Origin of the sequence: Enterobacter chengduensis, assembly GCF_001984825.2 — a bacterium.
GTDB lineage: Bacteria > Pseudomonadota > Gammaproteobacteria > Enterobacterales > Enterobacteriaceae > Enterobacter > Enterobacter chengduensis.
On record NZ_CP043318.1, the window covers coordinates 687856 to 802620 of the forward strand.

General features: G+C 57.3%; 109 protein-coding genes, 3 tRNA genes, 1 pseudogene and 1 other annotated feature (2 of these 114 cut by a window edge). Of the genes and pseudogenes, 48 read left to right on the forward strand and 65 right to left on the reverse strand.

Annotated features, from left to right (window positions below; translation table 11 throughout):
• Positions 1-5333: the 3' portion of a trifunctional serine/threonine-protein kinase/ATP-binding protein/sensor histidine kinase gene (locus FY206_RS03370; RefSeq protein ID WP_032643920.1), read on the forward strand. 250 nt of this gene lie to the left of the window's left edge; only the last 5333 of its 5583 coding nucleotides appear in the window; the start codon falls outside the window, past its left edge; its stop codon occupies positions 5331-5333.
• Between the two features lie 3 nt (positions 5334-5336).
• Here FY206_RS03370 and FY206_RS03375 read toward each other — a convergent pair whose 3' ends face one another.
• Together FY206_RS03375 and FY206_RS03380 are read right to left on the reverse strand one after the other, a co-directional pair.
• A complete protein-coding gene (locus tag FY206_RS03375; RefSeq protein ID WP_032643921.1) occupies positions 5337-5954 on the reverse strand; it encodes a response regulator transcription factor in 618 nt (205 codons plus the stop codon).
• 182 nt (positions 5955-6136) lie between these two features.
• Entirely contained in the window at positions 6137-6523 is a 387-nt protein-coding gene (locus tag FY206_RS03380; RefSeq protein WP_032643922.1) for a VOC family protein, read from the reverse strand.
• Positions 6524-6604: 81 nt separating this feature from the next.
• On the opposite strand from FY206_RS03380, the gene FY206_RS03385 reads away from it, so the two are divergent.
• The 3 genes from FY206_RS03385 (at position 6605) to FY206_RS03395 (ending at position 9299) form a co-directional block, all read left to right on the forward strand.
• Positions 6605-7375 (forward strand): DeoR/GlpR family DNA-binding transcription regulator, encoded by a 771-nt coding sequence (locus FY206_RS03385; RefSeq protein ID WP_032643923.1) that lies wholly within the window; start codon positions 6605-6607, stop codon positions 7373-7375.
• Between the two features lie 64 nt (positions 7376-7439).
• The gene (locus tag FY206_RS03390; protein ID WP_024909504.1) at positions 7440-8042 is read left to right on the forward strand and encodes an ATP-dependent Clp protease proteolytic subunit; all 603 of its coding nucleotides are present in this window, start codon (positions 7440-7442) and stop codon (positions 8040-8042) included.
• A 135-nt stretch (positions 8043-8177) separates the two neighbouring features.
• On the forward strand, positions 8178-9299 hold the full coding sequence (locus FY206_RS03395) for a ribosomal protein uL16 3-hydroxylase (protein WP_032643924.1): 1122 nt from the start codon (positions 8178-8180) through the stop codon (positions 9297-9299).
• 61 nt (positions 9300-9360) lie between these two features.
• Here the strand turns inward: FY206_RS03395 and FY206_RS03400 are convergent, their stop codons facing one another.
• Entirely contained in the window at positions 9361-10779 is a 1419-nt protein-coding gene (locus tag FY206_RS03400) for an aminotransferase-like domain-containing protein (protein ID WP_032643925.1), read from the reverse strand.
• Positions 10780-10955: 176 nt separating this feature from the next.
• Between FY206_RS03400 and FY206_RS03405 the strand changes: the two genes are divergently transcribed.
• Entirely contained in the window at positions 10956-11117 is a 162-nt protein-coding gene (locus FY206_RS03405) for a DUF1127 domain-containing protein (RefSeq protein ID WP_032643926.1), read from the forward strand.
• A gap of 85 nt (positions 11118-11202) precedes the next feature.
• Here the strand turns inward: FY206_RS03405 and pdxR are convergent, their stop codons facing one another.
• Positions 11203-12591, reverse strand: coding sequence for a MocR-like pyridoxine biosynthesis transcription factor PdxR (gene pdxR, locus FY206_RS03410; RefSeq protein ID WP_032643927.1), 1389 nt, complete (start codon positions 12589-12591; stop codon positions 11203-11205).
• A gap of 102 nt (positions 12592-12693) precedes the next feature.
• Between pdxR and FY206_RS03415 the strand changes: the two genes are divergently transcribed.
• From FY206_RS03415 to FY206_RS03445, 6 genes are all read left to right on the forward strand, one after another.
• Positions 12694-13173, forward strand: coding sequence for a carboxymuconolactone decarboxylase family protein (locus FY206_RS03415; RefSeq protein ID WP_008501331.1), 480 nt, complete (start codon positions 12694-12696; stop codon positions 13171-13173).
• A 157-nt stretch (positions 13174-13330) separates the two neighbouring features.
• Positions 13331-13645, forward strand: a complete 315-nt coding sequence (locus FY206_RS03420) for an antibiotic biosynthesis monooxygenase family protein (RefSeq protein WP_032643928.1) — start codon at positions 13331-13333, stop codon at positions 13643-13645.
• Between the two features lie 41 nt (positions 13646-13686).
• Positions 13687-14382 (forward strand): ArsR/SmtB family transcription factor, encoded by a 696-nt coding sequence (locus tag FY206_RS03430; protein ID WP_032643929.1) that lies wholly within the window; start codon positions 13687-13689, stop codon positions 14380-14382.
• Between the two features lie 151 nt (positions 14383-14533).
• On the forward strand, positions 14534-15004 hold the full coding sequence (locus tag FY206_RS03435) for a MarR family winged helix-turn-helix transcriptional regulator (protein ID WP_032643930.1): 471 nt from the start codon (positions 14534-14536) through the stop codon (positions 15002-15004).
• Positions 15001-16068: an HlyD family secretion protein gene (locus tag FY206_RS03440; protein ID WP_086379722.1), complete on the forward strand. Its 1068-nt coding sequence runs from the start codon at positions 15001-15003 to the stop codon at positions 16066-16068. The genes FY206_RS03435 and FY206_RS03440 overlap by 4 nt, the downstream gene beginning before the upstream one ends.
• On the forward strand, positions 16058-17134 hold the full coding sequence (locus FY206_RS03445) for a DUF2955 domain-containing protein (RefSeq protein WP_032643932.1): 1077 nt from the start codon (positions 16058-16060) through the stop codon (positions 17132-17134). Before FY206_RS03440 ends, FY206_RS03445 begins: the two co-directional genes overlap by 11 nt.
• Here FY206_RS03445 and FY206_RS03450 read toward each other — a convergent pair.
• Entirely contained in the window at positions 17131-18402 is a 1272-nt protein-coding gene (locus FY206_RS03450) for a DUF445 domain-containing protein (protein WP_032643933.1), read from the reverse strand. The genes FY206_RS03445 and FY206_RS03450 overlap by 4 nt on opposite strands.
• A gap of 298 nt (positions 18403-18700) precedes the next feature.
• On the opposite strand from FY206_RS03450, the gene FY206_RS03455 reads away from it, so the two are divergent.
• Entirely contained in the window at positions 18701-19210 is a 510-nt protein-coding gene (locus FY206_RS03455) for a hypothetical protein (RefSeq protein ID WP_032643934.1), read from the forward strand.
• On the forward strand, positions 19211-19702 hold the full coding sequence (tssD, locus tag FY206_RS03460) for a type VI secretion system tube protein TssD (protein WP_032643935.1): 492 nt from the start codon (positions 19211-19213) through the stop codon (positions 19700-19702).
• An 89-nt stretch (positions 19703-19791) separates the two neighbouring features.
• Here the strand turns inward: tssD and FY206_RS03465 are convergent, their stop codons facing one another.
• The 5 genes from FY206_RS03465 to FY206_RS03485 are packed head-to-tail and all read right to left on the reverse strand — an operon-like array spanning position 19792 to position 26964.
• Positions 19792-20715 (reverse strand): DUF5655 domain-containing protein, encoded by a 924-nt coding sequence (locus tag FY206_RS03465; protein ID WP_032643936.1) that lies wholly within the window; start codon positions 20713-20715, stop codon positions 19792-19794.
• Positions 20708-23968: a type I restriction endonuclease subunit R gene (locus FY206_RS03470; protein WP_032643937.1), complete on the reverse strand. Its 3261-nt coding sequence runs from the start codon at positions 23966-23968 to the stop codon at positions 20708-20710. Before FY206_RS03470 ends, FY206_RS03465 begins: the two co-directional genes overlap by 8 nt.
• A complete protein-coding gene (locus tag FY206_RS03475) occupies positions 23965-24459 on the reverse strand; it encodes a restriction endonuclease subunit S (protein ID WP_077064145.1) in 495 nt (164 codons plus the stop codon). Before FY206_RS03475 ends, FY206_RS03470 begins: the two co-directional genes overlap by 4 nt.
• On the reverse strand, positions 24428-24697 hold the full coding sequence (locus tag FY206_RS03480; RefSeq protein WP_077064146.1) for a restriction endonuclease subunit S domain-containing protein: 270 nt from the start codon (positions 24695-24697) through the stop codon (positions 24428-24430). Before FY206_RS03480 ends, FY206_RS03475 begins: the two co-directional genes overlap by 32 nt.
• Positions 24697-26964, reverse strand: a complete 2268-nt coding sequence (locus tag FY206_RS03485) for a type I restriction-modification system subunit M (RefSeq protein ID WP_032643938.1) — start codon at positions 26962-26964, stop codon at positions 24697-24699. Before FY206_RS03485 ends, FY206_RS03480 begins: the two co-directional genes overlap by 1 nt.
• 302 nt (positions 26965-27266) lie before the next feature.
• Here FY206_RS03485 and FY206_RS03490 point away from each other — a divergent pair, with 302 nt between their 5' ends.
• Complete coding sequence (locus tag FY206_RS03490) at positions 27267-28637, forward strand: NAD-dependent succinate-semialdehyde dehydrogenase (protein ID WP_032643939.1); 1371 nt, start codon at positions 27267-27269, stop codon at positions 28635-28637.
• A gap of 131 nt (positions 28638-28768) precedes the next feature.
• Here the strand turns inward: FY206_RS03490 and FY206_RS03495 are convergent, their stop codons facing one another.
• Positions 28769-29314, reverse strand: coding sequence for a YfaZ family outer membrane protein (locus FY206_RS03495; protein ID WP_032643940.1), 546 nt, complete (start codon positions 29312-29314; stop codon positions 28769-28771).
• Positions 29315-29728: 414 nt separating this feature from the next.
• Between FY206_RS03495 and FY206_RS03500 the strand changes: the two genes are divergently transcribed.
• Complete coding sequence (locus tag FY206_RS03500; protein WP_032643941.1) at positions 29729-31087, forward strand: esterase-like activity of phytase family protein; 1359 nt, start codon at positions 29729-29731, stop codon at positions 31085-31087.
• Between the two features lie 60 nt (positions 31088-31147).
• Here the strand turns inward: FY206_RS03500 and yjiA are convergent, their stop codons facing one another.
• The 14 genes from yjiA to hpaG form a co-directional block, all read right to left on the reverse strand.
• Positions 31148-32101 carry a GTPase gene (gene yjiA / locus FY206_RS03505; protein ID WP_032643942.1) on the reverse strand — a complete coding sequence of 318 codons (954 nt, stop codon included), beginning with the start codon at positions 32099-32101 and terminating at the stop codon, positions 31148-31150.
• Between the two features lie 10 nt (positions 32102-32111).
• Positions 32112-32315 (reverse strand): YbdD/YjiX family protein, encoded by a 204-nt coding sequence (locus FY206_RS03510; protein WP_003856610.1) that lies wholly within the window; start codon positions 32313-32315, stop codon positions 32112-32114.
• Between the two features lie 100 nt (positions 32316-32415).
• Complete coding sequence (locus FY206_RS03515) at positions 32416-34569, reverse strand: carbon starvation CstA family protein (RefSeq protein ID WP_032643943.1); 2154 nt, start codon at positions 34567-34569, stop codon at positions 32416-32418.
• 191 nt (positions 34570-34760) lie between these two features.
• Complete coding sequence (locus FY206_RS03520; protein WP_032643944.1) at positions 34761-35678, reverse strand: helix-turn-helix transcriptional regulator; 918 nt, start codon at positions 35676-35678, stop codon at positions 34761-34763.
• Between the two features lie 177 nt (positions 35679-35855).
• On the reverse strand, positions 35856-36368 hold the full coding sequence (locus FY206_RS03525; RefSeq protein WP_032643945.1) for a 4-hydroxyphenylacetate 3-monooxygenase reductase subunit: 513 nt from the start codon (positions 36366-36368) through the stop codon (positions 35856-35858).
• Positions 36369-36385: 17 nt separating this feature from the next.
• Positions 36386-37948 (reverse strand): 4-hydroxyphenylacetate 3-monooxygenase, oxygenase component, encoded by a 1563-nt coding sequence (gene hpaB, locus FY206_RS03530; RefSeq protein WP_077064147.1) that lies wholly within the window; start codon positions 37946-37948, stop codon positions 36386-36388.
• Between the two features lie 177 nt (positions 37949-38125).
• A complete protein-coding gene (hpaA, locus tag FY206_RS03535; protein WP_032643947.1) occupies positions 38126-39058 on the reverse strand; it encodes a 4-hydroxyphenylacetate catabolism regulatory protein HpaA in 933 nt (310 codons plus the stop codon).
• Positions 39030-40382 carry a 4-hydroxyphenylacetate permease gene (gene hpaX / locus FY206_RS03540; protein WP_032643948.1) on the reverse strand — a complete coding sequence of 451 codons (1353 nt, stop codon included), beginning with the start codon at positions 40380-40382 and terminating at the stop codon, positions 39030-39032. The genes hpaA and hpaX overlap by 29 nt, the downstream gene beginning before the upstream one ends.
• Positions 40383-40403: 21 nt before the next feature.
• Positions 40404-41201 carry a 4-hydroxy-2-oxoheptanedioate aldolase gene (gene hpaI / locus FY206_RS03545; protein WP_032643949.1) on the reverse strand — a complete coding sequence of 266 codons (798 nt, stop codon included), beginning with the start codon at positions 41199-41201 and terminating at the stop codon, positions 40404-40406.
• 9 nt (positions 41202-41210) lie between these two features.
• On the reverse strand, positions 41211-42014 hold the full coding sequence (gene hpaH / locus FY206_RS03550) for a 2-oxo-hept-4-ene-1,7-dioate hydratase (protein ID WP_032643950.1): 804 nt from the start codon (positions 42012-42014) through the stop codon (positions 41211-41213).
• Between the two features lie 65 nt (positions 42015-42079).
• A complete protein-coding gene (locus FY206_RS03555; RefSeq protein ID WP_032643951.1) occupies positions 42080-42460 on the reverse strand; it encodes a 5-carboxymethyl-2-hydroxymuconate Delta-isomerase in 381 nt (126 codons plus the stop codon).
• A 9-nt stretch (positions 42461-42469) separates the two neighbouring features.
• Positions 42470-43321 carry a 3,4-dihydroxyphenylacetate 2,3-dioxygenase gene (gene hpaD / locus FY206_RS03560; RefSeq protein WP_032643952.1) on the reverse strand — a complete coding sequence of 284 codons (852 nt, stop codon included), beginning with the start codon at positions 43319-43321 and terminating at the stop codon, positions 42470-42472.
• 2 nt (positions 43322-43323) lie between these two features.
• Positions 43324-44790 carry a 5-carboxymethyl-2-hydroxymuconate semialdehyde dehydrogenase gene (hpaE, locus tag FY206_RS03565; RefSeq protein WP_032643953.1) on the reverse strand — a complete coding sequence of 489 codons (1467 nt, stop codon included), beginning with the start codon at positions 44788-44790 and terminating at the stop codon, positions 43324-43326.
• Positions 44787-46064, reverse strand: coding sequence for a 4-hydroxyphenylacetate degradation bifunctional isomerase/decarboxylase (hpaG, locus tag FY206_RS03570; RefSeq protein WP_032643954.1), 1278 nt, complete (start codon positions 46062-46064; stop codon positions 44787-44789). Before hpaG ends, hpaE begins: the two co-directional genes overlap by 4 nt.
• Positions 46065-46333: 269 nt before the next feature.
• Here hpaG and hpaR point away from each other — a divergent pair, with 269 nt between their 5' ends.
• Together hpaR and tsr are read left to right on the forward strand one after the other, a co-directional pair.
• Positions 46334-46774, forward strand: coding sequence for a homoprotocatechuate degradation operon regulator HpaR (gene hpaR, locus FY206_RS03575; protein WP_023334396.1), 441 nt, complete (start codon positions 46334-46336; stop codon positions 46772-46774).
• 83 nt (positions 46775-46857) lie between these two features.
• On the forward strand, positions 46858-48522 hold the full coding sequence (gene tsr / locus FY206_RS03580; protein WP_032644167.1) for a methyl-accepting chemotaxis protein: 1665 nt from the start codon (positions 46858-46860) through the stop codon (positions 48520-48522).
• 94 nt (positions 48523-48616) lie between these two features.
• Here the strand turns inward: tsr and FY206_RS03585 are convergent, their stop codons facing one another.
• The 18 genes from FY206_RS03585 to FY206_RS03670 all read right to left on the reverse strand — a co-directional run bounded on the left by FY206_RS03585 (position 48617) and on the right by FY206_RS03670 (position 63832).
• Positions 48617-49123, reverse strand: coding sequence for a GNAT family N-acetyltransferase (locus tag FY206_RS03585; protein ID WP_032643955.1), 507 nt, complete (start codon positions 49121-49123; stop codon positions 48617-48619).
• Positions 49124-49152: 29 nt separating this feature from the next.
• A complete protein-coding gene (locus FY206_RS03590) occupies positions 49153-49626 on the reverse strand; it encodes a hypothetical protein (protein WP_032643956.1) in 474 nt (157 codons plus the stop codon).
• A gap of 1 nt (position 49627) precedes the next feature.
• The gene (locus FY206_RS03595; RefSeq protein WP_032643957.1) at positions 49628-50368 is read right to left on the reverse strand and encodes a winged helix-turn-helix domain-containing protein; all 741 of its coding nucleotides are present in this window, start codon (positions 50366-50368) and stop codon (positions 49628-49630) included.
• A 127-nt stretch (positions 50369-50495) separates the two neighbouring features.
• On the reverse strand, positions 50496-51452 hold the full coding sequence (locus FY206_RS03600) for a Csu type fimbrial protein (protein WP_032643958.1): 957 nt from the start codon (positions 51450-51452) through the stop codon (positions 50496-50498).
• On the reverse strand, positions 51443-53734 hold the full coding sequence (locus FY206_RS03605; protein WP_229267834.1) for a fimbria/pilus outer membrane usher protein: 2292 nt from the start codon (positions 53732-53734) through the stop codon (positions 51443-51445). The genes FY206_RS03600 and FY206_RS03605 overlap by 10 nt, the downstream gene beginning before the upstream one ends.
• A complete protein-coding gene (locus FY206_RS03610; RefSeq protein WP_045890405.1) occupies positions 53655-54431 on the reverse strand; it encodes a fimbrial biogenesis chaperone in 777 nt (258 codons plus the stop codon). The genes FY206_RS03605 and FY206_RS03610 overlap by 80 nt, the downstream gene beginning before the upstream one ends.
• Positions 54432-54433: 2 nt before the next feature.
• Positions 54434-54931, reverse strand: a complete 498-nt coding sequence (locus FY206_RS03615) for a Csu type fimbrial protein (protein ID WP_032643960.1) — start codon at positions 54929-54931, stop codon at positions 54434-54436.
• Positions 54932-54963: 32 nt separating this feature from the next.
• Entirely contained in the window at positions 54964-55506 is a 543-nt protein-coding gene (locus FY206_RS03620; protein WP_032643961.1) for a helix-turn-helix transcriptional regulator, read from the reverse strand.
• Positions 55503-56141, reverse strand: coding sequence for an EAL domain-containing protein (locus tag FY206_RS03625; protein ID WP_032643962.1), 639 nt, complete (start codon positions 56139-56141; stop codon positions 55503-55505). Before FY206_RS03625 ends, FY206_RS03620 begins: the two co-directional genes overlap by 4 nt.
• Before the next feature lie 179 nt (positions 56142-56320).
• Positions 56321-58612, reverse strand: coding sequence for a phosphatidylglycerol--membrane-oligosaccharide glycerophosphotransferase (gene opgB / locus FY206_RS03630; RefSeq protein WP_045890412.1), 2292 nt, complete (start codon positions 58610-58612; stop codon positions 56321-56323).
• 270 nt (positions 58613-58882) lie between these two features.
• On the reverse strand, positions 58883-59365 hold the full coding sequence (locus FY206_RS03635; RefSeq protein WP_077064148.1) for a YjjA family protein: 483 nt from the start codon (positions 59363-59365) through the stop codon (positions 58883-58885).
• An 83-nt stretch (positions 59366-59448) separates the two neighbouring features.
• Positions 59449-60186 carry a replicative helicase loader DnaC gene (gene dnaC / locus FY206_RS03640; protein WP_032643964.1) on the reverse strand — a complete coding sequence of 246 codons (738 nt, stop codon included), beginning with the start codon at positions 60184-60186 and terminating at the stop codon, positions 59449-59451.
• A complete protein-coding gene (gene dnaT, locus FY206_RS03645; protein ID WP_032643965.1) occupies positions 60183-60728 on the reverse strand; it encodes a primosomal protein DnaT in 546 nt (181 codons plus the stop codon). Before dnaT ends, dnaC begins: the two co-directional genes overlap by 4 nt.
• Positions 60729-60876: 148 nt before the next feature.
• Entirely contained in the window at positions 60877-61305 is a 429-nt protein-coding gene (locus FY206_RS03650; RefSeq protein ID WP_032643966.1) for an organic hydroperoxide resistance protein, read from the reverse strand.
• 83 nt (positions 61306-61388) lie between these two features.
• The gene (locus FY206_RS03655; protein ID WP_032643967.1) at positions 61389-61841 is read right to left on the reverse strand and encodes a MarR family winged helix-turn-helix transcriptional regulator; all 453 of its coding nucleotides are present in this window, start codon (positions 61839-61841) and stop codon (positions 61389-61391) included.
• Between the two features lie 41 nt (positions 61842-61882).
• Positions 61883-62524 carry a TetR/AcrR family transcriptional regulator gene (locus tag FY206_RS03660; RefSeq protein WP_045327560.1) on the reverse strand — a complete coding sequence of 214 codons (642 nt, stop codon included), beginning with the start codon at positions 62522-62524 and terminating at the stop codon, positions 61883-61885.
• Positions 62525-62591: 67 nt separating this feature from the next.
• On the reverse strand, positions 62592-63065 hold the full coding sequence (locus FY206_RS03665; protein ID WP_020885295.1) for a threonine/serine exporter: 474 nt from the start codon (positions 63063-63065) through the stop codon (positions 62592-62594).
• Positions 63056-63832, reverse strand: a complete 777-nt coding sequence (locus tag FY206_RS03670) for a threonine/serine exporter family protein (RefSeq protein ID WP_077064149.1) — start codon at positions 63830-63832, stop codon at positions 63056-63058. Before FY206_RS03670 ends, FY206_RS03665 begins: the two co-directional genes overlap by 10 nt.
• Positions 63833-64240: 408 nt before the next feature.
• On the opposite strand from FY206_RS03670, the gene FY206_RS03675 reads away from it, so the two are divergent.
• Both FY206_RS03675 and bglJ read left to right on the forward strand, forming a co-directional pair.
• Positions 64241-64978, forward strand: a complete 738-nt coding sequence (locus FY206_RS03675) for a helix-turn-helix transcriptional regulator (RefSeq protein WP_032643970.1) — start codon at positions 64241-64243, stop codon at positions 64976-64978.
• Entirely contained in the window at positions 64975-65610 is a 636-nt protein-coding gene (gene bglJ, locus FY206_RS03680; protein WP_032643971.1) for a DNA-binding transcriptional activator BglJ, read from the forward strand. Before FY206_RS03675 ends, bglJ begins: the two co-directional genes overlap by 4 nt.
• Positions 65611-65648: 38 nt before the next feature.
• On the opposite strand, the gene FY206_RS03685 is transcribed toward bglJ, so the two are convergent.
• Positions 65649-66107 (reverse strand): YbaK/EbsC family protein, encoded by a 459-nt coding sequence (locus FY206_RS03685; RefSeq protein WP_032643972.1) that lies wholly within the window; start codon positions 66105-66107, stop codon positions 65649-65651.
• A 328-nt stretch (positions 66108-66435) separates the two neighbouring features.
• Here FY206_RS03685 and FY206_RS03690 point away from each other — a divergent pair, with 328 nt between their 5' ends.
• On the forward strand, positions 66436-67782 hold the full coding sequence (locus FY206_RS03690; protein ID WP_032643973.1) for a PTS sugar transporter subunit IIC: 1347 nt from the start codon (positions 66436-66438) through the stop codon (positions 67780-67782).
• A 140-nt stretch (positions 67783-67922) separates the two neighbouring features.
• On the opposite strand, the gene fhuF is transcribed toward FY206_RS03690, so the two are convergent.
• A complete protein-coding gene (gene fhuF / locus FY206_RS03695; protein ID WP_077064150.1) occupies positions 67923-68711 on the reverse strand; it encodes a siderophore-iron reductase FhuF in 789 nt (262 codons plus the stop codon).
• Between the two features lie 95 nt (positions 68712-68806).
• Complete coding sequence (locus tag FY206_RS03700) at positions 68807-69871, reverse strand: GGDEF domain-containing protein (protein WP_032643975.1); 1065 nt, start codon at positions 69869-69871, stop codon at positions 68807-68809.
• 216 nt (positions 69872-70087) lie between these two features.
• Here FY206_RS03700 and FY206_RS03705 point away from each other — a divergent pair, with 216 nt between their 5' ends.
• A complete protein-coding gene (locus FY206_RS03705; protein ID WP_032643976.1) occupies positions 70088-70357 on the forward strand; it encodes a DUF1435 domain-containing protein in 270 nt (89 codons plus the stop codon).
• 41 nt (positions 70358-70398) lie between these two features.
• On the opposite strand, the gene FY206_RS03710 is transcribed toward FY206_RS03705, so the two are convergent.
• From FY206_RS03710 to rsmC, 4 genes are all read right to left on the reverse strand, one after another.
• A tRNA-Leu gene (locus FY206_RS03710) sits at positions 70399-70485 on the reverse strand.
• Positions 70486-70532: 47 nt separating this feature from the next.
• Positions 70533-70619: transfer RNA gene (locus FY206_RS03715), tRNA-Leu, on the reverse strand.
• Between the two features lie 28 nt (positions 70620-70647).
• Positions 70648-70734, reverse strand: a tRNA-Leu gene (locus FY206_RS03720).
• A gap of 172 nt (positions 70735-70906) precedes the next feature.
• Positions 70907-71935 carry a 16S rRNA (guanine(1207)-N(2))-methyltransferase RsmC gene (gene rsmC / locus FY206_RS03725; protein WP_032643978.1) on the reverse strand — a complete coding sequence of 343 codons (1029 nt, stop codon included), beginning with the start codon at positions 71933-71935 and terminating at the stop codon, positions 70907-70909.
• Between the two features lie 102 nt (positions 71936-72037).
• On the opposite strand from rsmC, the gene FY206_RS03730 reads away from it, so the two are divergent.
• The 8 genes from FY206_RS03730 to FY206_RS03765 all read left to right on the forward strand — a co-directional run bounded on the left by FY206_RS03730 (position 72038) and on the right by FY206_RS03765 (position 78400).
• Positions 72038-72451 carry a DNA polymerase III subunit psi gene (locus tag FY206_RS03730; protein WP_032643979.1) on the forward strand — a complete coding sequence of 138 codons (414 nt, stop codon included), beginning with the start codon at positions 72038-72040 and terminating at the stop codon, positions 72449-72451.
• Positions 72420-72863 carry a ribosomal protein S18-alanine N-acetyltransferase gene (gene rimI, locus FY206_RS03735; RefSeq protein ID WP_023334424.1) on the forward strand — a complete coding sequence of 148 codons (444 nt, stop codon included), beginning with the start codon at positions 72420-72422 and terminating at the stop codon, positions 72861-72863. Before FY206_RS03730 ends, rimI begins: the two co-directional genes overlap by 32 nt.
• 19 nt (positions 72864-72882) lie before the next feature.
• The gene (yjjG, locus tag FY206_RS03740) at positions 72883-73560 is read left to right on the forward strand and encodes a pyrimidine 5'-nucleotidase (protein ID WP_032643980.1); all 678 of its coding nucleotides are present in this window, start codon (positions 72883-72885) and stop codon (positions 73558-73560) included.
• A gap of 91 nt (positions 73561-73651) precedes the next feature.
• Positions 73652-75241 (forward strand): peptide chain release factor 3, encoded by a 1590-nt coding sequence (gene prfC, locus FY206_RS03745; RefSeq protein ID WP_032643981.1) that lies wholly within the window; start codon positions 73652-73654, stop codon positions 75239-75241.
• Between the two features lie 299 nt (positions 75242-75540).
• Positions 75541-76158, forward strand: coding sequence for a molecular chaperone OsmY (osmY, locus tag FY206_RS03750; protein WP_008502075.1), 618 nt, complete (start codon positions 75541-75543; stop codon positions 76156-76158).
• 127 nt (positions 76159-76285) lie between these two features.
• Positions 76286-76447, forward strand: a complete 162-nt coding sequence (locus FY206_RS03755) for a DUF1328 domain-containing protein (protein WP_003856556.1) — start codon at positions 76286-76288, stop codon at positions 76445-76447.
• A gap of 121 nt (positions 76448-76568) precedes the next feature.
• Positions 76569-77621: a patatin-like phospholipase family protein gene (locus FY206_RS03760; protein WP_032643982.1), complete on the forward strand. Its 1053-nt coding sequence runs from the start codon at positions 76569-76571 to the stop codon at positions 77619-77621.
• The gene (locus FY206_RS03765; RefSeq protein ID WP_032643983.1) at positions 77618-78400 is read left to right on the forward strand and encodes a TatD family hydrolase; all 783 of its coding nucleotides are present in this window, start codon (positions 77618-77620) and stop codon (positions 78398-78400) included. The genes FY206_RS03760 and FY206_RS03765 overlap by 4 nt, the downstream gene beginning before the upstream one ends.
• Here the strand turns inward: FY206_RS03765 and FY206_RS03770 are convergent.
• Entirely contained in the window at positions 78395-79255 is an 861-nt protein-coding gene (locus FY206_RS03770) for a YjjW family glycine radical enzyme activase (RefSeq protein WP_032643984.1), read from the reverse strand. The two genes, FY206_RS03765 and FY206_RS03770, sit on opposite strands and share 6 nt — an antisense overlap.
• Positions 79230-80765, reverse strand: coding sequence for a YjjI family glycine radical enzyme (locus tag FY206_RS03775; protein ID WP_032643985.1), 1536 nt, complete (start codon positions 80763-80765; stop codon positions 79230-79232). Before FY206_RS03775 ends, FY206_RS03770 begins: the two co-directional genes overlap by 26 nt.
• Before the next feature lie 262 nt (positions 80766-81027).
• Here FY206_RS03775 and deoC point away from each other — a divergent pair, with 262 nt between their 5' ends.
• From deoC to deoD, 4 genes are all read left to right on the forward strand, one after another.
• Positions 81028-81807: a deoxyribose-phosphate aldolase gene (gene deoC / locus FY206_RS03780; protein WP_032643986.1), complete on the forward strand. Its 780-nt coding sequence runs from the start codon at positions 81028-81030 to the stop codon at positions 81805-81807.
• 100 nt (positions 81808-81907) lie between these two features.
• Positions 81908-83230, forward strand: a complete 1323-nt coding sequence (gene deoA / locus FY206_RS03785) for a thymidine phosphorylase (RefSeq protein ID WP_032644169.1) — start codon at positions 81908-81910, stop codon at positions 83228-83230.
• Positions 83231-83283: 53 nt separating this feature from the next.
• Positions 83284-84507, forward strand: a complete 1224-nt coding sequence (gene deoB, locus FY206_RS03790) for a phosphopentomutase (protein WP_024908262.1) — start codon at positions 83284-83286, stop codon at positions 84505-84507.
• 125 nt (positions 84508-84632) lie between these two features.
• Entirely contained in the window at positions 84633-85355 is a 723-nt protein-coding gene (gene deoD / locus FY206_RS03795; RefSeq protein ID WP_032643987.1) for a purine-nucleoside phosphorylase, read from the forward strand.
• 42 nt (positions 85356-85397) lie between these two features.
• Here the strand turns inward: deoD and FY206_RS03800 are convergent, their stop codons facing one another.
• The 8 genes from FY206_RS03800 to FY206_RS03835 all read right to left on the reverse strand — a co-directional run bounded on the left by FY206_RS03800 (position 85398) and on the right by FY206_RS03835 (position 93579).
• Entirely contained in the window at positions 85398-86102 is a 705-nt protein-coding gene (locus FY206_RS03800; protein ID WP_032643988.1) for a DUF1120 domain-containing protein, read from the reverse strand.
• A 112-nt stretch (positions 86103-86214) separates the two neighbouring features.
• Positions 86215-86772 carry a DUF1120 domain-containing protein gene (locus FY206_RS03805; protein WP_050488836.1) on the reverse strand — a complete coding sequence of 186 codons (558 nt, stop codon included), beginning with the start codon at positions 86770-86772 and terminating at the stop codon, positions 86215-86217.
• Positions 86769-89186 carry a fimbrial biogenesis usher protein gene (locus tag FY206_RS03810; protein ID WP_032643990.1) on the reverse strand — a complete coding sequence of 806 codons (2418 nt, stop codon included), beginning with the start codon at positions 89184-89186 and terminating at the stop codon, positions 86769-86771. Before FY206_RS03810 ends, FY206_RS03805 begins: the two co-directional genes overlap by 4 nt.
• 19 nt (positions 89187-89205) lie before the next feature.
• A complete protein-coding gene (locus FY206_RS03815; RefSeq protein WP_032643991.1) occupies positions 89206-89907 on the reverse strand; it encodes a fimbria/pilus chaperone family protein in 702 nt (233 codons plus the stop codon).
• A 70-nt stretch (positions 89908-89977) separates the two neighbouring features.
• Complete coding sequence (locus tag FY206_RS03820; RefSeq protein WP_032643992.1) at positions 89978-90694, reverse strand: DUF1120 domain-containing protein; 717 nt, start codon at positions 90692-90694, stop codon at positions 89978-89980.
• A gap of 239 nt (positions 90695-90933) precedes the next feature.
• Positions 90934-91644: a DUF1120 domain-containing protein gene (locus FY206_RS03825; RefSeq protein WP_032643993.1), complete on the reverse strand. Its 711-nt coding sequence runs from the start codon at positions 91642-91644 to the stop codon at positions 90934-90936.
• A gap of 234 nt (positions 91645-91878) precedes the next feature.
• The gene (gene lplA / locus FY206_RS03830) at positions 91879-92895 is read right to left on the reverse strand and encodes a lipoate--protein ligase (RefSeq protein ID WP_032643994.1); all 1017 of its coding nucleotides are present in this window, start codon (positions 92893-92895) and stop codon (positions 91879-91881) included.
• 39 nt (positions 92896-92934) lie between these two features.
• A complete protein-coding gene (locus FY206_RS03835; RefSeq protein WP_032643995.1) occupies positions 92935-93579 on the reverse strand; it encodes a YtjB family periplasmic protein in 645 nt (214 codons plus the stop codon).
• A gap of 117 nt (positions 93580-93696) precedes the next feature.
• On the opposite strand from FY206_RS03835, the gene serB reads away from it, so the two are divergent.
• The 3 genes from serB to nadR all read left to right on the forward strand — a co-directional run bounded on the left by serB (position 93697) and on the right by nadR (position 97393).
• Positions 93697-94665, forward strand: coding sequence for a phosphoserine phosphatase (gene serB, locus FY206_RS03840; protein WP_032643996.1), 969 nt, complete (start codon positions 93697-93699; stop codon positions 94663-94665).
• Between the two features lie 74 nt (positions 94666-94739).
• Entirely contained in the window at positions 94740-96125 is a 1386-nt protein-coding gene (gene radA, locus FY206_RS03845) for a DNA repair protein RadA (RefSeq protein ID WP_023310326.1), read from the forward strand.
• Between the two features lie 35 nt (positions 96126-96160).
• Complete coding sequence (gene nadR / locus FY206_RS03850; protein ID WP_032643997.1) at positions 96161-97393, forward strand: multifunctional transcriptional regulator/nicotinamide-nucleotide adenylyltransferase/ribosylnicotinamide kinase NadR; 1233 nt, start codon at positions 96161-96163, stop codon at positions 97391-97393.
• A gap of 64 nt (positions 97394-97457) precedes the next feature.
• Here the strand turns inward: nadR and FY206_RS03855 are convergent, their stop codons facing one another.
• On the reverse strand, positions 97458-98459 hold the full coding sequence (locus FY206_RS03855) for a zinc-binding alcohol dehydrogenase family protein (protein ID WP_032643998.1): 1002 nt from the start codon (positions 98457-98459) through the stop codon (positions 97458-97460).
• Between the two features lie 108 nt (positions 98460-98567).
• Here FY206_RS03855 and FY206_RS03860 point away from each other — a divergent pair, with 108 nt between their 5' ends.
• Positions 98568-99467: a LysR family transcriptional regulator gene (locus FY206_RS03860; RefSeq protein ID WP_032643999.1), complete on the forward strand. Its 900-nt coding sequence runs from the start codon at positions 98568-98570 to the stop codon at positions 99465-99467.
• A gap of 123 nt (positions 99468-99590) precedes the next feature.
• On the opposite strand, the gene ettA is transcribed toward FY206_RS03860, so the two are convergent.
• Positions 99591-101258 carry an energy-dependent translational throttle protein EttA gene (ettA, locus tag FY206_RS03865; protein ID WP_006810191.1) on the reverse strand — a complete coding sequence of 556 codons (1668 nt, stop codon included), beginning with the start codon at positions 101256-101258 and terminating at the stop codon, positions 99591-99593.
• 227 nt (positions 101259-101485) lie between these two features.
• On the opposite strand from ettA, the gene sltY reads away from it, so the two are divergent.
• A complete protein-coding gene (gene sltY, locus FY206_RS03870) occupies positions 101486-103423 on the forward strand; it encodes a murein transglycosylase (RefSeq protein WP_032644000.1) in 1938 nt (645 codons plus the stop codon).
• 55 nt (positions 103424-103478) lie between these two features.
• Entirely contained in the window at positions 103479-103805 is a 327-nt protein-coding gene (gene trpR, locus FY206_RS03875) for a trp operon repressor (RefSeq protein ID WP_021240574.1), read from the forward strand.
• On the opposite strand, the gene yjjX is transcribed toward trpR, so the two are convergent.
• Positions 103802-104317 carry an inosine/xanthosine triphosphatase gene (gene yjjX, locus FY206_RS03880; RefSeq protein WP_032644001.1) on the reverse strand — a complete coding sequence of 172 codons (516 nt, stop codon included), beginning with the start codon at positions 104315-104317 and terminating at the stop codon, positions 103802-103804. The two genes, trpR and yjjX, sit on opposite strands and share 4 nt — an antisense overlap.
• A gap of 51 nt (positions 104318-104368) precedes the next feature.
• On the opposite strand from yjjX, the gene gpmB reads away from it, so the two are divergent.
• Positions 104369-105016 carry a 2,3-diphosphoglycerate-dependent phosphoglycerate mutase GpmB gene (gene gpmB, locus FY206_RS03885; protein ID WP_008502057.1) on the forward strand — a complete coding sequence of 216 codons (648 nt, stop codon included), beginning with the start codon at positions 104369-104371 and terminating at the stop codon, positions 105014-105016.
• On the opposite strand, the gene robA is transcribed toward gpmB, so the two are convergent.
• A complete protein-coding gene (robA, locus tag FY206_RS03890; protein ID WP_032644002.1) occupies positions 105013-105882 on the reverse strand; it encodes an MDR efflux pump AcrAB transcriptional activator RobA in 870 nt (289 codons plus the stop codon). The genes gpmB and robA overlap by 4 nt on opposite strands.
• A gap of 211 nt (positions 105883-106093) precedes the next feature.
• On the opposite strand from robA, the gene creA reads away from it, so the two are divergent.
• From creA to creD, 4 genes and pseudogenes are all read left to right on the forward strand, one after another.
• A complete protein-coding gene (creA, locus tag FY206_RS03895; protein ID WP_032644003.1) occupies positions 106094-106564 on the forward strand; it encodes a protein CreA in 471 nt (156 codons plus the stop codon).
• A 14-nt stretch (positions 106565-106578) separates the two neighbouring features.
• The gene (creB, locus tag FY206_RS03900) at positions 106579-107268 is read left to right on the forward strand and encodes a two-component system response regulator CreB (RefSeq protein WP_032644004.1); all 690 of its coding nucleotides are present in this window, start codon (positions 106579-106581) and stop codon (positions 107266-107268) included.
• Positions 107268-108692: pseudogene (gene creC, locus FY206_RS03905) on the forward strand (two-component system sensor histidine kinase CreC). The gene creB and the pseudogene creC overlap by 1 nt, the downstream one beginning before the upstream one ends.
• A gap of 56 nt (positions 108693-108748) precedes the next feature.
• On the forward strand, positions 108749-110101 hold the full coding sequence (gene creD / locus FY206_RS03910) for a cell envelope integrity protein CreD (RefSeq protein ID WP_032644006.1): 1353 nt from the start codon (positions 108749-108751) through the stop codon (positions 110099-110101).
• A gap of 45 nt (positions 110102-110146) precedes the next feature.
• On the opposite strand, the gene arcA is transcribed toward creD, so the two are convergent.
• Positions 110147-110863: a two-component system response regulator ArcA gene (gene arcA / locus FY206_RS03915; protein WP_003856501.1), complete on the reverse strand. Its 717-nt coding sequence runs from the start codon at positions 110861-110863 to the stop codon at positions 110147-110149.
• A 95-nt stretch (positions 110864-110958) separates the two neighbouring features.
• Here arcA and yjjY point away from each other — a divergent pair, with 95 nt between their 5' ends.
• The 4 genes from yjjY to thrA all read left to right on the forward strand — a co-directional run.
• Positions 110959-111099 (forward strand): YjjY family protein, encoded by a 141-nt coding sequence (yjjY, locus tag FY206_RS03920; RefSeq protein ID WP_085928893.1) that lies wholly within the window; start codon positions 110959-110961, stop codon positions 111097-111099.
• 399 nt (positions 111100-111498) lie between these two features.
• A complete protein-coding gene (locus FY206_RS03925; RefSeq protein ID WP_032644007.1) occupies positions 111499-112176 on the forward strand; it encodes a tRNA/rRNA methyltransferase in 678 nt (225 codons plus the stop codon).
• Between the two features lie 219 nt (positions 112177-112395).
• Entirely contained in the window at positions 112396-112464 is a 69-nt protein-coding gene (gene thrL, locus FY206_RS03930) for a thr operon leader peptide (RefSeq protein ID WP_015572623.1), read from the forward strand.
• Positions 112403-112520, forward strand: a sequence feature (Thr leader region). (Overlaps the previous gene by 62 nt.)
• Positions 112521-112544: 24 nt before the next feature.
• A protein-coding gene (thrA, locus tag FY206_RS03935) for a bifunctional aspartate kinase/homoserine dehydrogenase I (RefSeq protein WP_032644008.1) crosses the window boundary here: on the forward strand, positions 112545-114765 show its 5' portion. 242 nt of this gene lie beyond the right edge of the window; the window shows 2221 of its 2463 coding nt (coding positions 1-2221); the start codon lies at positions 112545-112547; the stop codon falls past the right edge of the window.

Below are 114765 nucleotides of genomic sequence, written 5' to 3' on the forward strand. Positions count from 1 at the left end.
GCTGGGCCATCCGCGCCGTCGCCTCCACCCAGTACCGGGGGCGCTTCGCGCTGGTGTACGCCCCGTTTGCGTTTGAGCTGCTGGCGCGGCGCGCGGGCAGGGCGATCTCGGGCATCACGCGCTTTATCGAGATGGCGATCCAGATCTGCGTTCCCCTGCGCCAGATGCACCTGCAAAACCTGATCCACGGCGATATCAAACCCGGCTCGATATTTGTTCATCACGATGCCACCTGCCGCCTGGGCAGCTTTGGCCTTTCCTGCAGCCTCTCCGAAGCCTTCTCCCAGACCCGGCTTGCCGTGCAGGGCGGAACGCCCGCGTATATGTCGCCAGAGCACACCACCCGCACCCGGCGCGCCGTCGACTGCCGCAGCGATCTCTACAGCCTCGGCATGGTGCTGTATGAACTCCTGACCGGACGCCTGCCGTTTGATCTGGGAGAGGACGATCAGACCCGCTGGGCGCACTACCACATTGCCTCGGCGCCGCTGGCTCCGGACGCGATCCGCCCGGACGTGCCGGGCATGCTGTCGACCATCATCCTGAAGCTGCTGGAGAAGCATCCCGATAACCGCTACCAGACGGTCGACGGGCTGATTGCCGACCTGCGACGCTGCCAGGCGATGTTGACCGGTGAGGGCGAGATCGCCCCCTTTACTCCCGGCCAGCAGGACCGCACCCCGGCGATCCACCTGGCGGACTCCCTGTTCGCCGCGCATCCGCAGGCGAATGACGTGATTGCCGCGTTTGAGCGGGTGAGGCAGAGCCGGGTGCCGGAGCTGGTGACCATCGGCGGGCCGTCGGGGATCGGCAAATCCTCGATCATCGCGACGGCGCTCAAAACGCTGCAGCAGCGCACGGTGCTGCTGGCGGTGGGCAAAGTCGATCAGTTTTCGCCGTCGCTGCCCTACGGCGTACTCAGCTCCGCCTTCCGCACCCTGACGCTGCACCTGCTGGGGCTGCCCGCGGACGACGTGGCGAAGTGGAAAATCCGCCTGTCTCGCGCGCTGGAAGGGTATGAAGAACTGGCCGTTAGCCTCGTGCCCGAGCTGGGCCTGCTGCTTGAGAGCAAGCCGCGCTTCTCGGCGGATACGTTTTCCATTGATGCCCGGGCGCGCTTCAGCCATATGGTGCTGGCGCTGGTGAAAACCTTTGCCTCGCAGGGCTGCCCGCTGGTGCTGGTGCTCGACGATCTCCAGTGGAGCGACGCCGCCAGCCTGCAGACGCTCAACGCTCTGCTGATGAACTGCGGCGCGGTTCCGCTGCTGGTGGTCGTGGCGCACCGGGATATCGGCTCCGTGGCCGACGAAGCCCTGCAGGCGCTGCTGGTCAGCCTGCCGGAGGCGGCGCAAAACGCGAGCGAGATTGTCCCGCAGGCGCTCTCGGTGAGAGCGGTAGCGCGCTGGCTGGCGACGCTGTTTCGCACCCGCAGCGCGGCGACGACCGACCTCGCGACGCTGATCCACGAGAAGACGGGCGGCAACCCGCTCTTTGTGCACGAGTTTTTCCGCCGCATCGTTGATGACGGCCTGGTGGTGCACAACAAATATCAGGACAGGTGGCACTACGATCTGCAGGCGATCCGCGCAAGGCACTACACCGAAAACGTCGTCACCCTGGTGCTGGAGCAGCTCGAAGAGCTGCCCGACGAGACGCGCCGCCTGCTGGGCAGCCTCGCCTGTCTCGGCGGCACCGGCGAGATGGAGATGATCTGCCGCGTGGTCGGCCTGTCGATGGCGGAAATGCGCTACGCGCTGCACCCGGCGGTGATGGCGCAGCTGATCGTGCTGACGGGAAAAGCGTACTCCTTCACCCACGACCGGGTGCAGGAGGCCGCCTTTGCGCTGCTGGATCGGCATGAGAAAAGCCATCTTCACCTGACCACCGCCAGCCTGCTGGCCGACGCCGCGCGTCAGGCGGCGGGGAACGAGCTGCTGTTCCGCGCCGTCCACCACGTCACCGCCGCGCTGGACAGCATCCAGCCCGCGCCGCAGCGCCAGAGGTTCCGCGAGCTGAGCCTGCTGGCCGCGCGCCGCGCGAAGCGTTCGGGGGATTACCTTTCGGCGCTGAGCTATATCCAGACCGCCAGAGCGCTGGGCAACGCCGGAACGGTGTCAGACTTTATGCTCGATATCGAAGAGGCGGGCTGCGAGTTTGCGCTCGGGCACCTGGCGCGCACCCGCGAGCTGTGCGACGCGATCCTCGGCTGCCCCGGCGCGCTGACCGAAAAGGCGCTGGCGGCCAACCTGCTGGTGGAGGTCTACATTCGCCAGTCGGACAGCCGTCTGGCGCTGGAGGCGGCGCTCTGCTGGCTGGGGATTTTTGGCATCCAGATTGGGCGCTATCCGGAAGATGCCGACTGTGACGAGGCCTGGGAACAGTTTTGTCGTCGCGCGGGCGACGCGCCGCAGGCCCTGTTTGCCCCGCTGTCGCGGATGGATAATCCGGAAACCGAAGCGGTGATGAACCTGCTCTACAGCGCCAGCATCTGCGCCAGCTTCATCTGCCCGCGCCTGCACTTTTTGCTGCTCTGCCGCATGATGCACCTGACCCTCGACCACGGCATCACCGGCGCGTCCACCACGGCGATGGCCTGGTTTGGCGTGCTGATGGGCCACCGCTACGCCGAGTATCGCCTCGGGTTCCAGTACGGCACCCTGGCCCGCGAGCTGGTGAGTCGCCACGGCTACGATGCGTTTGAAGCCAAAACCCTGCTGCCGCTCGATCAGCTCAGCGTCTGGACCCAGCCTTTATCGTTTACCATCGAGTGCGCAAAAGCCTGCTTCACCTCGGCGGTGACGCACGGCGATATGACGATGGCCTGCTTTGCGGCCTGTCATCAGGTCATCAACTTCCTCTCGCGGGGCGATCATCTGGACGGGGTGCTGACCAGCATCGATCGCGGCCTGGCGTTCGTGCGGAAGACCCACTTCCAGGACGTGGAAGCCATTTTGATGGTGCAGCGCGGCTACGTTGAGTTTCTGCGCACGCCGGTCATCGGCACCTGGACCGCCTCGCAGGTCCTGCCGGAGGCGCTGCTTCCCGCGTCGCCGGAGCAGGCACCGGAGCAAACGTCGACCATGCTGTTCTGGTACTGGCTCTACCGCGGCATGGCGCACTTTACCTGCGGCGAATTTGCCCATGCGCAGGCGGATCTCGAGATGGCGGGCTGGTACGCGTGGTCTGCGCCGGGGCATATCCACCTGCTGGATTACCATCTCTACAGCGCGCTGGCGCTCTCCCGCCAGCTGACGCCGGAGACCTTTTCGGCGAATCACCGCCGCAGCATTCACGCCCACTACGACAAAATCGCCCTCTGGGCGCGCGTTAATCCCGGCACGTTCGCGGATAAAGAGGCCCTGATCTACGCCGAAATCGTGCGTCTGGACGGGATGAACAGCATTGCGTTGGAGCAGTATGAGAGGGCGGTCCGGCTGTCACGGGAGGGCGGGTTTAACCCGATCAACGCCCTGGCCCACGAGCTGGCGGGGCGCTTTTCGCTGGCCTGCGGCTACCCGACCGCCTCGGACGCGCACTTCCGCGGCGCAATTGCCGCCTGGGGGCGCGCCGGGGCGCAGGCGAAGGTGCGCCAGCTGGAGCAGGATTTCCCGCACCTGCTGGCCTCCGGGCAGGCCAGCGCCTACGACACCGTGGCGTTCGCCCAGAATGAGACGATCCGCGATCTGCAGAGCGTGATCAAAGCCTCCCGCGCGCTGTCGGAAGAGATCAACCTTGAACGCTTAATCGAAAACCTGATGACGCTGCTGCTTGAACGCGCCGGAGCGCAGCGCGGGCTGCTGCTTCGCGTGAACGAGAACCTGATCCCGGAGATCGAGGCCAGCGCCTGGACCAGCACCGAGGGCGTGCGGGTGCGGATCCTGAAAGACGTGCCGACGGCGACCGACATGCCCCTGTCGGTGCTGGCGGCGGTGATCCGTACCGGGCAGGAGATCCGCACCGGCAGGCCGGAGGAGTTCCATCCCTTCAGCCAGGATCCCTACCTGGTGACCTCGGGCGCGGCGGTGATGTGCGTCCCGATGTTCAAGCAGGCGCGGCTGGTGGGCGTGCTTTACCTGGAAAACCGCCTGATGCCGGAGGTCTTCACCGCCGAGCACTCGCGCGTGGTGAGCCTGCTGGGGGCGCAGGCTGCGGTCTCCCTGGAGACGGCGCGGCTGTACGCCGAGCTGCTGGCGGAGAACATTCAGCGCCGACGGGTGGAGAAAGAGCTGCGCGCCAGCCAGACGTCGCTGATGCTGGGCGAGCAGATCAGCCACACCGGCAGCTGGCGCTGGGAGCTGGAGCAGGATCTGATGTTCATGTCCGAAGAGTACGCCCGCATTCTCGGCCTGCCCGAGCAGCAAAAGATGATCTCCATGGCGGAGTTTTTGACCTTCGTCCATGAGGATGACTACGCCCGCATCAGCGCCATCGTCACCCAGAGCGTGCGCGAGGGGCTCTCCATGCGCGCGGAGTTTCGCATTAAGCGTACCGACGGCTCCACGCGCTATATCCTCGGCATCGGCGATCCGGTGGGCGTGGGCAGCGAGGTAAACGAGTACTACGGCATCATCACCGATATCACCAGCCAGCGCGCCGCGGAGGATGCCATGCGGGTGGCGCAGGCGGATCTGGCGCGGGTGTCGCGCGCCACCACCGTCGGGCAGCTGACCTCCTCTATCGCCCACGAGATCAACCAGCCGCTGATGTCGATCGTCTCGAACGCCGGGGCGAGCCTGCGCTGGCTCAACCGCGAGCCCGCCCGGCTGGATAAAGTGCGGGAAGGGCTGGAGGAGATCGCCGCGGAGGGCGCGCGGGCGGGGGAGATCATTCGCAGCATCCAGTCCCTGACGCGCAAGCAGGATCCGACCTTCGTGCGCATCGATCTGCACTACCTGATCCACCATATCATCGCGCTCTCCCGCAGCGAGCTGGAGCAGAGACACATTAGCGTGGATTATCTTTTAAAGGCGCAGGACAGCTTTATCACCGGCGATAGCGTGCAGATCCAGCAGGTGCTGCTCAACCTGGTGATGAACGCGGTGGAGGCGATGGCCGAGGTGAAGGATCGCGCCTCCACCATCACCCTCAGCACGGCCAACGCGGACGGAAAAGTTATCGTGGAGATCGCCGATACCGGCAGCGGCATTGAGCCCGAGCGTCTGGAGCAGATTTTTGACTCGTTTTACTCCACCAAGGCGCAGGGGATGGGCATGGGGCTGACCATCAGCGCCAGCATCATCGAACGCCACTGCGGGAAGCTGAGCGCGCGCCGCCGGGAGCCGTACGGCACCGTGTTTGCCTTTGCGCTGCCGCTGGCCGCGCAGGAAGGGTAAAGGTTACTCCGCAGGCTGGCTTTGGGTCAGGCGCTCAACGGCCCTGACCAGCTCCGCCACGGAGCGCACCTGCATTTTTTCCATCACCCGGCGGCGGTGCACCTTAACCGTGATCTCGCTAACGCCCAGCTCGGCGGCAATTTGCTTGTTCAGCATGCCGCTTATCGCCAGCGTCAGCACCTCGTGCTCGCGCGGGGTAAGGGACATGTGGCGCTGCTTCAGGGCGAAGTGCGCTTTGCTGCGCTCGGCGTTGTTCTCCGCCAGCTGAAGCGCGGACTGAATGGCGTCGATCAGCGCGGCGGATTCCACGGGCTTGGTGAGAAATTCATAAGCGCCGCCTTTGATGGCGCGCACCGACATCGGGATGGTGCCGTGGCCGGTAAGAAAAATAATCGGGATCTCGCGTCCGCTGTCCTTGAGCGCGTCAGCCACCTCGAAGCCCGAGATAGCGGGCATTTGCATATCGAGGATCACGCACGAGGGCAGATCCTCAAAGCGGTGCTGAAGAAACGCCTCTGCCGATGAAAAGCCCATGGCGTCTATATCTGCGGATTCCAGCAGGCCGAGAACGGACTGCCTGACCGCGTCGTCGTCGTCAACCACATATACAATGTGTTCCATTCACCGCCCCGGTGCTGAGTTCACTGTCGAGAATATAAACACGTCTCCTGACGTAAGAGACTGTTTCTGCTGGCTTTCATCTTAACACATTAACTATCATTATCATTTAACAATATGATAACCGTATGAAGAGGAAGTATAGCGAGCCGTAGCCGGGGCGGTTAAGTAACGAAACACTGATTTTATGCACCAACAAGCTCAATGCGGTTGCCGTCCGGATCCGCAATCACCGCTTCATAGAAGCCGTCCCCGGTCATACGCGGGGCGCTGAGCAGCGTGCCGTTTTCCTGTGCCCGCTCGGCCATGGTATCGACCTGCGCTTTGCTGCCGACGTTGATGGCGATATGCGCCCAGCCGATAAACTCCGGGTGCGACGGGGCGTCGGGCAACTCCGGCAGGGTCATCAGCTCGACGGTCGGCCCGTTATCCAGCGTAATAAAGTGCGATTCAAACCCCGGACGATTTTTACTGACGTAGCGTTCATTGCTGCGGCCACCAAACACCGTTTGCCAGAACTGAACCTGTGCATCAAGGCTTCGGGTCCAGAGTGCGACGTGTGCAATATTCATAATAACCCTCGTTGTGTGCATTGCGCGGTTATGCAACATTATGCGCATTGATACTCGATTAAACTTTGCCAGGAACTACTCATGCTCGATTATGCTGCTTTTCCGGAACAACGACAAGCGCGGATCCGCCAGATCCTTCAGGCGCGCGGAAGGGTGGTTTGTACCGAGCTGGCGAGCCAGATGAACGTGTCAGAGCACACCATTCGCCGGGATTTACATGAACTTAGCAAAGAAGGGATGTGTAAAAAGGTCTACGGCGGCGCGGTGCTGCAGCTGCCGGATGCGGGGAATTTTTCCAGCCGCGAACAGCAAATAAGTGCAGAAAAGAACACAATCGCGCATAAAGCAGCAGCGCTGGTTAAGCCTGGCGGCTGTATTTATATTGATGCGGGCACGACTAACCTGGCGCTGGCGAAAGCCCTTCCGGGGGATCTCCGCGTCACTGTGGTCACAAACTCCCCGGCGATTGCCGCGGAGCTGCTGCATCATCCGCTGTGCGAGCTCATCATGACCGGCGGGCAGATCCAGCGGACGTCCGGCGGGGCGGTGGACGCCACGGCGACAGGCCAGATCCAGGGGATGATATTCGATCAGGCGTTTATCGGCGGCTGCGCGATGGACCCTGAAATGGGACTTACCGGGTTTGACTTTGCCGATTGCGCGTTCAAAAAAGTCGCGATTGCCCAGAGTAACCAGACCATCGTGGCCCTGACCGCCGATAAGCTTCCCGGCGTGGCGCGCTATGTCGTGGCGAAGAGTCGCGACATCGATATGCTGGTGGTGGACGCGGGGATAGAAAAGGGCGTTCTCGACGCGTTTGCGGCGCAGGACGTTTGCATTGTGTGCGCCTGAGGACTTTCACCGGTAAAACAGGCTACACTCAGGTTTTGAGCGCGACAAGCTGAAGGAAATAACAATGCACTACACACTGAAAGAGAGCGACAAGGAAAAAGCGGAAGGGTCAAACGGCGCGGGCGCTCTGCAGCAAAAACTGCTGGAGTCCCGTTCGATTGTGATCTCCGGTGAGATCAACCAGGAGCTGGCGCAGAAGGTGATCACCCAGATGATCCTGCTGCAAAGCGTCAGCAACGATCCGATTAAGCTGTACATCAACAGCCAGGGCGGCCACGTGGAAGCGGGTGACACCATCCACGACTTTATCAAATTCATCCGTCCGGAAGTGCACGTCATCGGCACCGGCTGGGTGGCGAGCGCGGGGATCACCATCTTCCTGGCGGCGAAAAAAGAGCACCGTTATTCCCTGCCAAATACCCGCTTTATGATCCACCAGCCGCTGGGCGGCGTGCGCGGTCAGGCAACGGACATTGAGATCGAAGCGCGCGAGATCATCCGCATGCTGGATCGCGTGAATAAGCTGATCGCCGACGCGACCGGCCAGCCGCTGGAAAAAGTGAAAAAAGACACCGACCGCAACTTCTGGATGTCTCCGGCGGAAGCGCTGGACTACGGCATCGTGGGTAAACTGATTACCCATTATGACGAGCTGAAGCTGGACTAAGTTTTCGCGCCGCGTACGTGTCGGGTGACGGCCTCGCCTTACCCGACCTACGCGTGCTGGTTTGACCCATGACAAGTTCCCCCGCCACCGTCTCCCCTATAATCGCGCCTGTTTCCCCTCTCACTGGTGCTAACCATGGCGTATCAACTGAACCTGAACTGGCCGGAATTTCTCGAAAAATACTGGCAAAAACAACCCGTCGTGCTGAAAAATGCCTTCCCGAATTTTGTCGACCCGATTACCCCGGACGAGCTGGCGGGGCTGGCGATGGAGCCGGAGGTCGATAGCCGTCTGGTGAGCCATTTCAACGGCAAATGGCAGGCCAGCAACGGCCCGTTCGAGCACTTTGACGATCTGGGTGAAACCGGCTGGTCGCTGCTGGCGCAGGCGGTAAACCACTGGCATATGCCTGCGGCGGAGCTGGTGCGTCCGTTCCGCGTCCTGCCGGACTGGCGTCTGGACGACCTGATGATCTCCTTCTCCGTGCCGGGCGGCGGCGTGGGGCCGCATATCGATCAGTACGACGTGTTTATCATTCAGGGGATGGGCAGCCGCCGCTGGCGCGTGGGCGACAGGCTGCCGATGCGCCAGTTCTGCCCGCATCCCGCGCTGCTGCACGTCGATCCGTTCGAGCCGATCATCGACGAAGATCTTGCGCCGGGCGATATTCTCTACATCCCGCCAGGATTCCCGCACGACGGCTTTACCCATGAAACGGCGCTTAACTACTCTGTGGGCTTCCGCGGGCCGAACGGCCGCGATCTGATCAGCAGCTTCGCCGATTACGCGCTGGAAAACGATCTGGGCGGCGAGCACTACAGCGATCCGGATCTGACCTGCCGCGAACACCCGGGCCGCGTGGAGCAGTACGAGCTCGATCGCGTTCGTCAGATGATGATCGAGATGATCAGCAAGCCGGATGATTTCACAAAATGGTTCGGCAGCTTTGTCTCCACGCCGCGTCACGAGCTGGATATCGCCGCCGCCGAGCCGCCTTACGCGCCGGAAGAGGTGCTGGACGCGCTGCAGGGCGGCGAAACGCTCTCTCGCCTGAGCGGCCTGCGCGTGCTGAACGTTAACGGCAGCTTCTTCATCAACAGCGAGCAGCTGGAGACGGTAGACGCGAAGGCGGCGGATGCGCTGTGCCGCTACACCGAACTCGGCCAGGCCGAGCTGGGCGATGCGCTGAAAAACCCGGCGTTTGTTGAAGAGCTTACCGGGCTGATTAACCAGGGTTACTGGTACTTCGACGAGTAGTGCGGCACGGTTTTCTCCCTCTCCCTGTGGGAGAGGGGTGGGGTGAGGGCATCAGGCCGCACTAGCCCTCCTCCATCGCAATCACAATCGCTTCACCCATCTTCCTCAACGCCTCGCGATGTTTCTCCGTCGGCGGCAGCGCCACGTTGATGCGCAGGCAGTTGCGGTACTTCCCGGAGGCGGAAAAGAGCGACCCGGCCGCGGCCTGGATCTTCAGTCGACACAGCTGCTTGCTGACGCACACCATGTCCACCTTCTCCGGCAGCTCAACCCACAGCAGGAAGCTCCCCTGCGGGCGCGTGACGCAAATCTCCGCCGGAAAATACTGCCGCACCCAGCAGGTGTAGGTCTCCATATTCTGCTGATAAATCTGGCGCATACGGCGGACGTGGCGATGATAATGCCCGTCGCGAATAAACGCCGCCACCGCCATCTGGGTACCCGGCACGTTAAACCCTCCGGCGGCGTATTTCATGTGCATCACCCGGTCGTAGTAGCGCCCCGGCACAATCCAGCCGACGCGCAGGCCCGGCGCCACGGTTTTGGTAAACGAGCTGCAGAGGATCACGCGGCCGTCGATATCCATAGAATGAATAGTGCGCGGGCGCGGGTACTCCGCCGCCAGCTCGCCGTAAATATCGTCCTCGACAATCACGATATCGTGCCGCTGGGCGAGGGCCAGCACCTGCTTTTTCCGCGCTTCCGGCATGATAAACCCGAGCGGGTTATTGCAGTTGGGCACCAGGATCACCGCCTTGATCGGCCACTGCTCCAGCGCCAGTTCCAGCGCCTCGATGCTGATCCCGGTTTCGGGATCGGTGGGAATTTCAATCGCCTTGATGTCGAAGCCGCGCAGCATCTGCATGGTGCCGTGAAACGAGGGTGACTCCACCGCCACGATATCCCCCGGCTTGCATACCGAAAGCAGGGCGATCGACAGCGCGCCGTGGCAGCCGTTGGTGATAACAATCTCGTTCGCCGCCACGGTAGAGCCGCCGTCGAGCATCAGGCGGGCAATCTGCTCGCGCAGTTCCAGGCGTCCGTCGAGCACGTCATAGCTCAGCATCTCACCGGGATTATGCTGCGCGATGCGGCTCATCTCCCGCCACAGGGGCTTCAGGCTCGGCTGGTTAATGTCCGGCGAGCCGCCGCCAAAGGAGATCATCTCTTTGTCGGCGCGGGCGTCCAGCAGCATCATTACCTCATCCCACTGCGTAACGTCCACCGGGCGCTGCACCGGGCGGGTCATGGCCGGAACGGGCGGCTGGGCTTTACGCTGCGAAACAAAATAGCCGGAGCGCGGCTGGGGCGTGATCAGCTGGAGGTTTTCGAGGATCTGATAGGCCTGCTGTATGGTGCTGATGCTCACGCCGTGCTCCTGGCTCAGCGTGCGTACCGACGGCAGGCGTTCGCCGCTGCGATACAGCCCTTGTTCAATGCGTTCCGCCAGAAGGTTGGCCAGATGTTGATAGCGCGTCATGCTGTATCCTTTGTTTTAACCATACAGATTATAAAACCAGTACAGATTGCGGCGATAATTGCCATGCAGATACCGTTTTAGCGGATCTGTATGGTAAACAAAAGGTGTTTTTGCATCTGTATTGCGCAGGTCGATTTCCAGGATGATAACCCCACTGGCACAGTGAGGAGAGCATCATGGAATTCAATGAGAACCGTTCAAAACGTCCGTTCGTCGCGTTTATCTGGATCGGCAAAACGATCTGCAACTGGTATCGCATCAACCGTACCCGCCGCATCCTGAGCCAGATGAGCGACGAGCAGCTCAAGGACGTTGGGTTGTCCCGGTATGATGTGTGAGCCACGTCGTTGCCCGGTGGCGCTTCGCTTACCGGGCCTACGGGATCGAGTAGGCCGGGTAAGGCGTAGCCGCCACCCGGCAATTTCACCGCAACAGCTCAAACGTCTGCCGTTTCGGCCTTTCCAGCAGCTCAACCGCCTCCTGATACGACCGCACGTTGTTATACCCCATCACCAGCCCGTAGCGTTTGCCGGACCCGCGATACCACTCCGAGAGCGCGTTGACCTGCAGCTGCTGTTCCTGCCAGCAGCGCGCCACCTCCCGGTCACGGCTTCCTTTGCTCAGAAACGCCACGATATGCATCCCGCCGTCGTTTTGCTCGGTGAAAAAGAGTGCGCCATACACCTCGCGCAGGGCGGTAATCATCCACTCGCGGCGGGTCTGGTACAGGGTGCGCATCTTTTTCAGGTGACGGAAAAAATGCCCTTCGTTGAGAAACGCGGTGAGGATCTTTTGCGTCAGCACCGGCTGGCCGCTGGTGGTGATGTCCGCGCAGTCGGAAAAGGCGCCTACCGTGCTGGCGGGCATCACCACGTAGCCCATGCGCAGCGACGGCATGATGGTTTTGCTGAAGGTGCCCATAAAGATCACCCGGTCGTGTTGGTCGAGGCTTTTCAGCGACGGCAGCACCTTGCGGGTGTAGTGAAACTCCCCGTCGTAATCGTCTTCGATAATCCACGCCTCGTTCTGGCTGGCCCAGTCGAGCAGCTGCTGCTTGCGCGGCAGGGTGAGCGTCACCGCCAGCGGGCTCTGGTGCGACGGGGTGACGATGGCAAAGCGGGCGTCGCGATGGTGGCGCAGCAGGTAGTCCGTGTCGATGCCGCAGCGATCCACTGGCACCGTGTGCAGGCGCGGCACGATCCGCTTCAGAAGCTGCTGGCCCATAAAATAGCCCGGATCTTCAAACACCACCTTGTCGCTGCGGCTGGCGAGCGTGTCGAGGATCAGCCGCAGGCTGCCGCTGTAGCCGCTGGTGATCAGCACCTGTTCGGCGCTGCAGGACAAGCCGCGCGAGATGTTGAGATAGCTGGCGATGGCCTGGCGCAGCGGATACCAGCCCAGAACGGGCGGGTTGAGCATCTCCTCCTGGCGCATGGCGCGCGTTGCCTGGCCCGCCAGCAGCAGCCATTTTTTATACGGAAAGCTATCGAGGGCGGGAATGCCGGGGCGCAAAAATCCCGCCCGCTCGCGCTGGCTGATGAGCGATGCCGGAAGCGTGCCGGTGGGCTGTTCCGCAGAGGCGTTCTGCGCGGGCAGCAGAAGATCCGGATTCACCCGCGTACCCCGCGCGCCCTGGCTCACCAGATACCCTTCGCCCGTCAGGATGGCATACGCCGTTTCGACGGTTTTGCGCGCCACCTTCAGCTCCTCCGCCAGCACGCGGATGGCGGGCACCTTATCGCCAGGCTTCAGCACGCCGCGCGTGATGTTGTCGCGATAGCGGGTATAAATCTCGTGATAGCCCGGCTTCATGTCCTACCTCATTTCACGCTTTTTGTGTCTTTTTACTATGTCATGAACGGCGTAGATTTGCCTCATCGCATCACCGATGCCGAATAAAAAAGAGGAAAGACCATGAGCACTCGCGTCAACCACCATAAAGCTACACCTGCCCTCGCCAACGCGCTGTCCGCCCTGAGCATGGAGGTGGCAAAAACCTCCATCGATCCGGCGCTGAAGCACCTGATCGACATTCGCGTATCGCAGCTGAACGGCTGTACGTTCTGCCTGGATATGCACTCGAAAGAGGCCAAAATCGCCGGCGAGCGCGAGCTGCGCCTGTACCATCTGGCGGCCTGGCGCGAGTCCCCGCTGTTCAGCGCCCGCGAGAAAGCCGCGCTGGCCTTCACCGAAGCGTTGACCCAGATTGGCGTGCACGGCGTGAGCGATGCGCTCTACCGCAGCGTGGCGGAGCACTTCTCGGACGTGGAGATTTCAGAGCTGAACTTCGCCATCGTGGCGATCAACGCCTGGAACCGTCTGGGGATCACCTCCCGCATGGCGCCCGGCTCGCTGGATGCGGCTTACGGGCTGAATAAGGCTAACCTGGAATAATGCCGCGCCCGCCCGGTGGCGCTGCGCTTACAGGGCCTACATGAGCCCGTAGGCCGGATAAGCGCAGCGCCATCCGGCGCAACGCTTCGCTCCTTGCCGAAGCATTGTGCTTTTCCCTCCTGCATTCTCTCCCCAACATCACAACGGAGAGAAAACCATGATCGCAGTCCTTTTCGAAGCCAAAGCCGAGCCCGCTCATCAGGCGCGCTACCTGCAGCTGGCCGCCGAACTTAAGCCTTTGCTGGCCGACATCGACGGCTTTATTGATATCGAACGGTTCCAGAGCCTGACCACCGACGGCAAAATCCTCTCCCTTTCCTGGTGGCGGGATGAAGAGGCCGTCCGCCGCTGGAAGCAGAACGTGTTTCATCAGGCGGCGCAGGCTGAAGGGCGGGAGTCGATTTTTGCGCACTACCGCATTCGCGTGACGCAGCTGGTGCGGGATTACTGCTCCGAAACTGCTGACGGATGATGATAAGCTGGCCGAAGAGATCACCGAACCCTGGGCGCCCCATGTTAAAAACGAACCAGCATCCTGAGAACAGCGCGGCACTGGAACAGGCCATTGCCGCGGTGGCGGCGGCAATGGCCGATCCCTCGCGCGTGAAGATGCTCTGTGCGCTAATGGACGGGCGGGCGTGGACGGCCACCGAGCTGAGCGCGGCGGCAGAGGTTGCGCCGTCGACCGCCAGCGGGCATCTCGCCCGGCTGCTTGAAGGGCAACTGATAACCTGCCTGTCGCAAGGGCGGCATCGCTATTATCGCCTTGCCGGGCACGACGTGGCGGCGCTGGTGGAGCAGATGATGGGGCTTTCATGGAGCCGCATTACGCCGCCGGAAACGTCTGCGCCGAAAGCCATGCGTGAAGCCAGGACCTGCTATGACCATCTCGCAGGCGCGGTGGCGGTGCAGATTTATGATTTCATGCAGGCGGAAGGCTGGCTGGAGGCTGACGGTTCCGCGCTCACCCTGTATGGCCGTGAGCAGTTTCTGAAACTCGGCATTCCATTAAATGCTCATTCCCGTCGCAAGGCCTGCTGCGCCTGCCTCGACTGGAGCGAGCGACGGTTTCATCTTGGGGGTGAAGCTGGTACGGCGCTGCTCACTTATCTGGAGAGTAAAGGCTGGATCCAGCGGGTGATGGGGTATCGGGAGGTGGTGGTGACGGCGTCGGGGAAAAGTGCCGTCAGGAAGCATTTTAGCCGCTAAACGCCGCTGCGGGCTGATGCCCTCACCCCGACCCTCTCCCACAGGGAGAGGGAGAATACCCTTTTCGCAATTCCTGCGCTTTACCCTCTCGTTTCTTGATAGTTACCCTGATAACTATTATCTTGACCGCGTGTGACGAGAAGGACTCCCCATGAGTGAAGAAGAGCTGTTTAGCCGCAGGCCGATGGGCATGCGGATGGCGATGATCGTGCGGCAGTGGCGCGCGGTGATCGACGACGCCATACTCGATACCGGGCTAACCCAGGCGAGCTGGACGGTGATGATGCAGCTTTTTCAGCTTGGGGATAACGTCTCGATGAGCGAGCTGGCGGAGGTGCAGGGTATTGAACTGCCGCCGCTGATGCGCACCCTGACACAGCTGGAAAAGCAGGGATACCTGCTGCGCGCCGTATCGCCTTACGACAGGCGCATCCGGCTTCTGACGCTGACGCCCGAGGGTAAAGCCATCTTAAAAAGGCTCACTCAGGTGATTGAGACGTATCAGGCGCGCGTATCGCAGAACATCGCGCCGGAACATCTCGACATTTTTAGCGCCACGTTGAATCAAATCGCCTGCAATTTGCGGACAATCCGCGAAGAAGATAAAAAGACCGAAAAATAATGACCCCTGAACAAAAGTTTGCCCGCTGGGTAAGGGTGAGTATTGCCTCTTTCCTGCTGATGTTTGTCTACTTTATCGTCGCGGATATCTGGATCCCGCTGACGCCGGACTCCACCGTGATGCGCGTGGTGACGCCGGTGTCTCCGCGCGTCTCCGGCTACGTGGCGGCGGTACATGTCCACAACAACAGCCAGGTGAAGAGAGGCGATCTGCTGTTTGAGCTCGACGACACGCCGTTTCGCAATAAGGTGGAAGCGGCGCAAATCGCGCTGGAGCAGGCTCGTCTTTCCAACCAGCAGCTGGACGCGCAGATCGCCGCCGCGCAGGCCAGCCTGAAAACCGCCGTGCTGACCGCGCGGAACGATAAAGTGACCTTCGACCGCTACCAGAAGCTGAGCACGCTGCAGAACGTCTCGCAGGCGGATCTGGATAAGGTGCGCACTACCTGGCAGAGCAGCGAACAGTCCGTCAGCTCCATTCAGGCCAACATCCAGAACCTGCGCATTCAGCGCGGCGAGCGGGACGAGCAGCGCAACGTGACGCTGCAAAAATATCGCAACGCGCTGGATGAAGCGGAACTCAACCTCGGCTGGACGAAGGTCTACGCCCAGGCGGACGGCACGGTCAGTAATCTGCAGTTAAGCCCAGGCTTTTACGCCTCCTCGGGGTCAGCCGCGCTGGCGCTGGTGAACAACCAGACCGATATCGTGGCCGATTTCCGCGAGAAAAGCCTGCGCCATACCCATCAGGGCACCGATGCCGCCGTGGTGTTTGACGCCTTCCCTGGACGCGTGTTCCGCGCCCACGTGACCAGCAGCGACGCGGGGATACTGGCGGGTCAGGAGGCCGTTAACGGCCAGCTCTCCGAGCCGGAAACCTCCAACCGCTGGGTGCGCGACGCCCAGCGCATGCGCATTCACGTGACGCTGGATGAAGCGCTGCCGAAGCATCTTCCGACCGGCGCGCGGGCGACCGTGCAGCTCTACAACAGCGAAGGGCCATTTGCGCGCTTCTTCTCCGGGATGCAGATCCACCTGGTGAGCCTGCTGCACTATGTCTATTAATACGCTGGCGCGGGTGTTTACCCCGCACGGCAACATCGTCTACACGGCAAACGACTTTCGCCAGACCCTGCGCATCGTCTTTGCCGGGATGATTGCGCTGAGCATTTCGAGTTTCTACAACACCAGCTATGGCGTGTTTTTTGTGGTTTACCCGATCATGCTGCTGTCGCTGGTGCCGGTTTTCAACCGCCACGTGGCGAAGCAGTTTATCTTCAGCGCATCGCTGAACTGCGTTGAAATGGTGATTATCATCGGCTATCTGTCGCAATGGCCGGTCATCATGACGCTGGTGGTGTTTGCCCTTTACGTGATGCGATTTCGCTTTATGAGCAAGGGGCCGCTGTTCCTGTTCGGGTCGATGGGCGTGGTATGCCAGAGCGTGATGCTCAACTTTATGAGCTACCCCACCACCAGCTGGCACACGCTGCTGTTTTCCAACATCGAAGCGAGCGTGATGGCGGTGTGCCTGAGCGCGCTGATGAACTATCTCCTGCCGGACGTGGAGCCCCGCAGGCCGCCGCCATTGATTGAGAAAGACGATGCTCGCGTGCGCCACGAGTCGCTGCTCTCCGGCACGGTCGCGACGCTGATATTCGTGGTGTTTCAAATCAGTGACTTAAGCGATTCTCTCTCGGCGCTGATGGCCGGGATTTTGATCCTGTTCCCGATGCACTATCGCGGCGCGGTGATGAGCTCGATCTGGCGCGTGGTCGGCGTGGTGCTGGGCTGCCTCTATATTCTGGTTGTCCAGCTGATCCTCTACGACCACAGCAGCCATATGCTATTGATGATGCCGCTGATTGGCCTCGGGCTGGCGTTTGGCGCGCGGCTGCACGTGATGGAGAAAGTGGGCGCGGGCGTGGGGTTTTCCAGCATCACCACCATCGGCATTATGTTCGGTCAGAACATGCATCCGGACACAGACCTGGTATTCAGCGATCTGTACCGCATCACCTCCGTGACCTTTTCGCTGGTGGCCACGCTGACGCTGGTCTTTCTGGTGCATTTGATCCTGAACCGCTTCGAGGCGACGCGCTACGTCATCGCGCCGCCCAAGGCAGATTAATGCCCCAGCACGGCGGGCAGCTGCGAGAGTAAAAACAGGATCAGGCCAATCGTCCCGCCCACCAGCGTACCGTTGACGCGGATAAACTGCAGATCTTTGCCGATATTCAGCTCGATCTGGCGGGACATGTCTTTCGCATCCCAGCTTTTGACCGTGTCGCTGATGTGGCGGGTCAGGAACGCGGCGAAATCCGGCGCGACGCGGTGCGCGGCCTGCTCCAGATGCTCGTTCAGCGACGCCCGCAGGCTGGCGTCGTTCGTCAGCGTTTCGCCAAACCACAGCCCGGCGTTGGCGATGCGCTGCTTCACGCGCGAGTCTTCACTCTGCATATCCGCCTTCAGCCACTGGCGCAGATCGGCCCACATTTCCCCCAAATAGCGGTTAAACGCCTCGTCATTTTTCAGGTAGTGCTTGATGTTATCGGCTTTCGCCGCCATGTCCGGATCGTTTTTCAAGCTGTCGATAAGCTTCAGCGTGGCGCGGTCGAACGCCTGGCGGATCTGGTGCGTGCGGTCGTGGCTGATATCGTCCAGCAGCGTGTTGACCGCGTGCGAGACCATCTCCGCGCTTTGATCCCCCAGCCACTCGGTGGGCAGCACCATCGCCTTGCGCGGGTGCTCGGTTTTGAGCCAGTGGACAATCCGAACGGCGATAAAGTCCCGCGTGCTGTCCCGCTGAATCAGGGTGATCAGCCGGTTGATGATGGCGTCCAGCAGCACCTGATGGCGGTTGTTTTTGGTCATGCTCTCCAGCATTACGGCGCTGGTTTCGGTGAAATCGACCTTGTCGATGGCCTTATGCACCGCGCGCTTGAGCAGGCGCTGAATGCGTCCGTCGTCAGTGAGTTCGAGAAAGCCGCTCATCACCTGCACCAGATGCAGGCCAACGCGCTCGGCGTTGTCGGGCTTGCTGAACCAGGCGCCGATCATGTGCGCGGGTTCATAGCGGCGGATTAACGCTACCAGCGACTGGGTATCGAGAAACTTCTCCTGCACGAACTGGCCGAGATTGTCGCCGATCCGGTCTTTGTTGCGCGGAATGATTGCCGTATGGCGCGAGATAAACGGAATCGGCACCCGGCGGAACAGCGCGACGACGGCGAACCAGTCCGCCAGCGCGCCGACCATCGCCGCCTCGGCAATGGCCTTCACGCCGCGCACCCAGAAGGTCTGCGGCAGGAACAGGGTGGTGATAAAGGCCGCGGCGGCAATCAGCAGCAGCGATAGCGCAAGAAGCTTGGCGCGTTTGAGTTCAGCTATTTTTTCCATGAGGTAAGGATAGAGGGAAGTGCACGAAAAGTGCAAAGGTGGTTTAAGACCGGGAAAAACTGACATGCGCGTCGCACTATTTATTATCGAAAAAATATATGGGTTTAATTTATTCATTATTATCTTTTCTAAATTTTTTTGTGCTTATGCAGCCTTGGCGGTCAGTTTTGTGATGGCTGCTGTTACTTTAAAACCATTGTATTTATAAAATAAGTGATTGTTCAGGTAAAGGAGCACATTAAATGACATGGGAAGATATGATTTATGATTCAGGTGACACAAGACTGGTGGTGCGATAATGAAATATATCATTGCGCTATTATTATGCTTTCCGTTGGCTTTATTTGCCAAAAGTTACACTCCTGAGCAACTTTTGCAGATGATAAACGAGACAGGTGCCAGGCATGTTGTTGCACAATTATATGCTAATGACAGCAATGAGTCGGAATGGTGGAATCATGTGATCCCGGGAATAAGCAAAGGTAGTCATGCCTGGTTAGCCGTCGCGAGTGCCCTTGAACCCGGGGTGGACGCCAGTACGGCTGAAGATCTAAAGGCGGCGCTTTCAAAAGCTATCCCACATAACCCTACGGGCGTTTTGGCAATCTTAAAAGACGATAAACCGGTACTCACTGTTGAACAAATTTGCGCGTTTGCTAATTTCCCCGAAACGGAGGCAGAGAGTAATAAGCTTTTCGTGGATTCAATCAGGGAAATGTTCAAAATAAAAAGTCCGGAGGGTAAAAGATGTCTCGCCGTTATGATCTCAACTGTTGAACATTCTATTCCATTCGATAAGGATATTTAAATGGCCATTCCGGGATATATGTCATTAACTGACGATGCGGGTAATAACATAAAAGGCAGCGTGAGAGTTAAAGACTGTGAAAACCAGATTGAGGTTTTAGGGCTCTATCATAACGTAAGCTATAATTCTGACCTGCATAATGGCAGAGCATTGAGCAAACGCCAGCATCGTCCCTTTCTTGTTGAGAAGGAAATTGATGCCTCCAGCGTTTTTCTCTATAAAGCACTTAGCACGGGCGGTACGCTCAGGAAAGCGACTATCGACCTGTACAGAATCAATGATGCCGGTCAGGAAGAAATCTATTTCACGATAATGCTGGAAGCGGTGAAGGTCGTCACGGTGTTTTCATTAATGCATGACGTGAAAGAGGCTTACCATGAAAAACAGGGGCATCTTGAGCTTGTTTTGCTTCGTTATGAAAAGATTACCTGGCATTACCGTGACGGTAACGTTATTCACTCGGATGACTGGGATTATCGGTTAGGGGCTTGATTCGCTTGCTCCGGGAGAAAAATTTTTCCCGGAGCAAAAACGCATGATGACAAAAAGAATGTAACACTCCTGTCATGAACAAATCAGCATCAATTCTCCTGATACGCCCTTTCGATGAGTAGATTAGCTTTCATCAGGTCATGTTCATTGCGTACAGCGAGTTCAACGTTGCCTGTTCCCCAGTGGCCGATGTGAGTCACATCCCGGCTAAAGCCTTCTTCAAACTGAATATGCTCAGGATCCAGTTTCAACCACAAACGGATATGCGGATCGGTTACGGGGTAAACCCCGGCACAGACAAAATTCCGCAGACGACGGAAGGCGCCGTACAGCTTCAGCTCTTTGTACTGCACCTCATCGCCGAGAGACAGGACGTAACTTTTTAGCTGTTCGAAAAGAAGGGCTAATTCTGTGGACGCGCTGGCGAGCTGTTCACTATGCGTTCGCGTATTGCGCTTGCCAATTGCGGAGGGTAATGTTTCGGTTGCCGCTTCAGAAAAGGCGTTCTCAACAACGGCGTTGACCAGCTCGAACATCAGCAGATCGTCAGAAAAAAGCTTATAACGAATCAGGCTGATATTGCGGTTAATTTGCTGAACGGCATGTTCATCATACTTATTAAAATCAGCGGCAATACAGAGCAAACGCGTGCCTGACCAGTCGATCGCCTCTGCCGTTTCTTTGCCGAGCTTCTCCATCACCAGCCACTTAAATTCAGCCTTATGATCGAGAAGCCAGTCTAAATAAAACAGTCCCTGGTTGATGACATTTTCGTTGCTGTGACGTTTGTATTCGATAATAACCGGGCAGTTATTTTCGTCCAGCCCGAGTGAATCAATGCGCCCACGGTGGGTCTTACCGGTGCTGTATTCACTGTAGAGAAAACGAACCCCGAGAAAGATCTCCATTCGGGATTCGATCAGCGATTGCAGCTCTTTTTCGATGGTTGCTGCTTTACCTGAGAGCTCTTTTACGCCGCTTGCACTATAGCGAAAAAGTTGAATATCACTCATGAGCCATTTCCCTGCGCATTTTTGCTATGTCATACATCAGGTGAGCAAAGCCTTTGGCAACTTCAGGCGACGATAAGTACTGCATCATCATCTCCCTGTGCGCGTCGTTGCTGTCCATCACGGCATCATCAATGGCTTTAGGAAAGTCGCCCAGCATGGCCTGCTCACGGGTGTTATTGTCGAGTTGGGTCATTACGATGTTGTTCTCTGCGAGCTTATCGTAAACCACAAAGGCATAGTTGAGCATATCTTTGTCGGTCAGGTTTTCGGTGATAAACAGCTCGTTAAGCTGCGACAGCACCTGCGACATAAACTCCTCTTTTTTATCTTTTGCTTTTGCGGTGCCGACGTCATTAACTGGGTTGAGCTTATACTCTGCCGCCTCCTCCTGAAGCTTAATATGCTGCTCCTGGATTTTTGAAAGCCGATAGTGGCTCATCTCAACGTTGGAAAGATCGACATCATCTTCATCGACCGACTCTTCACGCAGTAAGGGGCGGAGGTGTCGACAATACAGGCTTAACTTCTCCAGCGACTTGTCATCGTAGGCGACGATCTGCGACATAAATTCGTAAAAGCGTACAAAGCTGCCAAGATCTTTTTTGAAGATCTCCAGACGATCTTTTTCCTGCTTGCAGGCTTTAAAACTGTTTTCCGCGTTTGCCAGCAAAATGGGATTAGGGGAGTCCCTTTTTGTTAACTCATAGATCTGTTTAGCGCTGATATACGCCTCTTTCGCTGAGGTATAACGCATTCGCCAGCGGTTTACCGCGGGCAGGCAAATATTGCTGAGCGTCGCATTCGACTTCTTCTTGCTGTAAAAAGCCTCACACAGCTGTTCAACCTCGTTCCATAAAAATATGCCGCTGGCGCGAAGCTTTTCGTACAGATCGAACACCAGGTACGGATCGCTAACATCGGTTAGCTCTGCCGTTTGATAGTAGGGCTGAAAGGCGGACAGGATATCGTCAGGTTCATTATAAAAATCAAGCACAAAGGTGCCTGATTCCTTTTTACCGGGATAAGTACGGTTAAGACGCGACAGCGTCTGGACGCACTCCACGCCGCCCAGCGCCTTATCGACGTACATGGCGCACAGCTTCGGCTGGTCAAAGCCGGTCTGGAACTTGTTGGCCACCAGCATGACCTGATAGTCATCGCTATCAAACGCCTTTCGCATATCGCGGCCCTTGAGCGCCGGGTTCATGCTGATTTCAGTAAATTTCTGGTGCAGCAGTGCGAGGTCGCTCATGTCATTTTCCTGGAACTCGACTTCGCCTGAGAACGCCACCATCGCGGCGATTTTCCCGTAGCCCATTTCCGCGATGTATTTATCAAAAGCCAGCTTGTAGCGCACCGCCGCCTTGCGCGAGCTGGTCACCACCATCGCTTTCGCCTGTCCGCCAAGCAGATGCATAACGTGCTGACGATAGTGCTCAACGATGACGATGACCTTTTGCGAGACGTTATGCTCGTGCAACGCTACCCACTGACTGAGCCTGATCTTCGCCCGGTTGCTGTCCACTTCCTGGTCCTTATCACCGATTTTTTGCAGCAGCTTATAGGCCACTTTGTAATTGGTGTAGTTCTTCAGCACGTCGAGGATAAAGCCCTCCTCGATGGCCTGGCGCATGGAATAAACGTGAAACGCCACGGGCTTGTTGATTCTCGACGCGGGTTCGTTGGGGCTGGGTCGACGGCCAAACAGCTCCAGGGTTTTCGCCTTTGGCGTTGCGGTGAAGGCGTAGAAGCTAAGGTTCGGGCTTCCGCTGCGGGCGGCAAGGGTGGCGTCGAGGATATCCTCTGAGGTAAGGACCACGTCGTCGCTGGCCCCTTCACTCATCAGCACTTCCTTTAGCTGACGCGCCGTAGAGCCGCTCTGGGACGAATGCGCTTCATCAGCGATGATTGCGTAGGTTCTTTCCTTCAGGCGGGTGCTGTTTTCGATGGCTTTGAGCACGTACGGGAAGGTCTGGATGGTCACGATAATAATCGGCTGCGAGTGCTCCAGCGCGCTGGCAAGCTTCTCCGATTTCGAGCCATCACCTTCACGGTTGTTGATGCGGCCAACCACGCCATCCGCATGTTCGAACTGATAGATCGTGTCCTGGAGCTGATCGTCGAGCACGGTGCGGTCCGTCACCACGATCACCGAGTGGAAGCGTTTTTCACCCTTTTTATCGTGCAGGCACGCGAGCTGATGCGCCGTCCAGGCGATCGAGTTCGACTTCCCGGATCCGGCGCTGTGCTGGATAAGGTATTTGTTGCCGGTGCCTTCTTCCTCTGCGGCGGCGATAAGCTTGTTCACCACGTCCCACTGGTGGTAGCGCGGGAAGATCAGGCTCTCTTTTTTGACCTTTTTACCGTCCCAGCTCTCTTTCTCCTCAATTTGCAGATGCACAAAGCAGGCAAGGATTTTCAGCAGGTTGTCGGGGAGCAGTACCTCGTTCCACAGGTAGCTGGTGGCGTACTGCTGGCTATCTTCCGGGATGTCGTTACCCGCGCCGCCCGCTTTGGTGCCTTTGTTGAACGGCAGGAAAAAGGTGTCATCTCCCGCCAGCCTGGTGGTCATATAGACCTCATACTGGCTGACGGCGAAATGCACCAGCGCGCCGCGCTTGAAGGTCAGCAGCGGTTCCGGCTTATTGGTCGCCGGATCCTTTGGTAGGCGGGTTTTCTTATACTGGTTGATGGCGCTGTTGACCGTCTGCTTAAACTCGGATTTCAGCTCAAGCGTGGCGACGGGAAGGCCGTTGATTAACAGCACCAGGTCGATGCGCCAGCGTTTGGCTTTTACCTCCGTCTCGGTGCCGTTCGCATTCGGGCTGTAAACCAGCTCCGGTACGATGCGGCAGATATTTTGTCGATAGCGCGCAAGGGTGTCCGGATTGAGGCTGTGGTCCGGCTTAAACTGGCACAGGAAAAAGCGCGCGCTATGGCTTCGGATGCCGTGGCGAAGCACGCCCAGGGTGCCGTAATGACGGGACTGAACGTCGGTGGCGTTGGTATCGGCTTTTTTAAGCTGCGCGACCAGCGCATCTAAAAAATGACGCTCGGTATCGTTGGGATAGATGCGGGTAAATTTTTCCCACTCCTGCGGCTGGGTGGTCTGGACAAAGGTCAGCGCATCCTGAGAGTAGAGCGCACGTTCGCGATCGTACTGCTCGCCTTTGCCGGGGATCCAGCCGTTCTGGCACATCTGCTGGATGATATCGGCCTGCAGGTTCGATTCTTTGGTGACGTCGGCGATCATGCGGTAGCCTCCTCAGCGGTGGGAGATTCCTCAGGACTGCTGGCAGGAGGCGTCCAGTCGCGGAGATCGATTTTGCCGGTGACGGCGGCGGAGATGAGGGCGGTGCGGCGCTCTTTGAGGAGGTCGATTTGTTGGAGCTGTTTTTGGATTAGGGTGTCGATTTTTGCGGTTTCATCATTTAGAAATATTGAAATTATTTCTTGCTGTTTTTCATCTGGCAAGAAAATTGGGGTGCATTCAAGTTTTTCAGCTGTATAATGCGCGATAGTAGCTTTATTACATATTATATTGATATAGTCTGATGACTTTAAGAAAACCATCCAGTAATAAAAAAATGAGGATGAATTGTTTGATAATGGCCGTGCTCGGTTTATTGCATTCTGAATGTAACACTCTTCTAATTCAGCTTTCCATATTACAGCGCGGCCAACATCACCACCCTCACTAACCAGAACGTCATTAATATTTAGCTTTAATTTTTTTCTTTTCATCAGACGAAAACCACATTTTATCAACAATATCTAAATCTATACCATTAGGTTGTATATTTTGAGCCTTTAGGTAAGGCTTCAATTCATCGGAAAACGATTGTTTGGTTTTTTGGAGCATTTTCCCTAAAGTAACATTAAATCCATATTTTACTTGAGTTTGCCTCCAATTTTTGGGTATCGAATCTAACCACTCAACCCCAGAATCCTTATATTCCGGATACGCCTTATACTTAGCCATCAGGAGTGTACCTCCTGCAGCAGCTTCATAATCTCCGCGCTCAGCGCATCCAGCTCCGCGTCAATCTCTTCCAGCGGGCGCGGTGGCTTATACACATAAAAATGCCGGTTAAACGGAATCTCGTACCCAACGACCCCAACCTCGCCGTCGCGGGCGTCGCGCTTGTCGGCGTTAATCCAGGCGTCCGGCACGTGCGGCAGCACCTCCGCCTTCACGTAGCGTTCAATCAAATCGCTGGTCGAAACAGACGGATCGAGTGCCACGTTTTCGTTGTCGCGCAGGTCGCCGTCCTGCTCAAATTCCACTACCTGACCGCGATACGGAAACGCGCCGTACAGCGGCTGCGCATCTTCCCTGAGGACTTTTTTAACGACCGACTCCGCGTCCGGGTTTTTGCGGGCGATCGCCTCGATAAGCTGCTTATGCTCTTTGGCATCGAGCTTCACGGCGGCGTTTTTAAGCGCCTCTTTGAGCGTCAGCTGGAACTGATTGAAATCATCGCTCGGCAGCGCTTTTCCACCCGCTTTACCGTCCAGCGCCGTCTGGATTGTTTGCGCTTTGACCATCAGCGCGCGCTGGCGTTGCCACAGCGATGCGTCGAGCAGATCTTTAATCTGCTTCTCTTTAAGCTCGGGGAATTCGGCTTTGATAATGGCGCGCGCTTCCGGCTCGAACGCCGCAAAGCTGCCGTAGTTCTCGTCCTGCCAGAAGGCGCCGAACGCGTCGTACAGACACGCCATCGGGGCATTGAGCGGTTTTGGCGCAAAGCGCAGCGCGGCAATGGATTCATTCGTGACCTGTGCCGTTAAACGCAGCGGGCGCTCAATGGTCAGACGGCGGAAGCCAAAGTCGGTGCTGCTGAATATCTTGCTGGCGAGGATGCGTTCGCCCTCGGCGTTTTTCGCCTCCGCAACCTCAAAGTCGCCAAAGGTGCGGGTGATGAGCCGAATATCCTCCTCGCTCATCATGTTGCGCTTAGAGCCCAGCGACTTACGCATTTTGCTGTAGAGCCTGCTGGCGTCGATCAGCTGGATCTTGCCCTTACGCTCAGCCGCTTTTTTGTTCGACAGGATCCACACGTAGGTGGCGATCCCGGTGTTGTAGAACATGTCGGTGGGCAGCGCGACGATCCCTTCCAGCAGATCCGCCTCAAGAATGTAGCGTCGGATCTCGCTTTCGCCGCTGCCCGCCCCGCCGGTAAACAGAGGAGAGCCGTTGAGGATGATCCCAATGCGCCCGCCGGTATCCGCATCGCGCATTTTGCTGATCAGGTGCAGCAGAAACAGCAGCGAGCCGTCGGACACGCGCGGCAGGCCGGGCCCGAAGCGCCCCGAAAACCCTTTGCGGTGCTCGTTGTTTATGTCCGCTTCGATCTTCTTCCAGTCCACGCCAAACGGCGGGTTCGACAGCATGTAATCGAAGCGGTCGGCAGGAAGCTGATCGTTAGAGAGGGTATTCCCCAGCTTGATGCGGCTGACGTCCTGACCTTTGATCAGCATGTCGGCTTTGCAGATGGCGTACGACTCCGGGTTCAGCTCCTGCCCAAACGCGCGCATCACCGCCTTCGGATTCAGCTCGTGGACGTATTCCATCCCGGACGAAAGAAAGCCGCCCGTGCCCGCCGTCGGGTCATAGAGGGTCCGAATGATGCCCTCCCTGGTGAGCGCTTCGTCATCCTCCATAAAGACCAGCGAGGTGGTGAGGCGCACGATGTCGCGCGGGGTAAAGTGCTCTCCGGCGGTTTCGTTGGAGCTTTCCGCAAAACGGCGGATCAGCTCCTCAAACACCAGGCCCATTTCGTGGTTGGAGATGGCCTGCGGGCTGAGGTCGGTGGTGGCAAACTTCTGCACGATCTTGTAGAGCAGGTTGGCATCGTCCAGCAGACCAATAAATTCGCTGAATTTAAAGTGCTCGAAAATTTCCCGCGCGTCTCTGGAAAAGCACTGGATGTAGTTTTCCAGGTTGGCCTGGATGTCATTCTGCCCCATCTTGCTCAGGTTGAGCGGCGAGGCGTTAAAAAACGTCAGGCCATTGGTGGCGCGGAGGATTAATTTTTCTTTGGCCTCTTCAGGCAGGGAAGATGTCCGGACTTTTGCAGCCTCGGCAACGACGGCGTCTTTGGTCTCCTCCAGCACGCACTCCAGACGCCGCAGCAGGGTAAAGGGGAGAATAATGCGGCCATATTGAGACTGTTTAAAATCGCCGCGCAGCAAATCTGCGACAGACCAGATAAAGGCTGCCGTTTGGGAGAAGTTCAGTGAGGTCATAAAGCATCCTTGCCTTTGATGCAGGCATTTCAGTGATGATTTAAAACCCTCTTTTTATCATGGGCAAAGATATCAATCACTAAAAAAATAGATCTAAATCAATGGCTTACGTGTATCAATGGCGTCAATATATTCTTTTCGTGAATGTGTTTTTCAAAATACATGATGCTTTTTTTGCGCCGCGTGAACCTTTCGCCAGCAGCGCGTTATTAAGAACCTTCCGGATATGCCCAACTTTACGCCCGAAGCCAGTCATGTTGACTACTCTTAATACCCTAAGCGGTAAAACATGGAGATTCGATATGGCTTATCAGACAGTAAATCCTGCCACTAACCAGCTCATCAAAGAATACCCCTCACATACCGACGCGGATATTGAAGCGGCGCTGAAGGCGGCCGATGCCCTTTATCATTCAGACTGGGCAAAGGGCGACATCAACCAGCGCCTGCCGGTACTGCACAAGCTTGCTGACCTTATCGACGAGCGCGTGGAGGAACTGGCGAAAATCGCCAGCCAGGAGATGGGTAAGCTCATCGAACAGAGCCGCGGCGAGGTGAAGCTATGCGCACAGATTGCCCGCTACTACGCCGACAACGCGAAGCAGTTCCTTGCCCCGGTGAAGTACGACTCTGAACTCGGGGAAGCGTGGGTGGAGCATCACCCCATCGGCGTGCTGATGGCCGTTGAGCCGTGGAACTTCCCGTACTACCAGCTGATGCGCGTTCTGGCGCCAAACCTGGCGGCGGGTAACCCCGTTCTGGCTAAACACGCGAGCATCGTGCCGCACTGCGCCGAGGCCTTTGCGCACCTGGTGCGCGAGGCGGGCGCGCCGGAAGGGGCGTGGACTAACCTGTTCATCTCGTCCGAACAGGTGGCAAACATCATCGCCGACGATCGCGTGCAGGGTGCCGCGCTGACCGGTTCCGAAAAGGCCGGCAGCGTCGTGGCCGCGCAGGCGGCGAAGCACATTAAGAAATCCACGCTGGAGCTGGGCGGTAACGACGTCTTCGTGGTGCTGGACGATGCGGACCTGGACAAAGCTGTGAAGATTGGCGTGAATGCGCGGCTCAACAACGCCGGGCAGGTGTGTACCGCGGCGAAGCGCTTTATCCTGCATGAAAAGATTGCGGATGCCTTCCTGAGCAAATTCACCGAGGCGTTTAAGCAGGTGAAGATTGGCGATCCGCTGGACGAAAGCACCACGCTGGGGCCGCTGTCGTCTAAGGACGCGCTGGAAACGCTGACCAAACAGGTTAACGAGGCGGTGAAAAACGGCGCCACGCTGCACTATGGCGGCAAGCCGGTGCAGCGCGACGGCAGCTTCTTCGAGCCGACTATCCTGACGAATATCTCCCGCGACAATCCGGCGTACTTCGAAGAGTTCTTCGGCCCGGTGGCGCAGATTTACGTGGTGAAAAGCGATGATGAAGCGGTCGCCCTGGCGAACGACTCGCACTACGGTCTGGGCGGGGCGGTATTCAGCAAGGATATCGAGCGCGCGAAGAAAATGGCGTCGCGGATTGAGACCGGGATGGTGTATATCAACTGGCTCACCGATACCGCGCCAGAGCTGCCGTTCGGCGGCGTGAAGCGCTCCGGTTACGGACGCGAGCTGTCGGATCTGGGGATCAAAGAGTTTGTGAACCAGAAGCTGGTGGTGGTGCGTAAATAACGTCATCGCCTTTCTTGCCGGGTGGCGCTGCGCTTACCCGGCCTACAATGTGCAGCAGTATTAATACATTGCACAATTTATTGTAGGCCCGTGCAAGCGTAGCGCCGCCGGGCGAAACGCGCAATACCGCCTTAGAAGGACACGCCGCCGCCCACGTATGCGCCGTCAATCAGCGTGTGGTTTGGACGACCGTCTTTGCCATCCACGCTCACGTGGCGGTAACCCACTTTCAGGGTCACAGGTTTGATTGGGGTCCAGCTGACGCCACCGTTCGCTTCAACGTAGTTTTTGACGCTGTTGTTCAGCCCGTCTGGCGCAACGTAACCTTCACCGAATACCTTGATGCTGTCGGTCAGGGCAACGCTCACGCCCCCGCCGATTGGGAATGCCACGCCGTTATCCCCTTTTTTCGGGCCAACGTAGAGGGCCTTAGCGCCCGCGTTCAACATTACCGGGCCAACTTCGAAGTTGTAGCCTGCACCCACGCCACCGGTTGTGGTGCCGTCATCGGTATTTTTAAGCCAGCTGCCTTCGGTGTACAGACCGGAGGTCGATTTACCCATTTCCACATTAAGGTTGGTAAAGTTTTTACCCTGCTCAATGCTGCCACCCATGGCGAGTGCGGAGCCGGAGACGGCGGTCAGAGCAGACAGGATGAGAATGTTCAGCTTTTTCATGAGTATTTCCTCGTCGTCAAAAGTAATCTGAGGGCACCTTAACAAGGGATGTTTATGACTGCAAATGTGAGTCATGTCGCGTTTTTATGCTGATTTTGTTGGTTTTCTGATTTTTAAATGTTGGGTAAATGTTTGGAAGGCAGAGAGTCAATACGTAATGAGGTCGCGTTTAGGGAAGGTTCAGCATTTTGACTAAACACAGGCTGAACGAACCGGGGGAAATTGCTTTGAAACGCATTAATAGAATTTCTAATAGTTTCCAAAAGTGTTTCAGTTGTCACAGATAAAGACACAGGTTTACATTTCTGGGGAAGAATATACGTCTCGTTGCGCCGATCCGCTGTCCTCTCCATGTCATTTTTCTGACACGTTTATTCTTTACGTTGTTGGCTTCACTCACTGGACGCTAACAATATGAAAAGAAAAATTATTCCTGTGCTTATCGGCTGTGCGCTCTCTTTCTCTGGCCTGGCGGCGCAGCCCACCGCTGAGCGCTATCTCGTCAGCTTCCCTGAAGGCTCACACGTGAAGTACAGCGGCGCGTTTGCCGATGCGTTTCCTGACGGTCTTCCCGTGGGCATTGGTTCTGGCCTGCTCTTTACGGGCAAGCAGGGCGATGCTCTGACCTTTGCGACCGTGACCGATCGCGGTCCAAACGCCGATGCGCCAAAAATGGGTAAAAACGAAGCCAAAATATTCGTCACGCCGGATTTCGCGCCGCTGCTGATGACCATCCGCGTGCAGAACGGCAAAGCGGAGGCTGTGGATGCCCGCCCGCTGCATGACGATAAAGGCGAGATTAACGGCCTGCCGCTGCAAAGCGGCGTGATTGGCTCCACCAACGAAGTGGCGTTCAGCGATACCCTCAAGATCCTCAAGGGTGACAACCGCGGGCTGGATACGGAAGGCATCACGCCGGACGGCAAGGGCGGCTACTGGCTGTGCGACGAGTATGGCCCGTTCCTGATTAACGTCGACAGCAAAGGGAAGATCCTGGCGATCCACGGCCCGCAGGCGGCGGAAGGCGAGAAATCCATCGCGGGCGGTCTGCCAAATATTATCAAATGGCGCCAGCCGAACCGGGGCTTTGAGGGCCTGACCCGTATGCCGGACGGACGCATTATCGCCGCCGTGCAGAGCACGCTGGACATCGACGGTAAAAGCAAAAAGCAGGCGCTGTTTACGCGTCTGGTGAGCTTCGACCCGGCGACCGGCAAGACCGCGATGTACGGTTACCCGATCGACAGCGCGGCCTACGACAAAAACAGCGACGCCAAAATCGGCGACATTGTCGCGCTTGATGATCAGCACATCCTGCTGATTGAGCAGGGCAGCGATAAAAACGACGGGATGCGCAATATCATCTACAAGGTGGATCTCAGCAAGGCGAGCGACCTGAGCGCCTTCGACAAGCCGGGCGAGTACCCGGAGTTTGATGATGAGAAAACCCTGGCGCAGCGCGGCATAACGCTTGCGGCAAAAACGCAGGTCGTGGATTTGCGCGCGCTGGGCTGGCAGCAGGAGAAGGCCGAAGGGCTGGCGCTGATCGACAGCAAACGGCTTGCGGTAGCGAACGATAACGACTTTGGCGTGAAGGTGGCGATGCAACACCCGGTCGAGGGCAAGAAGCTCAAGGATTATCGGGTGAACGCGGAGGGCACGCTGACGCTGGATGATAAGCCGGTTGCAACCACGCTCAGCGTGAAGCCGCTGAAGAAGCCGGAATCCGACAGCGAACTGTGGATTGTGACGCTGCCGGAGGCGTTGAAATAAGTTTACCGCTCGCTCCTCACCCTAACCCTCTCCCCACGGGGGAGAGGGGAAGCAGGGCGGTTATTTTTTCAGATCCGCAAACGCCGCGCGAATCTCTTCTTCCGGCAGCTGGATGCCAATAAACACCATCACGCTGTGCGGCGCTTCATCGCCCCACGGTCTGTCCCAGTCGGCGCTGTACAGGCGCTGCACGCCCTGGAACAGCAGGCGGTTTGGTTCGCCGTCGATCCACAGCATCCCCTTGTAGCGCAGCAGCCTGTCGGCAAACGACAGCAGCAGGTTCTCCATCACGCGTGAAACCTCGCTGATATCCACCGGGTAGTCCAGCTCCACCACAATCGACGTCACGTCGTTTTGCTTGTCTGCCATAAAGTGGAAGCGCGGTTTCGCGGTGACGTTCTCTTCCAGCATAAAGCCGTTGGTGTTGAACAGCTGAGACAGGTCAATATCGCCGTGCGTCACCGTGTAAACCGGGGCGCGGGAGTTGATGCGCGTCAGCCGCTCGCGCAGCTTAACGCTTTCGCCCGCCACGTCGGTTTTGGTCAGCAGGATGCGGTCGGCGTAGCCCACCTGAGACTGGGCGATGGTGAACTGGTTCATCTGCTCGTCGGCGTGGACCGCGTCGACCAGGGCGATGACGCCGTCCAGCAGGTAGCGCTGGCAGAGGATCTCGTGCGAGAAAAAGGTCTGAATAATCGGGCCGGGGTCGGCCATGCCGGTACACTCGATCACCAGGCGGTCGAAGTCGATTTCACCGCGGTCGCGGCTGTCGAGCAGGTCCAGCAGGGCGTCTTCCAGCTCGTTAGAACGGGTGCAGCAGATGCAGCCGTTGGTCAGGGTTTTGATCTGCGTGGCGCGATCGCCAATCAGCTGGTCGTCTACGGAGACTTCGCCAAATTCGTTTTCGATGACGGCGATTTTGAAGCCGTGCTGTTCATTCAGGATGTGGCGCAGCAGGGTGGTTTTTCCGGCGCCGAGAAAACCGGTCAGCAGGGTAACGGCAATCGGGGTCATGGTCTCTCCTTTAGCAGCAGCGGACGCCGCCTTCTCCACTTCCGCCGTAGCGCGCTTCCTGACGCTCGCGGAAGAATTCGGTGTAGGTCATGTACGGCTTATCCGGATGGTTGGTCTTCATATGCTCAACGTAGTTGTCATAGTCCGGAATGCCAATCAGCATTTTCGCCGCCTGACCGAGGTATTTTTTTGCTTCGCCTAAGTTACCAAACATTGTGGGTTCCAGACAGGAAAAGCCCGGCGATGTGAGTCCGCTGGGCTTGTGTTCCCCTCACCCCAACCCTCTCCCAAAGGGAGAGGGGGAGGATTGCGGATTAATGGTGTGAAGAAGTTTTCACGCCGCCTTCCGGCACCGGCACGTACGGGGTTTCTTTATCCGTACGACCGTCGGCGTTACGCACCTTCAGCCAGGTCTTGATGCCGTAGAAGATGATGCTGTACACCACCACCAGGAACAGAATGCTCAGACCCGCGTTGGTGTAGTTGTTCACCACGATATGGTTCATGTTGGCAATCTGCTGCGCGGTGAGATCCGCGCCGCCTGCGGCAATCTTCTCTTTGTACTGATTCGCCATGAAGAAGAAGCCTTCCAGCTGCGGGTTGGCGCTGAACAGCTTCAGGCCAAGCGCCCAGGTGGTGCAGAGCAGCAGCCACAGCGCAGGGACCACGGTGACCCAGATGTATTTGGTGCGCTTCATCTTCACGAGGACCACGGTGCCCAGCACCAGGGCTACGGCGGCCAGCATCTGGTTAGAGATACCGAACAGCGGCCACAGGCTCTTCACGCCGCCCAGCGGGTCGACCACGCCCTGATACAGCAGGTAACCCCACAGGCCGACGCAGCCAGCGGTACCCAGAATGCCCGCCACCAGCGAGTCGGTTTTCTTCAGGAACGGCACGAAGTTACCCAGCAGATCCTGCAGCATGAAGCGGCCCGCACGGGTACCGGCGTCCAGCGCGGTCAGGATGAACAGCGCTTCGAACAGAATACCGAAGTGGTACCAGAAGCCCATGTCCGCCCACGGCAGCACCTTGTGGAACACGTGTGCGATACCGACGGCCAGCGTAGGCGCACCACCGGCGCGGTTCAGCACGGACGGTTCACCGATATCCTTCGCGGTCTGCATGATCTGCTCAGGCGAAATCACGAAGCCCCAGGAGCTAACGGTCGCCGCCGCGTGCGCGCTCGCGTCCTTCAGCTGGGCCATAATCATCGCCGCGTTGTCGCCGCCCATCTCGTGCAGGTTTGGCATGGTAATGCCGAGGCCCGCCGGAGGGGTGTTCATCGCGAAGTAAAGACCCGGTTCGATGATGGACGCGGCAACCAGCGCCATGATCGCCACGAAGGACTCCATCAGCATCGCGCCGTAGCCGATCAGACGCGCGTCTTTCTCGTTCGCCAGCAGCTTAGGCGTGGTACCGGACGCAATCAGGGCGTGGAAGCCGGAGACCGCACCGCAGGCGATGGTGATGAACAGGAACGGGAACAGGGCACCTTTCCACAGCGGGCCGGTACCGTCGATGTACTGCGTTACCGCAGGCATTTTCAGATCCGGGTTGATCACCAGGATGCCGATCGCCAGACCGACGATCACGCCGATTTTAAGGAAGGTCGCCAGGTAGTCGCGCGGGGCCAGAATCAGCCAGACCGGCAGCAGCGCGGAGATAAACGCATAGCCAATCAGCGCGAAGGTGATGGTGGTGTCCTTGAAGGTCAGCGCCGGGCCCCAGTACGGGTCGTGCGCAATCACGCCGCCGAAGTAGATGGAGGCTACCAGCAGCACGATACCAATCACCGACACTTCACCCACGCGTCCCGGGCGCAGGAATCGCATGTAGATCCCCATGAACAGCGCAATCGGCACGGTTGAGCAGACGGTGAAGACCCCCCACGGGCTTTCGGCCAGCGCTTTCACCACGATCAGGGCCAGCACCGCGAGGATGATGATCATAATCAGGAAGCAGCCGAACAGCGCGATGGTCCCCGGCACGCGGCCCATCTCCTCTTTGACCATCTCACCCAGAGAGGCGCCGTTACGGCGAGACGAGATAAACAGCACCATAAAGTCCTGCACCGCACCCGCCAGCACCACGCCAGCGAGCAGCCACAGGGTACCCGGCAGGTAGCCCATCTGCGCGGCCAGTACCGGGCCAACCAGCGGGCCCGCACCGGCGATAGCGGCAAAGTGGTGGCCAAACAGCACGTAGCGGTTGGTCGGCACGTAGTTCAGGCCGTCATTGTTAATGACCGCCGGGGTGGCGCGCGTCGGGTCAAGCTTCATGACCTTCTGCGCGATGTACAGGCTGTAGTAGCGATAAGCCACAAGATAGACGGAAACGGACGCGACCACGATCCACAGGGCGCTTACGTGTTCGCCCCGGCGTAATGCGACAACCGCCAGACAGAAAGCGCCGAGGATCCCGAGTAAGGCCCAGGGCACGTGCTTCAGTAGTTTTTTAGTATCCATAGTAAGACCTGGTTTTTTATGTAAAGAAAAAAGGGTCAGGGTTCGTTGTGAGGAGGTATTGATTAATGCTGGAGCGATCGTGCCAGATCCGCGCGCGTGTAAAGGACGGTAAATGAATGAGAGGTTGAAAGTGCCAGGTGAACGGTCAAAGGTGGCGACGAGCGGTTACGGCTCGCCGCCGGTGGGCGAAATTATGTGATTGAGATCACTTGATTAGCCGGGCTACGCTCCACGGCCAGATAGCCTTCCAGCGTCCTGATGAGTTTCTCCTTCAGCCAGCTCGGTTCCAGAATCTGAATATGGGGCAGCCAGTAGAACAGCAGCGGCAGGATCTGGTTCTCGTGGGCCGCCCGGCAGCGCAGCGTGACGCCGTCCTGTTGCTCCTCCAGCAGCTCCTGTTCCGGCAGCAGATCGCGGCGCAGGAAGTAATGTGAAATATTATCCTTGATAAATATTTTCACTGCGAAAGTATCTTCAGATACCCAGGGATCGAGGCTTTTTTCCAGCAGTTCAAGGACATTTTCTTCCGGGGTGAAGGTCGTTTTTTGAATATCAAACCAGCTAAGCTGGCTCAGAGAGAAGGATTTCAGGCGGCTATTTTCGGTGGCTTGTAAATACCATATATTTTTTTTGTTAATGAGTTTATAGGGATTAATCAGACGGGTTTTACCCTTATAAACAATCTGACAAACATTATGGTTTTTAATCGATTTCTCAATCTTTGTTAAATGACGGCGAATATCACGCTGTACCGTGTGTTCGGCTTCATTCGCAAGAATAAGAATATGGTTTTCGTCTACGCGCGCTTCAAGCTTTTGCCAGAATTCCGTATTTCTTTCAGGGAAAAAGCTATCAGCATTCAGGAAGTTAGCAAGGGTGTGATGCAGGCCTTGTCCGCCGGGCGATTGTGCCGAATGGATGAGCCGATATAGCCCGTTACCGGTATGTTCAACAATGGGGGAGAGGGCATTTAAATCCCGGTAAACGGTGCGCTCGGTAATATTAAATTTCTCCATTAGCGCACTGCGGTTTACCACACCGTTTAAATGTAGCTCAACCAGAATATCGACCAGACGTTCAGCCGAGCGGCTCCGCGTCGTTTTAGCCATAAGGTCATCCTGTATATTAGGTTTGCGCTGAATGATGCGGATGCGCTGACGGGTGGCGTCAGTATTCAGTCACAGAAAATTTCTCTTATGGTTATATAACGGCGTGATTTAGCGGAAACCTTAGGATTTTTTGCAGAAAGCCGCGCTGGCCGGATAAAAGGCCAGCGCGGGTGGGGATCAGACGGCGGCTTCCGCCTCCAGCATGACCGGGTGGAAGCGGCGCTTAAAGTAGATCAGGCCGTGTCCCGCGTCGCTCAGGATGATGTTTTTAACTTCAACAAGATAAACCAGATGCGTGCCGATGGTTTGCACCTGGCTAATCTCGCCTTCAAGGCTGGCGAGCGCGCCCTTGAGCACCGGCTGCGCCAGCGGGCCTTTCTGCCAGCAGGAGAGGGCAAAGCGCTCGTCCATCGCCATACCGGTCATCCCGGCGAAGTGGCGCGCCACGATCTCCTGTTCGTGGTTCAGCACGTTAACGCACAGCCTGCCGTTGCCCTGAAAGACCGGGTTCATGGCGCTGCTGGCGTTGATGCACACCATCACCGACGGCGGGGTGTCCGTGACCGAGCAGACGGCGGTGGCGGTGATGCCGCAGCGGCCCGCCTCCCCCTCGGTAGTGACCACATTGACCGCAGCCGACAGGCTACTCATCGCGTCGCGAAAACGCAGGCGTTGTTCATCTAATTGCATTGCAACCTCCCGCTGCGCTATTTCAGCAGCTTATCCAGCATGTTGATATCGCTGTTGTTGTGCAGGTGCGGCACCGTCCAGCCGTGTTGGTCGTATTCGGACATGCAGCGGTCGACCATCGCCATCATCTTGTCCATGTTGCCGGAGCTCTGCGCCTGGCGCAGGCACTGCAGGCGAATTTCGTCCTGGCTGCCGGAATAGTTGATCTCATACAGCTCGTGGCGACCGCCAAACTCGCTGCCGATGGCGTCCCACATCAGCTTCAAAATCTTGATGCGTTCGACGTGATCAATGCCGTTGGAGCCGCGCACGTATTTCGCCAGATACTGGTCGATCTGCGGGTTGTTCAGGTCCCGGGCGCTGGAAGGCAGGTAGATCAGCCCGGAGGTGACGTTACGTTCGATGATGTTCTTGATCTTCGCGTAGGCCATCGGCGCCATCACGCGGTAGGTTTGCAGCGCGGCGTGATCCGGCAGATACGCCCCGTTGACCCACGGCGTGGCTTCGGAGCACATGGAGTCGCTCAGCGCCCAGAACATGTTGCGCCAGGCCACCACTTCGCCGAGATCCGCCTGCACGCCGCGGAACTCCAGGGTACCGGTGCACTCCAGGGATTTCTTCAGCAGGGCGGTAATGAAGTCGAGCTTCACCGCCAGACGCACGCAGGCCTGCAGCGGGTACATGCGGGCGAAACCGCCCTCCATCGTCCAGCGACGGCAGCGGTCGAAATCGCGGTAGATCAGCACGTTTTCCCACGGGATCAGCACGTTGTCCATCACCAGGATCGCGTCGTTCTCGTCGAAGCGGCTGGAGAGCGGATAGTCGTACGGGGATCCGGTCGCGCCCGCCACCATCTCGTAGGAGGCGCGGGAGATGAGCTTGACGCCCTCGGCATCCATCGGCGCGACGAACATCAGGGCGAAGTCCGGGTTTTCGCCCATCACCTGCGCGGAGCCGAAGCCGATCATGTTGTAGTGGGTCAGCGCCGAGTTGGTGGCCACCACTTTCGCGCCGCTGACGATAATCCCGGCGTCGGTCTCTTTCTCCAGCTTGATGTAGACGTCTTTTACCTCATCCGCTGGCTTGTGGCGGTCGATAGGCGGGTTCACGATGGCGTGGTTGAAGTACAGGCCGGTTTCCTGGATGCGGGTGTACCAGTTCCGGGCGTTCTGCTCGAACTGGCCGTAGAACGCCGGGTTGGCGCCGAGCGCGCAGCCGAACGCGGCCTTGTAGTCCGGCGTGCGGCCCATCCAGCCGTAGCTCAGGCGCGACCACTCGGCGATGGCGTCCCGCTGCTGGCGCAGGTCGTCGGCGCTTTTCGCCACGCGGAAGAACTTGTGGGTATAGCCGCCGCTGCCGGTGTCGGTGCCCCAGCACAGGGTGTCCTGCATCTCCGGCTTGTGCAGCGCGTCGTACATCTGCGCGATGGAGGCCGCCGCGTTGCGAAACGCCGGATGGGTGGTGACGTCTTTGACGCGCTCGCCGTAGATATAAATCTCACGCCCGTCCTGCAGGCTTTTTAAATACTCTTCGCCGGTTAACGGGCGTTTGGCATCGGCGCGGAACTCTTCAGGCTTCATGGGGACCTCGTATCGGAATGGTGATGTTAAATTTATGTTTTGTTTTTGTTGTTTAATTGAAGCGTGAGAGGGGCGGGACGTGAAGGGACGATTGGGACAACGGCGGGTACTTTTCGCGAGAGATCGCAGAGTGTGATTTCCCTCACCCTAACCCTCTCCCAAAGGGAGAGGGGACGATTACTCCCTCTCCCTTTGGGAGAGGGCAGGGGTGAGGGGAACAGGGGAAACCGGTACTTTCTGCGCCCGATACGCGCTGGGCGAACACCCCACCAGGCGGTTAAAAAAGCGGGCAAAATAGGCCGGATCCTTAAACCCCAGCTGCCAGGCAATCTCGCTGACCGCGCTGTCGGAAAAGAGCAGCAGCCGCCTGGCTTCCCGCAGCTGGCGGTCGAAGATCAGCCGCTTCGGCGGGCGGTTGGCGAAGCGGCGGCAGATATCGGTCAGGCGGGATTCGGTCAGGTGCAGCTCGCTGGCGTATTCCGGCACCGTCCAGTGCTGGTGGTAGTGCGTGTCGATAAGCTGGGTAAAGCGCTGGAACAGCTTCAGCTCGCCGCGCATGCCGCCTGAGGCGTGGTCGTCGAGCTTCGCGTTGCGCAGCAGCAGGGTAAACACCGCCTGCGCCAGCAGGACCAGCGTGTGCCCGCCTCCCGGCAGCTGTTCCGTGGACTCACGGGCAATCAGCTGCCAGTAGTGCTTCAGCGCCGCCAGCTCGTCCGGCTTATCCGCCAGCGAGAGGCAGATCCCCGGCAGGCCAAACGCTTCCCGGGTGCCGGGGTAGAGCACCTCCAGCAGCGGCCAAATCAGATCCTCGCGCACCGTCAGCACGTGCCCGTCGCTGTCGGATTCGGTGATAAACGCGTGCGGCACCGACGGCGGCGTGAGCACGAACAGCGGGGCCTGCACCGAGTAGCGGTGATCGTCGAGCTGGAGCTCAATCTGCCCGGTATCGAGAAAGTGCATCTGAAAATACTGGTCGTGACGATGCGCCTGCATGTCGCGGCCAAAAAAGGCCGCCATGCGCGCGAACGACTGGTAGTGCACGTCGTCGGTGCCCAGGCTTTCGTCGTACTCCCTGCTGATATCAATGTTGGCGATAGGGCTCTGGCACACGGTCGTTCCTCTGTTGATCCCGCTGCGTCATCGGAATGCGCGTCAGCACCAGCGCGCCGACCACCAGCAGCCCGGCCACGAACCACAGCCCGGAGCTGAAGCTGCCGGTCGCGTCGCGCAGAATGCCGATCAGCAGCGGGCTGACGGCGGAGCCCACGTTGCCGATAGCGTTGATCACCGCCAGCGCCACCGCCCGGGACTGCAGGCTAATGACCCGATCCGGCGTGGTCCAGAATATCGCCATGGCGGTAAACGATCCGGTTGAGGCCATAATGATGCCAAGCAGCTGGACCAGGCTGTGGTCGGTGGCGGAGGCCAGCATCCATCCCGCCGCGGCGAACAGGTACGGCAGGATGGTGTGCTTTTTTCGCTCTTTCAGCCTGTCGGATCGGCGGCTCCACCAGATCATTCCGAGGATGGTGCAAAACTGCGGGATCGCCGCCAGCAGGCCAATGACGATATTGCTGCTCCCCGTGTTGAAGCTCTGCAGGAGCTGCGGCGTCCAGATGTTGATCGCGCTCAGCGTGTTGGTCAGGCAGAAGTAGGCGAGGGTGTAGAGCAGCACGGCGGGCGTCAGCACTTCGCGCAGCGTCGAGCGCGGCGTGGCGGCATGCGCAATCGCCATTTCCTGCTCGCGGGCGATCATCGTTTTCAGCGCCTGCTTTTCGTCATCGTCCAGCCAGGTGGCCTGGTCCGGCGTGTCGTTAAGGTAGAACCAGGTCACGACGCCGAGCACCACCGACGGCAGCCCTTCCAGCAGGAACAGCCACTGCCAGCCCTTCAGGTTCCACAGCCCGTTCATCGCCAGAATGTAGCCGGAGAGGATCGAACCGAGCATCATGGTGACCGGCATGGCGATCATAAACAGCGCGTTGGCGCGGGCGCGGTGATAGGCCGGGAACCACCAGGTGAGGTAGACCAGGATCCCCGGCAGGAAGCCCGCTTCCGCAATGCCCACCAGCATGCGCAGCACGTAGAGGGTTTCAGGACTGGTGGCGAATAGGGTGCAGGTGGAGGCGATGCCCCACACCACCATGATCCCGGCGATCCAGCGCCGCGCGCCGATCTTCGCCAGCATGATGTTGCTCGGGATCCCGCACAGCACGTAGGTGACGTAAAACAGCGTCGCGGCCAGGCCAAACATGGTTGACGTGAGGCCCAGATCTTTACCCATCGTGAGCCCGGCAAAGCCGATGTTGATGCGGTCAAGAAACGAGAAAACAAACAGGATAAAGAGAAACACGATTAAACGTCGGAACAGCTTGCTAATGGCGCGTTGTTCAACAGCTTCATTATCATGGGTTTGCAGGTTAGAGGTCGTCATGGTGCGCTCCAGATCTTACGTTTAGTAGACGGATTTATTGTTATTAACTGACGTAACCGGGTTTTCGATAAAGCGTGCCGCCAGCGCTTCCGCGCCGCGGGCGAGCAGGGTGGTGTCAACGCCGACGGCGACAAACCGCGCGCCGAGCTCGAGATAGCGTTTTGCCAGCGCCTCGTTGGCCATCAGGATGCCGGGCGCTTTGCCCGCGCTGAGGATCTGCGCGATCGCCTGCTCGATGGCGGCCTGGACCTCCGGGTGCTGCGGATTGCCGGCAAAGCCCATGTCGGCGCTGAGATCCGCCGGGCCGATAAACACGCCGTCGACGCCTTCCACGTCGAGGATCTGCGGCAGGTTTTTCAGCGCCTCGCGGGTTTCGATCTGCACCAGCACGCACATGGCGTCGTTGGCCTGCTGCAGGTAATCCGGTATGCGGTTCCAGCGCGACGCGCGAGCCAGCGCGCTGCCCACCCCGCGAATGCCCGCAGGCGGGTAGCGGGTGGCCCGTACCGCCAGCCGCGCCTCGTCGGCGTTTTGCACCATCGGCACCAGCAGGGTTTGCGCGCCGACGTCCAGCAGCTGTTTGATCTGTACCGGGTCGTTCCACGCCGGGCGGACCACCGGCTGGCTCGGATAAGGGGCGATGGCCTGCAGCTGGGTCAGGACGGTCTGCACGCTGTTCGGCGCGTGCTCGCCGTCAATCAGCAGCCAGTCGAAGCCAGCCCCGGCCAGCAGTTCGGCGCTGTAGCTGCTGGTCAGCCCCAGCCATAGCCCAATTTGCGGACGGCCCGCCTTCAGCGCCGCTTTAAATGCGTTTTGCATGCGTCTCTCCTAAACAAAGCGGCAGCTGATGGAGCCCATGGTGCCGTAGTCGACGTGGAAAGTGTCGCCCCGGCTGGCCGGTACAGGGCGGGTAAACGAGCCGCCGAGAATGATCTGCCCCGGCTCAAGCTGCACGTCGTACGGCGCCAGCTTGTTCGCCAGCCACGCCACGCCGTTCGCCGGGTGGTTTAGCACGCCTGCGGCCACGCCGGTCTCCTCGATCACGCCGTTGCGGTAGAGCAGGGCGGAGATCCAGCGCAGGTCCAGCTCGTCGGGCTTAATCGGACGGCCGCCGAGGATCACCCCCGCGTTGGCGGCGTTATCGGAGATGGTGTCGAACACCTTGCGCGGGCGCTGGGTCTCCGGGTCAACGTTGTGGCAGCGGGCGTCGATCAGCTCCAGCGCGGGAATGACGTAGTCCGTGGCGTTGTAGACGTCGAAGATCGTGCAGTTCGGGCCGCGCAGCGGTTTTGCCAGCACGAAGGCCAGCTCCACTTCAATGCGCGGGACGATAAAGCGATCGACGGGAATGTCGCTGCCGTCGTGGAAGAACATGTCGTCCAGCAGCGCGCCGTAGTCCGGCTCGCTAATCTGCGAGCTGGCCTGCATCGCTTTGGAGGTCAGGCCGATCTTGTGGCCCTTCAGCACGCGGCCTTCGGCGATTTTCAGGTTTACCCATTCGCGCTGGACGGCGTAGGCGTCGTCGATGGTGATCGTCGGGTAGTCCAGCGAGATCGCGCGGATCTGCTCCCGGGATTGTTCCGCCTGATGCAGGCGGTGGGCGATCAGGGTATGGGTGTGTTTATCGAGCATGGCGATATCCTGTTTTATGTTTTTTTCTCCCTCTCCCTGAGGGAGAGGGGACAGATCGAGCGGTATTACGTAAACAACGCGTGCACGTTGTTTTGTTTGTAATTGAGCGTCGGGTGCAGCTCGTCGAGCTCGAACGACAGCGCCAGATAGCGGGCGGCCATGAGGTCGGCAAAATGCGCTTTGATAAGCCCAAACAGCATCTCCCCCACGGCTTCCCGGCTCTCCAGGCTGCGCCCGGCACCAATCTTCAGCGTCATATGCACGAAGGCGTAATCCTGCCTGCCGTCGGCCATCTGCCAGGTGTCCAGCCAGTGGGCGCGGCTGCGGATGCCGCCGATCGGGAAGATGCCGGTCGCGGCCAGCGCCTCGTTCACTTTGGCGAACAACCCCGGCAGGTCGGCCTGCTCGCGGATGTTGTCGGTACATTCAGCAATAAAGTGCGGCATGATGGCTCCTTAAGCGGGCAGCGGGAAAACGGCGTTGACCTGGCCGGTGCCGGAGCTGGCGAACAGCTCGGTGAGAAACTCCACCTTGCCGTCGTATTGGTCCCAGCCGAGCATGCCCAGCAGCATCACCGTGTCGTGCATGTTGCCCTCGCCGTAGCAGTAGTCGGCGTATTCCGGCAGCATGTTGCAAAACTCTTTGAACTGGCCCTCGCGCCACAGCTTCACCACCCGCTCGTCCATCTGGCGGTCGAACTCGCGGGTGTAGCTGTTCATCCCTTCCTCGGCGCGCTGGTCGTCGATAAAGCGGTGCGACAGCGAGCCGCTGGCGAGCACCGCCACGGTGCCGTCGTATTTTTCGATGGCGCTGACGATGGCCTCGCCCAGCCTGCGGCTGTCGGCGAAGTCGTGAACCGTGCAGAAGGCCGAGATGGAGACCACCTTGAAGCGTTTATCCGCGTTCATGTAGCGCATCGGCACCAGCGTGCCGTACTCCAGCTTCAGGCTCGGGATGTTGTGCGCCTTGGCGCGCACGCCGAGCTTTACCGCCTCGTCGGCGATCAGCTGGCCCAGCTCCGGGTTGCCGTCGTAGTCGTAGGTCATGTCGCGGATAAAGTGCGGCAGCTCGTTGCTGGTGTAGACGCCCGAAAAATGGTCCGCACAGTTGATGTGGTAGGCGCTGTTCACCAGCCAGTGGGTGTCAAACACGATGATGGTGTCCACGCCCAGCTCGCGGCAGCGCTTGCTGATTTCTTTATGCCCGTCGATGGCGCCCTGGCGGCAGCCGTGGTTTTTGCCCGGCAGCTCGGAGAGGTACATCGACGGAACGTGGGTGATTTTTGCCGCTAACGCTAATGTACCCATGGTCAGATCCCCCATTTTGGAATCGGATGGTCGCCCATGGAGATGCAGACGTTCTTCATCTCCGCGAACACCTCGAAGCTGTACTCCCCGCCCTCGCGGCCGGTGCCGGAGGCCTTCACGCCGCCAAACGGCTGGCGCAGGTCGCGCACGTTCTGGGTGTTAACGAACACCATGCCCGCTTCGATATTGCGCGCCAGGCGCAGCACCTTGCTGACGTCCTGGGTCCAGATGTACGACGCCAGGCCGTACTCCACGTCGTTGGCCAGGCGCAGGCCTTCCGCTTCATCCTTAAACGGCAGCAGGCAGGCCACCGGCCCGAAGATCTCCTCCTGCGCCACGCGCATGCGGTTGTCGACGTCCGCCAGCACGGTCGGGCGCAGGAAGTTGCCGCCGCGAAGGTGCGCAGGCAGATCGGCCGGTTTGTCCGGGCCGCCCGCCAGCAGGGTCGCGCCTTCTTCGATGCCGAGGCGGATGTAGCCGGAAACTTTTTCCCAGTGCTGTTGGCTGATGAGCGCGCCAACCTGGGTGTTCGGATCGGTCGGGTCGCCCACGCGCAGGCGGCCGGCGCGCTCTGCAAAGCGCTTCACGAATTCCGGGTAGATGCTCTGCTGGATGAAGATGCGCGAGCCCGCGGTGCAGCGCTCGCCGTTGATGGAGAAGATGGTGAACAGGGCGGCGTCCAGCGCGCGCTCGATGTCGGCATCCTCAAAAATCAGCACCGGCGATTTGCCGCCCAGCTCCATGGAGTACTTCTTCAGCCCGGCGTTTTTCATGATGTTGCGCCCGGTGGCGGTGCCGCCGGTAAACGACACGGCGCGCACGTCGTGATGGCGCACCAGCGCGTCGCCCGCCGTGGCGCCGTAGCCCTGCACCACGTTCAGCACGCCCGCCGGAATGCCCGCTTCGAGGGCCAGCTCGCCCAAGCGGTCGGCGGTCAGCGGCGAGAGTTCAGACATCTTCAGCACCGCGGTGTTGCCGAGCGCCAGGCACGGCGCGACCTTCCAGGTGGCGGTCATAAACGGCACGTTCCACGGCGACACCAGCGCGCAGACGCCCACCGGCTGCACCAGGGTGTAGTTCAGCATTTTGTCGTCAACCGGGTAGGTTTTGCCGTTCATCTGCTGGCACACCTCGGCGAAGAACTCGAAGTTGTGCGAGGCGCGCGGGATCAGCACGTTTTTGGTCTGGTGGATCGGCAGGCCGGTGTCGGCTGTCTCCATGGCGGCGATCTCCGGAACGTTCTGGTCGATCAGATCGCCCAGACGGCGCATCAGGCGCGCGCGCTCCTTCATCGGCAGGTTAGCCCATTTTGGAAACGCCTCTTTGGCGGCGGCGACGGCCTGATGGATTTCCGCTTCTCCGCCGGAAGCCACTTCAGCCAGCACCTCGCCGGAGGCCGGGTTGGTGGTGTGGAAGTACTCGCTTCCCGCGACGTTTTTACCGTTAATCCAGTGGTTAATCTTTTTCATTTTGCCGTCTCCTCACTCACAATTCGGTTCACCAGGCGTCCGACGCCCTCCACTTCCACCACCACTTCATCCCCCGGCACCACGTCGGACAGCCCCTTCGGCGTGCCGGTGGCAATCATGTCGCCCGGCTGTAGGGTCATAAAGTCGCTCAGGTACGCAATCAGGTACGGAATGCTGAAGATCAGATCCGCCGTGGTGCCTTCCTGACGCAGCTCGCCGTTGACGAAGGTGCGCAGGGTCAGGTTGTGCGGGTCGGGAATAGCCTCTTTTGGCACGACGTTTGGGGAAATGGGGGTCAGCCCGTCGCGGCTTTTCACCCGCAGGTTCGGGCGGTAGTAGTTCTCGAGATAGTCGCGGATGGCGTAGTCGTTGCAGACCGTGTAGCCCGCAACATAGTCCATCGCTTCGGCTTCGCTCACCTTGCGCGCGGTTTTGCCGATGACTACCACCAGCTCCGCTTCGTAGTGCATGTACTCGACGTTGTTCGGGCGCACCGAGGTCTGGTTGTCGCCGTTAAAGGTGTTCGGCGCTTTGATAAAGACCAGCGGCTCGGTGGGCGGCCTGAAGTCCAGCTCGCTGGCGTGGTCGGCGTAGTTCAGGCCGAGGGCAAACAGCGTGGCGTGCGGCGGCGTGCGGCGAGCGACAGGGACGTCGCGTTCGTCCACCACCGGGTTTTCCAGCGGCGGAAACCCTTTTGCCAGAATGCGTACCCGGTCTCCGGGGCGGATCTCAACGCGGCTGTGCGGGGTGCCGAGCAATATCGCATCGCCGGGATTGAGGGTCGCGAACTCGCTCAGGGCGCTCAGCAGCTCGGCGGCGTTGCGCTGCAGATCGGCCGTGTTCCAGTGGTCCGCCTCGCGGCCGTTAATCTCGGTGATGAGGGTCAGGTTATCCACGTTATCAACGTTGACCAGCTCGCCCAGCGGGCAGAATCCGTCCCGGCATTTGGCCTTGATCGCCGGGCGGTAGAAGCTCTCTTCCGGCAGGCTCACCTCGTTGGCCAGCGCATACCCGGCAATGTACGCCGCCGCGTCCTCCACGCGCACCCTGCTGGCCGTTTTGCCCACCACCAGCGCCACCGTCGCGCCGCTCAGCACCGTTTCCCCCTGCGGGAAGGGAATGGGATCCCCTGCGCGGCTCACGGTGTTATGCGGTTTGATGAACCACACCGCCGTTTTCGGCGGCGTACTGTAGGGGGCTTTTTCAAACGCCTCAGCCCAGGCGTCGCGCTGGCTTAGATGGTTGAGGGCGACGGCAAAAACGGTACCTTTCATTCACATACTCCTCAGGCCGGATGTCCGGTTTGGATTTCATTAATATGTTAATAATCTGGTTTTATGCTTTTGCTGTTTATTTCGCAATCAGAAGTGAAAGATTTGTGATATAAATAACAATAAATTTACATGCTGGTTTTTATATTGATTAAAATCAGTGTGTTAATAAAATTGGCGGGTTTCTGTTAGACTTTTTGGCAGAAAACGTGTTGTTTATAAAAACATCTTGTATGAATTGTTTACTTGTTAATGAAGGGCGGGGAGAGGCTATGCATGATTCATTAACCATCGCGCTGCTGCAGGCGCGGGAAGCGGCGATGTCGTACTTCCGACCCATTGTGAAGCGACATAACCTGACCGAGCAGCAGTGGCGAATCGTGCGCGTGCTGGCTGAACATCCGTCGATGGATTTTCACGATCTGGCGTTTCGCACCTGTATTTTGCGTCCCAGCCTGACCGGCATTCTGACGCGCATGGAGCGCGACGGCCTGGTGCTGCGCTTAAAGCCGGTAAACGACCAGCGCAAGCTGTACGTGTCGCTGACCAAAGAGGGGAATGCGCTGTATGAGCACGCCCAGGCGCAGGTGGAAGAGGCGTACCAGCAGATTGAGGCGGAATACACGCCGGAGAAGATGAAACAGCTGACGGCGCTGCTGGAAGAGTTTATTGAACTCGGAAACCGGCATAACGCAGCGCGGGAAGAAGAGTAAAAACCACAAATTCCAGGATGATTTTCGTAAAGTTTTCCCTTTCCAGGCCGAAAATTCTGTATCTGTCTGAGGAAAGAGAAAACATGTTAAACCGTATCAAGATTGTCACCAGCTTAATGCTGGTTTTAGCGATATTTGGCCTTTTACAACTCACATCCGGTGGTCTTTTCTTCAATGCCCTTAAGCATGACAAAGAGAATTTCACCGTCCTGCAAACCATTCGCCAGCAGCAGTCCACGCTGAACGCCAGCTGGGTGGCATTGCTGCAAACCCGTAATACCCTGAACCGTGCGGGTATCCGCTACATGATGGATCAGAGCAATATCGGCAGCGGCGCGACCGTTAACGATCTGATGCAAATCGCGTCTGTGTCTCTGAAGCAGGCGGAAAAGAACTGGGCGGCCTATGAAGCCCTGCCGCGCGATCCGCGTCAAAGCGATGCGGACGCGATGGAGATTAAGCGTAACTATGATATTTACCACGGCGCGCTGGCGGAGCTGATCCAGCTTCTGGGCGCGGGCAAAATTAACGCCTTCTTCGACCAGCCGACCCAGAGTTACCAGGACGGTTTTGAGAAGCAGTACGTGAGCTACCTGCAGCAGAACGACAAGCTCTACCAGACGGCGGTCGAAGACAGCAACAGCTCCTACAGCCAGGCTATCTGGGTGCTGATCGGCGTCCTGATTGCGGTGCTGGTGGTGATTGTGGCCGTCTGGCTGAACATCAAGCAGACGCTGATCTCCCCGCTCAATCGTCTGATCGACAATATTCGCCATATCGCCAGCGGCGACCTGGTGAAGCGCATTGAGGTTCAGGGCACCAACGAGATGGGTGAACTGGCCGACTCGCTGCGCCATATGCAGGGCGAGCTGGTGCGTACCGTTGGCGACGTGCGTAACGGCGCGAATGCGATCTACAGCGGCGCGAGCGAAATCGCGATGGGCAACAACGATCTCTCCTCCCGTACTGAACAGCAGGCCGCTTCCCTGGAAGAGACCGCTGCCAGCATGGAGCAGCTGACGGCGACCGTGAAGCAGAACGCCGAGAACGCCCGTCAGGCGAGCCATCTTGCGCTGAGCGCGTCCGAGACCGCGCAGAAGGGCGGCAAAGTGGTGGATAACGTGGTGCAGACCATGCGCGATATCGCCGGCAGTTCGCAGAAGATTGCCGACATTATTAGCGTGATTGACGGGATTGCTTTCCAGACCAACATCCTTGCACTGAACGCGGCGGTAGAAGCGGCGCGCGCGGGCGAGCAGGGGCGTGGTTTTGCGGTGGTGGCAGGTGAAGTGCGTAACCTGGCCCAGCGCAGCGCCCAGGCGGCGCGCGAGATCAAGAGCCTGATCGAAGACTCCGTGGGTCGCGTGGAAGTGGGCTCAACGCTGGTAGAAAGCGCAGGTGAAACCATGGGTGAGATCGTGAACGCGGTAACCCGCGTAACGGACATTATGGGTGAGATTGCCTCTGCGTCTGACGAGCAGAGCCGCGGTATCGACCAGGTGGGTCTGGCGGTCGCCGAGATGGATCGCGTGACCCAGCAGAACGCCTCGCTGGTTGAGGAATCAGCCGCGGCGGCGGCCGCACTGGAAGAGCAGGCGAGCCGTCTGACGCAGGCCGTGGCGGTGTTCCGCATTCAGCAGGAGCAGATGAAAGCGCGCGAGTTCGCTGCGGCTAAAGCGGTTTCCGCGCCGGCGATGGCGCGTAAAACGGTTACCGCTGACGCAGGCGATAACTGGGAAACGTTCTAGTCCTGTGCGCGTTGTGCCGGGTGGCGGCTGCGCCTTACCCGGCCTACGATTCGCGGTTTTGTAGGCCCGGTAAGCGCAGCGCCACCGGGCGGTATTACAGAGGTAGACGCATGGCGCAGCGCGCTTCATACGCGAAACCGTGCGCTGTCTCTTCTTCTCTTTTCTGACGCAGTTCAGGCGTGAGTTCAGTGACGTATTCAAACCCCAGCCGCGCATAGAACGGCGCATTCCACGGGACGTCCCGGAACGTCGTCAAGGTCAGCGCTGTCAGCCCCTTTTTACGAGCATGGTCTGCCACGCGGGCGATAAGCTGCCTGCCGATCCCATTTCCCTGCCGGTCCAGATCAACCGAGAGTTCGACAATAAACAGTGAAGACGGATGCGCTTCGGCGAGGATAAACCCGACGGGGTGGTCGTTTGCCAGCGCCAGCCAGCTTAGCCCGCGTTCGGCGTACGCAAGGTGCTGCTCAGCGGAAATGACCTCGCCATCGGCAAGCCAGGCGAGCGTCGGGTCTTCACGAAAGCGCGCGCCCGCCGCGCGTTCAATGGCGGGCAGGGCGGTAACGTCGCGAGGGATGGTGGGGCGGATATGAATATGCATGGCGGCAAGTATAGCCTGAGCCGTCGACGTTATTCCGAGCAGATCAGCACCGGTGAGTAAAAATTGCTGATCACCAGCGCGTCTTCCGGCGTGCGCTCTATCGTCAGGAGCCTTTTATTGCCTAGCGTCAGGCCCGCGACGTATTTTTCAAAGACCCCGGGCGGCATGGCGTCGTGGCTAAAACGCTCCACTTTTTGAATGGTAATCTCATACAGTTCGCCCTCTACGTGGCGCCATTTAAACATCTCCTGGCGGGAAACCTCCCAGCTGCGCGGCGCATTCACCACGCTGCCGTTTAGCGTGATGTACCCCGTTTTGTCGGGGTGAAACCGCATAATGATCTCGCCGTCAAAGGTGAAATCGTGGCTGTCGCGCCGGTCGGAAAAGGTCAGGTTTCCGTCGCAGGCCACCGACAGCGGGGGCGTGTGAAAGTACCACGCCAGCGCGGCGCCCAGCATCAGCAGGTTGAAGATGAGGATTAGCCAAACTTTTTTGCGTCTCATATCACCACTCATAATAGTAAAGCGTTCGGCAGGCGCTGGCTTTACCCTGCGTGAGGGAACATTGGGAGAGCACCAGCCGCCCTTCGTGGCCGTAGAAAAGCGTTCTCTGAATGTGCATGTAGAAGATGGAATTTTTCAGGCACGGGAGATGACCGTCCTGCTGGAGCGCTTTGGCCAGCCCGATCGCCCGCTCATGGAACACGTCCGCCAGCGGCGTAAAGGTGTAGACCGGACACGTGCCAATATGGGTTAGCAGGTGGATCTCCCGCTGATGGCCTGCCGGCCTGATTGCCGTTATCCAGATGCACAGCGCAACGACCGCCAGCGTCAGCGCAACGCAGAACAGCACGTCCGGTCGAACGCGCCTTACGGATGTCGCCGTCCTGGCCGCCGGGCATGGCTCCTCCAGCGCGGTGACCGTGACGTCTGCGCTGAGCATAAAGCCCGTTTTAGGCACGGTGACGATAAACAGCGCGTCGGGAAGCAGGCTTGCCAGCAGCTTGCGCAAAATGCTGATGTACTGGTTTAGCGAATTGTTCGACCCCTGCAGCCCGCGGCTGTCCCAGACTTCATGCAGAAGCGTTTCTCGTTCGACCACGTTCCCATGATGCTGCACCAGCAGCTTCATGAGGGTATTGGCCGTGCAGGTGAGGAGCTGCACATCCTCCTCCGGTGCATTGATAAGAGAAAGAGAACCGTCCTCGTCGTTATAGACGAGGGCGTCAGCAAGCAGGTATTTCATAAGTTGTTGTAATACAGACAGAGATAATGAATGTCAGGACAGGCCTTTCGCCTGATTAAGCAGAGCTGTTGGCTATTTTAGCGCCATTGTTACCGATAACATTGATCCAGGCAGGATTTTGCGCTGTTTAATAAGTCAGCGTAACGATCACGTCATCGCTGAACTCCCCCGTGCCGGTCAGAGGCTGCGCCGGGACGTCGCCGTAGACGGTATAATTTTGCGTGCCGCCAGCGGGGTGAGTGACCTGCATCGCGTCGCCGCTGCTTTGGTCGCCCCAGCGCTGCGTGGCCCCCGCATCCTGCCAGAGGCCGTAGCGCAGGCACTGGCCTCCCTCGTTGCACAGCTGCCGCTGGTTGCCGCTGGCATGATTGCCATTTCCCATCGCGAGCGTGAATGCGGTATCGGCCGGGCAGCGCGTGGTAAGGGTTGCCGTCGAGCGCGTCGGGCGTAGCGTGGCCGTGCTGGTCAGGGTGCCGAAATTAAGCGGGGTGACGCGCTCGATGAAGCATCCCTGACTGATTTCGGCCTGCGCGCTGGTGCCGCCCTGCACCTGTTCACCTTCGGCGGAGCCGTCTGAACAGTTCTGAAGGGCATCCTGACGGGAGGCGCTGTGCCATGCAATCCGCAGATTCATGTTGTAGTTGTAATAGTGGTAGGCCGGAAGCTGGCTTTGCCCTGCGGGTAGGGTGGCGATCAGCGGAAAGGTACCGCTGACGTTGGCGTTGCTTTCCGCGGCCAGGGTCTGCTGAATCAGGTTCCCGCTGCCGGCAGGTCCCAGCTCCTGAGAGCGGGCGACGCCGTTAAGAAGACGAAAAAGCAAGGTGTATTGCTTACCCTCCGGGTCTCCCGGGGAGATCATCTGAAAGGGCGGGGCGTCGATGCTGCTCAGGCAGACGCTGATGTACTCTGTCGTCCCGAGGTTATCCGCCTGGCAGCTAAATTTTACCTCGGTGTTGACGGAGGCGGCATTGCCCGCCGCGACGTTGCCAAAGTTAATGGCGGGCGTGGAGGTGATCCAGCAGGCTGCCGCCATTGCCTTCACGGACAGGACGAGCAGCAATAATAACGGCGCTCTTAGCGACACGGTTGTTCTCCGATATTCTGTATAGATGATGCGGTGCGCGGGGCCGGAAGCGTGACCCGGCACTCCCCTTCACCGGTTTTCACCAGCAGTTCACCCGGCAGGGGCGGGTCCTCAAGCCAGATAAACCCGTCGCGTCCCACGATGGTAGCGCCGCGAGGCGTTGAGACGATGCTGCCCAGCGGGAGCGGCGCGCCGCGGCTGTCGACCAGCCTGGCCTGAACCGTTACGGCGTGATGGATGTTGAAATCGACTTTTACCGCGCTGCCGTTACCCGGTCTGGCATACATGTCGGTGACGGAGGCAATCACATCGGAAGGCAGAGCCAGCGGAACGATGGTGACTTTGCTGTTGTGGTAGCGCGGCAGGTCGGTCAGCAGAAGGTATCCCTCCTCATCGGTTTCGCCTGCCGGGCGGTTTTCCAGCATCACCGGCACGTGCCCGATACCGCGCGTTGAGACCAGCGCCAGGCCCTGCTCGCTGTAGCGCAGGGCGTGCAGGCTGTTATCCAGCAGCGTCAGGCTGCCTTCGGCTGAGGCATACTGATTGCGCGCGTTAGCGCCCTGCTCCAGCCCAGCGTGCCACTCACCGGCGTGGCCCAGATAGCCTACGTCTGCATACTTTTCCCGGTGTTCGCCAACGCTTTGCCCCAGCTGCCATGACCAGCCGCCGGTCTGGTCGTCTGGCTGGTGGCGATAGTCCATACGCGGCGAATCCTGATTTGCCTGGAGCGAGAGGCTATCCTGCCGCCCCAGCGGGAGCGAGAGCAAAAGCTGAACGTTGCTCGACGCGTCCGTAAACGAGCGGGTATAGCTCAGCGTGGCGGAGAGATGCGCCGGTAACAAAACGGACCACGAGGCGTTGAGATAGCGTTGTTTGTTGCCCTGAATCGCCTGTTGTACCCAGCCCACGCCGGGCGTGCCCAGGTGGGAGAATGAATGGCTCAGCCAGACGCTGTCGCTACGCCTGACGGGCGCGGCACCGCTCATGCGGGCATTGTCGGCGAACGCCGCATCGGTACGCACGGTGCTGGCAGATATACCCGTCCCGCCGCCGTTCCATTGCCAGCCCAGGCCCCACTGCGTTCCCTGGCCGTAGGGACTGTCGCTCACCGCGACGTGCTGGCTGACAATGCCGGCGTCGGGGGATATCAGCCAGTCAACCCCGGTCCCGACGTTGCGCAGTTTGCGCTGCTGCTCCGTATGCAGCGCCAGCGTCAGGTGGTTATTGACCCCATAGCGCCAGCCGGCGTCGAGCAGCGGCGACGCGGCATAGTCGTCGGAACGCTGGGCGTAGTTTTGCCGCATCCAGCCGATATCCAGCGAGCCGCTGCTGAGCCCTTCAGCCAGCATTCCCGGTGCCCCGTACACGTCGAGCTGAACGGTGCGCCGCTGGCCGTTGATGTCGGTAATGACCACCTGCGCCTGCCCGCTTCCGGTGAAGGAGGGCAGGGTATCAAGCATGAATTCTCCCGGCGCGACGCGCTTGCTGCCCTGCTTAAGTCCATCGATGTACAAATCAACCGTTGAAGGCAGGACCGCCGTATCGCTATAGCGGCTACGCGGTTCGGTGTTGAGCTGGGGATCGAGTTCAAAATTTCGCGCCCAGTGCAGGCCGCCAAAGCGAACCTGTCGGCTCCAGCGCGCGCCCGTGGTGATGCTGTCTCCCAGCGCCAGGGTGGTCAGCGAATCGGTGTTGTCCCACTGCCAGCGGGTTTCCATGCGCGTATGGGTGGGCCGGGCGGCGCTGTTTTCCTCCCCGGCATGGCTTGAAAAGCTGCTGCTGAGCGTCCCGGGCAGCGCGCCGGATGCGGTCAGCTGGGTCTGGGCATTCAGCTGGCGTTTACCCTGCGCATCGCTGGCGTAGAGGGTGTAGCCGAGGGTAAACGCGCCGATGGGCCGGGCCTCGGGATAGACGTACTGCGGGGACGATTTATCGAGCGTCAGGTGTTGCTGTCCCCCGAGCGCCTTCGCCTCGGCCATAATCGACACCTGCTGGGCAAGCAGGTCAATATCCACCTTTAGCCCCGGCAGGGCCGTGAGTTCCACCCATCCGCCGCGGTCGTCCGGGGCGTGAAGCCCCAGTTTTTTAACGTCGCTGCGGCTCATCCACAGCGCATCGTCCTCCACCCGGCAGGCCCACAGATCCCCTCGCGGGGCGTGATTCACGGTGATGGCCAGCCATTGGACGGTGTCGGCGTGGCCTTCAGTGCGGGCTGACAGCATCAACGGTAGCCAAAGCAGGAGCGCGAGAAGCGAGCGGGCGCAGGGGTATCTGGCTGTCATGATGGTCATCGTTGAGGTAGACGCGCAACGCGCTGAGCGTATGGCGTGATGCTTGCTTAAGTTTCACAAGAGCGGTCTGTCCGGGCAGGACATAGCCCGCCAGGCCTTTAACCGATCCCGCAACCTGCCCACTGGCCGTCAGGGCCTCAAGATGGCTCAGGCGAATATGGCTTTTTCCGCCGTTATAGCAGCGGATTGCCGCCGCGCCGTCTGCCTGTTCACAGCTCAGGGCATCGTGGCCGATGGGGGTATTCTGGTCTCCGGCAATAAACACCGGAATCGAATAGCGCAGCAGGAAGTGCACGCCGTTAGGATTGGCCGCACGGGAAAGCGTGTCCGGCAGCTCGTCAATGACCAGCCGGTAGCTTTGCTCCCGTTCACGGATGTTCGGCTGCATGACGATGATGCGGACCAGCTGCTGCTGGCCCGGCGAAAGCGCGGTCATCGCCGGGCTGCTGACGACCTCATCGGTAGCGGTTAAAACGTCCTGACCGTTTTTCTGGGTCCATTCGTACACCCGTATCTGCGCGTGAATGGCCGCTTTTCCACTGTTGGTGAGGGTGACCGCCGTTGCTCTTTGACCGCCTTGCAGAGCGAGCGTAACGGGCGCCACCTGCAGCGTGGCGGCCAGCGCGTAGCGTGACAGCAGCGCCAGCAGCATAAGCCACAGAATGAAGCAAGGAAGATAGCGACGCACGATCAGTACACCAGGTTTAAGGTGATGTCGTCGCTATAGGCACCCGCCTGCGCGGTCGTCAGGGCACCTGCGTCAATCACGCCATAGAGCGTCTCTTTCTGCTCCTGGCCGTTGCCGGTGTCGGTGAGCCCATCGGTGCTGGTGATTTGCGTCTGTTTGCCTTCATCCGCAAAGAGTTTCCAGGCAATCTTCTGTGCGCCCGTTTCGCCGTTTTCCGGCTTCAGCCAGAAGGTGCCGCTATCACTGCTATCGCTGCTGGTGGCGGAAAGGGTGAACGGGGTACCGTTGGTACAGACGATATCAACCTGCGTGCTGGCCTGGATTTCGCTCGATTCATCCGAGCCATGGCGTGAGAAGTTGAGGTCGTTGGCTTTGAGCGTGCACGACTTCACGACCTCAAGTGAGACGTGCATCGTCGCGCTTGCGGTGCTGTCTGCGGCGATTGCGGCAACAGGAAGCAGGAGAGCGGAACAACATACAGCAGCGGTGATAATTTTCATGATCGTATTTCCTGACGTGAGTAACAGTGCAATTACAAAGCAAATGACCGAGCGTCCAGCAGGCAGAGTTTTCGATGGAAATCCGCCAGGCTGTGACAGCAAAATTTGTTCATCGCGTTACGCTTGTGGGTGTAGATCGTTTTAGGTGACTTATTGAGGATTTTTGCGATGCGGACCGGACTGAATCCTTTGTGCAGCAGCATGCATACCCGCATCTCCTGATACGAGAGCGTGACGGCGTTTTCGAAGGCGAATGTCGTGTCGCTAAAGCAGCGGCTCAGCTGCGCAAGAGAGAGGTTATCCGCCACCACTCTGACCCGCTCGTTGCGCAGGCAGGCGTTAACGTCGCAGACCCGCGCGGCATCCGTAAATACCAGCCAGTTCTGCCCGATGTGCGTATCGCGCAGCAGCGTCTGCAGGCGCAGAAGCCCTTGCGGAGTAACGTCATCAATCCAGTGCATCTCCGGGCAGGGGATAACGGCGGCTGAAATCATCGAGCTGAGGCCAAGCCATAAAAACGCATTGCCGCTCAGGACGATAGCCTGATATCCAGCGTTCGGAATGAAGGGCGTCATTTTCTGCCCCACAGATAACCCTGGCCATAGTCGGCCACGCTGGCACGGGCGAGCGCGAAATCACCCGCAGTTTCAATGCCTTCTATCAGTACCTTGCTGGCGACGCGCTTGCACTGGCGGGTGAGATCCAGGAATTTCGCCTGCTCGGTGCGTCCGCTCCAGAAGGTATGCTTGTCAATTTTGACGCCGCAGAAGCGGATCTGGCTGGTCAGGAGATCGGGAAGAATGTCTTCGCAGACGTCGTCAGCCCACACTTCAATCCCCCACTGATGGAGCGTTGTGATGCATATCCGCAACGCCCGGCTTTGCGTGCCGTTGAGCTGCACCAGCGCGTGGAGATCCGTGACCTCAATAGCAAGCCTCGCCGGGCAGGGTGTCTCTTCTTTGAGCCTGTCGAGGAAGTCCGTTTCCAGCAGCAAATCCGACGTCGCGTTGAGATAAAACTTGTCGCTCTCCTCGCAAAACATGGCATGACGAAGCTGCGCAAAGAAGTGTGCTTTACGCTGCATCAGGGGCATTGAGTCAAAGTAGTCTTCGAGATTGACGTGGGGCTTTGCCGTGGACAATACCTCCCAGGCAATCACATTTTCACTGCGCAGTGCCCGGATGGATTCGAACTTATAGCCGGTTAGCATGATAAAAGTGCGTAACGCTCCGTGGTGATTTCAGGAGCCGCACATTTTATAGATTGGGTTTTTGGCGGGATATTTATAAATTAAAATGGCTTATATAAAGCATTTTCATCTAATTTATAATGATTATATAGAATTATTTATTTTCATAAGTGCCCGGCAGATTGCCGGGCACATGCGCGTTAGCCTTGAGTACTGACGATTTTGATTTCGACCATGCCAATCCCGAGCTCGCGCGGTGAATGCCCAAGAATATTCCCTTCATTCGTCGCCTGCGGGTCAGGCGGCACAATCACCAGCGTATTGCTGCGGGATGGGTTTTCAAAATGCAGCGTGTGCGTGGACACGTCGTTTCCAAGCGTCAGGGTCTGCTCCCGATCGCCCACGCGCACCGGTACGGGCTTGTTGGCGTTGGGCCCGTACGCTCTGGCCGTGATCACGAGGTCAAATTGTTCCGGCAGGGGATGGGTGTACTCAATTTTCACCTCGTTGCCCAGCTGCGCGTTGGACCAGCGTCCCCAGGACTCCGGACGCGAGATGCCGCTAAACTGCTTCACCTCTTCGGGCGCGCCGGCCACGTTAAAGATAAAGCTGTCCGCCTTGTAGCGAATATCGTTATCGACGGTTTTCAGCATGTCGACATTGTGCTGATAGCGCGTGGTGTCAATGACCGTATCGTTAAACGCGGTTTTGCCTTTCCACTGGGCGCTATCGACGTGCTGCACGGTTTGCTCCCCGCCAAGCTGACCCTGAGAGACGCACCAGTCGGTCGAGAGCGCCAGCGGCTGCGACCAGAGCTGGCCCATTTTGTAACATCTGTCGACCCAGACGAAATTATCGCGTGGCGCAAAATCGGCCAGCTGATAGCGCAGCGGCGCGGAATACTCGCTTTCCGGCAGCGGCTCAACGCGACCCTCCGACACGCGCACCAGCAGCGGCAGACGGAATTTGCTGCCCGAGAAGGCAATCGTGTTTTTATCCCGATCGATGGTGAAATCCTTCATCTCTTTCGGGAAGTTCCACAGGCGGATGATGTCTGGCTTCCAGCCGAGGATTTTTTCCTTCATGTTGAGGAACACTTCCGACAGGGATTGCCCCGACAGCGTGCTGCGGCCCAGGCCGATAAAGTTGTCGCCGCCCAGAATGTCGAGCACGGTGGCGCCGTTATCCATGGAGTTGCGTTTGGTGGCGATCGTCTCCTGCTGCGGCTGGTCGCCGCGCAGGACGAAGAACAGGTTGCTGCGATCCTGCTTGTTGAGCTGGTCCCAGGCGCTGTTTTTCATCGCCAGATGGTCAGACGAGACGACGATGACGGTGTTTTTAAACCAGGGCGAGGCTTTGATTTTCTCGACCAGCGCGGCGATATGCTCCTGGCTGCAGGTGACGGCGCTGAAAGACTTGTTGTTTTTGCCCTCAATCTCATAGCTTTTACGCTTGCAGGTGCGCGAGACAAAACCGTCCGGATGGTGGGTATCCACCGTCAGCGCAAAGAGGGAGAAGCGCTTGCCCTCGCGGGAAAGTTCTTCGAATTTCTTCCAGGTTTCGTCGAGTACCGTATCGTCATAAAAGCCCCAGTCGTTGCGGTAGCTCGGATCGGCAACCGTCGTTTTTAACTCTTCTGAGCCATACAGGTGGTCAAAACCGTGGGATTTCAGGAACACGTCTTTTCCGGCGAAGCGCAGGTTTGCGCCCTGCACAAAATAGTTTTCGTAGCCGGAGTTTTTCAGGATATCGCCGAGGCAAACGTTTTGGGGGAAGAACGTCGACATCGAGGCGGAGGCGTTACCTTCGAAAGGCGCGAACAGCGGGATGCCGCACTGGGAGGCAACCATCCCGGCAATCGTATAATCCGTACCGGGCAGCTGCATGGTGTGGCTGAAATCGAGCCCTTCATTTTTCAGCGCCCCCAGGTCTGGCGTCAGGTTAGGGAACGCATCGTTATCAAAGTACGTGCGTTCCAGGCTTTCACCGTAGATATAGACCAGATTGAGCTTCGGGTTGGCGATCGTTTTCGACGGCTCTTTATAGTAAGCCGCGAAATCAGGATCGCCGTCGCGAGACTGGGATTTCACCAGCTCAGCGATCTGATGGAAGGCCGGACTGGCGTCGACGGAGGCCAGCGCCAGAAATAACGCCAGCAGGCTGTAGCCATGATGGTGCGGATGATCGCGACGTCGACGCAGCACCCAGGCCAGCGCGCCAAAAATCGTCACCAGCGCGACGATAAGGCCGATCCCCGGAAGAATGTACTTGCCCACCCCCGCGCCCGTCAGGCTGTTCGTCAGCGTGTAGAGCACCGCATCGTTAATACCGTCACCGGTAAAGTAATCGCTGGCGTATAAGGTAATGTTTAAAATAATAAAAATGCCGAGCACCACCAGCGTGGCGATAAACCACCAGGTGTGACGGCCGGCTTTGGAGGCGTAAACGCCGACGGAAGCCAGAAAAAGGATAAGAGACAAAAATTCAGACAACAGCATATCCTCGTGACGCCAGATGCTTCGCTGGCTAACTGTTTATTTTTTGGGTCATACAATGTAATTGCGATGTCGTTAAGCTGCAATTTTAGTGTCACGAAAGTGTGCTGTTGTTAGGATTTGGTTTAGAAAATCGTTTTTATGAAGACGTGCACATCCTGACAAACGGACGCTGAGACGGTGGCAGGCAGGAAAAACGCTCATTTAGCGCCGCGTTGCAAGACTATCGCATTAAACGCGGCGTGTTGTGGCAGAAAATGGGATGGATCAGGAGAGGAAATTAACGCCTTGTTTCAGCACCAGATCGCAGGCTTTGGTTTTCACCTGTTTTGCCAGAGAGGAGTTGCCGAGGGTGCTCAGGTTAAGCTGCTGGCCGTTCTGCGCGTTAAGCAGGCCCTGAATGCCGTCCATATAGTTGGTGTCCGCTTTCTGCTTCTGGGTATCCAGACCCAGTTTACCCAACACCTGGTTTTTGACGTTTTGCGCGTCGGTCACGGAGGCCAGCTTTTGCTTTGCGCAATATTCCAGAATCCCCGCCGCGTTGTTCATCGTTCCCGCGCTGAGGCTCTGGGAGCTGTTGCCCAGCAGGCCAGTGAGGGAAGAAGCGGAAAGCCCGCCCTGAGAACTGCCGCTCTCTTTGGTCAGCTGGTTTGCTGCACTCGAGAGGGAATCTTGCCAGGACGCCGCTTGCGCTGCGCCGGTCACCAGCAGAGCGCCTAAAAAGGTGCTGATAAGGATCTGTTTTTTCATCATGGCTCTCTCAAAAAGGTCCGTTTTGGGCCGAAGGGGTTCCAGTATATACCTGTGTCCCGCTGGCGATTCCTGGAACTGTCTTAATACTCTTTGCCGGTAACGCGGCTGCGGTAACTTTCCCAGTCGAAGATGACGTACAGGCTGTTACCCAGCTTCATGCGGTCCATAACGCGTTCCCCCAGTAAGCGGGTCATCTCGTCGATGTTGTGGTTCGTCAGCATGCCGGTGGGACGTTTGGACGAGGAGCGGCGATCGACAATCTGGTTGATGATCACTTTTTCATAGCGGGACTCTGTCTGCACGCCAATCTCGTCGATGACCAGCAGGTCGACATTGCTCAAATCGTTAAGCAGCTGCTCTTCGCTGGTTTCGCGGTTGCTGAAGGTGTCTTTCATCGCGGACATGATATCGGCCACGGTGATGATAAGAACCGATTTACCCCGCAGAAGCAGTTCATTACAGATAGCGGCTGCAAGGTGGTTTTTTCCAGTGCCCGGCTTACCGCTGAAGATGAAGCTGGCGATATTGCCGTCGAATTCGTCCACGTACTGCCGCGCGGCGGCCAGCGCGTTCATCTGCCCCGTGGTCTCAATTTTATAGTTATCGAACGAGCAGTTCTGGTGCAGGGGGCGAATACCGGAGCGGTTAAAGGTGCGCTGCATTTTCATCGCCCGGTTTTCCCGGGCGAGCGCGGCGGCGCGGATCTCGCCTTGCTCCTTTTGCCACGCCAGCAGCTCTTCGCCCGTGGTGAAAGCGGGCTTCACGTTGGCAGGCATCATTTTTTGCAGACGTTTCATCAGGTCGCCGACGTTCTTCATTTCGCACCTCGGAATCCGCTGGGGATCTGTTTATCCGGTTCTGAAAACGCGTTGATATCGCGCTTGGGCTGGCCGTTGTTGCTGGCGCGAGCGATCTGCAGATGTCGCGCGAGCTTTTGCTGCCACTGAATATGGGTGAAGACTTTACCTTCTGCCTGCCACCAGGCGGTGAACGCGGCAAGCTCTTCCGCGGAGGCCGGTTGGGTTAACGCAATGCCCCACAGCGCGGCCTGCCGCTGGAAATCGGCATCCGGCTGCCAGCCCGCGTACAGGGCAAATTTGCCCATCGGAACGGTCGCGGGGACGTTAACCGGTTCGTCAAAGAACTGGTTGTCCAGCGTGACGTCGCTCGCCGGGCGTGACAGTTGCGCTTCGATCTCCAGAAGCCGTGCCAGACGTTCCGGCGTGAGGGCGTAAAACGCCGGCGCGTTGTCGGCAAAAACCGCAACCGTGCCGCCTTCGGCGTGGCTCAATACACCGCGCGGGTCGCGCATAAAGGCATCAATGCCAGCAATGCTGGTGGTCAGAATTCTGGAGGACATAACGCTTACTCTACTGATTACTACGGGCGTGATATGGGCTTATGGTAGCACAGAGAGGGGAAAGGGAAGGAGGGGATTTCCCCGGTGGCGCTGCGCTTACCGGGGCTACAGTCGTAGGCCTGATAAGCGCAGCGCCATCAGGCAGTTATCACGCGATGATGTTCAGCGTCACGTTGATGTTGCCGCGGGTCGCGTTAGAGTACGGGCAAACAATGTGCGCCGCGTCCACCAGCTTTTTGGCTTCCGCTGGATCCATACCTTCCACGTGGATGTTCAGTTTTGCTTCGATACCAAAGCCCGTCGGCAGCGGGCCAATACCCACTTCACCTTCGATAAAGGCCTCTTTTGGCAGGGTAAATTTGTCGCGCGCGGCCACAAACTTCATCGCGCCCAGGAAGCAGGCAGAGTAGCCCGCAGCAAACAGCTGCTCAGGGTTCGTCACTTCGCCGCCCATGCCGCCCATCTCTTTTGGCACGCCCAGCTTTACGTCCAGTACGCCGTCGGAGGAGGTGGCGCGACCGTCACGGCCACCGGTTGCTTTGGCTTTGGCGGTATAAACGACTTTTTCTAAAGACATGGCAGGTTCCTCATTTTTGATTTACGTGTGCTATTAAATAGCGTGCGATATATATGGGCAATAATCACGCGTAAAGTATAGCTTTACGCGCGGTGTAGCTGTTGTCGCAAAAGTTCGAGCTGCTGTTTAAGCGACAGCAGGGTGTCGGTATCACACTGCGCGGCGCAACCCACCGCCTGGGGGATACCCAGTGCCTGCTGCTGAAGCTCACGTCCCGCGTCAGTCAGGGTGACGGCGACCTGGCGTTCGTCTTTGCGAGAACGGTGGCGGTTGATGAGCCCGGCGCTTTCCAGCCGCTTCAGGAGCGGCGTCAGGGTCGCAGAGTCCAGAAACAGCCGTTCACCGATGTCCGAGACCGTCATATCATCCTGCTCCCACAGCACGAGCATCACCAGATATTGCGGGTAGGTCAGGTTCAGCGGCGCCAGCAGTTGCCGGTACAGCTTGTTAAGCGCCAGGTTTGCCGAATAGAGGGCAAAGCAGAGCTGGTTATCCAGCTTGAGCGCAGCGGTTGCGTCGTTCGTTTTCGCGTTCATGAAATGAATATAGATAGTGCGCGATATAATTGCAAGCAATTTTATGGGCAGGTGTAACGGAGCGCGACCTGAACGGCCATTTTGCGGTAGTGCTGGCGCTGGGCCTGTTCGTCCGCACCGTCTTCAAACAGGAGCGTGAAGGTGTAGCTGTTGGCCACGTAGTGAAAGCTGAAGCTGCTGATCAGGCGGTGAAGATCGCGGGCGTCAACCGTCTGGCTGAAGAGCTGTTTTTCTTTCCCTCGGTGAAGGATACCCTCCAGCAGGTCGAGCGCGCTGCGGTTGACCTGGCGAAGATAGCTCGACTGCTGCATGAAGCGGCCGCGCTGCATGTTTTCCATGCAGATAATACGGATGTAGTCAGGGTGGTCCGCATGATAGTCAAACGTGGTTTCGACCAGGTTGACCAGCGCTTCGACGGGCGGCATTCCCGCCAGGCTTAGCGCTTTTTCACTGGCGCGAATTTGCGTGTAAACATGCTCCAGAACCAGAAGATAGAGATTCTCTTTGTTCTTGAAATGGTAAACCACCATGCGTTTGGTGGTACCCGCTTTTTCCGCGATCTGCTCCATGCGGGCACCGTTTAATCCATACTCGGCAAAAAGCGCGATGGCGCTCTGAAAAATTTTCTCTTTCAGGCTGGATTCTTCACCGTGCTCAGGGTGTTCGCTGCCAGGGTTAGCCACATCCTTTCCTTATTTTGACCAAACGGAACAGAAAGATTATCTCCATGGTGGCGAAATAACACAAATATCAAACGCGCGGGCGTTTGCGGTACAGCCACAGTCCGGGAATCGATAGCCCGATAGAGAGCGCGCCGACGATGGACGACGCCTTAAGAAAGTTGCTCAGAAGGAGGATCATCTGAGGCTCGGTGTAGCCAAAATGGCTGATTTTCACTGCGGAAATCATCGCCGTGTAGGCAGATATGCCCGGGAACATCGGGATAACGGCGGCAACGGTGAACACTTTGGGGTGCGCAAGATACCAGCGCGACCACTGGATGCCGATACTGCCGACCAGCATGGAGGCCATGAACGTTGACCATTCGATGTTAAAACCCGCGGTCATCATCACCATCCGCGAGCCATGGCCAATCGCGCCCAGCAGCGCACACCACGGCAGCGCGCGTTGCGGGACGTTAAACACCATCGCAAAGCCGACGGCAGGAATGGCGGCCAGAAGCATGTCCTGCGCCAGCGCCAGCAAAAAGTCGATCACGCCCATCCGCGTAGCCCCCAGAGTGTCATAGCCATGACGACGCCGATGCAGGTCGCCAGCGTCAGCAGGCTGGCGATAGCCCAGCGTGCCAGACCGGTATTGATGTGCCCTTTAAACATGTCGGCGACGGCGTTAATCAGCGGAAAGCCCGGGACCAGCAGCAGCACGCTGGCGGCCATGGCAATCGTCGGGGTATTGGCAAACTGCGGCAGGCGCAGCAGCAGGCCGGAAACCGTGGTGGCAACAAACGCGGTAATGCAGAAGTTAATTTGCGGGTGCATCTGCCGGTGCGTCAGCAGTTGGCGAACGTACATGGCGATACTGCTGGCGAAAAAGGTGACGATTGCACCATCCCAGCCGCCTTTATTGAGCTTGCAAAAGCAGGCGCAAGAGAGCCCCACCATCAACACGACGAGCCAGCGCGGATAACGTAATGGCTTGATCTGGTTGAACCGTTTTTCAATTTCATGGAGATCGAGAAGCTTATGTTCAGCCAGGATGACGATGTGCTGCACTTCGGTCACGACGTGCATGTTAATGCCGCGGTCATGGTTTTTGCGGGTGGAGGTCAGGCACTGGCCGTCCTTGATCGTGGTCAGCACAATGGCGTTGGATGAGATCGCGCTTTCAACGCTATCCATACCCAGCGCCCGTCCCAGCCGGGTGGAAAGCTCCTCCACCAGCGCGCTTTCCGCGCCGTGCTGGAGCAGAAAAAGACCGCACTGAATACATAGCCGCGTGATAGCACGCTGCGTTGACCGATCTGCCTGCATGTATTGTCCCGAAGAGATGGAAAGTTGCCGGTTGAACCATAGTGATTACTTTTAGCACAAAGTGCCGTGTCTCTTGCTCTGGGCCAGATCAAGGTTTATGCAAACAGTTTCAGCCCGTGTTGCGAACGAGAGTGGGGGGTAATTTATTAATACGGTGAATTATTAATATAGAAATATAGAATATTTGTATTTAGTTATTCTAATTTTATATTGTCGTTATTTTAATGGCTTCGCAATTAAATTTATTTGCGCTTTATGAGATATTACCGATGTCTTAGGCGTTTCTTAAACTAAGAACATATCTCATCTTCTGCTTGTATTATCAGTTTTACACTCAGGGACGAAAAAACTCATAAATTGATACGTTTTAACGTTACACATCAAATGAAGAATGGACACGGAGGGTCTATGTTGTCATTGCATGGCAAGCATTGCGTTGTCATTAGCCGAATACCCGTGATGCAAAACGGGTTAGGGGGCGTGATGGCACGCCATTTCCCGGATTTTGAATTGACCTATTGCCGCTCACTGCAGGAGCTGACGCTGCTCCAGCTACGCCGCGCAGATGTCATTATTGCTGATGTTTCAGGTGAATACAGGAATCCTCGGGGCACGCTCGAAGAGTATTACGGTTTATTGAATCAATACCGGGATATTCACTGGATCTTTTTAGTTTCGCGGCCCCTTTATCCTATCGCGGTTGAGCTGCTTATGCGCCCGGAAAGCACCTTGCTTTCTGATATGGAGCCTATTGAAGGCGTGGTTAACGCTATTCGTGCAGGTAGCGAGCGGGCAGAGCGCATAAGCCAGACGTTATTAACGCCGGAACCTCAAAGTACGGAGGATGAAGACGAACACATTATCGCGCTCACGCACTCCGAACGTAAGGTACTGCGTCTGTTAGGTAAAGGATGGGGGATTAACCAAATCGCCACCCTGCTCAAGAAGAGCAATAAAACCATCAGTGCGCAGAAAAACAGTGCGATGCGACGGCTGTCTTTACGCAGTAATGCCGATATGTACGCCTGGATCAACAGTACGCAGGGAATGAGAGAGCTGAGTTTGATGTCAGCCTATGGAGAGTTCGAGGAATGGAAAAAACCGATTCAACAAGACATATCGCCATCGTCGAAAATTGCACGATGAGTGCCGTTGGGTTACAGCATCTTTTTGCGATGCCCAACCTGAATCATTACCAGCTGCATCTGTTTAGCGAATTTGACAGCTTTAAGAAAGCACTTCAGCACGTCAATTTTTTCTCGCTGATCTATTCGCTTTCCGATGCGCGAGAGGAACGTCGTAACTGTCTGGCGCACCTGCGGGACCTCGCGTTTACGCATGGTCATATCCAGCGCATTATTCTGGTCGCGGATGAGACGGAAGCGCGCTTAATTAGCCATCTTTCGCCGTCACGCCTGCACGGAGTGGTCAGTAAATCGCTGACGCTTGAGCACCTGCAGCAGGAGCTCATGGTATTGCTGAGCGAAACGCAGCGCATTAATGACAATATGATGAATCACTGGTATCGGAGTCAAAACAGAATGTTAAGCCCAACGGAACGGGCAATATTGCGTTATATGTCATACGGCTATTCCATTCCTCAAATCGCGGCGCAGCTTGAGCGTAATATTAAGACCATCCGGGCGCATAAGTTTAATGCGATGGTGAAGCTGGGAGTGAATTCTGATGTGGGGCTGCTCGATGCGGCGGATATTATTACTCACCTTCCGGCAAGAGAACCGCGAGGTTCGGTACTCAGCAAGCCGACTTTTTTATAAATGGCCTGTGACGCGCCAGAAAGGTTCTGGCGCGTCAATCAGATGCAAACATCCACCCACTTTGCGGAAGTCAGTTCCGCCATTCTGTCGGGTGAAATACGCACGGCACTATGAATTGCCCCTGCCGCGGGAAGAACTTCAGCGTACTCCTTTAAAGAGATATCGCAGTAAACCGCGAGCGGGTTTTCCAGTCCGAACGGGCACACGCCGCCAACGGGATGACCGGTGATGGTCACCACTTCATCACTGCTGAGCATACGCGCTTTTGCACCAAACGTGTCTTTCAGCTTTTTGTTATCCAGGCGCGCATCGCCTTTCGCCACCACCAGGATCACCTCATTTTTCACCTTTAGTGACAGGGTCTTAGCGATTTGTCCCGGCTCAACGCGATGGGCGGCAGCAGCCAACGCAACGGTAGCGGTACTCTGGCTTAGTTCAATGACGTCTATATCCGGCGCGTTGTCGGCAAAAAACTGCTGTACAGACTGCAAACTCATTGTTTCCTCCTGACAAATATCCTGCGTAATCTGTCATAAGAATTTATGCTCTGTAAATATCTCTTCGATAACAAATATCCTGAACGGCTGATTTCTGGATCCTCTTCACAATCACAGAAACCGGTTACAGTAACCGGTTGCAGAGCGTGATGCGTCGATTAATACTGAGTACGTAACGTCCCCTGTATCCAATAATAAGAGCAAATTATGAAACCATTTCGTCTGAGCAGTACCACTGGTACACAAGCCAGCAAGGTTGTGAAGCTGATTTATGGAACAACGTGCGGCGCGAACGTGCCCGTAACAAATATTTGACAGGAGTGCTGCCATGTCTGCCAACCATGCTGCGTTTAACCTGATATTCCGTTTCGTAGAAAATTACGTCAGCCCGATCGCCGGGCGGATCTCCTCCCAGCGTCATGTCATGGCTATTCGCGACGGATTCATCTCTGCGATGCCGTTTATGATCGTGGGTTCATTCTTGTTAGTGTTCGCTTACCCACCTTTTTCACCTGATACGACCTGGGGGTTCGCCCGCGCCTGGCTGGATATGGCGAAGCAGTTTGAAGGCCAGATCCTGACGCCGTTTGATATGACGATGGGCATTATGTCCATCTATATCTGTGCGGCCATTGCCTATAACCTGGGCAAGCACTATGTTAAATCGCACCAGCTAGACCCGTTTATGTGCGCCATGCTGTCGCTGATGGCGTTTCTGCTGGTCGCTGCCCCGAAAACCAAAGGCACGCTTCCTGTCGATAGCCTGGGTGGGACGGGTATTTTTACCGCGATTCTGGTGGCGATCTACTGCGTTGAGATGATGCGTTTCCTCAAGGCGCATAACATCGGTATTCGTCTGCCGGATCAGGTCCCTCCGATGATCAAAAACTCTTTTGATCTGCTAATTCCGGTTCTGGTGGTGGTGTTGACGCTCTATCCTCTGAGTCTGTTCATTCAGTCTCAGTTTGGCATGCTGATCCCGCAGGCCATTATGTCGGTCTTTAAACCTCTTGTTTCCGCTGCGGATTCCCTGCCTGCGATCCTGCTGGCCGTGTTGATTGGCCATCTGCTGTGGTTCGCCGGGATCCACGGCGCAGCCATCGTCTCCGGGATGCTGCAGATGTTCTGGCTGACTAACCTGGGCGCTAACCAGACCGCGCTGGCCGCCAGCCAGCCTCTGCCGCATATTTTTATGGAGGCGTTCTGGACGTTCTTTATCGTGATTGGCGGGTCGGGCGCTACGATGGGGCTGGTGATTTGCTATCTGCGCAGCCGTTCCGCACATCTACGCTCTATTGGGCGTTTGAGCGTGGTGCCCAGCTTCTTTAACATCAACGAACCCGTCATTTTCGGTACGCCGATTGTGATGAACCCGGTGTTCTTTATTCCGTTCCTGCTGGCACCGATGGTTAATGCCGTGCTGGCCTGGGCGGCGATGACGTTTGATCTGATTGGCCGCGTCATCTCGGTCGTTCCCTGGACGGCACCGGCGCCAATAGGCGCAGCGTGGGCCCTGGGCTGGGATTTCCGCGCGGCTATTCTGGTTGTGGTTCTGGCCTGCGTATCGGCCATCATCTACTACCCGTTCTTCAAAGTGTACGAGAAGCAGCTGCTGGAGCAGGAAGCGGAAGAAGCGCAGCGTAACGCGGAAGAGGACAATCAGCAGGTAGCGTAGGTAAAAACAAAACGGCAACGCACGTTGCCGTTCTGAGTGTTTGTTCCCTCTCCCCGTGGGAGAGGGTCAGGTTGAGGGCATCAGGCCGGACCCGTTTTTGTAGGCCCGGTAAGCGTCGCGCCACCGGGCAATTCACCGCACTACTTCAGCGTGCAATCCCCGCACTGCTTAACGTCCGGCAGGCGATAGCGCTGGCAGCAGGTGCGGCGAACCAGGAGCCCGTCACGGAGCACAACGGTACGGAATAACGGGTTGTCACGGCCATCGGAAAGCTGTTTTGCAAAGAAACAGGACTGACGCAGGGCATCCACATTCTCATCACCGAGCAGCGGCTTCATTTCCGTTAAATACCAGTGGATTAAATAGCCCGTATTGCTCCAGATAAGCTTCCCATTAATCTCTCCTGTCGCTTCCAGCGCTTCCACCACCGGGATCAGAGTCTGAGTGATGAGCTGCTCCATACGTTCCTGAGCCGTCAGGCGTTCACCGTTCTGGTCTTCGTGCAGATCGATCCAGAAACAGGCCGCGCGCCCGGTTTCGTGAAACTCGACGTGGAAATTATCCGGCGAGAGTTCCAGCATGCTCTTTTGCGTGAGTAATGCCAGCATGAGGGGCGGCACCATCAGCCCGATATACCACTGCGCCCAGAGAGAGAGCAGTGGTTTATTTTCCCGCGTCAGGGTGGGCTGATTGCGATAGATATGGTCGGAATAGGCGGCCAGCAGCGACTGCAGTTTTGACGGCTGTCGCCATTCCGAGAGCGTCATGGCGTGGGCGGGTGGCGCTTCATCAAGCCGGATAAAGTCCAGCAGGTGGGCGCGCGTTTCCGCGATCTTATCCCGTATGGCATCCGCAAGCGAAGCATTCCCGCTGGTGAGGGGCGCTCGCCAGAGAAGGGGTTCGACGATGTGTGCGGTACGCGTGGCCATAGTATAGATAGAAATCTAAATGATAATGATTGCCAATCCTAACTATTGCTCATACCAATGGCAAGACTTTTGTCCCGGTGTCATCGCCGTGATGTTTAGGCCGTCTGCAACTCTTCACTCAACAGAATGTTATTGCGCCCCATATGCTTTGCTTCGTAAAGCGCTTTGTCCGCTTTTTCCAGCGCACTTTCCACGTCTTCATCCCCGAAGATGGCAATGCCAATGCTGATGGTGACGTTTGTCGCGACGCTTTCGTTAAACAGATGCGGGATTTTTAAATCGTAGACTTTCTGACGGATGCGCTCGGCCGTCTGGCGAGCATGTTCAAGTGAAATATTGGTCAGCAGCACCATAAACTCTTCCCCACCAAAGCGCGCCACAATATCGCGAGAACGCACGGCGTCGCGGATTGCCGCTGAGACGCGCTTCAGCGCCTGGTCGCCCATCATATGGCCATAATGGTCGTTATAAGCTTTGAAGTGGTCGATATCCATCAGCAGGACAAAGTGCTCGCCATTTTCTACCGCCGGCAGGTTCTCCAGACGGCTTTGCAGTCCTCGACGGTTGTAGAGCCCGGTGAGAGGATCCATCATGCTGAGATCGGTTAGGGTTTCTCGCTCTTCCAGAAGGCGAGAAAGCAGCTCCTGGGCGAAACGATCGTTACGCTTTTGCAAAATGTTATGAATAGCAATTGCTACCACAGGAAGTGCGAAAGAATAGGTCATTCTCAGCCATATATCGTGATCGCTTAGCCACAGGCAGACAATAAAGGTGGGCAAGGAGTGCAGCGTAAATGCTTTGATATTACAGGCGAATGCCAGCGTTCCGATAAAAAGCACCGTTAATAGGGCGATTAACAAATACGTCGCATGGTCGTGGGTAATTAAGGCGAATTTAGACACAATTTGCCAGGCCCACAAAATACCGAAGATCGCTGAAACGACAGGAATATTTATTCTCCGCGCCTTCTTTCTCCAGTGCCAGACGAACAGCCCGGTGCTAATGCAGAAAATAGCAATAAGAGGGGCGGAGAACAGGCGAACAGAATTGAGCGGGTTTGTTACCGAGAACACTGCCGAGGTTGCGTTCAGAAATAAAAACAAACGTAACGACAATTGATATTTTCTGTGAACCAAAGACCGCCAGGATTGTGATGTCATAGTCGTGCGTTTTTATTAAAATTTAATTAAAACAAATAAGTAGGTGTTGTTTCGCAATAAAAAATGCAAAAAACTACAAAAAGTAATTATCAGAAAATCTTTAGATGGTGTTAACAGGTGTGCAATTTATCACCTTAGGCAATTCCTGTCATTACGGGAAAGGTAAAGGTCGAGGGATTTTGATTCATTCAGCTGACAAATGATAATGTCTGTCATATGATATTGGTTATCATTATCATTGTAAGAGGGCGGATCATGTTGAACAGGGCGCTGGGAAGTGGTTGGGGTGTATTGCTACCGGGTGCCATCCTCGGCGGTTTGATGTTTGCCGATCTCTCTCTTGAAACCTGGAAAGCGATCATTGTTGCAGGACTGTTAGTTACGTCAGGCATGATCTGGCATAAGCAATTACGCCACTTTGTGTTACTGCCATCTTGTGTAGCACTGGTCAGTGGAATTCTGGTGATAGTGATGAGTTTGAAATAACAGGGAAAACGAGAGGAACATCAGAGGGGATGTAAGATAATTGGTGCGAGGGGGGGGACTCGAACCCCCACATCCGTAAGGACACTAACACCTGAAGCTAGCGCGTCTACCAATTCCGCCACCTTCGCACAGTCATCTTACTTTTTACATCATTACTCTATTGATATCGCCTCGTTGGTGCGAGGGGGGGGACTCGAACCCCCACATCCGTAAGGACACTAACACCTGAAGCTAGCGCGTCTACCAATTCCGCCACCTTCGCCCAGTGCGAGCAATATCATTGTGATTTATGGTGCGAGGGGGGGGACTCGAACCCCCACATCCGTAAGGACACTAACACCTGAAGCTAGCGCGTCTACCAATTCCGCCACCTTCGCATACCATCGATACTGTAAAAGTATCGTAACCACGGAGGCGCATTCTAGATGTTTTCAGCTTTACGTCAACAGAAAAGTGCGCGTGATGCCTTGATTGATGCAAAAATGGCCGATGGACGCGCCGTGTATAGCCGGATGGCGCTTTCGCTTATCCGGCCTACAGGGGCGGCGATTACTTTTTGGCCTGACGCGTCATCACGGTGCGGTAGACCTTAAAGCGGCCGGTCTGGGCGATGACTTCGTGGAAGCCAAAGGTTTCGTCCAGTACTTTCGGGTATGCCAGGAAGGCGTTGGCGACAATACGCAGCTCGCCGCCGCTGTTAAGGTGACGGACTGCGCCACGGATCAGCGTTTGTGCCGCTTCCAGGCTGGTCTCCATACCGTCGTGGAACGGCGGGTTAGAGATGATCATGTCGAAGCGACCGGTGATGTCAGAGAAGACGTTGCTGGCAATAACCTCACCTTCAATGCCGTTTGCGGCAAGCGTTGCGCGGCTGGCCTCTACCGCCGGGGCGCTTACGTCACACAGGGTTAAGCGCACTTTTGGAGAATGGCTGGCGAGCACGGTAGAGAGCACGCCCGCACCGCAGCCCACGTCCAGCACTTTGCCTTTGGTGTGCGGCGTCAGGGTAGAAAGCAGCAGCTTGCTGCCCGTATCCAGCGCGTCACGGCTGAACACGCCCGGCAGCGTTTTGATGGTCAGGCCGTCAAGCAGGTATTCGTCCCAGTATGCCTGCGCATCAAACGTTGTCTGTTTTTCCAGACGGCCATGGTACAGGCCACAGCGGCGAGCGCTGTCGACCTTATTCAGCGGCGCGTAGCCTTCCAGCATCTGTTCCGCGCTACGCACGCCGCTGCGGTTCTCGCCTACCACGAAAATATCGCAGCCGACCGGCAGCAGGGAGAGCAGGTTCATCAGCTGGAACTGGGCTTCCGGTTTATTCTTCGGCCAGTAGTAGATCAGCGTATCGCAGTCGGCGATATCGCTCTGCTCCGCCACCAGGCTAAAGCGCGCGCGCTCGCCCATCTGGCGGCTCAGCACCTGCCAGTGGTGGTAGTATTGGGTGTGGGCACGGCTTTCAGCACAGTCGAAACGCGCGGGCAGGTCATCCTGCATATCTCCGGCAAACAGAATACGGCTCTCTTCGAAATCATCACTGTGACGCAGCAAGACTTCACTTGCCGGGGTAAATGCAGACATGAATTGTTCCTCAATAAACTCAGGCGGGGATTATAGTAGGTAGATGGCGCAGTTTCGACACATTTGCTATATTTGCGCGCCTGAGAGACAGGAGTTTTCCCTATGACATCCCGACGAGACTGGCAGTTGCAGCAACTGGGCATTACCCAGTGGGCTTTGCGTCGCCCGACGGCGTTGCAGGGCGAAATCGCCATCTCCATCCCGGCGCACGTTCGCCTGGTGATGGTGGCGGAAGAACTGCCTGCCCTGAATGACCCCCTGATCGATGATGTCCTTCGCAGCCTGAAGATGACCGCCGACCAGGTTTTACCGCTGACGCCAGAGCGTGTCGCGATGCTTCCTCCTGATAGCCGCTGTAACAGCTGGCGTATCGGAGAGACAAACGAGATCCCCCTCAAGGGGAGCCAGATCTGCTCGCCAGCGCTGGACGAACTGAAGGCCAACCCAAAAGCGCGCAGCGCGCTATGGCAACAAATCTGCGAATATGAACACGATTTCTTCCCTCACGACGCCTGACCTGACTACCGCGTTCGCGATTGAAACACGCGCCCACGCGTTTCCGTGGAGCGAAAAAACCTTCGCCAGCAATCAGGGCGAACGGTATCTGAACTACCGTCTGGACGTTGACGGCACTATGGCCGCGTTCGCCATCACGCAGGTTGTTCTTGATGAGGCGACGCTGTTTAATATCGCGGTTGATCCCGCGTTCCAGCGCCGTGGGCTGGGAAGAGAACTGCTCGAGCACCTCATTCGTGAGCTCGAAACCCGTGACGTTTTCACCCTGTGGCTGGAGGTGCGCGCGTCGAATGTCGCCGCCATCGCGCTCTATGAAAGCTTAGGCTTTAACGAGGCGACAATCCGCCGTAACTACTACCCCACCGCAGAGGGACGTGAAGACGCCATCATAATGGCTCTGCCGATTGGATAATAAAGATAAGGTTGTAACGATGAAATGGGACTGGATTTTCTTTGATGCCGACGAAACGCTGTTTACGTTCGACGCGTTCGGCGGGCTACAGCGGATGTTTCTCGACTATAGCGTGACCTTCACCGCTGAAGATTTTCAGGACTATCAGGCGGTCAACAAGCCGCTGTGGGTGGATTACCAGAACGGTGCCATCACCGCGTTACAGCTTCAGCACCAGCGCTTTGACGTCTGGGCGGAACGGTTAAAGGTGAGTCCGGGGACGCTGAACGAGGCGTTCCTGAACGCGATGGCCGATATCTGTGCGCCACTGCCGGGCGCGGTCTCCCTGCTGAATGCGTTGAAAGGCAAGGTGAAACTGGGGATCATCACCAACGGTTTTACCGCCCTGCAGCAGATCCGCCTCGAGCGCACCGGTCTGCGCGATCATTTTGACGCGCTGGTGATCTCGGAAGAGGTCGGCGTGCCGAAGCCGGATCCGCGAATTTTCGACTACGCGCTGGCGCAGGCCGGCCATCCCGACCGCGATCGCGTCCTGATGGTGGGTGACACCGCAGAGTCAGATATTCTGGGCGGCATGAAGGCCGGCCTGTCAACCGTGTGGCTTAATGCCCATGGCCGCGAGAAGCCTGAAGGCATCGAGCCGACCTGGACCGTGACGTCGTTGAACGAACTGGAGCAACTCCTGTGTAAACAATGATTGCCTGCCCCCCATTGATGGGTAAAATAGCCGCAATTTTGTATTCCATGATGCGTGGCGTGCTGCCGCGCTTATAAAAGAAGATTTAATTATGACGTTGTCTCCTTATCTGCAAGAGGTGGCCAAGCGCCGCACTTTTGCCATTATCTCGCACCCGGATGCCGGTAAAACGACCATCACCGAGAAGGTGCTGCTGTTCGGACAGGCGATCCAGACCGCGGGTACCGTAAAAGGCCGTGGCTCCAGCCAGCATGCAAAATCTGACTGGATGGAAATGGAAAAGCAGCGTGGTATTTCGATTACCACCTCCGTGATGCAGTTCCCGTATCATGACTGCCTGGTGAACCTGCTGGACACCCCGGGCCACGAAGACTTCTCCGAAGATACCTACCGTACCCTGACGGCGGTGGACTGCTGCCTGATGGTGATCGACGCCGCGAAAGGGGTAGAAGACCGTACCCGTAAGCTGATGGAAGTGACCCGTCTGCGCGATACGCCGATCCTCACCTTTATGAACAAACTCGACCGTGACATCCGCGATCCGATGGAGCTGATGGATGAAGTGGAAAACGAGCTGAAGATCGCCTGTGCGCCCATCACCTGGCCGATTGGCTGCGGGAAGCTGTTCAAAGGCGTTTACCACCTCTATAAAGACGAAACCTACCTGTATCAGACCGGTAAAGGCCACACCATTCAGGAAGTGCGCATTGTTAAAGGTCTGGACAACCCGGATCTGGACGTCGCCGTCGGCGAAGAGCTGGCCGCGCAGCTGCGCGACGAGCTGGAGCTGGTGAAGGGCGCGTCTCACGAGTTCGACAAAGAGCTGTTCCTGAGCGGTGAAATCACCCCGGTCTTCTTCGGCACCGCGCTGGGTAACTTCGGCGTTGACCATATGCTGGACGGTCTGGTTGAGTGGGCGCCGCGTCCGATGCCGCGTAAAACCGACACCCGTGAAGTGGAAGCGCAGGAAGAGAAGTTCACCGGCTTCGTGTTCAAAATTCAGGCCAACATGGACCCGAAACACCGTGACCGCGTGGCCTTTATGCGCGTGGTGTCCGGTAAATATGAGAAGGGCATGAAGCTGCGCCAGGTGCGTATCGGCAAAGACGTGGTGATCTCCGACGCGCTGACCTTTATGGCGGGCGACCGTTCGCACGTTGAAGAAGCCTATCCGGGCGACATCATCGGTCTGCACAACCACGGCACGATCCAGATCGGCGATACCTTCACCCAGGGCGAAATGATGAAGTTCACCGGTATTCCGAACTTCGCGCCGGAGCTGTTCCGCCGCATTCGTCTGCGCGATCCGCTGAAGCAGAAACAGCTGCTGAAAGGCCTGGTTCAGCTCTCCGAAGAGGGCGCCGTGCAGGTGTTCCGCCCAATCGCTAACAACGATCTGATCGTGGGCGCGGTCGGCGTGCTGCAGTTCGACGTGGTCGTCGCGCGCCTGAAGAGCGAATACAACGTGGAAGCGATTTACGAGTCTGTGAACGTCGCGACCGCACGCTGGGTTGAGTGTTCTGACGTGAAGAAATTTGAAGAATTTAAGCGCAAGAACGAAATTCAGCTGGCGCTGGACGGTGGCGATAACCTGACCTATATCGCCCCAACCATGGTGAACCTGAACCTGACCCAGGAACGCTATCCTGACGTTCAGTTCCGCAAAACGCGCGAGCACTAATCCCCTCTCAGAGCACGGCTGTCGCCGTGCTCTACTTTAATTCCTGTCTTATTAATCCCTTGCGGAATGTTCTTAATTCAACGCAATTTCACGCTATTCGCGCGTTTTTTACCCAATTCTGAAAGCGGCTCTGTCAGAGTGATCTATATTTAACTCAGTGTTTAACACCGGGCGTGGATAAATTAACTGTTCAATGCATGGCTTTAGGTTATCCATTTCGCCCGCGTGTTTATTCGCAATATATATAACTACTAAGGAAGTATGTAGCCCGAATAACGGGTCAACACAGGAATAGATCGATGAATATGACAAGACTGAAGATTTCGAAAACTCTGCTGGCAGTCACTCTGGGTAGCGTTCTGGTGAGCGGCTCCGCCCTTGCGGAAAGCAGCACCATGGATAAAGCACAGTCCACGGCCGATAGCGCAGGGCAAAAAATCGATAGCTCTATGAATAAAGTCGGCAATTTTATGGATGACAGCTCAATCACAGCAAAAGTGAAAGCCGCACTGGTGGATGATGAAGCCATCAAGAGCACCGATATTTCCGTTAAGACCGACAAGAAAGTGGTCACCCTGAGCGGCTTTGTTGAAAGCCAGGCTCAGGCTGAACAGGCGGTGAAAGTGGCGAAAGGCGTCGAAGGCGTCGCCTCCGTTAGCGACAAACTGCACGTGCGTGACGGCAAAAACGCGTCGGTGAAAGGTTATGCCGGTGATGCCGCTACGACCAGCGAAATCAAAGCTAAACTCTTAGCAGATGACATCGTGCCGTCCCGTAAGGTGAAGGTGGAAACCACCGATGGCGTGGTTCAGCTTTCCGGTACGGTAGATTCCCAGGCGCAAAGTGAACGTGCCGAGTCCATCGCGAAAGCGATTGATGGTGTGAAAAGCGTTAAAAACGATCTGAAAACGAAGTAAGTCTGGACCCTTCGCCCGTCTGGTTAATACCGGCGGGCGAGATAAGAACGATTCTGGAAAAACGCCGGTGAGTGGCCTGAGCGCTCACGTTTAGCGGCCGACATTAACTATGGTAAAGGAGAAGCTTATGTTTCGTTGGGGCATTATATTTCTGGTTATCGCGTTAATTGCCGCCGCATTGGGCTTTGGTGGACTGGCAGGTACTGCAGCATGGGCAGCTAAAATTGTCTTCGTTGTGGGTATTATTCTGTTCCTGGTCAGCCTGTTTACGGGGCGTCGACGTCCGTAGCAAACGCAATATTCCTTCAACAAAAAAAAGCCAGTCATAGCGACTGGCTTTTTTCTTATTTGCGTTGCAGGCCGGGTGCGTTACTGTGGTGTTATAAAATAATCAAAACAGGAAAGCAGAGGTGGGGCAACGAATTCCCGTTACGCTCGGCAATATTGCGCCGCTGACGTTAAAACCGTTTCGCGCAGGTCAACTCGCGCTGGTTTGCGAGGGTGGCGGACAGCGCGGCATTTTCACCGCTGGCGTGCTGGACGAATTTATGCGCGCGCAGTTTAACCCGTTTGACCTTTACTTCGGCACGTCCGCCGGGGCGCAGAACCTCTCCGCCTACGTCTGTAACCAGCCCGGCTACGCGCGCAAGGTCATCATGCGCTACACTACGGCGAAAGAATTTTTTAACCCGGTGCGCTTTGTGCGCGGCGGCAACCTGATCGATCTCGACTGGCTGCTGGAGTCGACCTCCAGCCAGATGCCGCTGGCCATGGACACCGCCGCCCGTCTGTTTGATAGCGGTAAAGAATTCTGGATGTGCGCCAGCCGGGGCGATGACTATTCGCCGGGCTATTTTTCTCCGCAGAAGGAGAACTGGCTGGACATCATCCGCGCCTCCAGCGCGATCCCAGGCTTTTATCGTACCGGCGCTCTGCTGGACGGTATCAGCTATCTGGACGGCGGGATCAGTGACGCGGTGCCGGTGCAGGAAGCCGCCCGGCGCGGGGCGAAAACCATTGTGGTGATCCGTACCGTACCGTCGCAGATGTATTACACCCCGCAGTGGTTCAAACGGATGGAGCGCTGGCTGGGCGACAGCAGCCTGCAGCCGCTGGTGAACATCGCGAAGCAGCATGAAACCACCTACGGCGCGATGCAGCGCTTTATTGAAAAACCCCCGGGCAAGCTGCGTATTTTTGAAATCTATCCGCCTAAGCCGCTGCTGAGCATGGCGCTGGGCAGCCGCGTCCCTGCGCTGCGCATGGATTACAAAACGGGGCGGCTTTGCGGTCGCTACTTCCTGGCGACGGTGGGGAAAATGCTGGCGGAGCAACCGCCGCTTCATCGGCATAAGCGCATTATTACGCTGCCTGCCGTTGTTGCTAACGACGCCCTGACGGTGCCGCTGGTGGATATTCCGCAGGCGAATGATGCTTTACTGGATAACGAGGATCTGGCGTGACGCACCGCTTTGTTGATACCCACTGCCACTTTGATTTCCCGCCGTTTACCGGGGACGAAGCGCAAAGCATCGCGAAAGCGGCCAACGCGGGCGTACAGGCCATCATCGTGCCGTCAGTGGAAGCGGCTTACTTTTCCCGCGTGCTGGATCTTTCTGCACGGCACCCCGCGCTCTATGCCGCGCTCGGCCTGCATCCGATTGTGATTGAGAGGCATCGTGATGAGCATATTGAGAGGCTGGATGAGGTCCTGCAGACCGCAGGCGAGAAGCTTGTCGCCATCGGCGAGATCGGGCTCGATCTCTATCGTGAGGATCCCCAGTTCGAGCGCCAGCAGACGATCCTCGACGCGCAGCTCAGGCTGGCGAAGCGCCACGATCTGCCGGTGATCCTCCATTCAAGACGCACGCACGATAAGCTGGCGATGCACCTGAAACGCCTCGATCTGCCGCGTAAGGGCGTGGTGCACGGTTTTTCCGGCAGCCTGCAGCAGGCGCAGCGTTTTATCGAGCTGGGCTATAAGATTGGGGTCGGTGGCACCATTACCTATCCGCGCGCCAGTAAAACCCGGGACGTAGTGGCGCAGCTGCCGCTGTCGGCACTCCTGCTGGAAACCGACGCCCCGGATATGCCGCTGAACGGTTTTCAGGGGCAGCCGAATCGCCCGGAACAGGCGGCGCGCGTCTTTACCAGCCTGTGTGAGCTGCGTAAGGAGCCTGAAGAGGTGATTGCCGGTGCGCTGCTTGAGAATACCCGTGCGGTTTTTGGCATCACGCTATAGGTAAAGCGCCGGACGGATCACCGTTATCTTCTGTTTTTCCAGCGCCCGCGCCAGCGGTTCAACGTCTTCCGGCGTGGCGCTGCGCCATGACGCCGCCTCGCCGTAAACCCCCTGCGTATGAAATGCGTTGATGCGCACCGGCACATTTCCCAGCCCGTGGATAAACGTCGTGAGCGGCTTGAGATGTTCCAGATAGTCACACTGCTCCGGAATCACCAGCAGGCGGAGCTCCGTTAAACGGTGGCGATCGGCAAGCCAGCGGATGCTCTGCTTGATCTGCGGGTTGTCGCGCCCGGTCAGAAAACGATGATGCGCGTTCCCCCACGCCTTCAGATCCAGCATCGCGCCATCCAGTACCGGCAGCAGTTTCTCCCACCCGGTTTCGCCTAGCTGTCCGTTGCTGTCTACGAGGCAGGTTAAATGCTGCAGCTCGGGATCGGCTTTGATCGCGCGAAAAAGAGCGATCAAGAACGGCAGCTGCGTCGTGGCCTCGCCGCCGCTCACCGTGATCCCTTCGATAAACGGTGCGGATTTGCGGACTTGGTTTAGGATCTCTTCGACGCTCAGGCGTTGCGCCATGGGCGTTGCCTGCTGCGGGCACAGCTGCAGGCAGGTGTCGCACTGCCGACAGTCGCTCTCCTGCCACCAGACGCGTCCGGCCTGGAGGGTCAGCGCGTCGTGCGGGCAGCGGGGCACGCAGTCTCCGCAGTCGTTGCAGCGGCCAATCGTCCACGGATTGTGGCAGGTTTTACAGCGCAGGTTGCAGCCCTGCAGGAACAGGGCCAGGCGGCTGCCCGGCCCGTCGACGCAGGAGAACGGAATAACCTGACTAACTAAAGCGCATCTGCTGTTCATGGCTTATCACGCGCGGCTGACGTTCCAGAATCCGGGTATTACGTGCGGCTTCTTCACCCAGCCACGTGGTATTGGTGCGCGATCCGGCTTCGCGGTATTTTTCCAGATCCGACAGGCGCACCATGTAACCCGTCACGCGGACCAGATCGTTACCCGCCACGTTGGCGGTAAATTCACGCATGCCCGCCCGGAACGCGCCCAGGCAAAGCTGCACCACCGCCTGCGGATTGCGTTTTACCGTCTCATCCAGCGTTAAAATATCGCTGATACCGGAGTGATAGTGTCTGTGGTGTGGCGCAACGGCCAGCAGATGGCTGATGGGATCCGGCTCATCGCCGTAGGGCAGACGCGCCCCCGGCGTGGTGCCTGAATCAGAGCTGATGCCAGACTGCGCGTGGAGCATCGCGCGATGCTTCCAGCCGTGCTTCACCGGCGTGTTTTCCACGAACGCCGCAAGCTGTTCGCTGATGCGGTAGCCCAGCGCGTTGGCCTGCTCATCCTTTCCGTAGCGTCCCGCTATGCCTGCTTTCTCGCAGAGCGCGTTTACCGCTTCCGCAAGGCCGTACATGCCAAACATCGGCACAAACCGATCGGCATCAATCAGCCCTTCTTTTACCAGGAAGCTATTCTCAAAGAAGCCTGATTGTTGATAGAGGAAATCGCAGCGGGCATCAATGATGGCGATTTGCTGCTGGCAGTAGTGCGGAAGCGTACGGGTGAAGAAGTCGTCAATGGAGGTGCTGCGTTCAGCAATGGCTTTGAGGTTCAGGCGCACCAGAGTGCTGCCACCGCCGGCCAGCGGCAGGGAGTTGTAACAGCTCACCACGCCAAAACGGCCTTTTGTGAAAATTTTATCATTCACCGGACCGTTAGAAATATGCGGTTTGCTGCATTCACATATGTTTTTCGCCACCTCAAGCAGCAAATCGTCCGGGGTAATTTCAGGATCGTAAATAAAGGTCAGATTCGGCGCGACCTGCTTCAGCTCGGCATCGGCGCGCAGAATGGCGCGGGTGATGGGGCCATCAGCGGGCCCGATGTTGGCGTGCATAAACGCATCCGGCAGCGTGCGGTCAAGGTAGCGCCAGAAACGTTTTATTCGGCTATCGATTTCTTCTTGTGTTAGAATCCTAACATATGGGGTTAATATCGCATCAAGGTGCCCGAGATAGACCGGCATCGATGTGACGGACGGAACATGATGGTAAAGGATGGTTAATAGCGAGAGGGCGTCGTCGAGATCCTTTGCGCCTTCCAGCTCCAGCCATTCTGAACCGCGAGCCAGAAACGTTGCGTAATCAGGCAGCACGTAGCGCGGTTTGTAGGGCGCATGGCCTTCGAACATGTCGCAGATGAACCCCTCGTCCAGCGCGGCGCGGGCGGCCTCAGGAAGTGCCGGATAAGGCAGGTTGTTTTCCGCTTCCAGCGCCAGAAAATGACGCTTTTGTTCCGGGGTTAACACCGGGCTTGTCACAATGTGCTGGCAACGTTGCTGCAGGGCGTGGGGCATGTTCGCTTCCTTGAGTGTTCTGCGGATGATGAACGAATTGTAGGAAGCCAGCCTGGTGGGGCTTTTGATCCCACAGGGGGTATCGCGGCTTTAGTCGGCAATAAGCGCGCTAAAGTTTGAAGAAGATCTCATTACAGTAATGCAAATTTGTACGCAGTTTTCATTAACTGTGATGAATGTCGAAGTGTGGATGCGGGTGGATGTTAAAATACTCACAGACCCGCAAGGTAAAATTGATACGGCACTGCCGTTGGAGAATGTTATGACCGATTTAACTGCAAGCAGCCTGCGCGCGTTGAAGCTGATGGACCTGACCACCCTGAATGATGACGACACCAATGAGAAAGTCATCGCCCTGTGCCATCAGGCGAAAACGCCAGTGGGTAACACCGCAGCCGTCTGTATCTACCCGCGCTTTATCCCGATTGCCCGTAAAACGCTGAACGAGCAGGGCACGCCGGACGTGCGCATTGCAACCGTAACTAACTTCCCGCACGGCAACGACGATATCGAGATTGCGTTGGCAGAAACCCGCGCGGCCATTGCGTACGGCGCGGACGAAGTTGACGTGGTATTCCCGTACCGCGCGCTGATCGCCGGCAACGAGCAGGTTGGCTTCGACCTGGTGAAGGCCTGTAAAGACGCGTGCGCGGCGGCAAACGTGCTGCTGAAAGTGATTATCGAAACCGGCGAGCTGAAAGAAGAAGCGCTGATTCGTAAAGCCTCTGAAATCTCCATCAAAGCCGGTGCGGACTTCATTAAAACCTCAACCGGTAAGGTGCCGGTGAACGCGACCCCGGAAAGCGCGCGCATCATGATGGAAGTGATCCGCGACATGGGCGTGTCCAAAACCGTTGGTTTCAAACCTGCGGGCGGCGTGCGTACTGCCGAAGACGCGCAGCAGTTCCTGGCGATTGCCGACGAGCTGTTCGGCGCAGAGTGGGCGGACTCCCGCCACTACCGCTTCGGTGCGTCCAGCCTGCTGGCCAGCCTGCTGAAAGCGCTGGGCCACGGCGACGGTAAGAGCGCAAGCAGCTACTAAGTTTGAATTGCCGGGTGGCGCTACGCTTACCCGGCCTACCGGATCGTGGTCGGGTAAACCGTACCCGCCGCCATTCACCCGATTCCTCATGGGGGTTACCGTGTTTCTCGCACAAGAAATTATTCGTAAAAAACGTGATGGTCATGCATTAAGCGACGAAGAGATCCGCTTCTTCATCAACGGCATTCGTGATAACACCGTCTCTGAAGGGCAGATTGCGGCTCTGGCGATGACCATTTTCTTCCACGATATGTCGATGCCCGAGCGCGTGTCGCTGACCATGGCGATGCGAGATTCAGGAACCGTTCTGGACTGGAAAAGCCTCAACCTTAACGGCCCGATTGTCGATAAGCACTCCACCGGCGGCGTGGGCGATGTGACCTCCCTGATGCTTGGCCCAATGGTGGCCGCCTGCGGCGGTTACATCCCGATGATCTCCGGGCGCGGCCTGGGCCACACCGGCGGCACGCTCGACAAACTGGAAGCCATTCCGGGCTTCGATATCTTCCCGGATGACAACCGCTTCCGCGACATTATTAAAGACGTTGGTGTGGCGATTATCGGCCAGACCAGCTCTCTTGCTCCGGCAGACAAGCGTTTCTACGCGACCCGCGACATCACCGCCACCGTTGACTCTATCCCGCTGATCACCGCTTCTATCCTGGCGAAGAAGCTGGCAGAAGGGCTGGACGCGCTGGTGATGGACGTGAAGGTGGGCAGCGGCGCGTTTATGCCAACCTATGAACTCTCTGAGGCACTGGCCGAAGCGATCGTTGGCGTCTCCAACGGCGCGGGCGTGCGCACCACCGCGCTGCTCACCGATATGAACCAGGTGCTGGCCTCCAGCGCCGGTAACGCGGTCGAAGTGCGTGAAGCGGTGCAGTTCCTCACCGGCGAATACCGTAACCCGCGTCTGTTTGACGTGACCATGGCGCTGTGCGTTGAGATGTTAATCTCCGGCAAGCTGGCCAAAGACGACGCCGACGCGCGCGCGAAGCTGCAGGCGGTGCTGGACAACGGTAAAGCGGCGGAGATCTTTGGCCGTATGGTCGCGGCGCAAAAAGGCCCGACCGACTTCGTCGAAAACTACGCGAAATACCTGCCCACCGCGACGCTCAGCAAAGCGGTGTATGCCGATAGAGAAGGGTTTGTCTCGGCGATGGACACCCGTGCGCTGGGTATGGCGGTGGTTTCGATGGGCGGCGGCCGTCGTCAGGCGTCAGACACCATTGATTACAGCGTCGGCTTTACCGATATGGCCCGTCTGGGCGACAGCGTTGACGGTCAACGTCCGCTGGCAGTGATCCACGCGAAAGACGAAGCCAGCTGGCAGGAAGCGGCAAAAGCGGTGAAAGCGGCCATCACGCTTGACGATAAAGCACCGGAAACCACACCGACTGTCTATCGCCGTATCACCGAATAGCGGTATACTGATCTGATCGATAATTTTTGAAGCACTACGTACGGAGAACAATTATGAAACGTGCATTTATTATGGTGCTGGACTCATTCGGCATCGGCGCAACCGAAGATGCAGAACGTTTTGGTGACGTGGGTTCCGATACCATGGGTCACATCGCGGAAGCCTGTGCGAAAGGCGAAGCGGACAACGGTCGTAAAGGCCCTCTGACTCTACCTAACCTGACCCGCCTCGGGCTGGTGAAAGCGCATGAAGGTTCTACCGGTAAAATCGCAGCCGGTATGGACGGCAACGCGGAAGTGGTGGGCGCCTACGGCTGGGCTCACGAGCTTTCTTCCGGTAAAGACACCCCGTCCGGACACTGGGAAATCGCCGGCGTACCGGTCCTGTTCGACTGGGGTTATTTCTCCGATCATGAAAACAGCTTCCCGCAGGAGCTGCTCGATAAGCTGGTCAAGCGTGCCAACCTGCCGGGCTACCTCGGTAACTGCCACTCTTCCGGTACCGTGATTCTGGACCAGCTCGGCGAAGAGCATATGAAAACCGGCAAGCCGATTTTCTACACCTCCGCCGACTCCGTGTTCCAGATTGCCTGCCACGAAGAGACGTTTGGCCTGGATAAACTCTACGAGCTGTGCGAAATCGCCCGTGAAGAGCTGACCGAAGGCGGCTATAACATTGGCCGCGTGATCGCGCGTCCGTTTATCGGCGACAAAGCGGGTAACTTCCAGCGTACCGGTAACCGTCACGACCTGGCCGTTGAGCCACCGGCACCGACCGTGCTGCAGAAGCTGGTCGACGAGAAAGACGGTCACGTGGTGTCCGTGGGTAAAATCGCGGACATCTACGCCAACTGCGGCATCACCAAAAAAGTGAAAGCCACCGGTCTGGATGCGCTGTTCGATGCCACCATCAAAGAGATGAAAGAAGCGGGCGACAAGACTATCGTCTTCACCAACTTCGTGGACTTCGACTCCTCCTGGGGCCACCGTCGCGACGTGGCGGGCTATGCTGCGGGTCTGGAGCTGTTCGACCGCCGTCTGCCGGAGCTGATGGAGCTGGTGGGTGAAGATGATATTCTGATCCTGACCGCGGACCACGGCTGTGACCCAACCTGGACCGGTACCGACCACACCCGTGAGCACATTCCGGTGCTGGTGTACGGCCCGAAAGTCAAACCAGGTTCACTGGGACACCGTGAAACCTTCGCGGACATCGGGCAGACTATCGCGAAATACTTTGGTACGTCAGACATGGAATATGGCAAGGCCATGTTCTAAATCATGTTGGGTGCGGTCTGACGCCCTCACCCCGGCCCTCTCCCACAGGGAGAGGGAGCACAGAATGTAGGCCCGGTAAGCGAAGCGCCACCGGGCAAAAAAATTCAAATGAAAAGGAACTGAAGATGGCAACTCCTCACATTAATGCAGAAATGGGTGATTTCGCTGACGTCGTATTGATGCCGGGCGACCCGCTGCGCGCGAAGCACATTGCAGAAACCTTCCTCGAAGACGTGCGTGAAGTGAACAACGTGCGCGGCATGCTGGGCTTCACCGGTACCTATAAAGGCCGCAAAATCTCCGTGATGGGCCACGGTATGGGTATCCCATCCTGCTCTATCTACACCAAAGAGCTGATCACCGATTTCGGCGTGAAGAAAATCATCCGCGTGGGCTCCTGCGGCGCGGTGCGTATGGACGTTAAGCTGCGCGACATCGTTATCGGTATGGGTGCCTGCACCGACTCCAAAGTTAACCGCATGCGTTTTAAAGACCATGACTTCGCGGCGATTGCTGACTTCGGCATGGTGCGTGACGCGGTTGACGCAGCAAAAGCGCTGGGCGTTGAAGCGCGCGTGGGCAACATCTTCTCTGCTGACCTATTCTATGCACCGGACGGCGGCGAGATGTTCGACGTGATGGAAAAATACGGCATCCTGGGCGTGGAAATGGAAGCGGCGGGTATCTACGGCGTGGCGGCTGAGTTTGGTGCGAAGGCGCTGACCATCTGCACCGTCTCTGACCACATCCGTACCCACGAGCAGACCACCGCGGCTGAACGTCAGACCACGTTCAACGACATGATCAAAATCGCGCTGGAATCCGTTCTGCTGGGCGATAAAGCGTAATGCTGTGCTGCCGGGCGGCATTCGCCGCCCGGTTTCTGTGACTTACAGGTACACCACGCTGATGGTGGCCTGACCGTCAAACTCGGTATCTTCCTTCAGAGACAGTTTCTTCAGGTTTTCCACTGCCAGCGAGATGTTCAGCGGGAAAGAGACGCTGGTCACTGCTATAGGATCGGTCTTGCCCGCAGAGGAGACGCTCATCAGGCCCAGGTCTTTATTGGCGATAGTGCCGCCATTGGCTTTCTGCCAGCGGCTCATGCCCGCGCCTGCCGTAACCGCCGTACGAATTGGTTCAACCGTTGCGCCGTTCGCCGTCACTTCACCCGTGCTGGTATAGATGGAATAGGCCCCAATATTCTTGCCATCGTGCGTTTTGCCCAGGCCAAAGGTGGTCATGCTGCCGCGCAGTTCGCCGCCGTTTGAGGTGGCGTTCATGACCTTCAGGTTTGAGTTGGTGCCGGTGCTGGCATTGGAGTCCGCGCGGTTATCGGCAATACTCCAGCCCACCTTGGTTGGGGTTGGGCAGGTGATGGTCAGCGTAAGACTCTTTTCGCCCAGCTGCGTGGTCTGGGTTTGCGAGAGATCGCCAACCTGAACGGTACCGAAGTCAATCACGCCGTTGTTGCTGAGTTCCGGCGTACAGGAGTTGCTGGTCAGTGAGGCTTTCACTTTCAGCACTGCCGTATCTCCCGCATGAGCACAGGTCGTTGCCAGCGCCAGCGCAGCGGCAAGGAGACTCTTTTTCATGGTTATTCCTTAACATAGATATAATGATCGTTAAAATAAATGGACGAATCCACGCGTTTTACGTTTATTTTTCTCTCTATTCACCCGAATAATATATCCGGCTGTGAATGCTTTACTCTGTCGTTAATAGCTCCCAGGCGAGCGCGCTTTCCAGATCGGTATTATCGGAAATACCGCGCAGCTGATCGTCATTAATGACAGGCATAATTTTTATCGTCACGCTCATTTGTTTACCGCGCACCGGCAGGCCATTTTGATACGCAAGGATCCCCTCGTTATTCCTGAGAACAGCTTTTTCCTTTGGGGTTTCCGACGCGCTGAACGCGACCCGGTCGGTCGTTCTCGCCAGGTTGTAGGGGTGACCATCTACCGTAACGTTACTCGCAGCCAGCACCAGTCGGCTCTTCTGACCAAACAGAATGCCCCCGTTGCTGCCAGACGCGGATTGCAGAAAAAGCGCCATCACCTTTGGCTGCGGGCAAAAAACGGTGACCGCGACCTCTTTGGCTGGCATGCGATTCCAGTTTTTGCGCGAGGCGACAATGTCATCCTGTTTGAATCGGCCAAACGAGACGTTCGGCTGCGACAGCGCAATCTGACACTCTTCGGCCACGACATATGAGGAGAAAAGTAATGCCACACCGATAAGCACTGAATTAACTATTTTCACTGGCAAACTCCTTCTGCTTTTTCGTAATACGCGTCTTTGTCTTTTTCCTCTTTCAGGGTGTAAGCGATCTGACAGAGTCGGGTTAAATTGTCATCCACCACATAAAGCGCAGGCGAATTTGACGCATCGGGAATAAATACGCTGCCGTTATCCATCACGCTGACAATATAATTACCGTCCCGATCCACCACGCTCAGTCCTTTTTCCAGCCAGGACCCGTTGGCGCGTTTGACGTCCAGCATGACGCGACGCGTATTCAGCACGTTGAAATCGATCAGTGCAAAAGAGCCGTATGCGGCGGACACGGTTTGAATACCGTTCGATAAATCCATCCCTTGAGGAAGCGAGCTGGCATTGATCACAATTTGCGATTTTTGCCACTCCCGCAGTCCGGAGACCACGGCCTGGCCCCAGCGATCTGTCCAGACGGTTCCATCGGGGGTCGTGATTTCAATACCGCTTTCCGGTTCGCTTAACCTGGCAATGCCGAAGGTCTCTTTTACCGGGTAGGGCGAAAACGTGATGCCGTGACGATGCAGCGCCACCCCCCCGTTTAAGGATGCGCTGTAGTTATGCTGGTTACCGTCATTCAGTCCGGCCGATAAACCGAGCTGCGTGTAGTGCAGATTGGTGGTGATATTGCCATTGAAGGCGTTACTCTTGTCCTGATTATCGCGATCGGCAGAGACGTTGTAGCTAAGGTTTTGCCCAACAGAGCCGCTGTCCTGAATGCCATAGTTTTGCTTTTGTCCCTGAGCGCGCATGTAGGTACTGACGCGATCCTCGCCAAAAGGAACGATCAGGCTGACATAAAAGAGATCGTCATTGCGGCTGGTGCTGCTCTGGTTTTGGGTATCGCTATTGCTCATGGCATGCTGCCAGTTAGCGGACAGCGAGGTACGCCCGAGGCTTTTACTCCATGAGGCCATCAGATAGCGTGAATCACCGCTGCTTTCATCACCGGAATTCACGCTGTATTGCATCGAGATCGCGCCAATGTACTCATTGTTCCAGGTGAGGCTGGCGTTCCAGTTATTTTCATAGGTTTGCGCTTCTTTATCCATGGCTTCCGTGAGCTCGCGGAAGCCGCCGCTAAACTGGGACGCGCTTGCCCCCAGCGTAAGCTGGGCGGGCAGCAAGATATTGCTGCTGAGTTCAGCCTTGCTGCCCTTCAGTGGATCGTAAAAGCGGGACTGGCTCAGTAAAAAGCTCGGCGAGATCGTCCAGTTTTCGTTGATGGAAACGTCGAGTTTGGCACCGGTAGCCTGATATTTTTCTGCCAGAACGCCGGCGGCTACGGCAGAGGTGTGCGTGTTAAGCAGGGTTCCGTCAGAGAGCGTAAATACCCACGGAGAGCTTGATACATCCCCGCTGTCGCGAACCTGTCCGAGAGCGAGGTTTAACCCTTCTGCACGGTTGCTCCCCTGTACGATGAGGGCGGAAGAGGGGACGGTGAAACGCGTAGTTGAACCGTCGGTTTCGACCACGCTGATATCAAGATCGACATTTCCGCGCACGACGGGCACGTCCGTCAGGGTGAAAGGGCCCGCGTTGACCAGGGAGGAGTAGATCATCTGTCCCGACTGGCGAACCTCAACGCGAGCCTGATTGGTGCGGGCAATCCCCGACACCTCAGTGGCCTGAATATTGGGCTGAAGGCCGATTTCAGGCATCAGCTGAAGACCGGTAATTTGCGCGCCGCTAAACAAGGCCGAGTTGACGTTGATCTGCCCAACCTGCGCCCGCATTTTTTGCTCTTCGAAAACATGTTCAGCGTAGGTGTAAAGGTTCTCCGTACTGCGAGTCCCATTGTCATCCGTCAAAATGTAATTGCTGCGCAGCGTCCAGTTCGCAAGGTTAATGCCTGCCCCTAAATTTCCCTGGGTATAACGACTGCTCCCGCCCGCGCCGTACTCGTTGTAATTGCTGAAGGCGCTATAGTTGATTAAGCCTGCAGCACCGCCGTGGGCGTAATATTTCGCGGCATAAAATCCGTTGTCCATCGCCTCTGCGGGAACGAAAATCTCCAGCGATTCGGTGTTCGGTAAAAGGGTTACCGTCGCCGACGGGTAATCTTTTAGCAGGTTATGACATTGCTCTTTTTCGCTGATATTTAGCGGTAGAAGACCCGCCGCGCGGATGAAGTCATCATCAATGCAAAGCTGGCCCTCCTCTCCGACCCGAATGGCCAGGCTTCCCTTTTCAACGCCGTTAATTTTGACCTGCACGGCATGCTGGCCGGGCAGATAGCGTTGTGCATCTGAGAAGTAATGGGCGAGGTTCGTACTGATACCCCGCGAGGCCAGGATATCGGTATCGAAATCCAGATCGGATGCATGCAGCGCCGACGAAGGCAGACAGGCGACCATCACTGCCGTTCGACGTATCCAGTTACGCAAAGAGAGCTCTATCACCGAAAGTATTCCTGTGATATCAGCGAGTAAGCGCGGCGGTGTATTTGTCTACTTCAATCCCGTAGCGGCTGGCAGGACTGAACTCAACGGCATTGTCGGTGCTACCGATCGGTGAACGTGTCTGCACCTTCATGGTTTCACCCGGAAGGATAAAGGTTTTATTAACCAGACCTTCGGTGCGAGAAGGCAGCAGCGTCACCGACGTGGAAAAACGGACGACATAAGCCGAGGTATTGCGGACCTGGACCTCTTTCCCCTGTACTGACCAGGTCAGTAATTTCCATGCATCCGTGACAACAGGCAGATTTTTAGGGTGGATCAATACCGGTAAATCCTGACGCAGGTTGATACCGACTTTGACGTTCTTATCTTTGGTTTTAGGCGGAATACCCTCAAAGATTACGCGTTTGTAATGCTCCACGGTCAGCGGTTCTTTTGTTTCAAGAATAAAACGTACCTGCTGCTCCTGCCCCGGCTCAAGGCGTACCACCGGTTGAGTGACGTTAAGCTTGACCCCGTTTTCCCCTTCGATGTCGTTAATGGAGGTATAAAGCAGGGTGGGAATGGAGTCGGTGTTTTTCACGCTCATGACACCGCCGCGGTTGGCTTCATCAATCATCAGCAGCGTGGTTTCTGGCACCATCCCTGCGGCATGGACTGTCGCTGGAAGGGTAAGAAAAAGAGCGGAGACCAAAGCAGAAGCTTTCACAATTCTTTCCATGAATATTTATATTTAACAGTGGGTTAAAAACTCCCCACCTGCATGGGGAGTTTGGCGTCGCGAATGCGGGTTACAGATAAACCAGCGTGATTGTGGACTGACCGTCCAGGTCGGTTCTGTCAGTCAGGGTCAGGTTTTTGCTTGGCGCAATTGCCAGCGCGATTTTCAGAGGGAAGGCCGCAGTCGTGAAGGCCAGTGGAGCGCGTTCGCCGGTTTTGGCAACGGTCAGCACGTCTGTACCGTCGTTAGTGAGGATGCCGGTAGCCCAGAGGTTGATCCAACTTCTGCTGCTGATGGTGCCCCCGGTATACATGGTTGCAGCGATAGGCTGAACGGTTGCGCCATCCGCGGTGACCGCGTTCATATAAGTTGCAACCGAGTAGGCGCCGATGTTTTCGCCAGCGCTGGTTTTACCTACACCGTTGAGCTGGTAATCGCCGTATGCCGCCGAGCCGCTTGCGGTTCCGTTATCCACGTGAAACTCGCTTGATGATTTATGCGCACCCGCGTTGGAGTCTCTGCGGTCATCGGTAATTGTCCAGCCAACACGCGTTGCGGACTGGCATTTGATGGTCAGAGTGACATCTTTATGCCCGGCCTGATAGGCCACGGCGGAGGAGAGTGAGTCCAGACCCACTTCGCCAAAATCGGCCACGCCGCCATTGCTAATTTCAGGAACGCAGCCCGCGCTGGTCAGCGTACCGTGGACTTTTAACATTGCCGTCGGTTCTGCATAAACTGCGGTCGCCGCCATCATCAGAACGGAGGCGAGAAGGCACTTTTTCATTGTTATTCCTTAACCATAGAAAGAGATAATTCAGATATTTTCGGTTTAAATGAATCTTGCCAATAGATAATTTTTGGCGTAGGACTCGGGGCCGATTCTATTAACGAATCAACGCATTAAGTAGTTAGTTTTTCTTACGACAATATTGAGATTTAATAATGTCGATTACACATTTCTGAACGTATGTTTCAGGGAAAAACGGCGGATAAATCCGCCGTTGAGTAATACATTTATATCTATTACAGATAAACCAGAGTGATGGTGGTTTCGCCGCTCAGCTGTGCTTCGTCTGTGGTGGACAGACGGTTGGTGTTAACAATTGCCAGAGAAACTTTGAACGGGAAAACAACGTTGGTGATGGCCAGCGGTGCGGTATAACCCGGTCTGGTCGCGGTCATGATCTCGGCGTTACCGTTGGCAATCACGCCGGTGCCCAGGTTACGCCACAGATATTCGCCTTTGCTGTTGACGAAGTTTGGCGCAAAAATAGCCTGAGCAGGAATGCCGTTAGCGGTGATTTCATTGACGCGGGTGCTGATCGCATAGGCGCCAATTTTATCGCCAGCCGCGGTGGTGCCTACGCCGTAGGTGGTACCTGCACCGTAAACATCCCCACCGGTATCAGTCGCGTCGCGAATGTAAAACTCGCTGGAGCTCAGGTTGTTCGCCGCATTGGAATCTTCTTTGTTATCGGCAATACTCCAGGCCACTTTGGTCGCTGACGGGCAGTTGATGGTCAGGGACATTTCCTTATGGCCCATCTGGTTGGTCTGGGTTGGCGAAAGCTGATCCAGCGCGATAGTGCCAAAATCAATCGATCCGCCGTTGCTTAATTCCGGCGTGCAGGATGCATGGTTCATCTTGCCCTGAACTTTCATTACGATGCTGCCGTCTGCGAAGGCAGCCGAAGAGGTCATCGCAATCAGCGTTGCGAGAAGAAGCTTTTTCATTGTTATTCCTTAACCATTAATAAATGAAATGAATAAAATATTGTGAAGTCATTAACTTGCTGAAATGCAAGTGCAGGGATTCTATTAATGGTTATCGTTATTACTGTAATGAGTATTTCTAATCTCTGAATTGAGTTTTATTAAAATGTGTAAATACATTCATTGGTGTATTTACACATTTCAGCAGACTGAGAGCCGAATAAACTATTTCCCCTTATTAATCTGGGGCGATGATTATTTTGTCGATCGGGCGATCCACGCCGATAATTCACGCAATTCCCGCGCTTGTTCAGGGAAACGGTCCAGCAACGTCTCACACGCCTGTTGCAAAATATCGGAGCGATAGACGCAGCCCTGCAGGCGTGACGCCAACGCTTCCAGCGGTGCCGGGTTGAGACTATCCGTAAAAATTTGCGTGCGGGTGATATGCCCTTTCTCCACGTCAAAGTGCAGCTCCACGCCGCCCCAGGTAAAACGCTCGTCCAGCAGATGAGAAAACGCCGGAGCCTGACCGAAGTTCCACTCCCAGCTGCTCTGGCGGGCGAAGGTTTCCGCAAAGTTGGGCAGGTCCGGGGTTTGGTCAGGGGAGATGACTTCTGCTTCCACGCGCTCGCCGTAATGTGCAAAGAAAGCATCACGGATGGCATCGCAGATCTGCTCGTGAGTAATCCCCGGCAGCAGCTCCACCAGATTTGCCACGCGTCCGCGTACGGAGGTAATGCCCTTAGCCTGGAGCTTTTTCTTATCGGGATTCAGGTAGTTCGCCAGACGGCTCAGATCGGCGTTCAGCAGCAGGGTACCGTGATGGAATCCGCGATCCATCGTTTCGCGATAGGCGGAGCCGGAGACCTTCCGGTCGCCCTCGGGGGTTTTCACCACCAGATCGTTACGTCCGGACGCTTCTGCCGTCACGCCGAGCGAATTCAGCGCGTTGAGCACAATTGAGGTGGAGATGGTTTTGTCGTATTCCGGTTTGCCTGCCATAAAGGTAAAGCAGGTATTGCCCAGATCGTGAAATACCGCGCCGCCGCCGCTGCTCCGGCGCGCGAGGCGGACGTTGTCCTCCTCCATGCGCCGCGTATTGCACTCTTTCCACGGGTTTTGCGCGCGGCCAATCACCACCGTATCGGCGTTACGCCAGAGAAAGAGGACGCGCTGGGTGGCGGGCATCTGGCGGAAAATGCACTCTTCTACCGCGAGATTAAACCAGGGATCGTAAGAGTCAGAGATAAGCAGGCGTAACGTCGTCATGGCAAAGTTCCTTTTCCGAATCGTTCGCCTACTTTATCACTATTCTTTCTTCTCGCTTTCTTCGTCTTCCGGGACCGACCGGCTGGCGGTCAGCAGGAACGGGGATTGCTGCCAGCGCGAGCGCTTGCCGCGAAGCAGGGTGCGCGCCAGCACCACGCCGATGGCGAGCGAAAGCAGCAGCATCAGGCGCAGAATGTTGGTGGTATTATCAACCTGTTTGGCCTCGGTTGGCAGGGTGTGGGTATCGAGGGTGAGGCGCAGATAGCCCAGCGGGCCATTTTTACCCTGAATAGGTTCGACGATCTGCTGGTTAAAATAGCCGCCGGCTTTTTTGCCGTCCAGCGCCAGCCTGTCGCGCACGTCGACGTGCTCCCCCGCGCGGGCAATCAGGTTACCTTGCTCATCATAGACGCCGGCATCAAGTATGCGGCTGTTCTCCGTAAGCAGGCGTAAAACCTGGCCTATACGCTTATCGTCCGGCGTTTCGGTACGCATGGACGGCGCGACGTTGAGCGTCACCTGGCGTGCCAGCGTGCGGGCCAGCTCTTCAAACTGCGGGTTGCGTTGCCGTTGGTGATTCTGGCTAAACCACGATGCCCCTTGCATCAGCACCACTAATAGTGCGAGACAGGAAAGGACAATCACGGCGCGATGGAGCCGGAATTTCAGTTTTGCGCGAGCCATATTCCACCTGCTGAAAATTTACGGCTTAATGTTGCCAGAAGTGATGGTTACAGGGTAGCCTCATGCGTTATTTTCCCTCTGCAACCTTCCGGCGCGAACGAAATTACAGGAGCTTTAATGCCGAACATTACCTGGTGTGACCTGCCAACGGATGTCTCTTTATGGCCAGGATTGCCGCTCTCGTTAAGTGGCGATGAGGTGATGCCTCTGGATTACCACGCCGGTCGTAGCGGCTGGCTCCTCTACGGACGCGGCCTGGATAAGCAACGCCTGACCCAGTATCAAAGCAAGCTGGGCGCGGCGATGGTCATCGTCGCCGCCTGGTGCGTGGAAGACTATCAGGTTATCCGCCTGGCGGGCTCCCTGACGCAGCGCGCCACGCGCCTGGCGCATGACGCCGGGCTGGACGTTGCGCCGCTGGGGAAAATTCCGCACCTGAAAACGCCGGGCCTGCTGGTGATGGACATGGACTCAACCGCCATTCAGATCGAGTGTATTGACGAGATTGCGAAACTGGCGGGCAGCGGCGAGCTGGTGGCGGAAGTCACCGAGCGTGCGATGCGCGGCGAGCTGGACTTCACCGCCAGCCTGAGACAGCGCGTAGCGACCCTGAAAGGGGCCGATGCCAACATTCTGCGCCAGGTGCGCGACGTGCTGCCGCTGATGCCAGGGCTGACGCAGCTGGTGCTAAAGCTGCAGTCCCTCGGCTGGAAGGTGGCGATCGCCTCCGGCGGCTTCACCTTCTTCGCGGATTATCTGCGCGAGAAACTGCATCTGACTACCGTGGTCGCCAACGAGCTGGAGATCATGGACGGCAAGCTGACCGGACAGGTGATTGGCGACATCGTTGATGCCCAGTACAAAGCCAATACGCTGACCCGTCTGGCAGAAAAATATGAAATCCCGGTCGTGCAGACCGTCGCCATCGGGGACGGCGCGAACGATCTGCCGATGATCAAAGTAGCCGGGCTGGGCATTGCCTACCACGCTAAGCCAAAAGTGAATGAAAAGACGGAAGTGACTATCCGTCACGCTGACCTGATGGGGGTGTTCTGCATTCTCTCCGGCAGCCTTAATCAGAAATAACGGTCTGCCTTGTCGCCCGGGTAAGCGTAAGCGGCACCCGGCACGCAGGCCGCACAGAAATAACGAGGTAAACCGTGGCGAAAGCTCCAAAACGCGCATTTGTCTGTAATGAATGTGGTGCGGACTATCCGCGCTGGCAGGGGCAATGCAGCGCCTGTCATGCCTGGAACACCATCACCGAAGTGCGTGGCGTGGCGGCTTCGCCGAGCGTGGCCCGTAATGAACGCCTGAGCGGCTATGCCGGTAACGCGGGCGTGGCGAAGGTGCAAAAGCTTTCAGACATCAGCCTTGAAGAGCTGCCGCGCTTCTCCACCGGGTTCAAAGAGTTTGACCGCGTGCTCGGCGGCGGCGTGGTGCCGGGCAGCGCGATCCTGATCGGCGGTAACCCGGGGGCGGGTAAATCGACCCTGCTGCTGCAAACGCTCTGCAGGCTCGCTGAACAGATGAAAACCCTGTACGTCACGGGCGAAGAATCACTCCAGCAGGTGGCGATGCGCGCGCACCGCCTGGGCCTGCCGACCGGCAACCTGAACATGCTCTCCGAAACCAGCATCGAGCAGATCTGCATGATTGCCGAAGAAGAGCAGCCGAAGCTGATGGTGATCGACTCCATCCAGGTGATGCACATGGCGGACATCCAGTCCTCGCCGGGCAGCGTTGCGCAGGTGCGTGAAACCGCGGCCTACCTGACGCGCTTTGCCAAAACGCGCGGCGTGGCGATTGTGATGGTCGGCCACGTCACCAAAGACGGCTCGCTGGCGGGGCCGAAGGTGCTGGAACACTGTATCGACTGCTCCGTGATGCTCGACGGCGACGCGGACTCGCGCTTCCGCACCCTGCGCAGCCATAAAAACCGTTTTGGTGCGGTGAATGAGCTGGGCGTTTTCGCCATGACCGAGCAGGGGCTACGCGAAGTCAGCAATCCGTCGGCCATCTTCCTGAGCCGTGGCGATGAGATCACCTCCGGCAGTTCGGTGATGGTGCTGTGGGAAGGGACGCGCCCCCTGCTTGTCGAAATTCAGGCGCTGGTGGACGTGTCGATGATGGGCAACCCGCGGCGCGTGGCGGTCGGTCTGGAACAGAACCGGCTGGCAATCCTGCTGGCGGTGCTGCACCGCCACGGCGGGCTGCAGATGGCGGATCAGGACGTCTTCGTGAACGTGGTCGGCGGCGTCAAGGTCACCGAGACCAGCGCAGACCTGGCGCTGCTGCTGGCGATGGTCTCCAGCCTGCGCGACAGGCCGCTGCCGCAGGATCTGGTCGTCTTCGGCGAAGTGGGGCTGGCCGGGGAGATCCGTCCGGTGCCGAGCGGGCAGGAGCGTATCTCCGAGGCGGCAAAACACGGCTTCCGTCGGGCGATCGTGCCCGCGGCCAACGTGCCGAAAAAAATCCCGGAAGGGATGCAGGTTTTCGGCGTGAAGAAACTCGCTGATGCGTTAAATGTCTTTGACGACTTATAATTACGTATTCGATTTTGCAGGAGGCACCGTAATTTATGTCATCATTTGACTACATCAAGACCGCAATCCGCCAGAAGGGCTGCACGCTGCAGCAGGTGGCGGACGCCAGCGGTATGACCAAAGGCTACCTGAGCCAGCTGCTGAACGCCAAAATCAAAAGCCCCAGCGCGCAAAAGCTTGAAGCGCTGCACCGCTTTCTGGGGCTGGAGTTCCCGCGTATGCAAAAGAACATCGGCGTGGTGTTCGGCAAGTTTTACCCGCTGCATACCGGACACATCTACCTGATTCAGCGCGCCTGTAGCCAGGTTGACGAGCTGCACATCATCATGGGCTACGACGAAACCCGCGATCGTCAGCTGTTTGAAGACAGCGCCATGTCGCAGCAGCCGACCGTGCCGGACCGCCTGCGCTGGCTGCTTCAGACCTTTAAATACCAGAAAAATATTCGCATTCATGCCTTTAACGAAGAGGGCATGGAGCCGTATCCGCACGGCTGGGACGTGTGGAGCAACGGCATCAAAGCGTTTATGGAAGAGAAGGGCATAGCGCCCAACTGGATCTACACCTCTGAAGAGTCCGACGCGCCGCAGTTCCGCGAGCATCTGGGCATTGAGACGGTGCTGATCGATCCGAAACGTACCTTCATGAACATCAGCGGAGCGCAGATCCGTGAAAACCCGTTCCGCTACTGGGATTACATCCCGACCGAGGTAAAGCCGTTCTTCGTGCGCACCGTCGCGATCCTGGGCGGCGAGTCGAGCGGTAAATCCACGCTGGTCAACAAGCTGGCGAATATCTTCAATACCACCAGCGCGTGGGAGTATGGCCGCGATTACGTCTTCTCGCACCTCGGCGGCGACGAGATGGCGCTGCAGTATTCCGACTACGACAAAATCGCCCTCGGTCACGCCCAGTACATTGATTTCGCCGTGAAGTACGCCAACAAAGTGGCGTTTATCGATACCGATTTCGTCACCACGCAGGCGTTCTGTAAAAAATACGAGGGGCGCGAGCACCCGTTCGTACAGGCGCTGATTGACGAATACCGCTTTGACCTGGTGATCCTGCTGGAGAATAACACCCCGTGGGTGGCCGACGGCATGCGTAGCCTCGGCAGCTCCGTGGACAGGCGGGAATTCCAGACCATGCTGGTGGATATGCTCAATGAGAACAACGTGGAGTTTGTGCACGTGGAAGAGTCGGACTACGACTCCCGTTTCCTGCGCTGCGTCGAGCTGGTGAAGGAGATGATGGGGGAGCAGGGTTAAAGACGGCTCCGTGCGATCCCCTCTCCCCTATGGGGAGAGGGTTAGGGTGAGGGGAACAAGCCACTCAGAACGCAACCACCACTTTCCCCCGCATATGCCCGTCCAGCACCTTACGGTGCGCCTCGGTAATGCTTTCTACGCTCAGTCCGTGCAGGGTTTCACTCAGCGAACTTTCCACCACGCCGTTATCCACCAGCTTCGCCACCTCATTGAGGATCTCGCCCTGACGCGCCATGTCGGCGGTCTGGTACATGCTCCGGGTGTACATAAATTCCCAGTGCAGGGCGGCGGATTTAGACTTCAGCTTGTCCTGGTTCAGCGGACGTTCATTCTCAACGATGGAGCAGATATGCCCCTGCGGCGCAATCAGCTCGCTGACCGCATCCCAGTGGCCGTCGGTATCGTTGAGGATGAAAATGTAATCCACAAAGGTCAGCCCGTGTTTCGCCAGCTCGCCTTTCAGATCGCGGTAATTTACCACCACATCAGCCCCGCGATCGCGGCACCACTGCGCGGAATCTTCGCGGGACGCCGTCGCGACGATCTTCACCTTGCTGTTGTGCTTCGCAAAGGGGATCGCCAGCGAACCCACGCCGCCCGCGCCGCCGATAATCAGCAGCGTCTTCTCCGCCCCGGCATCCTGGATGTTCAGCCGTTCAAACAGACCTTCCCACGCGGTGAGCGCGGTCAACGGCAGCGCCGCCGCCGCCGCCCAGCCGAGGCTGGCAGGCTTGTGCCCGACAATGCGCGCGTCGATCAGCTGGTGGGTGGTGTTGCTGCCCGGACGGGTGATGTCGCCCGCGTACCACACTTCATCCCCTGGTTTGAATCCGGTGACGCCAGCCCCAACGGCTTTCACAATCCCGCTGGCATCCCACCCGAGCACGCGCGGCTCGCTCAGACCGCTTTTAGCAATGCCCGCGTGGACCTTGGTATCGACCGGGTTAACGGAGACGGCCTTCACCTCTACCAGCAGATCGCGCTCGCCGGGCTGCGGCATTGGCGGGGTGATTTCAATGAAGGTGCTGGGATTCGCAGGATTAACGGCAATGGCTTTAACTGACATGGTGTGCTCCTCAATGGCATGCGTTTTATTGAGGCTAGTCTATTAAGTGGCCAGCTGCGTGATAAGATGGACAATCAAGAACTCAGCGTTCGTACAGGGTGAACAATCATGTTTAAACAGCTGCAGGATATGGCGCTGTTCGCGCTGGTGGCAGAGATGGGCAGCTTTACCGCTGCCGCTCAGAAGGCCGAACTGCCGAAATCCAGCGTAAGCCAGCGCATCAGCCAGCTGGAGCTGCAGGTGGGGATACGCCTGCTCAACCGCACGACCCGCAGAATCAGCCTGACGTTTGCAGGCGAGCACTATCTGGTGCACTGTCGCGAAATGCTGGCGGCCAGCGAGCGGGCGGAGTATGCCATTCAGCGTCTGCGCGAAAACCCGAGCGGACGGCTGCGCATCACCTGTCCGGCGGGGATTGGGGCGACGCTGCTGGCGCATATGAATGCCGCGTTCCAGCTTCGCTATCCCGACGTGTCGCTGGATGTGTCGATCTCCGATGACGTTGTGGATTTGGTCGAGTCCGGCTTTGACGTGGCGCTGCGTACCGGCAAGCCGCAGGACTCCTCCCTGATAGGCCGGATGATCGGGCATTGCCCGCGCTACATGCTGGCCTCGCCGGGCTATCTGGCGCGTCGGGCGCCGCTCACGCACCCCCGTCAGCTGGTGGAGCACCGCAGCATTACGCACCGGGCGTGGTCGGAGTGGCTTCTGCAAAGCGACAATGAGGATTACCGCTATCTGCCGGATAACGCGCATATGACCGATAATCTGGTCTACGCCCGCGAGTGCGCGATGGCCGGAGCGGGGATCACGCTGTTGCCCGCCTTTATGCTGGAAGATAAGGTTGAAAAGGGCGCGCTGGTGCAGGTGCTGCCGGAGTGGAACGTTGAAGGGAACGACCTCTGGCTGGCTTACCCGAGCCGCAAGCTGAACTCACCCGCGCTGATGAGCTATATCGAGTTTGCGATGCAGTTTGACGAGGTGAAGCGGTATTACGTGGGCAAATAAAAAAGCCGGGTGGCGGCTTCGCCTTACCCGGCCTACACACTGTGCGGCCTGATGCCCTCACCCTGGCCCTCTCCCACCGTACCCCCACGGGGAGAGGGAACAACCGAAGTTACCGTTTTGCTTTTATTTCGCAATACGCTTGTACTTAATACGCTTCGGCTCCAGCGCGTCGGCGCCCAGCGTGCGTTTCTTGTACTCTTCGTATTCGGTGAAGTTACCTTCGAAGAACTCCACCTTACCTTCATCCTGATAGTCCAGAATGTGGGTCGCGATACGGTCCAGGAACCAGCGGTCGTGCGAGATAACCATCGCGCAGCCCGGGAACTCCAGCAGGGCGTTTTCCAGCGCGCGCAGGGTTTCGATGTCCAGGTCGTTTGTTGGTTCATCGAGCAGCAGCACGTTACCGCCCACCTGCAGCAGCTTCGCCAGGTGCAGACGACCGCGCTCACCGCCGGACAGCTCGCCCACGCGTTTGCCCTGGTCGGTGCCCTTGAAGTTGAAGCGGCCAACGTAGGCGCGGCTTGGCATTTCGGTGTTGCCGATACGCATGATATCCAGACCGCCGGAAACCTCTTCCCACACGGTTTTGCTGTTGTCCATCGCGTCACGGAACTGGTCAACGGACGCCAGCTTCACGGTCTCGCCCAGGGTGATAGAGCCGCTGTCGGGCTGCTCCTGACCGGACATCATGCGGAACAGGGTCGATTTACCCGCGCCGTTCGGACCGATGATCCCGACGATAGCGCCTTTCGGTACGGAGAAGGTCAGATCGTCGATCAGCAGGCGGTCGCCGTAAGACTTACGCAGGTTGGTGACTTCAACCACTTTATCCCCCAGACGTGCTCCAGGTGGAATAAACAGTTCGTTGGTCTCGTTACGTTTCTGGTATTCGGTGTTGTTCAGCTCTTCAAAGCGCGCCAGACGGGCTTTGCCCTTAGACTGACGGCCTTTCGCGCCCTGACGCACCCACTCCAGCTCTTTCTCGATAGACTTACGACGCGCCGCTTCCTGAGAAGCCTCCTGCGCCAGACGCTGATCTTTCTGCTCCAGCCAGGAGGAGTAGTTGCCTTCCCACGGAATACCCTCGCCGCGGTCCAGCTCCAGGATCCAGCCGGCGACGTTGTCGAGGAAGTAACGGTCGTGGGTAATCGCCACAACGGTGCCTTCGAAGTCGTGCAGGAAGCGCTCCAGCCACGCCACGGATTCCGCATCCAGGTGGTTCGTCGGTTCGTCCAGCAGCAGCATGTCTGGTTTTTCCAGCAGCAGGCGGCACAGCGCCACGCGGCGGCGCTCACCACCGGAGAGATTCGCGATTTTCGCATCCCAGTCCGGCAGGCGCAGGGCATCTGCCGCGCGCTCCAGCTGCACGTTCAGGTTATGACCGTCGTGCGCCTGGATAATCTCTTCATACTTGCCCTGCTGCGCGGCCAGCTTGTCGAAGTCCGCATCCGGCTCGGCGTATTTGGCATACACTTCATCCAGACCTTTCAGGGCGTTAACCACTTCGGAAACCGCTTCTTCAACGGATTCACGCACGGTGTGTTCCGGGTTCAGCTGAGGTTCCTGCGGCAGGTAGCCGATCTTGATGCCGGGCTGCGGACGGGCTTCACCTTCGATGTCTGTATCAATCCCGGCCATGATGCGCAGCAGGGTGGACTTACCGGCACCGTTGAGACCCAGAACACCGATTTTTGCGCCCGGGAAGAAGCTCAGCGAGATATTTTTAAGAATATGACGTTTCGGCGGGACAACTTTGCCGACACGATGCATGGTATAAACGAATTGAGCCACGTTGGACTTCGCCTCTTTTATCGTAATGAGAAGGAATTTCAGCCTCGAAGTGTAGCCTTTTTCACGCCCTAATCCCAGCCAGGAACGTCGGGAGTGTTAAAACGCGCAAGAAAGGTAAAAAAGTGTCCATAACGTGGCGCGTTGCAGGATGCCTGGTTAGCATAAGTTGGTGTGACTTTGACGTGGCAAGACGCTGCAATTGACGAAAAAACAATGAGGAAGAGCGTGTGGAAAAAGCCAAACGGGTGGTCTGGCGTCTGCTGGCTGCCAGCGTATGCGTAATGGCGGTAAGCCAGGCGGTATATGCCGATTCACTGGATGAACAACGTAATCGCTACGCTCAGATTAAACAGGCGTGGGACAACAGGCAGATGGATACCGTGCAGGCGCTGATGCCGACGCTCAAGGATTATCCGCTGTATCCGTATCTGGAGTATCGCCAGATTACGGACGATCTCATGAACCAGCCTACCGTTACCGTAAATAACTTCATCCAGACGAACCCGACCCTGCCGCCTGCCCGAAATCTTCAGTCTCGTTTCGTGAATGAGCTGGCGCGTCGCGAAGACTGGCGCGGCCTGCTGGCGTTTAGCCCTGAAAAGCCGAACACCACCGAAGCGCAGTGTAACTACTACTATGCGAAATGGGCGACCGGACAGCAGGAAGAAGCCTGGGCCGGGGCGAAAGAGCTCTGGCTGACCGGCAAAAGCCAGCCGAACGCCTGTGATTCTCTGTTCGGCGCGTGGCGCGCCTCCGGCAAGCAGGATCCGCTGGCCTATCTTGAGCGTATCCGCCTGGCGATGAAGGCTGGCAACACGCGTCTGGTGACCACGCTGGCGGGGCAGATGCCGTCCGATTACCAGACGATCTCCACCGCGGTTATCTCGCTGGCAAACGATCCCAACAGCGTCCTGACCTTTGCCCGCAGCACGGGCGCGACCGATTTTACCCGCCAGATGGCGGCGGTCGCCTTTGCCAGCGTGGCGCGTGACGACGTGGAAAACGCCCGGCTGATGATCCCGCAGCTGGTGCAGGCGCAGCAGCTTAATGAGGAGCAAACCCAGGAGCTGCGCGATATCGTGGCGTGGCGACTGATGGGCACCGACGTGACCGACGAACAGGCGCGCTGGCGAGACGATGCCATCATGCGTTCGAACTCCACGTCGCTGGTGGAGCGCCGCGTGCGCATGGCGCTGGGTACGGGCGATCGTCGTGGGCTCAATACCTGGCTCGCGCGGTTGCCAATGGAGGCCAAAGAGAAAGACGAATGGCGCTACTGGCAGGCCGATCTGCTGATGGAGCGCGGTCGTGATGATGAAGCCAAAGAGATCCTTCATTCGCTGATGCAGCAGCGCGGGTTCTACCCGATGGCGGCCGCGCAGCGCCTGGGCGAGGAGTACACCTTCCGCATTGATAAAGCGCCTGCCAACGCGAACCCGGCGCTGACGCAGGGGCCGGAAATGGCGCGCGTTCGCGAGCTGATGTACTGGAATATGGATAACACCGCGCGCAGCGAGTGGGCGAACCTGGTGACCAGCCGCAGCACCGACGAAAAAGCCCAGCTTGCTCGCTATGCGTTTGATAATCACTGGTGGGATCTCAGCGTGCAGGCGACGATCGCCGGCAAGCTCTGGGATCATCTCGAAGAGCGTTTCCCGCTGGCTTACAAGGATCTTTTCGATCGCTACACCAGCGGCAAAGATATCCCGCAAAGCTACGCGATGGCGATTGCCCGTCAGGAGAGTGCCTGGAACCCGAAGGTCCGTTCCCCGGTGGGGGCCAGCGGTCTGATGCAGATTATGCCGGGCACGGCGACGCACACGGTGAAGATGTTTAACATCCCTGGGTACAGCAGCCCGTCACAGCTGCTGGATCCGGATACCAACATCAACATCGGCACGAGCTACCTGCAGAACGTCTATCAGCAGTTCGGCAATAACCGCATTTTCTCGTCGGCGGCCTATAACGCGGGGCCTGGACGCGTGCGTACCTGGCTCGGCAACAGCGCCGGACGCATCGACGCCGTGGCGTTTGTTGAGAGCATTCCGTTCTCGGAAACGCGCGGCTACGTGAAGAACGTGCTGGCCTATGACGCCTACTATCGCTACTTCATGGGGCAGAAAGATAGCCTGATGAGCGACGCCGAGTGGCAGAGACGTTACTGATCGGCGTGGGTTGTGTTATGCTGTACTCGCTAATGAGTACAAGAGGCAGCATAACATGACCCAGCATTCCCCGTATTCCTCGGCCATGGCCGAACAACGTCATCAGGAGTGGCTTCGTTTTGTGGAGCTGCTTCGCCAGTCTTACGAGCAGGATTTGCATTTACCCCTGATGCAGCTGATGCTCACGCCGGACGAGCGCGAGGCGCTGGGCACGCGCGTGCGGATCATTGAAGAGCTACTGCGCGGCGAGATGAGCCAGCGCGAGCTAAAAAATGAGCTCGGTGCGGGCATCGCAACGATCACCCGCGGATCGAACAGCCTGAAGTCGGCGCCGGTCGAATTGCGCCAGTGGCTGGAAGCGGTATTGTTGAAAAACGCTTAACGATAGATCGCGTTATGGAACGGGCTTAGCGCCAGGATCACCGCCTGGTGATAAACGCCTGAACGCGTCAGCGCGCCGGCGGTAAAGACGCCAATCGCCCCTTCTTTACGGCCAATCTCATCGATGCCGGTGTACTGCGACATCACCGGCCCGAGCGCTTCCCCCGCACGCACTTTATCCAGAATGATCTCCGGGAGGGGCAGGGTGGCCGAACGCGCTTCGCCGCGCCGATCGCGGCTTTCGATCACCACCCAGCTAAAGGTTGCGCCTTCGTCAATACCGGCTTCAATCGCCACCCAAAAGTCAGCATCCGGTGCCGCAGCCCTGGCGTTTGCCACGCGATTTCGTGCGCCAGCGCGCGTTTCCTCGCTGCCAAAAGGCTGTTCAGGCACGCCGCTCTCGACGCCGATAGCCTCAATATGGCAGGATCCTGCGCCGAAGATCTCGTCAAATGCCCTTAGAATTGCCTGAATTTTGGCAGGATTAGTGGTAGCAGAGACAACATGGTGCATAATTAAGCTCGATTCAAAAAAAAACTCATCGCAGTATAACGGAAAAAAAGCATGTTACAGGTATACCTTGTTCGCCACGGTGAAACGCAGTGGAACGCCGAGCGACGTATTCAAGGCCAGTCAGACAGTCCTCTCACTGAAAAGGGCGTGCAGCAAGCGTGGCAGGTGGCGGAGCGCGCCAGAACGCTGGGCATTACCCACGTCATTACCAGCGATTTAGGCCGCACTCAGCAGACGGCGCGCATCATCGCAGATGCCTGCGGCTGTGACGTGATGCTAGAGCCGCGCCTGCGCGAGCTGGATATGGGCGTGCTGGAAAAACGCCATATCGATACGCTGACGGAAACGGAAGAGGGGTGGCGCCGCACGCTGGTGAACGGTACCGAAGATGGCCGCATTCCTGAAGGCGAATCCATGCAGGAGCTCAGCGTACGTATGCACGCCGCGCTGGCGGAATGCCTGAAGCTTCCGGCGGGAAGCCGTCCGCTGCTGGTGAGTCATGGTATTGCGCTGGGCTGCCTGGTGAGCACTATTCTGGGGTTACCGGCTTACGCGGAGCGCCGTTTGCGTCTGCGCAACTGCTCCATTTCCCGGATTGATTATCAGGAAAGCGCGTGGCTGGCGTCGGGCTGGGTGGTGGAGATGGCAGGGGACATTTCGCATCTCGATGCCCCTGCGCTTGACGAACTGCAGCGTTAACGACGAATCGGAATTAAGAATTCCATCCGCAGATTGATGGGGCCTTCTTCCGGTTTCGCATCCTGCGCCGGGTAGTAGCGCTCAATGTCCTGACCTTTACGGCGATTCAGATTCAGCATCGGCATGCAGGTTCCGTAAACGGTCAGGATGAACTCCTGGACCCCCGTTCCCAGACCCTCATAGGCGAACATCACGTATTCGCCGCCTTCCAGTACGACAGGCTTAGACCCCTGAATGTAGCCATTGGCCATCTCTGGCGTCAGCGCGGTGGTGTAGAACACCTCCTGCTCGTCGTCTTTTTCCTGGCTTGGGTGCGTTTCGTTGAGGCCATACAGGATGGGCGGGATCGCCGGCGCGTGGCTCAGGAAGTCGCGCCAGAACTGAACGCGCATCTGATGACGGAACTCGGAGATCTGCTCCAGGGAGCAGGAGTAGCTCTGGGTTGTACCGATCAGATGGGTTTCCGGCAGCGTAACGATGTCATACTTCGGCATGGCGAATTCGCCCAGGCGCAGCGGCGGACGCATGCCAAACGAGCTCCAGTCAGGGGAGCGACGATAAAGCGCTGGCGTCAACGAGAACTGTTTTTTAAAGGCGCGGGTGAAGGTCTGCTGCGAATCGAAACGATACTGCAGGGCAATATCCAGGATCGGCCGCGCGGTCAGGCGCAGTGCCACAGCAGATTTCGATAAACGACGCGCGCGAATATAGGCCCCGATAGCATGACCGGTGACATCCTTGAACATCCTTTGCAGATGCCACTTGGAATAGCCTGCTTTAGCCGCCACATTATCCAGTGACAAAGGCTGGTCGAGATGACCTTCCAGCCAGGTGAGCAGGTCGCGAATAATTCCAGCCTGATCCATATACTATCCTCATCCTTAAAACAGCAGGTGCCTGATAACAGGTTAGCGGATAATAGCATTTTTTGATGTTTTAGCATTCAGTGTTTTTTTTGCGCTTAAATGCTTTTTCGCTACGATTTTGGGTGAATATATTCTAATCCTGTGATCTTGCTACATTTTTGTCTAAAGTGTTGAATAATCGATCAGCGTAATTTTAAAGAATGGTAACAATATGAAATACAAGACTTTGATCCTCACCGCGTTAATGTTGATGGTTGGGCGCGTGGCGCAGGCTGAACAGATTGGTTCCGTCGATACCGTGTTTAAAATGTTTGGCCCAGACCACAAAATCGTGGTGGAGGCGTTTGACGATCCGGACGTGAAAAACGTTACCTGCTACGTCAGCCGCGCGAAAACGGGCGGTATCAAAGGCGGTTTGGGGCTGGCGGAAGACACCTCCGACGCGGCGATCTCCTGCCAGCAGGTGGGGCCGGTTGAACTGAGCGATAAAATTAAAAACGGTAAAGCGCAGGGCGACGTGGTATTCCAGAAACGGACCTCGCTGGTGTTTAAAAAGCTGCAGGTGGTGCGTTTCTACGACGCGAAGCGCAATACGCTGGCTTACCTGGCCTATTCTGACAAAGTAGTGGAAGGCTCGCCGAAAAACGCGATCAGCGCGGTGCCGATTATGCCGTGGCATTAATTCAGGGATGAGCTATGCAACAACCTGTGATCTGGCTGGTTGAGGACGAAACCAGTATCGCCGATACGCTGATCTACATGCTTCAGCAGGAAGGATTCGCGGTAAAGGCGTTTGAACGCGGTTTACCCGTGCTCGAGGAGGCGCGACGGCAGGTACCGGCGCTCGCTATTCTGGATGTTGGTCTGCCGGACATCAGTGGGTTTGAGCTTTGCCGCCGGCTGCTGGCGCAGCATCCTTCACTGCCCGTGCTGTTTCTGACGGCGCGCAGTGATGAGGTAGATAAGCTGCTTGGCCTGGAAATAGGCGCTGATGACTACGTTGCGAAACCCTTCTCCCCCCGTGAAGTCTGCGCGCGGGTGCGGACGATTTTACGGCGCATGCAAAAATCTGCCGCGCCAACAGAGACGCTGCGCATCGGGCAGTTTGAACTGAACGAGCCTGCCGCGCGCATTAGCTGGTACGGTGAAGCTCTCCCCCTGACCCGATACGAATTCTTGTTGCTCAAAACCCTGCTACAGGCCCCCGGGCGGGTATTTTCACGTCAGCAGCTGATGGACAAGGTATGGGGCGAAGACGGCGACAGCTTCGATCGAACCGTGGACACCCACATCAAAACCCTGCGCGCCAAGCTGCGGGCGGTGAATGAGGAAATTTCGCCCATCAGCACCCATCGCGGTATGGGCTATAGTCTGGGCCTTTACTGATGCGCATTGGGATGCGGTTGTTGCTGGGATATTTCCTCATCGTGGCCATCGCCGCGTGGTTCGTGCTGTCGATTTTTGTTCAGGAAGTGAAGCCCGGCGTGCGCAGGGCCACCGAGGGCACGCTAATCGATACCGCGACCCTGTTGGCCGAAATCGGACGCGATGATTTGCTTTCGGGTCATGCGCAGCAGGGGAAACTGGCGCAGGCCTTTTCTCAGCTTCATCAGCGCCCTTTTCGCGCCAATATCGGCGGGATTCATAAAGTGCGTAACGAGTATCACGTCTACATGACCGATGCTCAGGGCCGCGTCGTGTTTGATTCCGCGGGTCTGGCCGTGGGGCAAGACTACTCGCGCTGGAACGATGTCTGGCTGACGCTTCGCGGCGAATACGGCGCGCGCAGTACTCAGAGTAAATCCGACGATCCGGAGAGCACGGTGATGTATGTGGCCGCGCCGGTTGTGGAGCAGGGCAAGATTATCGGCGTGCTGTCGGTCGGGAAACCGAACAGCGCGATGGCACCGGTGATTCACCGCAGCGAGCGACGTATCCTCTGGGCAGGCGGGGCGCTGCTCGGCATTGCTCTCCTGATTGGCTTTGCAGTGGCGTGGTGGATCAATCGATCCATCGCTACGTTATCGCGCTATGCCGACTCGGTGACCACGGATGCGCCTCTGCCGCTGCCTAATCCAGGCAGTAGCGAACTGCAAAAGCTGGCCCAGGCGCTGGAGAATATGCGCATTCGCCTGGAAGGGAAAAACTACATTGAACGCTACGTCCATGCGCTGACCCACGAGCTGAAAAGCCCCCTCGCCGCCATACGCGGCGCGGCAGAAATTCTCTCCGAGCAGCCGCCGCCGCAGGTGGCCACGCGGTTTATCGATAATATTCTGGTGCAAAACGCGCGTATGCAGTCGCTGGTTGAAAAACTGCTCACGTAGGCGCGGCTTGAAAATCGGGTCGAGATTACGCCTCAGACCGTCCGTGTCGATCTGCTGTTTACGCGGCTTGCCGACGCGCGCTCGGCGCTGCTGGCGGCAAAAGAGATTGGGCTGACCCTCCAGCCCGCTTCGCGTCATGTTGAAGGCGATCCCGACCTGCTCGAGCAGGCGCTCGGCAATTTGCTGGATAACGCCATCGATTTTACGCCGCAGGGCGGCACCGTTGAACTGGCGGCCCGGGAAGAGCAGGGGGAAATCCGGCTTATCGTCACCGACAGCGGGAGCGGGATCCCGGATTACGCGCTGGAGCGTATTTTTGAACGCTTCTATTCCCTTCCCCGCGAGAACGGGCTGAAGAGCAGCGGGCTCGGGCTGGCGTTTGTCCAGGAGGTGGCACGTCTGCATCAGGGAGAGATCACATTGCGTAATCGTGATGAAGGTGGCGTGATGGCCACGCTGACGCTTCACCGTCCCTTCACATAGCTTCAAACTGACCCCACATACCCTGGTTACGCTCTCCTCATCACAAAGGAGACGTAATGATGAAATCCCCCCTGTTCTGGAAAGTAAGCACCCTGCTGGGGTGCATTCTGCTGCTGTTAGTCCCGCTGTTTATGGTGAGTAACCTCATTTCAGAGCGTGAAAGCTACCGTAATGATGTCGAAAATACGCTTCGCCAGAGCACCAGCGGACCGCAAAAACTGGTCGGCCCGCTGATTGCGATTCCGGTGACAGAAATCTTTTACAAGCAAGAGGATGAGAAGAAGGTCGAGTACAAGAAAAGCTATCTGCATTTTATCCTCCCGGAGTCTTTGCATGTTGAGGGCAACCAGCGCGTCGAGTCCAGGAATATCGGCATCTATGACGGCCAAATCTGGAACAACGCTCTCAATATAAAGGCGCAGTTCAACACCGAAAAAATGACGCAGCTAAAAGGGGAAACGATGACCCTGGGGCAGCCGTTTATCGTTGTGGGGGTGGGCGATGCGCGCGGTATTGGCACGGTGAAAGTCTCCAGTATCAACGGCGAGACGCTGAGCGTAGAGCCGGGTTCGGGCGTGTCTGGAGCGCTTTCCGGTGTACATATTTTGCTGACGGATAAAGCGCTGGAGTCAAAAACGTTTGCCATGGAGATGTCGCTGAATCTGGCGGGGACGGGGAGTTTTGCCGTGGTGCCCGTGGGACGTAACAGCGAAATGGAGTTGAACAGCAACTGGCCGCATCCGGGCTTCATGGGCAACTATCTGCCGGTGAAACACAAAATTGGTGATTCAGGTTTTCAGGCGAGCTGGCAGAGCAGCTGGTTTGCAAACAACCTTGAGGGCTGGTTTAACGGGAGCGAATCGCCAGAGTGGGAATCAATCCCTGCTTTTAGCGTTACGGTAGCCACGCCTGCCGATCAGTACCAGCTGACCGATCGTGCGATCAAGTACGCCATTTTGCTGATTGCGCTGACGTTTATGGCCTTCTTTGTCTTCGAAACCTTAACCGGATTACGCCTTCACCCGATGCAGTATCTGCTGGTGGGGCTCTCGCTGGTCCTGTTCTATCTGGTGCTGCTGGCGCTGTCTGAACACGTCGGGTTTACGCCCGCCTGGGTTGTTGCAAGCCTGGTGGGTGGAGCAATGAACGGGATGTACCTGCAGGCCGTGCTGAAAAGCTGGAAGCGCAGCGGGCTGTTTGTGCTGGCGCTACTCGGGCTGGACGTGGTGATGTGGTTCCTGCTGCGCTCGGAGGACAGCGCGCTGCTGTTGGGGTCAGCGGTTCTCGTCCTGGCGCTGTTCGCCGTGATGTACCTGACCCGGCATTTTGACTGGTACTCGCTCTCTCAGCCGAAGCGGCGTGAACCACCCGCAGAGCCCGATAACGATACGATGCGGATCTGGAAATAAAAAAACGGCGCAAATGCGCCGTTTTTTAATACGTTAACTGCGGGATTATTCCTGCAGATCGCCGCAGAAACGGTACCCTTCACCGTGGATCGTGGCGATGATTTCCGGCGTATCTGGCGTAGATTCGAAATGCTTACGAATACGACGGATGGTCACGTCTACGGTACGGTCGTGCGGCTTCAGCTCGCGGCCGGTCATTTTCTTCAGCAGTTCTGCACGGGACTGAATTTTGCCCGGGTTTTCGCAGAAGTGCAGCATCGCGCGGAATTCGCTGCGCGGCAGTTTATACTGCTCACCGTTCGGGCTGATCAGCGAACGGCTATTGATATCAAGTTCCCAGCCGTTGAATTTGTAGCTGTCTACGCTACGACGCTCTTCGCTGACCGTACCCAGGTTCATGGTGCGGGACAGCAGGTTGCGTGCACGAATGGTTAACTCGCGAGGATTGAACGGCTTGGTGATGTAGTCATCCGCACCGATTTCCAGGCCAAGAATTTTATCAACTTCGTTATCACGGCCCGTCAGGAACATTAACGCGACGTTCGCCTGCTCGCGCAGTTCGCGCGCCAGAAGAAGACCGTTTTTGCCCGGCAGGTTAATGTCCATGATCACCAGGTTGATATCATTTTCAGAAAGGATCTGATGCATCTCTGCGCCATCGGTCGCTTCAAAGACATCGTAGCCTTCTGCTTCGAAAATGCTCTTTAACGTGTTGCGTGTTACCAACTCGTCTTCAACGATAAGAATGTGCGGGGTCTGCATGTTTGCTACCTAAATTGCCAACTAAATCGAAACAGGAAGTACAAAAGTCCCTGACCTGCCTGATGCATGTCGCAAATTAACATGATCGGCTTAACGTGACTAAAGTACGTAATTGCGTTCTTGATGCACTTTCCATCAACGTCAACAACATCATTAGCTTGGTCTTGGGTACTTTCCCTTTGGACCCGACAGTGTCAAAAACGGCTGTCATCCTAACCATTTTAACAGCAACATAACAGGCTAAGTGACACCAGACACCCAATAAAACTACGCTTCGTTGACATATATCAAGTTCAATTGTAGCACGTTAACAGTTTGATGAAATCATCGTAGCCGAATGCTAGCCTTTGTCACAATTTTTCAATAAACCAACTAGTTGCGGACATTGATTTATAAACAATGCGAATCCAATCAGAATAGGGTATTCATATCGCTATTATCATTATAAAACATAGGGATAATAGTGTTCTGTTAACATTCTAACTGATTGTTCAGACAAGGAATAGTTTAGCGTTTTTAATTTGTTGTGAAACGCTATTTCGGTGATTTGTGTTGCAATTTTGTAAATTCGCGCTGCGTAATATGTTGAAGTGCATCACATTTTTACCGGCTAACTGATTAAAAAGAGAGCATAAATGCATCTGTCGATTGTACTGGTTGCCCCAGCCAGAGCGGAAAATATAGGCGCTGCCGCGCGTGCCATGAAGACCATGGGTTTTACCGATTTACGTATTGTGGACAGTACGGCGCATCTGGAGCCCGCCGCCCGTTGGGTGGCGCACGGTTCGGGAGATATTCTTGATAATATAACCACTTACGCTACGCTTGCCGACGCGCTGCATGACATTTCGTTTACCGTTGCCACCACCGCACGCAGCCGGGCGAAGTTCCATTACTACGCCACGCCTGCCGAGCTGGTGCCCATGCTGGAAGAGAAAAGCCAGTGGCTGGAGAAAGCCGCGCTGGTGTTTGGGCGCGAGGATTCGGGATTAACCAACGATGAGCTGGCGCTGGCTGACGTTCTTACCGGTGCGCCGATGGTCGCGGATTATCCCTCCCTGAACTTAGGCCAGGCGGTCATGGTGTATTGCTATCAATTAGCATCCTTAATACAAATTCCCCAGCCGCAAAATACAGGAACCGATGAAAACCAGCTGGCCGCACTTCGCGCTCGCGTGGATAACCTGTTAGTGGAGCTGGATGTCGCTGGCGATCAAAAAATGGCTGACTGGCTGCACCAGCGTCTCGGGCGACTTGAACAGCGGGACACGGCGATGTTGCACCGTTTGCTACACGATATTGAAAAAAATTAGCGGAGTAAAATACTGCCATAAGTTTTTACTATGGCGAATAAGTCTGTCTGGGTGGGTTGCATATGGGGGAATCGGATGAAAATAAATCGGCGAGCAGCGGGACGTGAGAGTCTCGCGAATTGTGATCAAATTAAAAATTCGTTGACTTAAGGTGCCCGATCCTTTAACCCTAAAAGAATACAGCACAGACAGATAATAATGACAGAGTACACAACATCCATGAAACGCATCAGCATCACCACCATTACCACAACCATCATCATTACCACAGGTAACGATGCGGGCTGACGCGTACAGGAAAAACAAAAAAAAGCCCGCACCTGAACAGTGCGGGCTTTTTTTTCGGCTAAAGGAAACGAGGTAGAACCATGCGAGTGTTGAAGTTCGGCGGTACATCAGTGGCAAATGCAGAGCGATTTCTGCGTGTTGCCGATATCCTGGAAAGCAACGCCAGGCAGGGGCAGGTTGCGACCGTGCTCTCTGCCCCGGCAAAAATTACGAACCATCTGGTGGCGATGATTGAAAAAACCATCGGTGGCCAGGATGCACTCCCGAACATCAGCGACGCAGAGCGTATCTTCGCTGACCTGCTGCAGGGGCTGGCAGAGGCGCTGCCTGGTTTCCCGCACGCGCAGCTGAAGTCCTTCGTTGAACAGGAATTCGCGCAAATTAAACACGTCCTGCACGGCATCAGCCTTCTCGGCCAGTGTCCGGACAGCGTCAACGCGGCGCTGATCTGCCGCGGAGAAAAACTCTCTATCGCCATCATGGCCGGCGTGCTGGAAGCGCGCGGCCATCGCGTGACCGCGATCGATCCGGTTGAAAAACTGCTGGCGGTGGGCCACTACCTCGAATCCACCGTTGATATTGCCGAATCAACCCGCCGTATCGCCGCCAGCAAAATTCCCGCTGACCATATGATCCTGATGGCAGGCTTCACCGCCGGTAACGAGAAGGGCGAGCTGGTGGTGCTGGGCCGTAACGGCTCCGACTACTCTGCCGCCGTGCTGGCCGCCTGCTTACGCGCGGACTGTTGCGAGATCTGGACTGACGTCGACGGGGTCTATACCTGCGACCCGCGCCAGGTTCCGGACGCCAGGCTGCTGAAGTCGATGTCGTACCAGGAAGCGATGGAGCTTTCCTACTTCGGCGCCAAAGTGCTTCACCCGCGTACCATCTCCCCGATTGCCCAGTTCCAGATCCCTTGCCTCATTAAAAACACCGGTAACCCGCAGGCGCCGGGCACGCTGATTGGCGCGAGCACCGATGAGGACGGCCTGCCGGTGAAAGGCATCTCCAACCTGAATAACATGGCGATGTTCAGCGTCTCCGGTCCGGGAATGAAAGGGATGGTCGGCATGGCGGCGCGCGTCTTTGCGGCCATGTCCCGCAACGGTATCTCGGTGGTGCTGATTACCCAATCCTCTTCCGAATACAGCATCAGCTTCTGCGTGCCGCAGGCTGACTGCCTGCGCGCCCGCCGCGCGCTCGAGGAAGAGTTCTATCTGGAGCTGAAAGAAGAGCTGCTGGAGCCGCTCGCGATTCAGGAGCGTCTGGCGATTATCTCTGTCGTCGGCGACGGCATGCGCACCCTGCGCGGCATCTCCGCCAAGTTCTTTGCCGCGCTGGCGCGGGCCAATATCAACATCGTGGCGATTGCCCAGGGCTCGTCAGAGCGTTCTATCTCCGTGGTGGTGGATAACGACGATGCCACCACCGGCGTGCGCGTGGTTCACCAGATGCTGTTCAACACCGATCAGGTCATCGAGCTGTTCCTGATTGGCGTGGGCGGCGTAGGCGGCGCGCTGCTGGAGCAGGTGAAGCGTCAGCAGGCGTGGCTAAAGAAGAAACATATCGATCTGCGCGTCTGCGGCATCGCGAATTCTAAAGCGCTGTTGACCAACGTCCACGGCCTGAACCTGGAAAACTGGCAGGCCGAGATGAGTGAGGCAAAAGAGCCGTTTAACCTGGGCCGCCTGATCCGTCTGGTAAAAGAGTATCACCTGCTTAACCCGGTGATCGTCGACTGTACCTCGAACCAGGCGGTGGCCGACCAGTACGCGGACTTCCTGCGCGAAGGTTTCCACGTGGTGACGCCGAACAAAAAGGCCAACACCTCGTCGATGGATTACTATCACCAGCTGCGCCTGGCGGCGAGCAAGTCGCGCCGCAAGTTCCTGTACGACACCAACGTGGGCGCGGGCCTGCCGGTTATCGAGAACCTGCAGAACCTGCTTAACGCGGGCGACGAGCTGCAGCGTTTCTCCGGCATTCTCTCCGGCTCCCTGTCGTTTATCTTCGGCAAGCTGGATGAGGGCATGAGCCTCTCGGAAGCGACCCGCGCCGCGCGCGAGCTGGGCTATACCGAGCCGGATCCGCGGGACGATCTCTCCGGCATGGACGTGGCGCGCAAGCTGCTGATCCTCGTGCGTGAAACGGGCCGCGAGCTGGAGCTTTCGGATATTGTGATTGAACCCGTGTTGCCAGCCGAGTTTGACAGCAGCGGTGATGTCTGCACCTTTATGGCAAATTTATCCCAGCTTGACGATACTTTTGCCGCGCGCGTGGCGAAAGCCCGTGATGAAGGTA

Coding starts and splice junctions, on each gene's coding strand:
- FY206_RS03375 (WP_032643921.1), bottom strand. CDS start 5,954: ATGGAACACATTGTATATGTGGTTGACGACGACGACGCGGTCAGGCAG.
- FY206_RS03380 (WP_032643922.1), bottom strand. CDS start 6,523: ATGAATATTGCACACGTCGCACTCTGGACCCGAAGCCTTGATGCACAG.
- FY206_RS03385 (WP_032643923.1), top strand. CDS start 6,605: ATGCTCGATTATGCTGCTTTTCCGGAACAACGACAAGCGCGGATCCGC.
- FY206_RS03390 (WP_024909504.1), top strand. CDS start 7,440: ATGCACTACACACTGAAAGAGAGCGACAAGGAAAAAGCGGAAGGGTCA.
- FY206_RS03395 (WP_032643924.1), top strand. CDS start 8,178: ATGGCGTATCAACTGAACCTGAACTGGCCGGAATTTCTCGAAAAATAC.
- FY206_RS03400 (WP_032643925.1), bottom strand. CDS start 10,779: ATGACGCGCTATCAACATCTGGCCAACCTTCTGGCGGAACGCATTGAA.
- FY206_RS03405 (WP_032643926.1), top strand. CDS start 10,956: ATGGAATTCAATGAGAACCGTTCAAAACGTCCGTTCGTCGCGTTTATC.
- pdxR (WP_032643927.1), bottom strand. CDS start 12,591: ATGAAGCCGGGCTATCACGAGATTTATACCCGCTATCGCGACAACATC.
- FY206_RS03415 (WP_008501331.1), top strand. CDS start 12,694: ATGAGCACTCGCGTCAACCACCATAAAGCTACACCTGCCCTCGCCAAC.
- FY206_RS03420 (WP_032643928.1), top strand. CDS start 13,331: ATGATCGCAGTCCTTTTCGAAGCCAAAGCCGAGCCCGCTCATCAGGCG.
- FY206_RS03430 (WP_032643929.1), top strand. CDS start 13,687: ATGTTAAAAACGAACCAGCATCCTGAGAACAGCGCGGCACTGGAACAG.
- FY206_RS03435 (WP_032643930.1), top strand. CDS start 14,534: ATGAGTGAAGAAGAGCTGTTTAGCCGCAGGCCGATGGGCATGCGGATG.
- FY206_RS03445 (WP_032643932.1), top strand. CDS start 16,058: ATGTCTATTAATACGCTGGCGCGGGTGTTTACCCCGCACGGCAACATC.
- FY206_RS03450 (WP_032643933.1), bottom strand. CDS start 18,402: ATGGAAAAAATAGCTGAACTCAAACGCGCCAAGCTTCTTGCGCTATCG.
- FY206_RS03455 (WP_032643934.1), top strand. CDS start 18,701: ATGAAATATATCATTGCGCTATTATTATGCTTTCCGTTGGCTTTATTT.
- tssD (WP_032643935.1), top strand. CDS start 19,211: ATGGCCATTCCGGGATATATGTCATTAACTGACGATGCGGGTAATAAC.
- FY206_RS03465 (WP_032643936.1), bottom strand. CDS start 20,715: ATGAGTGATATTCAACTTTTTCGCTATAGTGCAAGCGGCGTAAAAGAG.
- FY206_RS03470 (WP_032643937.1), bottom strand. CDS start 23,968: ATGATCGCCGACGTCACCAAAGAATCGAACCTGCAGGCCGATATCATC.
- FY206_RS03475 (WP_077064145.1), bottom strand. CDS start 24,459: ATGAAAAGAAAAAAATTAAAGCTAAATATTAATGACGTTCTGGTTAGT.
- FY206_RS03480 (WP_077064146.1), bottom strand. CDS start 24,697: ATGGCTAAGTATAAGGCGTATCCGGAATATAAGGATTCTGGGGTTGAG.
- FY206_RS03485 (WP_032643938.1), bottom strand. CDS start 26,964: ATGACCTCACTGAACTTCTCCCAAACGGCAGCCTTTATCTGGTCTGTC.
- FY206_RS03490 (WP_032643939.1), top strand. CDS start 27,267: ATGGCTTATCAGACAGTAAATCCTGCCACTAACCAGCTCATCAAAGAA.
- FY206_RS03495 (WP_032643940.1), bottom strand. CDS start 29,314: ATGAAAAAGCTGAACATTCTCATCCTGTCTGCTCTGACCGCCGTCTCC.
- FY206_RS03500 (WP_032643941.1), top strand. CDS start 29,729: ATGAAAAGAAAAATTATTCCTGTGCTTATCGGCTGTGCGCTCTCTTTC.
- yjiA (WP_032643942.1), bottom strand. CDS start 32,101: ATGACCCCGATTGCCGTTACCCTGCTGACCGGTTTTCTCGGCGCCGGA.
- FY206_RS03510 (WP_003856610.1), bottom strand. CDS start 32,315: ATGTTTGGTAACTTAGGCGAAGCAAAAAAATACCTCGGTCAGGCGGCG.
- FY206_RS03515 (WP_032643943.1), bottom strand. CDS start 34,569: ATGGATACTAAAAAACTACTGAAGCACGTGCCCTGGGCCTTACTCGGG.
- FY206_RS03520 (WP_032643944.1), bottom strand. CDS start 35,678: ATGGCTAAAACGACGCGGAGCCGCTCGGCTGAACGTCTGGTCGATATT.
- FY206_RS03525 (WP_032643945.1), bottom strand. CDS start 36,368: ATGCAATTAGATGAACAACGCCTGCGTTTTCGCGACGCGATGAGTAGC.
- hpaB (WP_077064147.1), bottom strand. CDS start 37,948: ATGAAGCCTGAAGAGTTCCGCGCCGATGCCAAACGCCCGTTAACCGGC.
- hpaX (WP_032643948.1), bottom strand. CDS start 40,382: ATGACGACCTCTAACCTGCAAACCCATGATAATGAAGCTGTTGAACAA.
- hpaI (WP_032643949.1), bottom strand. CDS start 41,201: ATGCAAAACGCATTTAAAGCGGCGCTGAAGGCGGGCCGTCCGCAAATT.
- hpaH (WP_032643950.1), bottom strand. CDS start 42,014: ATGCTCGATAAACACACCCATACCCTGATCGCCCACCGCCTGCATCAG.
- FY206_RS03555 (WP_032643951.1), bottom strand. CDS start 42,460: ATGCCGCACTTTATTGCTGAATGTACCGACAACATCCGCGAGCAGGCC.
- hpaD (WP_032643952.1), bottom strand. CDS start 43,321: ATGGGTACATTAGCGTTAGCGGCAAAAATCACCCACGTTCCGTCGATG.
- hpaE (WP_032643953.1), bottom strand. CDS start 44,790: ATGAAAAAGATTAACCACTGGATTAACGGTAAAAACGTCGCGGGAAGC.
- hpaG (WP_032643954.1), bottom strand. CDS start 46,064: ATGAAAGGTACCGTTTTTGCCGTCGCCCTCAACCATCTAAGCCAGCGC.
- hpaR (WP_023334396.1), top strand. CDS start 46,334: ATGCATGATTCATTAACCATCGCGCTGCTGCAGGCGCGGGAAGCGGCG.
- tsr (WP_032644167.1), top strand. CDS start 46,858: ATGTTAAACCGTATCAAGATTGTCACCAGCTTAATGCTGGTTTTAGCG.
- FY206_RS03585 (WP_032643955.1), bottom strand. CDS start 49,123: ATGCATATTCATATCCGCCCCACCATCCCTCGCGACGTTACCGCCCTG.
- FY206_RS03590 (WP_032643956.1), bottom strand. CDS start 49,626: ATGAGACGCAAAAAAGTTTGGCTAATCCTCATCTTCAACCTGCTGATG.
- FY206_RS03595 (WP_032643957.1), bottom strand. CDS start 50,368: ATGAAATACCTGCTTGCTGACGCCCTCGTCTATAACGACGAGGACGGT.
- FY206_RS03605 (WP_229267834.1), bottom strand. CDS start 53,734: ATGACAGCCAGATACCCCTGCGCCCGCTCGCTTCTCGCGCTCCTGCTT.
- FY206_RS03615 (WP_032643960.1), bottom strand. CDS start 54,931: ATGAAAATTATCACCGCTGCTGTATGTTGTTCCGCTCTCCTGCTTCCT.
- FY206_RS03620 (WP_032643961.1), bottom strand. CDS start 55,506: ATGACGCCCTTCATTCCGAACGCTGGATATCAGGCTATCGTCCTGAGC.
- FY206_RS03625 (WP_032643962.1), bottom strand. CDS start 56,141: ATGCTAACCGGCTATAAGTTCGAATCCATCCGGGCACTGCGCAGTGAA.
- FY206_RS03635 (WP_077064148.1), bottom strand. CDS start 59,365: ATGAAAAAACAGATCCTTATCAGCACCTTTTTAGGCGCTCTGCTGGTG.
- dnaC (WP_032643964.1), bottom strand. CDS start 60,186: ATGAAGAACGTCGGCGACCTGATGAAACGTCTGCAAAAAATGATGCCT.
- dnaT (WP_032643965.1), bottom strand. CDS start 60,728: ATGTCCTCCAGAATTCTGACCACCAGCATTGCTGGCATTGATGCCTTT.
- FY206_RS03650 (WP_032643966.1), bottom strand. CDS start 61,305: ATGTCTTTAGAAAAAGTCGTTTATACCGCCAAAGCCAAAGCAACCGGT.
- FY206_RS03655 (WP_032643967.1), bottom strand. CDS start 61,841: ATGAACGCGAAAACGAACGACGCAACCGCTGCGCTCAAGCTGGATAAC.
- FY206_RS03665 (WP_020885295.1), bottom strand. CDS start 63,065: ATGGGCGTGATCGACTTTTTGCTGGCGCTGGCGCAGGACATGCTTCTG.
- FY206_RS03670 (WP_077064149.1), bottom strand. CDS start 63,832: ATGCAGGCAGATCGGTCAACGCAGCGTGCTATCACGCGGCTATGTATT.
- FY206_RS03675 (WP_032643970.1), top strand. CDS start 64,241: ATGTTGTCATTGCATGGCAAGCATTGCGTTGTCATTAGCCGAATACCC.
- bglJ (WP_032643971.1), top strand. CDS start 64,975: ATGAGTGCCGTTGGGTTACAGCATCTTTTTGCGATGCCCAACCTGAAT.
- FY206_RS03685 (WP_032643972.1), bottom strand. CDS start 66,107: ATGAGTTTGCAGTCTGTACAGCAGTTTTTTGCCGACAACGCGCCGGAT.
- FY206_RS03690 (WP_032643973.1), top strand. CDS start 66,436: ATGTCTGCCAACCATGCTGCGTTTAACCTGATATTCCGTTTCGTAGAA.
- fhuF (WP_077064150.1), bottom strand. CDS start 68,711: ATGGCCACGCGTACCGCACACATCGTCGAACCCCTTCTCTGGCGAGCG.
- FY206_RS03700 (WP_032643975.1), bottom strand. CDS start 69,871: ATGACATCACAATCCTGGCGGTCTTTGGTTCACAGAAAATATCAATTG.
- FY206_RS03705 (WP_032643976.1), top strand. CDS start 70,088: ATGATATTGGTTATCATTATCATTGTAAGAGGGCGGATCATGTTGAAC.
- rsmC (WP_032643978.1), bottom strand. CDS start 71,935: ATGTCTGCATTTACCCCGGCAAGTGAAGTCTTGCTGCGTCACAGTGAT.
- FY206_RS03730 (WP_032643979.1), top strand. CDS start 72,038: ATGACATCCCGACGAGACTGGCAGTTGCAGCAACTGGGCATTACCCAG.
- rimI (WP_023334424.1), top strand. CDS start 72,420: ATGAACACGATTTCTTCCCTCACGACGCCTGACCTGACTACCGCGTTC.
- yjjG (WP_032643980.1), top strand. CDS start 72,883: ATGAAATGGGACTGGATTTTCTTTGATGCCGACGAAACGCTGTTTACG.
- prfC (WP_032643981.1), top strand. CDS start 73,652: ATGACGTTGTCTCCTTATCTGCAAGAGGTGGCCAAGCGCCGCACTTTT.
- osmY (WP_008502075.1), top strand. CDS start 75,541: ATGAATATGACAAGACTGAAGATTTCGAAAACTCTGCTGGCAGTCACT.
- FY206_RS03755 (WP_003856556.1), top strand. CDS start 76,286: ATGTTTCGTTGGGGCATTATATTTCTGGTTATCGCGTTAATTGCCGCC.
- FY206_RS03770 (WP_032643984.1), bottom strand. CDS start 79,255: ATGAACAGCAGATGCGCTTTAGTTAGTCAGGTTATTCCGTTCTCCTGC.
- FY206_RS03775 (WP_032643985.1), bottom strand. CDS start 80,765: ATGCCCCACGCCCTGCAGCAACGTTGCCAGCACATTGTGACAAGCCCG.
- deoC (WP_032643986.1), top strand. CDS start 81,028: ATGACCGATTTAACTGCAAGCAGCCTGCGCGCGTTGAAGCTGATGGAC.
- deoB (WP_024908262.1), top strand. CDS start 83,284: ATGAAACGTGCATTTATTATGGTGCTGGACTCATTCGGCATCGGCGCA.
- deoD (WP_032643987.1), top strand. CDS start 84,633: ATGGCAACTCCTCACATTAATGCAGAAATGGGTGATTTCGCTGACGTC.
- FY206_RS03800 (WP_032643988.1), bottom strand. CDS start 86,102: ATGAAAAAGAGTCTCCTTGCCGCTGCGCTGGCGCTGGCAACGACCTGT.
- FY206_RS03815 (WP_032643991.1), bottom strand. CDS start 89,907: ATGGAAAGAATTGTGAAAGCTTCTGCTTTGGTCTCCGCTCTTTTTCTT.
- FY206_RS03820 (WP_032643992.1), bottom strand. CDS start 90,694: ATGAAAAAGTGCCTTCTCGCCTCCGTTCTGATGATGGCGGCGACCGCA.
- FY206_RS03825 (WP_032643993.1), bottom strand. CDS start 91,644: ATGAAAAAGCTTCTTCTCGCAACGCTGATTGCGATGACCTCTTCGGCT.
- lplA (WP_032643994.1), bottom strand. CDS start 92,895: ATGACGACGTTACGCCTGCTTATCTCTGACTCTTACGATCCCTGGTTT.
- FY206_RS03835 (WP_032643995.1), bottom strand. CDS start 93,579: ATGGCTCGCGCAAAACTGAAATTCCGGCTCCATCGCGCCGTGATTGTC.
- serB (WP_032643996.1), top strand. CDS start 93,697: ATGCCGAACATTACCTGGTGTGACCTGCCAACGGATGTCTCTTTATGG.
- nadR (WP_032643997.1), top strand. CDS start 96,161: ATGTCATCATTTGACTACATCAAGACCGCAATCCGCCAGAAGGGCTGC.
- FY206_RS03855 (WP_032643998.1), bottom strand. CDS start 98,459: ATGTCAGTTAAAGCCATTGCCGTTAATCCTGCGAATCCCAGCACCTTC.
- FY206_RS03860 (WP_032643999.1), top strand. CDS start 98,568: ATGTTTAAACAGCTGCAGGATATGGCGCTGTTCGCGCTGGTGGCAGAG.
- trpR (WP_021240574.1), top strand. CDS start 103,479: ATGACCCAGCATTCCCCGTATTCCTCGGCCATGGCCGAACAACGTCAT.
- yjjX (WP_032644001.1), bottom strand. CDS start 104,317: ATGCACCATGTTGTCTCTGCTACCACTAATCCTGCCAAAATTCAGGCA.
- gpmB (WP_008502057.1), top strand. CDS start 104,369: ATGTTACAGGTATACCTTGTTCGCCACGGTGAAACGCAGTGGAACGCC.
- robA (WP_032644002.1), bottom strand. CDS start 105,882: ATGGATCAGGCTGGAATTATTCGCGACCTGCTCACCTGGCTGGAAGGT.
- creA (WP_032644003.1), top strand. CDS start 106,094: ATGAAATACAAGACTTTGATCCTCACCGCGTTAATGTTGATGGTTGGG.
- creB (WP_032644004.1), top strand. CDS start 106,579: ATGCAACAACCTGTGATCTGGCTGGTTGAGGACGAAACCAGTATCGCC.
- creD (WP_032644006.1), top strand. CDS start 108,749: ATGATGAAATCCCCCCTGTTCTGGAAAGTAAGCACCCTGCTGGGGTGC.
- arcA (WP_003856501.1), bottom strand. CDS start 110,863: ATGCAGACCCCGCACATTCTTATCGTTGAAGACGAGTTGGTAACACGC.
- FY206_RS03925 (WP_032644007.1), top strand. CDS start 111,499: ATGCATCTGTCGATTGTACTGGTTGCCCCAGCCAGAGCGGAAAATATA.